Raw genomic sequence first — 115,343 nt, forward strand, 5'->3', positions numbered from 1 at the left:
CAAACATTACCAAGTGGCGTAGAAAATTTTGATCCTAGCAAATATGGGGATGTTAAATTCACTTTAGTGGATGTAACCACCTATGCGAAAACCAAAAGTGTAGATGATATTCAAGCAGAGGTAAACGGATTAACACAAGCTCAATATAATAATTGGATCAGTACAAATGGGACTTCTGTGGGTGAAAAATCTGTAGGTGCAGATGGATCTGTTAACTTCAATGACTTGGCTGCTGCAAACTCTGATGGGTCGGGGCATGTCTATGTCATTCTAGAAACAAAAAGCGCTAAAGGGCTCGTGAATCAAATTGCTCAACCAATGGTAATTAGTTTACCAATGACGAACAAAGCAGGGGATGGATTTCTGAATGATGTCAATATTTATCCAAAAAATGAAGTCCAAGATCTTGAATTGACTTTGGTCAAATACAGTGAAGCAATCAAATCAGGTAATCAATTACAAGGAGCAGAGTTCGATCTATACCAAGGACAACCTGGATCTGGAACAAAGATTAACAAAACACCATTAACTTCAGATACTTCAGGTAAAGTATTAGTCACAGGATTGACAAAGGGAGACTACTATTTAGTCGAAACGAAAGCACCAGGAAACCATGTGATTAGTGGGAGTGCTAAAAATAATGCAGATAATAAATTAACTTTCTCAATCACAGATGATGGCGTAGATAAAGATTCCTTGCACATTGATTTTGTAAACTATGTAAAACCAGATAGTGAGAAAAAAGTAACCAACGGAACAAATCCGACAAATGAAGAAAATAAAGATAATGGGAAGAACTCATTTGGAGTTGGTGATGCTGTAGACTATACAAATACGATTAAAGTTCCAACAGATATCGCTGGAGGAGAGATCAAAAATGGCGAAAATGATGTGACAACAAATTGGTACACTGTCTTCAACTATAAGGATATCGCGGGTACCGGGTTGACTTATAGTGGTAAAGACACAAGCGTAACGGTTAAAGGTTCTGACGGCACTGTCTTAGAATTGGGTAAAGATTATACGTATAAGGCAGAAACCAATGGTTTCGTGATTGATTTCATTATCAATAATGGAAAAGTAAGTGACAAAGTTGCTGCATTGGCTGGGAAAGAAATCACTGTGAGCTATCAAATGACGATTAATGAAGATGCCAAAGTAGATACCGCTTTAGAAAACAGTTTTGACTTATCGTGGAATAATAATCCGACACCAGGAACTGATTCAGAACATATAACAGGAAAAATACCTGTATACACTGGTGGAGCGAAATTTGAAAAAGTCGATGCCCAAAATAGTGCAGAAAAATTGGCCGGAGCAAAATTTGTACTGATCAATTCAGAAGGTAAGTACTTCGATGGTTGGGGTGATGTGAATAGTGATGGTATCAAAGAGGCTAAATGGTCAGATACCCAACCAACTTCTGGGGATGGCGTTTTGGTTTCTGATAGCGATGGTAAATTTGATATTGCAGGTTTGGAATACGGCAACTACAAACTGAAAGAAATTGCTGCACCTGATGGATATGCAATTTTAACAACAACAAAAGACTTTACAATTTCAGATCAGACGTATGTGGGCTCATTAAATACAATTGATAATACAAAGAAATCTGAATTACCAATTACCGGATCAACACAACTAATGATTGCTATTGTTGGTGGTATTTTGATGGTCACAGTTGCAGGCGTATATTACAAAAAACGTGTGCAGCACTAATCAAAACTGAAGCCAGAGAAACCGCTTCTCTGGCTTTTCTCTAGAAGGGATGGCTTTTTTTGAAACGAAAATTCAAGTTTGTGGATTTTATTTTTTTATTAGTCGCGGTAGTAGGTATCGGTTTTTTATCGTATCCGTTTTATGCAGACTATAAGTTAAGTAAGTCTCAGACCATGTCCATCCGAACCTATGAAACGAAAGTCAAAAAGTTAGATCAAAAAGAAATTGCTAATCAGAAGAAAAAACTTGAAGAAGACAATGAAAAGCAAGAACAAAAAACTAATACAAAAGATCCCTTTGGAACAACCAATAAGATTGATGTAAAAAAGACTAAGTTACCAGCTGTAGTAGGGATTCTCGAAATTCCTAAAATAAATCTGAAAGTTCAGATTTACCCCACCACAAATGAAATGGCTTTAGAAAAAGGGGTTGGCGTATTAGAAGGAAGCTCCTTGCCAGTAGGCGGAGTGGGAAAACATTCAGTAATTACTGGACATCGAGGACTTTCATTAGGGAAAATGTTTACAGATCTCCCAGATATAAAAAATGGAAATCATTTTTATATAAAGGTATTGAAGGAAACCCATGCCTATAAAGTAGATCAAATAAAAACGATAACCCCAGAAGATATGAGTCATTTTGAGAAGAGTCCTATGAAAGATTATGTCACTTTGGTGACCTGTACACCGTTAGGAATCAATAGTCATCGTTTGTTAGTCCGCGGTCATCGAGTGCCCTATAATCCTTTTGAAAAGGACAAATCCAAGTTTTGGACATTCAAACATCTTTTAATGGCGGGGATCACAGGAATCGTTTTTCTTCTCTTAATGAGTTATCTGATACAACGATATAGGAAAAGAAACAAAAAAAGGGGGTTGAATAAAACATGAAATTTTTAAGAACACTCGTAGTTTTAGGGTTGGCATTTGTCACTATGTACGTTTGTTCGACATCTGTTTCGGCAGAGGGTACTGAAGGAACACAGGTATACATTCATAAATTGATTTTACCTGATGACAAAGAAGGAAACTCGCTGGTTATCAATAATAGTGGTCAAGAACTATCAAAGGAAGAATTGCAACAATACCAAGGACTTAATGGTGTTGAATTCAGTATCTACGATATAACAGATCAGTTAAATGAAGAATTAGGAAAAAACAACTCATTGCAAGAGGCTCAAAAGACCCTTATTCAAAAACAGTATTCATTAGAAACTATGCAATCGATAGCACAAACAACGACTGCGACAGTAGAAGGAAAAGAGGGCCTAGGTTCATTTTCGTTGCCAGATGATGGAAACCAACATGCCTACTTAATTGTTGAATCCAAAACACCGGAGAATGTAAAAGTAAAGGCGGACCAACTAGTACTGATCACCCCTTTGTATAATGAGTTTGGTAATCCAATGAAAACGATCCATATCTATCCGAAAAATATTTCGAAAAACGTTTCGCAAATAACACCAAACTCACCGAAAGAAGATGAACCAAAAGACAGTAAGGACTTTCCCACTTCAAATGGAACAACAGATTATTCTAAAAATTATCCTAGAACAGGGGAAGAAAAGCATCAAATGTTCGGGATAGGTGCGATGTTGATCATCCTAGCAGGGTTCTTGTTCTATATAAAAAAGAATTTAATCAGTGAAAAAAAGAACAACTACCTTGAATAGTGAAACAGGGTTTTTCTTTACCCTGTTTCTTTCTTAATTATTTTTTGTTTTTACTAATTCTTCAATTGTTTTTTAATGATCTGAAGAGGTAGTAAAAGCAGTAAATAGTAGTAAAAGTCATTAGGAGGGGACTACGTGAAAAAGAAATATATTGGAGCAGGATTATTAGTAACTTGTATTGTTGCCATACATAGTGTTCAGGGAACAGACCTTCATGCAAGTAATTTAACAGTAGAGAGCTCACAAGAAAAAGTAATTACAGAAACAAGCAATGAAACAACGAGTACAAGTGAATATTCCGTCAATACGTCAACAGCAAACACTACGAAAAACAATAGACACCAAGAGCAAATCGGAACACTCAAAACCAACGAATCAAAAAGTGCTCAAGCTGATACCCAACAAAAAGATACTAAGGAAAGTGACAGTAACACGCACAATTCTTCAGAGGAATCGACGCCTTCCACAAATAAGGATACTTCTTCCTCAATCAAGGAAGAAAGTAGTACTCAAAGCAGCAAAGAAAGCAGTTCATCCAAGCAAGCAGATTCAAGTACGAAGGGGAGTAGCACGTCGCGAATCGAAAACTCTGAACAAACTACACCATCTTCAACTACAGAAACAAGTGCAGGTATTACTACGAGCACAGATAAAATGCAGACAGAAACCACCAAACCTTCTGCACCTATATCAGATGTACCAGCAGAAATTCCTAAAAAAAAGGAAGTTTCCCCAGTCAAAGAGGTAACAATACCAGAAGTAGCTTCTACTCCTTCTACTGGACAGTTTCCGACAATTAGAGAGAATACTGACTTATCCAATCTTACTACTGTAGAATTAGATCCTTCACTACGAGTAAGTGAAATGGCAGAGTCTGATTTGAATGGCTTTGAATTACCATTATTATCTTCTTTCGAATCAAAAGAACCAGCCATTTTTGTCTACGAAGGGATCAAACAACTAGGGAAAGAAGCGGCTGAAGAAACGCTGAATGAAGAGAGCAATCAACCTGAACAATTAGAATCGAGTTCTGAACAAAACGATTTTAAAGACCCGAATCAACTAATCGATTCCCTTACAAAAAGATTATTCGATCAGTCTGTGGATCAGATACAGAAATCAAATCGGTCTTTTGAAGAGAAAGAAATTGGAGATTTATTATATGAAAACGGCTCTTTAAAAGGAATTTACTTAGGTGATTCCCGATATCTTACTGTTGATAAAAAAAATTTAAAAGAATCAACAGAAGACTCTTTAACTGTGCAAATAAAAATATTAGAGAATAAAGAAAAGAATCAGTCGATTCAAAGGATAAACTTTCCTACATTAACAGATTATGGAAAGGGTCTTGAAAAAAGTTATCCTGCAAATATGAATTATCAAACAAATGAACAAACACAAGCGTTTATTCAAAAAATTGCAGAAAACTCTCAAGACCTTGGAACGAAGTACGACGTATTTGCTTCTGTTATGATTGCTCAAGCTATTTTAGAAAGTGGTTCAGGGACGAGTACCCTTTCCATGTCACCTCATTATAATTTATTTGGAGTCAAAGGTAGTTACCAGGGACAATCGGCAGATTTTGCGACACAAGAGGATCGTGGAAATGGTCAAATGTATAGCATTCGTTCTTCTTTTAGAAGCTACCCAAGTTACGGAGAATCTCTGGGGGATTATGTTAGCTTAATTCGTGAAGGTATCCAAGGAAACAAGGCTTACTATGAAGGGTCGTGGCGATCAAAAGCAAAAAACTATTTAAAGGCAGCAGATAATCTTACGGGTAAATATGCTACCGATACAACGTACAATCGAAAAATTAGTTCTTTAATAGCTGCGTATCATTTAACTCAATATGATAAAGAGAAAAAGGCAACAACACCCATATCAGTTGGAACGACCTGTGCGGTCTTAACTGGGAAAAATACGATACCTGAAGAATATAGAAAACGAATGGCGATTCCGGAATATGATGGTAAAAATTATAACACCTCCGGTTCGTATCCGATAGGGCAATGTACATGGTATGCCTATAATCGAATGGCACAACTGGGTAAGCCGGTGGATGAGTTCATGGGGAATGGCGGTCAGTGGGGAGCTAAAGCACGTTTGCTGGGTTATTGTGTGACGAGTGAACCTAAATCAGGTTATCTTGTTTCCTTTACTCCAGGATCAGCAGGCTCCGATCCAGCATATGGTCATGTAGCCTTCGTAGAGGCTGTTGGACTGAATGGCATTTTGATTTCTGAGGGAAATGTGGTCGGAGGGACAACTATTTCTTATCGAGTAATCAACAATGACTTAGCACGTTCAAGTTTAGTAACCTACCTTTCACCAAAATAAAACTATGAATATTAATCATCGTAGAAAAAAAAGAAAGCGCCAGCGGTCAAAGTTTTACTTAGGTTTCTTGGCTCTCATTCTTTTAGGATTTTTAGTTTATGGAATCAATCATTATAAGATCCATAAAATCGATGGGACATCTATGACCCCTACTTTGACAAGTGGGGAACGAGTCCTTGTAAAAAAGAATATACCTATTTCTCGATACCAAATAATCGCCTTTTCAAAGGTAGGTGAAGAGGGTTTGCTCGTTAAGCGAGTAGTAGGAATGCCAGGAGATTCATTTATTGTTCAACAAAATGAATTGATCTTAGATTTGAGTCAACAAGCTACTTTCAGAACTACTTATCGCATACATTTAGATTCAAAAACAGCTAAACAATTACGAATGATGACGAAAGTGCCCAAAGCACAGTATTTGGTTTTAGGAGACAATCTAGAAGTTTCAAAGGATAGTCGATCCTTTGGATTTATTCAGGAAGACGCGATAGAGGGAGTGTTAGTGACACATTTAGGGCCTATGCAATCAAAGGAAGAAAGCAAATAGAAGGGAAAATACTATGTTCGTATTAGGAATCATCAGTTTCATTTTTATCGTCTTAGCCATTGTTTTTTTGGGTTTTCGTTTCTTCGTTAACTATAGATTAGACGTGATACAAAGAAAAGCGGATCAATCAGAGCTGTTTCAAAAAAAAACGGCCTATATAAGAAAGGTAGAAGATGGAAAGCATGTTCGAGCCCTTCTCTTAATCACGTTGATTTTAGGATTGAGTACTTTAGGACTTACTACGGTTGCATTCATTCAACAGTCCGTCATCCAAACAACAAAAACGGAAGTGTCACAATTGAAGGAACAGTTAACGTTGGTAGAACAACAACAAGAACAACTGATTAGCAACGTTCCTCTGAAAAACTATCCAGAAGGGGGAATCGGGATAAAAGAGTATGACTGGGAAAAACTATTCGCAGGAAAAGAAGGGTCGATGTTACAGAGTAAAATCGAATCTGATATTTCTCAAAGACTAGTTCAATATTTTGGTTTATCAAACATGGTTGTTTCTCTTGATATCCCAAGTAAAACATTATCTATTAACCTTATGGGGCAGACGGATAATTCAGCAAGTAAGGAAACAATCAAAGAAAATGTAGAAGCATTTGTTAAAGAAGCAGAAGATATACCTGGACTTACTCAAATTCATATTCAATTAGTAACGACAGTGGGGAAGACGAGCAAAGTGGTCTATAGCGCGAATTACACACGAGACAAAAACAAGGAATCATTCAAAAAAGTAAATGATTCTGAACGGAATGTCAAACGGGAAGGTGGGAAAGGATAGCATGGCAGTGAGGCAACAAAAAAATAGGAAATGGTTTTCTACGAGAGCACTAATGGAGTTTATCGATGATGTCCCAGAAGAACAATTAGAAGAACTGACCGATCCTCCTTCTGTAAATGAAACGGATGTCATACAACAAAAGGAAATCGAACAATTAAAAGCGAAAATCCAACAAATAGAATCAGAAAAAAAAGAATTAGAAAAACAGAAAAAAGAGCAAGAGCTGCGTATTCAAGTAATCAAAAAGGATTCTGAGCGTAAATATGGACAGAAAATTGAACAATTACTACTTGAAAAAAGTGAACTGCAGCAAAAAACAGGTGAAACACGCAAAAAAATTACTCAACTTCAGAAGGAAAAAAAACGTCTTGAAAAACAAATAAATCAAGCAAATGATCGATATTCAAGCGATCTGAATGAATATAAAAGGCTGCTTTCTCAAGAAAATGAACGCACAAGAAAAAGAGAAGAAGACCAGTACAATAGCCAACAAAATGAAATAAGAAGAGTTCAAGAAGCGTATTGTTTTTTGGAAGATGAGCTGAATCGGATCAAAGAAGAAAAAGAAAAAATTGAACAGCAACTGGTAAGATCAGAACAGATTCTTTTTGATGAAGAAAATCGATTGAGTCAATTACAAACGAAAAAGCAAGAACAGTTAGAAAGAAGGCTGACCCAACAGGAGGAATTGTTAAAAGAAAAACAGAATCAAATTGAAGAGTTGATAGATGAAGAAGAGAGATTTGGAAATAAAAATGAGTACTTTGAACAATTAAGAGTTGCGCTTTCTAATAATGAACAGCAAATTGCTGAAGTAAAAGAGAAAGAGGAAGAACTGATTGCAGAAAATAAGCGATTACTCGAACATTGTGAAACGTGTAAAAATGAGTGGCAGATACAAAAAGCTCATTTACAAGAAAATAATAACTACTTAGAAGAAGAAAATAAAGAATGGCTTGAAAAAAGCAAAAAATCAAAAAAGGATATTGAAGAAAAAGCGGAGGAATTATATAAAATGACGGAAGAAAATAAACAATTGAAAACGACATTGGATGATGCAAAAAGTGAAATAGAAGCATTGAGACAACAATTAACGAGTTCTAAAGAAGCAGAGGAACGATCAAAGAAAGAATTGAGCAAACAAAGAGCGGGTGTTGAGAGTCACTCACAGGAGTTGATTCAAATTGATACGTTGGTCGAAGAAAAGAAAGCTTTGACCAGTGCTTTGTATGATGCACACGAAGAGATAGCAAAAATGGGAGAGAAACTAGATGGGTTGGAAAATGCTTCAACAGAAGCACGAGAGCTACAAGTCAAATTAGCGAATACAGAACAGCAATTGATCCAATTGAATGAAAAACAAGAGGATGAAAAAGAGAATCCAGAGCTGATTCAAGCAAAAAGACAAGTCAATGAGCTAATAGAACAAAATGAAGAGTTACGGAAAGAAGTTGTTCAATCCCAACAAGAAATTGGAGAAGTCTTGATTTCTGCGAAAAAACAAGCCAACCGTACAGTAGAGGAAGCAACCCTTGAAGCTCGTCATATGATTAGCAGCGCAGAATTGGAACTTGAGAACATAAGCAATCGAGCGAAAAAAATATTTATCCAAGCTTCGGAGTCAAAAGAAGGAGTCGTTTCGATGTATGATGAGTTGTTATTTAAAATTGAACAGCTGTCAAAAGGGAGTATTTTAAAAGAATCACCAAAAGAAAGTAATTGATTTGAAAAATAAGCAGGTATGGGGAGGGGACGATTCTAGTTTTATTTTCTATTGTTTAAAGAAAAACCTGTCACTTCTCTGTGATTTCTTTACCAAGAGTTATTATAGATTAGCTTGTCTTAATATAGTACAATCAAGTAGGATAAATAAGTTTTATCATTGTGTCAACACGATATTATTAAGCCTAAAAAGAGGTAAGAATGAAAAAAAAATGTCTGAAATCCTTTCTTTTATTTCAGAAGTGGCAGTTAACAGGAAAATGACAAGTGAGGAAATAGCAGAATATTTCAGCTATGATAAGTATCACTTTAGTAGGAAATTCAAAGAAATAAATGGATTCAGTGTAGTTGAATTTTTATCCAGTTTAAAAGTTGAGAAAGCGATCATTGAACTTAATGAAGAAAAAAGAATAATTGATTTACAAGAACATTCTGGATTCGAAAGTAGTGGTAGTTTTACGAATACTTTTAAAAAATATACAGGTAGTACACCTAAAGACTATCAAACAGAAATGAGTAAAATGTTTTGTGATATTAAAGAGTTTGAAAATGATAGTAAAGACAAACCGCTTGATTATTTTGCAGAAAAAAATGAATCTTTTGTAATCGTAAATATTGATGCTCCGAAAGAATTTGAGAAGGGCTTAGTATTTATAGGTCTTTTTCAAACATTAATACCTAATCACATGCCTATATCTGGATTAGCAACTACAAATCTAAAAGAAAATAAATTGAAGAATATTCCAAATGGAGAATTTTACTTATTAGTTTGTGCTATAAATAACTCTCATGATATTCTGTCATATTTTAATTTAGAGAACAGTTTAAGAGGCAAAGAAAATGAAAAATTATCTTTTCCAGAAAGCTCTGGAAATAGCTTTACTATAAAGTTGAGAGAACCGATATCAGAAGATCCACCAATATTAATTAATGTAGGCAAACTTTTAGTTTCATGTTTAAAAAAACACAATCTAGAATAATATTACTTGCTTTTGAAATGGTAAAATACTTGTTAGATGATGAAATGGAGGAATTAATTATGGGATTAAACACGAAAAGTATCACTGTAGGTCTACCGGTAAGTAATTTGAAGAAATCTGCTAGTTGGTATAAAAAGGTTCTTATAAGTGATGAAGAACTTATACCTGTTGAAGGCGTTATTGAGTATCCAATTGGATCTGTTTGGATTCAACTTTTCGAAGGAAAAGTAAATGTTTCAGAGAATGTCTTACGTTTTGAAACTGAAAATATAGAAAAAGAATTTGAGAGGCTTAAAACTCTTGAAGTAATAACTGATGAGGTGATAGAGGATGTTCCAGATATAATTCGTTATTTTGATTTCTCTGATCCGGATGGCAATAAATTATCTTTTTATTGGTTGTATTCTCAAGAATAGATTTTATTTAATAATCCCAAAACGATTATTGTTAATGGAGTTTAGAATATATTAAAATATTGCTTACACCGTTTTTATTAACGGTTTGTGTAAGTACAAGCGGACACTAAAAAGAGCAAAAAAAAGACCCCGCCCTACCAAGAGTAAGTTCTTCATTCAACCGACGAGCTAAAAACGTTTTAGTGGACTGCTTTAGCTTGTCACGGTGCTAGGTTGGAAGCCGCGCTTATACACTGCTAAATTAAAGAGTTTTGCTGTTACAGCAGCAAGGCTCTTTTTTTTGATGTGCGCCCTGCATGGGTGAAAAGTAAGCGTCAGATAGGTTCTTTCCAATTTCATGGGATTCGACGATTTTCCAATGATAAAACTTTTTTTCGTAATAAATTGAAACTGCACCGTCCATACATCTGTTTCTTTATGGTCTTTATCTTATTTACGCTACCTTCAGCTAAACCATTGTTATATTTATGAGTAATCGCATATTTGACTGCTGGGAAATCATTTAAGAGACTACCCACAAACTTTAATAGAGAGACATCATCAAAATTTTCTTTTACAGAAGACATCCAGCTTTTAAAAGACTCTAGATCTTGTTTTTTTAAACAATGACGAAATCTCCAAACTAATTCATAGAGTTGTTTGTATTTTGGATGCTGATTGAAAACTAATTCCAATAACTCACTATCAATGACGGGAACTTTCTCAATCGGTAAATAGAATAGTTTAATTAACCATTTTCGTTCTAATATTTCAATGGATTTCCCTTGATACTCTTCTTTAAAATGTTTATGAAGACGACGTTGCCGGGACATATATCCTCGAATAGCATCTACTGTTCCGGTATATCCTTTTTCAGAAATAATTTGAAAAATCTCTGAGTATGTTTTTCTTTCTTTACGAAGCGCAAGAACTTCTTTGCGATATTTTTCTAATTTACCAGGACGATCGATCCCATATTGTCCGCTGAGAGAAGAAGCATCTTTTCCTAAATATCTTACAATTGTTTGAGGCGTGTATCCTGTAATATCAGTTATTTCGGAAAGGGCAACTCCTTTTTTGGCAAGGGCTCTCACTTCATCAATTTGTTGTTGTTTTTCTTCCATTAGCTCATTATGATGTCGTTCCCAAAATATTGCTTTATCTTCCGGAATTTCCTTCTCCTTCATTTTTATATACTTGGAAATAGTTTTAAGGCCGAAGCCTGTTTTCATTCGAATTTCTTGCTGTGTCATACCGTCGGTATGCAGCCGTTTTACATAAATAATTTTATCTCTTCGTGAAGTATATAGAAGAAAATCTTCAAATTTTTCATTGGAAATCTCGATTGGAATCCTTGGCGGGAAAGAGTGTCGCATGGATGTTTGAGCGAGTTCACAAAGACGAGCAACCAAATGAAATCTATCGGTGACTTGTATTGCATGAGGGAATGCTTTCTTAATCGCTGCAGAGTATGTACGAGAACCATCACGTGACACCAGCTCAACACATTTGAATTTTTTAAGCCATTCGATCACATCCTCTTTTTCACGAGATTCCAGCAGGTCAACAATTTTCCCAGTTTTGATATCTACCATAATTGTGCCATAACGTTGGCGTTTCTTCAGAGCGAAATCATCAATGCATATTTCAGCTACATCATAATCTACGTGAATTTTTTTTTTGCCCAAGATAATTACATAGACTACTCTTCCTTACTATGATTCCCATTTCTTCAAGGTCTTTAGTCATACCTACAGAACTCCGACTTTCTGCTAAATCAACAATTAGTTTCATCAATCGTGTTGTTTTTTGTGCATTTCCTTCCCTAAAAGGGAACGTCTCAGAAAATGTTTTTTTAGAACAGTCAGGATTTTGACATTTGAATCTTCGTATAAGTAAATTTAAATAGACTGTCTTACTTTGAATCGGTAGATCTTGAATTTTAGTAGTATAAGAATCATGAATATTGGTGGATTTGCAGCGACATGTGGGGCACTTTGCAGAGGTAGAAATGGAAGAAACATCAAAGGTGATTTTCTCGTTTGTTATTTGACAGTCATCAACATGTAAATTAACGTCCAATGATAAAAGTAATTCTTCCAAAGAAATACGCCTCCTTATCATGTAACAGTAACTACCAACAATTAAATTATACTACATTTAGTAGTATATCATATCGAATCCCATGAAATTGGAAAGAACCGTCAGATAGTAAGGTGTATTAAAAGCCCATCAATCCTCCTGTATACTTAAGGATGATTGATGGGCGTGCTTTTTTTATTAATAGTTAGCTTGGCACTTTCTTTGAACTTCCTGATTCCAAGGCAAATAAGCTGCCAGCGCAGGTTTTGTTAAACTTGGCAGGTTGGGGATATTTTCAAATAAATAGATCAGATATTTTCTTGGATCTAAGCCATTTTCTACAGCTGTCCGTAGAATGCTCAGAATGATTCCTGTTGCTTGCGCCCCTTTTTCGCTTTTTGAGAACAACCAGTTTTTTCGACCGATCACCAATTCTTTGATGGCTCGTTCCGCGCGATTGTTCGTGGTTTCTAACCGTCCATCCTCTAAGAAAGTACACAATCCTTCCTTGTACTTTAGCAGATACGCAACGGCTTCTCCCAGTTTTGATCTTGGGAGAACACATAGATTAGATGCCCAAGAAAAGAATTCCTCCACGATGGGTTTGATCCATTGACTGCGCTGTTTTTGACGATCCGTTGGATCTAGATGGCGTAGTTTCTTCTCTTCTTTGAAAAGAAGGTCGCAATAGCGCTCGCCTAATAAGGCGGTGCTATATTTTTTGGGCTGTGAGCCGATCGCTTCATGAAATTTCCGACGAACATGTGCCCAGCAGTAAACATTCTTGATGCCAGCCATTTTTCCATAAGCTGCGTAAGCATCACTATGTAGATAGCCAGTAAAGTGTGTAAGAAAATTCTGAGGGATTTCATGTTTGCGCGATAATTCATGTTGGTAAAGAACAATGGGATAGCTTTCTGCTTTTCCAGAAGTATACAGCCAATAATAGGTCGTGGCTTTTGGAACGTCTAAGACATTGTAGTGCGTCTCATCCGCATGAATGACTTCTTGGTTCTGTAAGGTATCTTTTAATAGTTGATACAGCGGCGACAAGACGTAGTCTGTCGCCAGAAGATGCCAATGTGTAATTTTCTGGCGATCCAATGGAAAGCCAAAGGTTTTCCATTCGTTCTCTTGCCGATAGGCAGGCACTTTCTTGATATATTTTTCAACGATTGTCTGAGCTACCATCGTAGGACTGCCAAAACTATTATTGATCAGAGGTTTTGGTACACGAGCTTTCTTAATTGATGTTGTTCCATTGTCTTTTTCACATGTGCAACACTTGTACGCATGCTGGTGAAATAAATTTTTTTCAATATGAGCAGGAATAAATAGAGGTTCTTCACGGACGACGGTGGAGCCAATTTCAGTCATGTGAGTACCACAGGCATCACAAAGACAGTCTTCGCCCTCCAAATAATAGTGAAGATGGTTTGCGGGTAAGTGGGCAAGCGACAAGGCTTTTTTTCCTTTTGTCTTTTTCCGTCTAAAGCTCTTTACCTCAATCAATTCCTGGCTTTCCTGACCAGTCTGCTCTGGTTCCTTAAAAGGGTCTGTATCAAATAAATTTGTTTGCCCATCGACAGATGGCGTATCTTCTTTTTTTCGTCCATACATCTGACGCTGCATCGCGAATAGCTGTTCTTGAAGGTACTGATTTTGTTCAAGGACGAGTTCAAATTGTTCAGTCATTTCTTGGAGACGCTTCTCCAGTTTCTTGTTATCCAAAAGAAGCTGATTTCCCTTTTTAGTCAATCATTTACACCTCCACGCTTGATATCACCTGTTATTATTATACCATTTCTGACGACAAAAAAGTAGTAGAAATCGCATAAAACCAACGTTTCTACTACTTCAATAGAAGGCACCCTTGGTGCTGGAATGAATGGTTTTCTTCTCTTCGATCGAAAAGCCTATAAGCAGTCGTTTCAATTGCCGAACATCTAATTTCTTCATTTCTGAAGAGTTTTTCGGCCATTGAAGCCGACCATTTTCAAATCGTTTGTACAATAATAAAAAGCCATCACCTTCCCAGTAAAGTGCCTTGAAGCGGTCTGGTTTTGAGCCACAAAACAGAAAGAGCGAGTGATCGAAAACATCGAGTTGATATGTTTCTGTGACAAAGGCCGCAAGTCCATCGATTCCTTTTCGAAGATCGGTTTTCCCACAAACGATAAAGATATTAGGTACGTGAGTGAAGTCGAGAAGCATGGATGCTCAACTCCTTCATGATCGTTGCCAAAATATATTTGTCCGTTCCATTGTAGATGTAAGCTTCAGCTTGTCCCAATTTCACTCGAGCCGCGAGTTTTGATTTCGCTGGAGCAGTTGGCGACATCGGTGGATTTCGATCCACGATCTGAATAGGTACGATCTCTTTTTTCTCCATAGTATGCCTCCTGTAAGTTGATACAGTAAGTTTAACAGTCGGCGAAGGAGAAAACGAGACACCCTACTATGTGACGTTTACGGTGAAAACTTGGTGGTGACAGTCCATTACAGGCTTGGCAGTAGGAACTGTTAGCGAAAGACAAGGTGGCAATCGTGAGGTTGTGGCTGAAGGAAGTCGGACGCAAACTCACGAACAGAAACTAGATACAAGGCTGGCTTAGGTCGGATAAGTCTTCATCACAAGACAAAGTCCAATACTGTCCGAAACCTATACAGTAAATCTAGCAGTTACACGGGAGGATAGTTTTCACTCTTACCGGGGGAGATCTCATGAGGGTGTTGTGGGCGTTGAATGAAAACAAACCAGCACAACGATCATGGCGACATGATGGTGAATCATGAGAAGTCAGCCGAGGTCATAGTAGTAACGATACTGACCGTTACGAAGGACTGAACAATAAGAATCTTGAATAATTTAGGAGGTGTGAGAAGATGCGACGACCGCAGAAAACAAGAAAACTTGGCTATCATCAAAGAGCTAGTGTGGAGCACGAAGGGTATGATGAAGTGCGTAGCACTTCTTGCGGTGAACAAAGGAAACAAGATGGTGTAGCTAATCTGTTTGGAAAAGTGCTTGAGCGTAACAATCTCAATCAAGCGTACCTTCAAGTAGTCAGAAATAAAGGAGCGGCGGGTGCAGATGGAATGACCACCGACCAACTGCTTCCTTACTTGAAGGAGCATCGTGAGGAACTACTTGTCAAACTACGCCAAGGAACATATAAGCCGCAGCCAGTTTTGCGTGTAGAAATACCGAAATCAAACGGCAGTGTAAGAAAACTAGGAATTCCCACGGTTATCGATCGTATGCTTCAACAGGCAATCAATCAAGTGTTACAACCGCTATTTGAACCAGAATTCTCAGATAATAGTTATGGGTTTCGCCCAAATCGCAGCGCACATGGCGCAGTGAAGAAAGCAAAATCTTATTATGAACAAGGTTACCGATATGTGGTAGACATTGATATGAAAGCCTACTTTGACACCGTAAATCACGATAAGCTGATGTATTTCATTGAGCGGAAAGTAAAGGACAAGCAAGTTCTAAAACTGATCCGTCAATACCTGATGAGTGGTGTAATGGAAAATGGACTCATCACGACGACGGAAGAAGGAACGCCCCAAGGAGGCTTATGCTAAGCTACACATAAACCACCTAATGCACAGTAAAGAATAATGTAAAGTGAAAGCGTAGAAGCCGCATGGATAGGAGCCTTACGGTTGAAACACTGCGCATAATAAATTGCTCAATGAACAAGATCCTGCCAAGATTATTTTTGGGACTATCCCTAAAAATATATTTTGGAGGCAAGAACATGAAAGAAAAAGTAAAGCTAAAAGAACTTATCAAACTGCTGGATCAAGAGCTTCAAAGGGTTGGTTATAAAGAAGCCACTCTAAATTATTATCGAAGTAACTGGAAAAGACTCACTGACTATTTTGATTCACAAAATGAATTTTATTTTTCAGAATCCGTCGCTATGCGCTATGTTGATGAGAAATGTGATTTCTTCGCTAAAGAACAAGCTGGCACACTCACTCAAAGTAATGTGTATTTATTCCGAATCGTCCGTATGCTAGGTGACTTCCAACAACACGGGATTGTTCTTCGGCGTTATAATCAAACTCTAAATAAAGTTAATCAGGCGAAACACTTAAAACTATTGGAACGGTTTGAAAGAGAATGTTATCTCGCTGAATATGCTAAATCTACACAAGAAAGTTATAGTAGAACCGCGGAAAATTTCTTGTACTTCATAGAGGGCAATGGGATTATTCTTGAACAAATAACAGCTTCTAACCTAAATGATTTTGTCAAAACACTATTAGGTTATCGTCCTAAAATGGTTGAGTTTGTTTTGTGTGGCACTCGATCCTTTCTACGCTTTTTGTATAAAGAAAATGTCTTAAAAACCGATTGTACCGTTCTAATCCCTACAATTCATGTTCCAAACCAAACGATTATTCCGTCAGTTTGGGATAAGGATGATCTCTATAAATTAGTAAACGCAATCGACAGAGAAAACCCTTCGGGTAAAAGAGATTACGCGATTATTCTTTTAGTCGCGCGTTTGGGGCTTCGATGTATAGATATTAAACACTTAACTTTTTCTAGTTTGAACTGGGATGAGAATTATTTAGAATTTGCACAATCAAAAACGAATAATACTGTTCGATTACCGCTTTTGAAGGACGTGGGTTGGGCAATCATTGATTATATTAAAAATGGCCGTCCTATCAGTGATTCGCCTTACATCTTTCTTCGCCATCTTGCACCTATTGGAGCTTTTTCGGATAATGATCATCTCCATCAGATGATTGTCAAACATATGAGAGTTGCGAAGATTCCAGTTACAAAAGAGAAAAAAATTGGTATGCATTCTTTGCGTCATACCTTAGCTACAACATTGCTTGAAAATCATACGCCTATCCAAGAAATTTCAGATATTCTCGGACATCAAAGTACTGAATCTACACCTATTTACCTAAAAAGCAGCCTTCGGCTACTTAGCGAATGTGCGCTTAGTCCGGAGGTGGAATAGTGTTGTTTTCCTCAAGGTTTGCGTCTTATATCATAGGATTAATTGAACAAAAAAGAGCATTAGGCTACAAATACGAATCTGAAGTACAGATTCTACGTCGTTTTGATAAATTTTGTGTTGACTATTATCATGATGAAAAAAATTTAACAGTTGATTTAGTGATGGATTGGTCAAAGAAACGACCCACAGAAAAGGCAGCTACTTTGCAAAATCGTATTACACCAATCAAAGAACTAGCTAAATATATGACTCGACTTGGTCTTGATGCATTTATCTTTCCAAGAGGAATGATGCCAAGACCTACACGTTACATTCCTCATATCTATACAAATCAGGAATTAAAGAAAATATTTTTTCAAGCAGATCAATGTCACTATTGTTCTCAAGTTCCCTATCGACATTTGGTAATGCCAGAATTTTTCAGATTACTTTACAGCTGCGGTATGCGATTGTCAGAAGCACGATTACTGAAAGTTCAAGATATAGATTTAACAATTGGTGTGATTAAGATAGTAAATGCTAAACTGGGAAAATTTCGACAATTACCGCTTTCTCCAGAAATGTTAAAACGACTAAATAGCTTTTATCAGACCGTTCACCTATTTTCTCAACCCGAAGATTGGTTTTTCCCGGGTTACCACGGTAAACCGATGACCAGGGGAAATGTAGAAAAAAATCTACGAAAATTTCTTTGGCAAGCACGGATACCACATGGCGGACGTGGAAAAGGTCCGAGAGTTCATGATTTGCGACATACTTTCGCCGTTCATTGTCTTCGAAAATGGGCCTTGGAAAGCAAAGATTTAAAGGTATATCTTCCAGTTTTACAAACCTATTTAGGACATGTATCACTGAGTGATACTGCTTATTATCTTCATTTGACAGCAGATGTGTTTCCAAATATCACTAAAAAACTGAATGACACTTTTGTAAATGTAATCCCTGAAGTTGGTGAATCTCATGAAGACTACTGATTTTGCCAAACACCTGACGGACTTCTTTACAAACTACTTGCCGATTGTTAGAAATTTGAGTAGTAACACTATTTCTTCTTATCGGGATGCTTTTCGATTGTTTTTGAAATTTTGTCAAGAAGTTCAGGGGATAAAACCAGAAAAATTGTGTTTCAATATGTTCAAAAAAGAGCTGTTAACAGACTTTTTGAACTGGTTAGAGACAGACCGTTACTGTTCTATCACGACAAGAAATCAACGACTAATGGCTATTCATGCATTTTTTAAATACGTGCTCATACAAGAACCGGCTTACATGGATCTATGCCAACAGATTCTGCAAGTACCCAGTAAAAAATGCCAGCGATCAACGATTGTTCATTTAACCGCTGAACAAACAAAAGAACTATTACATGCCCCGGATCCATTAAAAGCAACAGGGAGAAGAGATAGAACCTTATTAAGTGTTCTTTATGATACTGGCGCAAGGGTTCAAGAACTTTGTGATTTAAAGATTTGTGATGTAAGACTGGATCACCCAGAAATGATTACTTTGACCGGAAAAGGTCAAAAAACAAGAAACGTCCCTATTTTGGGGAATACAGTCATTCTCTTGCGACAGTACATGGCAGAAAACAATCTTTTGAAAAATGGCCATCAGGCATTCCCATTGTTCTTTAACCAACAACGAAAGAAGTTAACTCGCGGAGGTATAACGTATATTCTCCAAAAATACGAGGCAGTCATTAGAGAAAATCGCTCTAGCTTACCCAAAAGGGTGACCCCTCATATATTGAGACATTCGAAAGCAATGCATCTATATCAAGCTGGAGTGAACCTCGTATATATTCGCGATATTTTAGGTCACGTAGATATTTCTACAACTGATGTCTACGCTCTCTTAGACATGGAGTCCAAGAGACAAATACTTGAAAAAGCCTATCCTAAAATTACTTCCGATGAATTACCGGAATGGAATCAAGACAATCAATTGCTTGATTTCTTAAATAGTCTTTGATCATTAATCAATTTATTATGCGTAGTGTTTCAGCCGTAAGGCTCCTATCCATGCGGCTTCTACGCTTTCACTTTACATTATTCTTTACTGTGCATTAGGTGGCGTAATCAGTCCAGTTCTAGCGAACTTGTTTCTTCACTATACCTTTGACGACTTCATGGAAAAAGAATTTCCTAACATACAGTGGGCTAGATACGCAGACGATGGTATCACTCATTGCGTATCCTTAAAGCAAGCGAAATATCTGAAGAAAAGATTGGAAGAAAGGTTTAAAATCTTTGGACTAGAATTACATCCAGATAAGACAAAGATTGTTTACTGCAAAGATAGTGACCGGAGAGGAAACTATCCGATTACTACCTTTGACTTCTTAGGTTTTACGTTTAGACCTAGAGGTGCCAAGAATAAATATGGAAAGTACTTCACAAATTTTCTTCCTGCAGTATCAGATAAAGCGAAAAAGGCGATTCGCAAAGAAATAAGGAATTGGCGATTACAGTTAAAAGCGGACAAAAAGCTAGAAGATTTAGCGAACATGTTCAATAGTAAAATTCAAGGATGGATGAACTATTACATGAAATTTTACAAATCTGAAATGTACAGTCTACTGCGCTACGTCAACCAATGTCTAGTGAAGTGGGTTCGTCGTAAATATAAAAAGCGACAAGCACGAAGAAAAGCGGAACATTGGTTGGGGGAAATTGCCAAGCGGGAAAGAAGGTTATTCGCGCATTGGAAAATTGGAATATTACCATCGGCTGGATAATGGGAGCCGGATGAGCTGAGAGGTTCACGTCCGGTTCTGAGAGGGCCTAAGGGGGAGGTTCCCTTGGGCTACTTACTTCAAATTATTAACTCGTTCCTATTCAATGGCTAAACGATGGTATACAGCGATTAGAGGTTATATTGAAAAACACTTAAAGTTGGAAATATCACCTGAAAAATCAGGAATAACTAACTTGAGAAAGAAACGAACAGAGTTCTTAGGATTTGAGATAAGAGCAGTTCCTAAAGGTAATAAATACACTGCAAGAAGCTATGTGAGTAGGACAAGTAAGCAAACAATGATTAAACAGCTAAGAGAAACCATTAAACGAATTCAGGGAAATCCTGGTTATGTTCATCTGTTGAATTATAAAATATTGGGAATGCACAATTATTATAGAATTGCGACAACTGTTTCAGTGGCATTCAGTGAAATAGATTATGAATTAAAACAAATGATGAAAACAAGGTTTAAAACAGTAGGTAAATATAGTAAACCTTATCATGGAACAAGCCTTACCTTTGACAAATTGTATAGCAAAACTTATAGGACATGGAGAATTAATGGGACATGGATTTATCCAATCGCCGATGTTCAATTTAAAATACCAATTAACTTTATTCCTGGAACAGTTCCCTATACGTCCTCAGGACGTAATAAATATTATAAAGGGATAGGAATAGATATAAAAATTGAAATGGCTAAAATTCTACGTCGTAGAGAAACAGGCCGGACAGTAGAATACATGGACAATCGATTATCGAGGTATGTCATGGTCAATGGGAAATGTGAAGTAACAGGGCGCGTTTTATCATCAGAAGAATTTCATTGTCACCATATCACCCCAGTCTCAATGGGAGGAACTGATAGGTATGATAATTTAAAAATAATTCACAAAGCTGTCCATAAAATAATTCATGCAAATACTATCAACAATTCGTTGAAGTACCTAATAGAGCTTCAATTAACAGATAAACAACTAGACAAAATAAATATACTTCGAACTAAGTGTCATCTTGAACCAATAAAATGAGTAGCTTTTAGATGGAACGCCGTGTGCGGTGAAAGTCGCATGCACGGTGTGGAACGGGGGAAAAGATGGAGATAATATCAAAATTTTACCTATCGTTATAGATCTCAAAATCGACGGATCTTTCAGTAAGTAGTTTATTAGATCCAGCAAAGGTCTTAGGAATAAATAGATAGGAAAGGAAAAAATGAATGTATAACGAAAAAAGAGTCAAACTCATTCGAAGATTAGCGATTGTGACGCTGTTTATCGCCGGAATTCTTACAGGTTTTGGTGTGGGTCAATTGGTCAATAAACAAGAAGCGAAGAATGAACCCAAAGTAGCGAATACTGTTAAGAAGACCATCGAGGATAAAACGAAAAAGAAGGAACTCAGCTCGAAAGACGTTGAAGCTTTTTTGATCGCCTATTATACCAAGAAGGATCTCTCTGAAAATAGAAAACGGTACAAACCATTTATGACGAGCACCATGTACACACAGGAAACGGATATTGAGGATCTCCCGATCAACCAAGCGTACAAAGGCTATGTAATCAATCAAGTCTTTGATGAAGCGGATATCTATATTGATAACGTGAATAACGTTGCACTAGTAGAAGTGAAGTATCACAATACACAGTTAGTTGAAAAAGGCACGACTGAAGGGGCATTGGTCGATACGCCTGAAACACAGACGCTTAAGCTCACCTTTGTCGAAGAAAACAAACGGTTTAAGGTGAATACGATCAATAAGATCTTCTTGACGACTACCGGTGAGACACCTCGAAATAATACCTATGATGATGAAGAGGAAAACGAAACTGAAGATAGTAAGACCATCGATAGCAACAAAGAAGCTGAGGAAGATGATTCAGAAGCGGAGACTTCTACTTCTGAAAGTAAGGCAGAAACCAAAACAAGTGAGTCTACGAATTCAACTGAATCAACAGCTGATTCCAAGACTGAAGAATCAAAAACTGAATAAGGAGAGAGCTATTCATGGTAAAAATTGGGGATCTGCAAAAAAAGCGAGACCGGATTGAAAAAGAACTCAATAAAGCGAAGGCTGCTCATGCGAAACAAGGCGAACTAGTGAAAAAGAAAACCGCTGCACTCGAACAGGCCGAACAGGATATTGTATCTCAATTGCTTGTAGAAAATAAGATGGACATGAAGGATCTTATGGCCATGTTGGCAAGCAAGCCAGTTGAAGAACCTACGAAAATTAATGATCACGTTGCAAAAGAGGACCATTCAGAACTAGGAGGTGATTCTGATGAAATTTAACCCACTATCCGTCATTAAAAAGAAATTTACTTTTGAATTCATCCAAGAAAACAATATTGAAACTGAAGAGATCAAAGCCGCTGATTACTTGATTTGTTGGGTCGAGGAAGAAAATGCGAGAATCATTGAGGAAGAGAGCGAAGGATCTGTCGTTATCGTTAAACGCAACAAGAAAGATCAAGTCTTGTATGCTCATGCACTGGAGTTCCCTATGGCTCCTGAGACGGATTTTGATTCATTATTGGACAAGTTTTATACAAGAAAACCCATTAAATTTGATCAAACTATTTTAGAAGGACCACCTAATCCGGTGCCTGTACCTGAAATAGCAGCGCCACCAGTACCACCGGTGCCACCAATTCCAGCAGCAGTACCACCAACACAAACGACCGAGCCAACAGAAGGCTATGCATCCGTTCCAACTGTGCCAGCTGCGGAAACTGCGGAAGTTGTGACTGAGTCGTCCAATTCAAATGAGATCCAAGAGTTAATTGCCGCACAAAAAGCACAACAAGAAGAAATCAAATTACTGAAGCAGCAACTAGAAGAAAGAAAGGCTGCTGCTACTCAAGAAAAGATACCTGAACCAATACCTGTTCTAGCAAATGAGGAAGTTCCAGTAAAATCAGAAACCAAAAAACAAAAAAATTCAGTTTCTATCGGTGTCCCAGGAGTTGGAACAACTAAATCTCTTTCGTCCTTTGAGCCTTCTGCGATCGATGCAGGTTTAAGCTTTCAAGACCGAATGGATCTGTTCGTAGAACAAGAGAAACAAAAGATTGAAACGGAAATATTTACAGTGGATAGTCGAGATCTGATTGAGACTGAAGTAATGGTCAAAATTAAGGAAGAAAAAGAAGAATCAATCAGCCGTACAGAAATGGATCTCTATGAAAAACAAGCAGAAGCGATCGAAAAAGAAGAGAAACGTCATGCGGTTGAAATGGAACGAATCAACCAGGAATATGAAAAACAAATTGAAGCCAAAACGAAAATGATTGAAGATAAGTTCAAACGGAAAGCAGCTGCAGAAATTCGATCGGAGTATAACCGACAAACGAAGGAACTGAAGCAGCTATTTGATGAACGAATGATTGAGCTTAAAAAGCGTCAAACGGAATTTTCCAATAAATTAATGGAAAATATTCGAACGACCTTCAGTACTTTAGATCTAGATTTGAATGAAGAGCCTCAGGAACAAGAAAAAGAGACGGATAAAATTCCGGTTCTTGCGGAATTAAAGACAATTAGAGCAGGAGAGTAGCCTCTTCTGCTTTTCTGCTTTCTTTAGCTGCCAATAAAGGTGGCTTTTTTATTGAAAGAGGTGGGTTATGGAACAAAAAGAATTGATACATTCCGTTTATATCAATGGTACGGCAACCTTACGTACATTTTTTGAAGCTATGCTTAGAGTGAGTTCCGGTGCTGAACAGATAGGTGAGTATTTCCAAAATAAATACACACCAAGTGAAACCAGCCTGTATAAACTGTTAAACCAAAAAGATTCGGTTAGCGTTCAATTTTTGTCTCAGAAAGTAGATCTGACTAAAATACGATCGTATTTAAATCAGCACCAAGTGTCTTTTGCTTTTGAAGAGAGTGAAAATGGCGTTCGGATGTATTTTAAGGCAAAAGACGAGATGTTGATCGCACAAGCGTTAAAGCCAGTTATTAAGGACGTTTCAACAAACTTAGGCGCATTTTCGAGAAATATCTTGAAGCGGCCAGGATCAATGAGCTTTAAGGAAAGAGTCGAATACGCACAAAAGCACCAAGCAAAATATCAAGGAACAATCAAAAAAGCACCAACAATCAAAGCGCCTGGAAAAAGCTGATAATCTTTCAGCTTGCAAAATTTTGAAATGAGGGAAGTAGATGTTATTTGTAGTAGAAACAATTGAAGGAACTGACAAGAAATACAATGTAGTGGAGGCGAGTTCTCCAAAAGCAGCTATGTTGCAAGATGGATTTGACCTTTTACACACTGAAAAAGATCCTCATGAGAGCGTCGAAAGTTCAATTACCGGTGTTTATGAAGTTGGACAAATAAACCACTTGCTAGAGATATCTAGAAATGCGGAGGTGCATAGGTTTTACCGGGAAAGGATTGAGAATCTAGGGTATGATTCAGCAACTTTTAAAAAATTATAATGAGAAGAGGAGAAGTAATGAACAAAATTAGAAGAATAGCTCGTGAAATTGAGCGTGCTGACTTTGACCTTGTGACTAAAATTGGTTTTTCAGTTGTTATCTCAATGCTTTGGGTCTTTCTTTTAGCTGTTCTTTCCCGAATGTGGCACATTTTATTTTCAGAGCTAATTCCATCTGTCTTATGGTTTATGATCACTTTACCAGTATTCGGCGTTTTATATCATAAATTGTTCACGTTGATCGATGCGAGAAATCTCCAAGATCTGACATTAAAAGGACAGCGGGATATAAGTAAGAAAGCCCCACCCATGTTGGGTAATGGGTTTATTTTTGGTAGACCAAGCTATAACAGGTTACCTTCTATTGAGGAACGACTACGTTCACTCAAAGCAGAAATGGATCAAGACCCCTTAGCAAGGGTTCAAATTTTTAATGGCAACGATGCTACTGCTTTGGAAGTGTTTAAAAAAGTGTTTGGAAATGATCCGAATTCTTTAGTAGTCACCTGCTTATCTGATATGCGTGCAGCAACACCAAAACTGAAGTATTTATACCTAGATACTTCAACAGTTGATGAAAGAGATATAAATGAGATCGCTTTTCAAATAAAAAGAATCAATGAAATAAAAATGTTTGAAGGATCGCGATCGATTTCAAAGGAAGGAGAGCAAGTGGAATGAAAAGCTATTTAGATGACTGGAGAGTGATTCAAGGATCTTTGAATGAGGACCGAATCAATGCCTTACCTTCATGTCTTGAAAAGGAGCATCAATTTAAAATTAGAGAAATGTTATCAGATGAAGGTTATGAATCAGACGAATTTTTTGTACGTGAATATCCGAGAGCTGGAGTCTATATCATTTGTCGAGAAAATCAGGAAGACTATTTCACCATTTATGAAGAGAATGGCGATTTAACACCAATATATGTGACCAAAGAAGTTGACGAAGAAGGCAAAAATTGTTTTCCATGTAAAGAGATTGCGACAGCCATTGCACTAACTGAGTGCTGATAGAATCAAACGAGAAAGGATCTACTAGTATGGAAAAGAATGCAGAGAGTCACTATTCACTGAGGTTGGTCAATTCAACTGAGCCTTCATTTAAGTTTCTTTTAGATGAATTGTACCCAATTTTGCGAGCTGGATTAGCCAAAACAGATGGTGAAGGGATCTTATCTACTACAGCGTTGACTGACTCAAATAAAATCCTTGTGATAAAGGATAGTGAAAAAAATTCTATTTGCGGATATTGTGCTTTTAGCGAGTATGTACAAAGACAAGTAGACGCGAATTTAGGTTTGTGGCAGGAAAGAGCAGAACGAAGCAGCGTTTATATTGAGCAACTATTCATTGTTCCTGGACACCGAAGAAAAGGACTAGCAACGAAACTGATTAATGAGGTAGAGCAGCTCTATGATTCAATGTATGTTCATGTGAGTACAAAAAATACAGTATCTCTATTATTTCATTTGAATAAAGGATTTGAGGTTATTGACTGGTATTACGCTAAAGAGTTTTATGGTGTATCCGAGTACAATAGCCTTTTTTTGAGATCCAGTATCAATCAAAGGGAAGAATAAATGCAGACGTACAAAAAATCACTTTCAACATATCTAGCTCTATCATTTTTTCTGCTAATCATTTTCTACACTATGAGCAACTGGATTTTGTCTTTTTCGGATGCTACAGCTGCGGAGATCATTAATTTCGTTCTATCGTTGGATGGTTTAAATGATTTTGTTACCCACTTTTTCAGCTATTTCCTTATGTTTCAACCAATTTCTTTAGCAGCTGGTTTAATGGGTTTTCTAGGTGGTCTGCTAGGTTATATCTACAAGAATGACAAAGGCGTATATAGGCACAATGAAGAGCATGGATCAGCAAGGTTTGCTAAGCCTGAAGAAATGGCCAAGTATGCGGATAAGGAGGAAGCGAATAATATTATTCTCACTGAGAAGGCAAGAATGGGGCTTCATAATAAGCGATTACCAATTGCCGTTCAGCGGAATAAGAATATTTGTATAATCGGAGATCCAGGTTCAGGTAAAACACGTTTCTTTGTAAAACCAAATTTAATGCAGATGCAAGGCAGTTATATTGTCACAGATCCGAAAGGACTGTTGGTTCGTGAAACAGGGAAAATGCTTGAAGATGCCGGATACAAAGTAAAGATTTTCGATTTAGCTAATTTAGCAAACAGTGATCACTTCAATGTGTTCAAATACATTAAAACAGAACTTGATGTGGATCGTGTTTTAGAAGCGATCACTGAAGGTACGAAAAAAGGCGATAAACAAGGCGAAGATTTTTGGGTTAAAGCAGAAGCTTTACTCATTCGCGCGTTTATCGCCTTTTTGTGGTTTGATGGGAAAGATAATGATTATCTACCGAATTTATCAATGATTGGGGATATGCTACGGTTTTGTGAACGGAAAGATCCGAAAATTCCTAGTTCAGTTGAAGATTGGTTCGAAGAGCAGCATGAAAAACATCCAAACAACTACGCTTACAAGCAATGGTCACTCTTTAATGATCTGTACCGAGCAGAAACTCGAGCAAGTGTTTTAGCAATTGCAGCTGCTCGCTATTCGGTATTTGACCACGAACAGGTCGTTGACATGGTTAAAGAGGATACGATGGATATCGACAGCTGGAATGAAGAAAAGACTGCAGTCTTTATTACCATTCCTGAGACAAGTGATTCATACAACTTCTTATCAGCTATTTTCCTTGCTACAGCAATGGAAACACTACGACATAAAGTCGATAACATTTTGTCCGGTGAGTGGACCTTAACACTAGGAAAGGTCTTGCTGCACGTTCGTTTAATCTTGGATGAATTCGTCAATATTGGAAGAATTCCGAATATTGAGAAATTCTTGGGAACATTCAGAAGTAGGGAAATGTCCATTGTAATTATTCTACAAGCCTTAGACCAGCTGAAGAAAATGTATGAGAAAGGTTGGGCCTCAATCGTCACCTTATGCGCAAGCTTGCTATTCTTAGGTGGAGAGGAAGAGGATACTATGAAATATCTTTCTAAGCGAGCTGGAAAGCAGACGATATCGATCAGAAACTCAACGGAACAAAACAGCCGGAGATCCGGAGGATCAATTAATAAACAGAAACAAGGTCGTGACCTAATGACACCGGATGAAATTAGCCGTTTAAGTGGCATGGAATGTCTTCTGTTTGTTTCGAAGGAGTTTGTATTCAAAGATCAGAAGTATCCATTAGAGAACCACCCTAACGTCCATCTGTTGGCAGATAAGCCGGGAGATCCAAACTGGTACAAGTATAAGAGATATAAGAATGAGGTTGAGGAACTATTAGACAAGATTACACCAGATCAATTGATTGATCATGGGGTGATCGATTCGGATGCAGCATAAGAATATTGGTACAAAGCAGCTTATCAAAGCTGCTTTTTTGTTTTGAAAGGAGGTGAAGAAGAATGGAAAAGGACAAGATTATGAGATCGCATGCTGAGCGTCAAAAACTCGTTCAGGAAGCACATGAAAAAAACATTGTAGATGTGGCCTTAAGTTTAGGTATGGGGTTAGTTCGTGAGGGAAGAAATTTCAGCTGGGATCAGCATGATAGTTTTATGATCAATACGAAAAAGAATGCCTTCTATTGGAATTCGCAAGGCTTTGGTGGCGATTCAATCAAACTAGTCCAAACAATGACGGACTGTAGTTTCAAAGAAGCTGTTAGTTACCTTACAGGTTCAGAAATAGCAGCTGCAAAGATTGATACATCTGAACCAAAAGAGTTTCGATACTTTTTAAAGGACCATAAGATGTTCTCTACGGGTAGAAAATATCTGAACGAAGAACGACTTATTTCTAATGAAACTATTGATCAACTGTTGTCTCAGGGAGCACTCGCACAATCCAGCTATACAGACATGAAAACAAATAAAACACAACCAGTGATCGTTTTTAAAGCTATGGATGATCAAAGAAATATTAAAGGTATCTCTGTTCAAGGAGTTTGGGAACAGAAAGGTCAAAAACGGCCATATCTGAAAAAAACGCATGGCGACGGATTCTCAGGATTCATGGTGAAAGTCGGGAATCCACCTACTGGTCAGGAATTGTCTGAAGAGAATCCGCTCAAAATCATTGCGTTTGAGGCACCTATTGATTTGATTAGCTATTACGAATTGTTCCAGAAGGACTTAGGAAATGCGATTTTACTTTCAATGAATGGACTTAGAAAGGGGACGATTTCGAAGTGTTTAGCCAATCAGCTTGGATCTCCAGTAAAGGAAAAGGACAAGCCGGATTTCTTAGATGATCTAAATAAAAGAATGCAGCCAAATAAGTTGATTCAAATCGTATTGGCAGTGGATAACGATAAAGCAGGTCGAAAATTTATTAACGAGTTTGGAGCTAAAAATATTAGTGTCACACCACAGATCCCGGCTCTGATGGAAGGTGAAACAAAATCTGACTGGAATCAGGTTCTACAACGTTTAAAAAAGCCAGTTAAGGAACCATTTAAATCACGTGTCGATCAGGCCGCAAAAGAGACTAAACAGATTGCAAAAGAAGAGAAGCAACAAAGGATTAATCCAGTTGCTAAACCAGGAGAACAGCCAAGAATTAATCCAGTTGCTAAACCAGGGGAGCAGCCAAGAATTAATCCTGTGGCTAGACCAGGAAAGCAATCAAGAATCAATCCAGTTGCTAGGCAAGCAGAACCGCCAAGAATCAATCCGTCCGTAACTTTGAAATAGGAGAGGAATACAAATGAAAAATACAAACTACCAATTAACTTTCTCTGAAGCAGCTGCTTCTTATGTTTCTGATATTCATAAATCGTTTGAAGGCGAAAGAAATAAAATGCAGGAAAGACAAAACGAGGAAGAAAGCCCTGCTCCAGCTGAAGAGACATTGACAAGAGCAGAAGTTGAAAAAATGTTAGGCGAACATTTATCAAGAATTGAGAACCTGATCTTGAAACAGGAGAAACAAATCGAGCAAATGGCTAGTAATACACCTGAAGCTGAGGTTGTCAAAAGGACTGAAGGATTTTTGGCAAAAATCAAGGAAGCTATGAAATATTTCACTGATACAGTGAAATATTTAGTTGGTGATATGACAGATGATGCTCGGCTAAAAGTCAAGAATGGAATTAACAGTCGTATATTGCGTGTCAATTCGTCCATTAAGAGCTTAGGGGAAAAGATCGATAAGAAGTTTGCGATTGAGGAGAAAGTCGCTCGTATCGATCCTAGAGAGGCGAAAAGGAATGCTATAGCAACAGAGCAAGAGAAAAAAGGAAAAACTGAAGCAAATACACAGTCAGACAAGGCTGTTGATATCGACGTATCGAAAGCAGCTGAAGTTACTTTTAATCCACCAAGAATGAATCAAGATCCGAAGCTGTCGGAAAAGGAAGTCAGTTCGTTAACAACAAACAGTCTTTTCGACTTAAAGAAAGTGTCAGAATTTGCATTTAATAAAAGATCAGCAGAACCAAAACATAATTGGCAGGCACATCAAGAAAAATTTGGCGATAAGGAATTAAGTCAGGCATGGAACGTTTTTATGCAAGACGCATGGAATATTCAGGCTGAAATAGCACCAATGATCAGTTCAGAGCTTGCTTCTACCTGGGAAAAGGATTATTACGATTTCTTTTATGAAGGTGGAAAAGAAGCGTATGATTCTTCCGTTAATAACGGCACTGAGTTGAATTATTCAACTGAAGCTATTCAGCATTTCATAAATCTTTATGATAATCAGATCGCCAAGACCATGCAAGAAAATCTAGCCAATGAAGTAATTGGAAGGCATTCATCAGGACAAGGCAATGAACCTATAGTGGAGATCCCAATTGATCAAATATTACCGCATGAAATGAGTGGACCTGCAGCAGATATCCAAGAAACGAACAAAGAAGTCAAAGCTGCCACAAGTAAACCGAATAAATTTGAACAAAGGAAGGCTGCAGCCATTGAAAAGAACCAATTGATTGAGAAGAATTTAGTTAATTCTCCTGAACAACGAGTGGCGAACGATTCACCAACTATGAAGTGATTCTTATAGTAGCTGTGTAGCAAAATATGTCATAGTTAGAAAGGTGTGCTGAAATGGTTAGTCGAGGAGAATTCATTGAATATCTACACGAATTAATTGCAGATGATCCGACTATGATCAGAGGATCGGAAGAGGAAATAATTTATCAGATAGATGATCTTACACTTTACGGTGGTTTCGAAATGGGATTACGTGGAGTTGATCATAGGGATTTACGTCCTGAAGGGGCAACTCGGGAAAATATTTTTGAGTGGGGAACCGTTGTCGTTCCTGAAGCACGCACATATATAAGCAATCAAAGCATTGAACAATTTGAACGAATGGGTTTTCAGAAATTGCCCACCGATAGTAATCATCTAGTGAACTATAAAGAAGAACAAGCGGAATTTATAGAAGTTGAATACGAGGCGAATGAGCTGTTGAACTCTCCTGAAAAGGAGATTCAGACAGCTCTTTTTCATGGATCTACCATGTCATTTGATCATTTTGAGTTGCAAGATACTCCAAAAAATGGAACGGCATTAGGATTTGGAATCTATTTAACTGATGATCAAAAACACGCGGAAATGTATGCTGGTGAGGAAGGGTATATTTATACTATCGATCCAAGCAGTTTACAAGGAAACGTTCTTTCGTCTGAAGAGGTAACCTTGACCCACGACCAGGTCTTTGAACTGGTCGTCAGTATTTCAGAAGATGAACTTTCTTCGGATGATCCATATCCTTACCTATTATCTGAGGTTGGTGAGCCTTCTAGTGAAACAGAAATGACCGAAGGAAATCTGTTCCTTGCTTCTGTGTTAGCAAGCCAAATTTTAGATTCTGCAAATGATGATTTAGACGTAATCAATGAGTTAAATAATTTACTCGGAAGAGTAGTTGAAGGATCAAAAGTGGTTATCGAAGCGTTGAACAAACAAGATATTCATTATTCAATTCGAGCACATATAGATGATCAAGGAAAATCAACTAAGGAAATCGTTGTTTTTGATCCCACCATAATTAACATTCTTCAAAAAAGAACTATCGGAGAAATTAACGAGAAGTACGAACAAAACAACAGTACAAAAGAGGTACATGAATCTCAAAACAAAGAGGTTTCTGTAGCTCTTTTTTCTGGTACGAATCAGAAAGCAGAAAAGTTGTTATTGGAAAAGCCCAATATGTTTGAACAAAGGAAGGCTGCAGCTGTCGAGAAGAACCGGATGATTGAAAAGAATTTAGCTGATTTTCCCGATCAGCGAGTGGCGATTGATTCACCAATAATGAAATAAATTTTGGACAAAAAAAGAAGCGAACCTGTAAAGGTTCGCTCCTGAAGATGCCTCACCTAATGGAACAATCAAGGCTTGTTCTGCCTGTACATCTTCAGCAACTTAAATATAACAGAAGGAGAAAACGATGTCAATTTACAAACTAGTCACTATAGATCAACGATTTATTGCAGAGACAATCGCTCGGACCGGTAGTGAGCAACTGTTAGATAAAGTTGCACGTAGCTTTGTTGGTTTGTATAACCAGGATGAAAACTGGTATATCCCTTTAAGAGCAAACTTAGGGAAAAAGAAACCGGAGGGTGCGTATTTTGAGACTCCGTTTGAGACAACCAATTCTCATTTTAAACGCCCTGGTTTAGATTTTGAGAAATCCATTTTTGTTCCAATCGAGTATACAATCGAGATCCGAAATACGCTGCCAACTGAACAGTCTGAACTTATATTTTCTAAACAAGAAGAAATCCGTCAATCTTTTGAAGAATATGTTTTAAGACTCGAGGTATTAGATAAAAGCTCACCAAGTTACAAATTCTCAACAGTACCATTGTTTCCTGAAGGAATAAAAAAAGTGAAAGAAATGCAAAATGACACAAAAGAAATTCAGGAAGACAAAGGAAAGCCGAAAGATGTTTTTAATCAAGAAACTTTGTTTGATAACATGATCGAACTTATGCCAAGTAAGTCAGACGAAGAGGTCTTAGAAGAAATGAGAGAGAGTCTTGAGAAACTTCAAATTGAACATGAAACCCATCTTACTTGGCTATACGAATTTCATAGACTTTCAACAACTGGTGAAATAAATAGAAATAATAATGGCGACAATTGGAGAAATAAATGGGATCAATCCAAAATTCGTGTGGAAGAACTCTCGCAGGAAATCAAAGAGAAAAAAAAGAAATCGAAGCTTTTGAAAAAAGGATGATTAAAAAAAATCCTGAAGACAAACAAAAAGGTGGTGGAGGTATGAGTATAACTAAAGAAAAAGTCAAATCACGTTATGAGAGTCTTTCGCCTCATGTAAAGGCATTGCTTGAGAGTGACGAAATAAAACAATGGTCAAACGATCCGACAATTTATTTCGTGGCAGGCTTAAAAAAAGTTGCGCTCGAATTAACTCCTGAAGGAGAATTTATTGAGTCTAAGAAATATCCGGCAACGACTGATGAGGCGAAGAGAAAAGTAGCTGAACTTCTGTCGGAAGAAGCAGTTATAAATAAGAAAATACCCTTTGAAGAAGAAGAGCGATCCATACAAGATATTATTAAACAGAAGGACTACAAAGCGTTATCGAGTCATTTGAAGAATGGAATCTCTTCTTACTTAGAAACAGATGTGTTTAAAAATTATCTCAATTTTGTTTCTAAGTTCCATAAATATTCTCATAGGAACGTTCGATTACTACTTGCACAAAATCCTGAAACAACACGAGTTGCCGGATATAAAAAATGGCAAGAAGTTGGTCGAACTGTCAACAAAGGAGAAAAGGCATTATATGTTTATGCGCCAGGATCTAAAATTGTTAAGGATAAAAACGGTAAGCCTGTTAAAGATGAAAATGGCCAAGTCGTTAAAGAAAGATTCTTTTTCTTAACACCGGTCTTTGATGTGAGCAAAACATCTGGAGAGCCAATTCCGAAACCGATTCATGATCTGGAGGGGAATTTTGAAACGCCAGAACAGTTTGTAAAAGTCTATAAAGCAGTCGAAAGTATTTCTCCTGTACCGATTAAAATTGAACCAATTGAAGGGTCTGCACGAGGATACTATCACAAGATCGATCAAGAGATTGTTGTGAAAGCTGGGCTTGGTGAAATTATGACTCTGAAGACACTGATTCATGAAATCACTCATGCAAAATTACATGCTGATTCAACGTGTGCTTTTGGAGACGAGAAGTATAGTCAGCAGGAATTTGAAGCAGAGTCGGTCGCTTATATCGTAAGTAATCATTTAGGAATTGATACCAGTGATTACTCCTTTGGCTATCTAGCCTCATGGACAAAACAAGGGCAGTCAGTTGATTCTTTTACTGAATCGTTGGATCGAATCACGAAAGAGGCCCAACAAGTTATTGAGTCACTTGAGAAGTCCTTGTCGCTTTCTTTTGCAATGGCTGAACCGGCAAATAAATTTGAAGAGAGAGTTGCCAAAGCACAAGGTCGAGATATTCAACCACTTAAGAGTGAGACAAAAACCGAAAAGAAAGAGGTCGAACCAACGATCCCAAAAGAGGAACGTCCTCGACTGAATCCTTAAAGGGGAGGTTGAGGACGAATACTCAATCACTTCTAGATAAAATTAAATTACCGGAGAAGGGAAATGAATTGAATGCCAATGAAGAATGAAAACTATTATATTGCTTTATCTCAAATTCTACTAGTTGATCCTGCGAGTGAGACGCCAAGAATTCATTCGTCCAGAAAGAATATTTCCAAAAGACAGTTGATCAGACGGCTGGAATTGTTGGTCATGGAATTTGAAGACAATGAAGTTGAGATTGATTTGGCACCGTATAATGATACGATTGCCTACTTGAAAAAGATCAGAACGGATCGTGAATATGAAGATCTGATTCAAGAAGTTGTTGACTCTTATGATACTGATTTTGGAGTGGAAGTGAATCCGGAAATATCAATTGATCATACTTGGAGTGCTCAGGAAAATCGAATCGATCGTACTCAGCATGAACAAAATGAAAATACGAATCTGGAAAAAAAGAAAACACAATCATTTTAAGTTTCTAGCAAAACAATTTTAGATTGAGATAAGGTCAATAATGGTCAGGAGTACAAAAAGGGGGATTGGGGGAAACCCCAAACATTTAGAAATAAGTCGTCGGTTTTTGACGGCTTTTTTCTAAAATATAGCGAGTGGATAACCACTTGCTCTGCTCGCAAAAAGGTTAGACTACTGATCTTGAATTTGGGTTGTCAACAGAAAAAGGAGGGCTGACAGTGGGAAATAAGGGAAATCGTAAAAGAACAGTTCAAAAACTAGTAAGGTTCAATAAAGAAGAATATGGATATCTGAAGAATAAAATGGCTTTAAGTCCGTATGACAATTTTCAAAATTTCGCTCGGATCATGCTGATAACCGGCGAGATCGTTCATGTTGATTATTCTGAATTGAGGAAATTGAATCAAGAGGTTGCCCGGATCGGAAACAACGTCAATCAGATGGCCAGATTAGCAAATCAATTTGAAGAAATATCATCGGCGGATGTGCAAACGTTGATCAGTGAAGTCAGAAATCTTCAAATAATGGTTACGGCCGCACTAAAAAAAGAAATGCAACGAGGCAAGTAGGATGGTTTACACCAAACACTTTTTTATTCACACGTTCGATCATTTGAAGAATGCTGAGGACTATATAAAAAATGCAGGCAAGACGACAATAAAAGAAAATGCGGATAGTGATCATTTAGGAAATCTATTTCCGTATTTAATCGATGAAAATAAAACACTGAATAAGAAATTAGTATCTAGCTTTGGGATTGCTTCAATCGAAAATGCAGCAGATGAATTCACCGCAACTAAATTGAACGCGGCAGTTGCAAAAGGAACGGATTTAGAGATTGATTTGAAAACAGGAAAAATAAAATCACTCAAGCTGAAGCAACTCGAATCTGGAAATAAGATATTAGGCCACCACGTGATCCAATCATTTTCACCGGAAGATCATTTGTCTCCTGAAGAGATCCATGAAATTGGCCGGAAAACAATTCTCGAATTGACCGAGAATGAACACGAATTTGTCATTTCCACTCATGTTGATCGAGAACACATTCATAATCATATTGTATTTAATTCGACGAATATGATTACAGGAAATTCTTTTCGATGGTTAAAAGGCACAAAGGCGCAATTAGAAAAAATTTCTGATAAACATGCGTCAAAAGCTGGAGCAATCATTATAGATAAGTCGCCTAGAAACTCTCATAAAAAATACACGATGTGGCAAACTGAGAAATTATTTAAGTACAAAATTAAGTCAAGATTGGATTTTTTATTAGAACATTCTTCAAATATAGAAGACTTTAAAGAGAAGGCAGCGGCTCTATACTTGCATGTTGATTTTTCAAAAAAATGGTCAACGTTCCGGTTGTTGGACCAGCCGCAAACGAAGAATACGCGTGGCCGGAATCTATCGAAGAGTGATCCTGAGAAATATAATTTGGATCGGATCGAAGAGCGAGTCAAAGAAAACACAGCTGTCTTTTCTATTGATGATGTTATTGAGCGTTATGAAGAAAAAGAAAATGCAGTGAAACAAGATTTTGATTATCAAGTAAAAATTGAAAGTTGGCAGGTTGACCATGTGACTTCAAAAGGAATCTATTTGAATGTCGATTTTGGCGTGGCCAATAGGGGCCAATTATTTATTGGCGGTTATAAGCTGGATCAGTTAGATGATGGAGGTTTTAACTTATACGTGAAGTATGATGACATTTTCTATTTCATGAATGAGAAGAATTTTGATAGAAACAGATACATGAACGGAAAAACTTTGGTAAAGCAGCTGAGCTTGTATAATGGCACTGTTCCGTTGAAGAAAGAACCGGTTATGGCTGAACTGGATGAAATCATTTCCGCAATAAACTTTCTTGCGGATCATGATGTAAACGATGGAATTCAGCTGCAACGCTTAGAAGTAAAACTGGGAAAGTCACTGCAAGAAGCGCAAAACAAGTTGAATGAGCTAGATGAAAAAATCGTGGATCTCAATCAGCTTGCGAAAGATTGTTTAATGGGAAGAGAGGATGATCAAACTGGACCGGACGTATCAAAGGATTATGAATCTATTCAAAAAAAAATGGATTCAGTGAAACTGAGTCGATCTATTTTGCATGAACGATTCGATGAAATCGTGAGTGAAATTGAAGAATATCGAGAGATCCGTTATGTCGCTGAAAAGTCAGATGAAAAAGCTATTGATGATGATCCGGTGACAAAAAAGTAAAAAGAATCAGCTGTAAGTAAATTTTTAAACAGAATATCAGCAAAAAAGTGATAGATAATTTCTCACTAGTGTTGCAAAGAACTCCATTCAATCAAAACCTTGATTTAAAGCTATGTAGATACAAAAAAGTCCTATATACTGAATCTTGGATAATCGTCATCCCTGATTAGTCTAAAGTACTTTTTTGCGTCTGGATAGCGATAAATCAAGGATTAATGCAGGTTGAGAATCTTTGCAACACTAGAGATTCATTATTAAAAAAAGAAGTCAGTTATCGTAAGGCTATTACCAACTAAAAAACGATTCTATAAAACTAGAATCGCTCAGACTGTAGACAAAAGCTGTTCCAAACTCGTAACTCGAGCTTGGAACAGCTTTTTATCTACTTCGTTTCGAATTTTTGAACAAAAAAATAAAGGCTCCTTGCCTTTCCATAGCCAGGTGGCTAATTTCTTTAAATTCATTGCAGCAAACACTAGCATCGTATGCGTCGCGACTTTTTCCAAGCCTCGATACTTGGTCCAACGCATCCCATGCTTTTCTTTTGCATCTGCAAATATTCGTTCAATCGTTTGTTTCCGTTTTTTGTAAATTGATTTATTCAGATCCGTTAGGCGAAGATGTTCCACTTCATCCATCAGATCTCCCCAAACATGTCTCGTGATGACTCGTTGATGATTTTTACTTTTGGTACATTGGTTTAGCAGAGGACAGTTCACACATTCTTTTGGATTGGATTTGTATTCTCGGTACCCTTCTCGAGTAACCGTTGAAAAAGCGAGCATTTGATCCTGCGGACAAATGTAACAATCATAATACTCGTCATAGAGAAACTCGTTTTTTGATAATAGCCCTTTTTTCCCTTTGGGCCTTGAATAAGGCAAACAAGGTCGAAGATTCAAATGAGTCAAAAAGTGAACAAACTTAGGTGTCTTGTACCCAGCATCAGCGACAACACAGTTGATTTCAGGAAAAAGTCTCTTCGATTGTTTGACGAGCTGAAAGGCGACTTGACTGTCATGAATATTTCCAGGAGTGATGATTGTGCTAAGAATAAATCCGTTGTCGTCACATGAAGTATGGGCAGAATAAGCAAATTGTTTTTCTCGTTCGCCTTTGACGTAGTAGCCGCTTTCCGGATCAGCCTTACTTATTTTTCTTTCTTTCAGCTTCACTTCCTTTTCTAAGTCCAAAGTAAAAGGGCGTTTTCCGGCCTCTATTCGTTGACGATTGATCTCATCTTCTAATTCATCCTGATAGGCTTTCGCTTCATCGTGGGTCATTTCCTTCGTAAACTTATGTTTATTGGCGTTAGCTTTGATGTGGGTAGAATCAAGATACAAATTATCCTCTGTTACAAAACCTGCTTTAACTGCTTGTTCTAAAATATAGGCAAAAATATCCTCAAACACCGTCGTTTCTCTAAATCGGCGGACATAATTCTTTCCAAAAGTTGAGAAATGGGGGATTTTCTCCTCGAAGGAATAGCCTAAAAACCAGCGGTAAGCGACATTGGTATCGACTTCCTTAATGGTTTGCCGCATGGAACGGATACCGAATAAATACTGAATAAACACCAATTTGATCAGAATCACTGGATCGATACTTGGGCGACCTAAATCGGAGTAAGTGGCTTCGACGATTGGATAAATAAATTCAAAATCAAGCGCGGCATCAATCTTTCGAACGAGATGATCTTGAGGAACCAGATCATCAATCGTGAGCATCGCAAATTGATTTCTACCGTTCGTATTGTTTTTAGACATCATAACTATCACTCCTTGCATTCGTTTTCATAAATCTATTATAAAAGAAAAGACTGTAGACATCATCCATAAAACGGACTTTGTCTACAGTCTGAACGATTCTATAAAACTAGAATCGCTATTTTGGATAGTTCAAATATATCATTACTAAAGAAATAAGTAACAATACCAATCCTACTAATGCTAGAGGAACAACTGGTCCACTCCAAGCTTGTTTATTTGCAATAGCTCTTACTCTAAAGATGGCTCCAGCTAATCCAATGAGAATGATGGCAGCAACAAAAATTATGACGGCAATTGTCAATACGATATACCTCCATATTAGTTTTAAAAAAGTGTAGATTATTATCTGGATAGAAGTAATCCTAGCATTTCTAAATTTTAATGTAAAAAGATAAGAATGTGAAGAAGTATAAAAGTTTAGTTTCTCATTGTAAATAAAACAAAGTTCCGCTAAGGATATTGTAGAGAAAAAGACCGCTACATTCTAGGAGTGTAGCGGTCAGTGAGCTGATTGGAATACATTCTTTATGTATCAACTCAGAAATAGTTTATCAAATAGAAATACTGGGCACAATAGTAGCTAAAACTAGTTCTGATAGTAAGGAAAATACAGGGAAGAATATTTGAAAAGGAAACGGATTGTTAAAGGCACTCCGCCAGCAGGTTATAACTAATGGCTACGAATTGGCGTTACAGTTGCCAGACATTGTATTTCATGAAGTCGAGAAATTAGGGTTAGTAAAAGGAAAACGTTTTGTAAGGCTGTCGAAGCTGAAGGACTTTTGATCAGTGCTGAACTCACTGCCAAATGGGAGTCTTATCTAAGAAAGATTGGAAACAAACAAGGTGTTCAGGAAGCCTTTTTGAGAAATATAAAAAAATTTATTGCTCACTTGTTAGAGTCGGTCCCCAAACAAGTAGCAGACATGGATCTAGCTGAAGAAAAAGCGACGATCGACAAAATAAAGAAGAGAGTGAAAGAGATTTAGGGATTTGTCCAAAATGTAAAGAAGGACACGTTCACTTATTTAAGAAGCTAGTTGCATGTACTAGTGATCAATGCGAATTCAAAATATGGTTAAAAATGGCCAGCACAAGCCTCACTAGAACAAATCTGTAGCAGCTGCTAACAAAAGGGCGGACAAGTTCACCGGTTAAAGGATTCACTGGTAAGAAAGGTAAATTTGACGCGTTCGTAGTACTAAAGGATGATTTTACTCTGGCATTTGAATTTCCGGAAGAAAAATGAAAAATAAAAAGTACAAGGAAACAGAACTTAAGCAAGAAGAAGAAAAATTAACGTAACAGGAAAAGCAAATCAAATTGACGAAATAAAAGATTAAGGAACTGAAGCGGCAGCAACGACAACAAAGGGAAATAGATTATTAAAGAAATGAGCCGACTCCATTGTACAATTAAACTACTATGATATAATTATGGTAGTTTAATTGTACGCTGGGGTGAGAAAATGTCAGATAAACTTGATCGGTTATTAGAAGAAAGAGATGGAAACCTTTCAATGAAGGAAGCTAGATTGAAAGGGATCAGTGCTTCAACAGTCCAATCTTATGTTAAGTCCGGCCGATTGCTAGCGATTGAAAGAGGATTCTATGTTTTAGATGGACATGGAATTGATGAACTGTTCCTGCAACAGAGTAGATTTTCTAGAGGCATCTTTTCATTTGAAACAGCGCTAGACATTCACAAACTTACTGAGAATATGCCTGCAGCTATTCATCTTACATTTCCAAAAGGATACAATGTGAGTCGCGAAGTAATGAGAGCACAGAATTTGAAATTTCATTTTGTGTCTAAAGAAGTTTTTGAGCTAGGAAAAATTGAAGGCCGTTCCTTTCAGGATAACCTGATTTACTTATATGATAAGGAACGGACGCTATGCGATATTTGGAGTTCTAGGTTCAGTATGGCGTATGATTTCAAGCTTGCAGCACTGAAGAATTATATGCTAAGTGAAGACAAAGATCCAGGTAAGTTAAGTTTATATATGAATCAGCTGCCGGTATCAACAGATATGCATACACATTTACTAAGTCTAATTTGAGGAGGTACGTATGACACCAACACAATTTACTGGGAAAGCAAGAAATCTAGCCAAACAACACGATTTGAACCCTCAATTAGTCCAAAGACATTTCATGATGGATTACTTTATCGAAACAATCGCAGAATCAGAGTATAGAGGGGATTCAGTTCAGTTGCTTGGCTATTGAAGATACCAGATTAGAAGAATTTTATCAAGGATTCAAAATTTCCATGCAGGCAAATTTAGGAAAAACCTGGGTACCTTTTTCGATTGATTTGATAACTGACGATAGTATTGTGCCTAAAGTGACGAAACATAATCATAAACTAATGTTTGGGGATAAATCAGTCGAAATTTATGCATACCCAACTGAACAAATTATTGCAGATAAGCTTCATGCAGCGGTTCACTTTGGACTAGTGAATTCGAGATCCAAAGATTTTTATGATCTCTATACAATGTCTCATGTTGAAGAGGTAGATAATAAAAAAACTGTATCAAAGTGCGAAAAAATACGTTTAATTGAAAGGGGATACCCAATAGTTTTAAAACGTATTATAATAAAAGATTTGAAGTGATCAAACAAAGCGAAGAACTAAGAAATTTTTGGGGGAAATATCAATCAGATAATTCCTTTGCCAAAAATATTATTTACGAGGACACAACTGAAGCTATGGATAGCTACCTTAAAAAGCTATTGAAGGAAGAACTGAAGGAACGACATATGACAAAGCAACGCCATCATGAAATTGATCGATAAATACGAGGATTTAAGTGAGGAAGAATTTGAATCCGTGGTAAAAAATTTTTGTGAATAAATACATATAGGAAAGAGGAACGGTACGGATGACGAATGAAGAGTACATTATCCATATAACCAAAGTACTATCCAAAGAAAATATTGAGCCACACTTGCAAGTACAGATACTGGAGACGATAACAGAGCTCTTGGAATACTATAGTGTGGATTTTGTTCGGGAACTGTTGCCAACCTTGTTTAATAGGTGAGCAAAAGGAAAAATGAATTTGTTGGAAGGAAATCAAGGGATTTATGCAGCTAAATAAGGAAGAGGAACCGTTGTTGCCTGAGTTTAGTGGTACGTGTACATTAACGACAGACGTCCGTTATATCCTTTATACGGAGAATAATTGGGAGGCGGTTCAAGTGTTTTGTCGGCCATTTACGATTGAGCATTCAAAAATAAAGGCGGCAGAAGGTCGTGCAGTGATTGATCTTCCGACTGGAAATGAGACAGTCGAATATGGTATGGTTCTCATTCGTCTTGGGAATAAACGAATACTGGTCTTTACACCGAGAGAATTTATGGATCTATTTTCAATCAAGTAACGGATCGATTAGAAAAAAATGAAGGGTTGATGATATATGGAGTTTAAGACGCTGAAAGAAATAGAAGCGATGACAGAAAGTGACGTCATTCGCTATTCTACTGCACTGATGGATCGGAAGTTAGCACTTGCTAAAGCGGCATTAGAGGAAGAAACGGATGCGGAAGCTGGACTAGCTGAAGCCAATGAGATTCGGGAGCAATTGAGGTTATTAGCAATAGCTAGAAGTGCTTCGCCCAATAAAGGTTAAAGAAATTCAAAAAATTACTTTTGAAAATCAGACAAAGGAAAGTAGGAATCCAAAATGAAGGACCAATACCAAATTATTCACTGTGAGTATCCTGTTACTGATGAAGAATTTACTGTTTTTTCAAATCTTAACCTGATGATTGGGCTATTTGCGAGAAAAAATTTGTGTGAGCATGAATCAGAAGATATTTTAACAAGACTGATCCCAAAAGAACAAAAAAATCTTGATCGAGTAGTGATAGACACTCTCAGCAAATTATCGTTGACCGTTGGGGAGGAGCAGGCACAAAAAAAACCATTATTGTTGCTTTCTCAAGTGCTAGATAAGTTAGAAAAGACCCTGAAAAAAAAGTATCCAGTAGGAAACGAGATTGAGTTTGGAAATTTTGCGATTGAAGGGTTCCTTGAAGTAGCTGAAGTGCTAACCGTTCAGGAGAGACATGAAGAATTAATTTTAGAAATTCTGAAGAAACAAATCACAGTAGAGTTTGAGGACGATTCAGATGAAGCGTTTTTCAACTACCTTTTTGAATAAAAGAAGCAAGATGCTAGCGATCAGAATGAATTCCTTTTGATATTTTTAGATACGCATTTAGGAAAAGTATGAAATCCAACAAATTCTTGACGCTATCCGATAAAAGAAATGAGTTGCAAAAGACTGTAAATCCTTATACAATGTAAATGTAGATAAGTATAGCAGACTGCTATGGGCTGTTATGACTTAATGTCAGAGTCTTCTAAAGAAAGAACAAAAGGATTGTAGATCAATTGGTACGTTAGGATGATCATAGATTTATATTACGATTACGTACCTATTAAGCATATACAACGTATATGATATCCACCAAAACTTTTGTCTACTGGTGATGGAGCACCAACATGCAATACTACCATTCATATCAGACTTCAGGCGCTGGAAGAGTACTACTAAGTAACAATTGTGGTAGCAATTTTATAACTTCTTGGAGAGTAGAGTATATAAAATTACTCTACTCTTCTTTGTGTGACGGAGAGATTAGTTTTTATGGAGAACAAATTGGATGTAACTATCAAAGAAAAGCTTTGTATCGTGGCGATAAAGTATTGAAATTGTTTTATAGACATTTGTTTATCGAAACAAAAATAACAAAAGACAGCAACTGTTCATTTCACCGAAAAAGCAAAATTTAATGCATTTATGCGGAATAAAATGTTATGGTGATGGTTAAGGAGATCCTCTAACCCCGGGATTGAAAAATTCTGATGGTAGAAAAGGAGCTACACTTTTTTATTCAGCATGTATTGATAATATATTGAGTATGGGAAGTATTTGGTATTCGGATATTAATTCCCTTTTAATCAAGTTGGATGCATTAGAAAATTTAGAATCGCTTTTATGCAAAGGTGTCTGTGTGTGTAATTCGGAAACTTATGAACGACTACAATTTTCTAGAGCACTGAGGACTAGCGAGATAGTTCTCGCAGTAATTTTTATTGCAGAATCTGGAAAATGCCTAATTCCAAATTCTGCAATAAATTTACGGGTCGGAAAATCTGGTACGAAAACTTTTGAAAACAGCTGTAGAGTTACAGAAAAATCCATTGTTGACACTAATACTAAAAAAGAAACTATAAAGATATTTAATCATAAGCCTGGATTAAATAAGAAACAGCGGAGAGCTAGAAAAAAGGCAAAACAGCAGAGAGATAGAGGATAGTAATCCATTACTATTCAGTAGCGAAAGAACAAAACGATAAGAAAGCCTAACCATTTGTGTAGGCTATTTTTTTGAACGATTTCTGTAGTAGTAGATGAAGCAAACTAGACACAATCGGATTGATTCAGCAATGGTGTGTCATCCGGCAGTTTATCTCAATACAATATCAAGTTAAAACGGCAAATTAATCCAGCAACTGTGATCGGTATAATGAAATGAGCCAAATGGCTCATTCAGATTGACAATCACAGCAACACGAAGAAGGATGTTGGAAAGATTCACCGTTTTTTCGTGCATATTATTCCAATAGAAATCTATACAAAAAGAAGCCCTTTCGATAGGATAGTTTTATACCACTAAAACAGACCAAATCGGAGGGGGGAAGGGCCAGAGTCATCCGCACTCAATTTCTCTTGAGGTATATCGCAAGCTATAAGTTGCGCCAATTCATTCAAAGAGCGACTAATAAAAACGAGTCATTTAACAATTTTACATAATGGTTCCTCTTCGGTGGAGATCAGACGATTCGAGAGAATAATCGTGAAAGTCAAAAGAAGATCATCAAATACAATCACCTAATTGCGAATTGCATCATTTTTATAATGTTTTTGCTATCAGCAAAGCATTAGAGCAGTATAAGGCAGAGACAGGGAAATATATCTCTGAAGAAACAGTCAAAAAAATGAGTCCATATTTAACTACCCACATCAATCGATCCAGGAAATATGAAATTGATTTATCCCAAAAACCAAAACAGATAACTTACAATTTTTCATTGGACTAGCTATGCATAAATCAGTCAATAAGAATTATCAAATAGATACCCTATTGATTGATTATGACATTTTTTAAACGAATCGTTGCCATACCTGTATCAGCTTGATTATCAAAAAAAAAGATAGTTTATTAGCACACTAGGGAACAATTTATTGTGATTATCGATAAATTTTTTTTTGATATTGGGCTCTTTATTTCCCTCAAATTGAGGAATTGCTGTTGTAGATACTCAATTACTTTGTTAATCTCGGCTTGTAAGGGGGTTAATTTTAGGAAAGGATGTCGGTGTGGAAATATGTTAGAAAAATAGCCTTGAGTTTGATTATCTATTAACCTTAGGATTTCTAAGCAAGTAGTTTCTTTTTTTCACATTAGTATTCTTAAAAAAGAAATTCACCTTATTTTGTATCAACGTTCTTTTTCAACGAATCTTGTGAGAGAATGAACTTAATGTAAACAAACCGATTAGAAAAATTGATTATCGATGTAGCCACTCATACTAGTCTCCTTCAAGCGACCGATATTTTGCGAAACATGGGTATACAAACCAATAAAAGTGCAATTTCTAGGCTTTAAAAAAAAATCCTCTCCATTGATTCATCGATTTCTGTATGTAGCTTGTTTAGATGACTTTGCCGTTCGAAAACGCCAATCTTATGGGTCTATTTTGATTGATGCACAATCTAGAAAAGTGATTGATCTGATTCCATCCAGAAAGCTTTTCGATGTTCAGGAGTGGCTTCAAAAATTCCCAAATCTAACTTTTGTCATTCGAGATGGTTCGCATATTTTTAGAAGGGCAATTTCTGAAGTATCTCTGGATATTATACAGGTTGCTGATCGGTTTCATGTTCTGAAATCGTTAACTGAGCATGCAACCAAAGCACTTCGATCGCTAATTCCTAAGAAAATTGAATTAGATAAAAAAACGAAACCGATCTCAAAACAATTAACTTTCGCTCAAAATCAAAAACAGCAGCTTATGTCATTCGTGCGGGAAAAACGAAATGAAGGTTGGAAATATGCTGAAATTGCTCGGTTTTTCCAACTAGATTATCGGACAGTAAAACGTTACTGCGATCCAACTATTGATGCATTAGAGGACCGCCAGTAGAAAGGTTACGTTACTGAAATCGATTCTTACGTGGTACGATTACAACAGTTACTATTACAATATGAAAAATTATATGATGTATACAAAGTTTTAGTTGACGAAGGTTATTCTAGAGCTTTTTCGACTTTCCAAAAATCCTATAAACAAGCTCTAGAAACGTATAACAACCGTCGAACGATTACAAAAAAAGTGCTACGCAGGCCCATCATCAAATGTTTATTTGTGAAAGAGTTTTTCTTGCGTGAACTGGATGAAACAACTCAGTACATACTGAAATCAGAACCAAAAATTTTAGAAATTCTTCAATTGGTAGCGACATTTCGCAAAATTTTATCCGATTGCAGTTTGGATGCTCTAGATCAGTGGATAAGTATCGTACGAAGGCTGAATAACAAAACACCTCAACACATTTTTAAATGGATTGGAACGAGATAAAGATGCCATTCAAAATGCACTAATTTTTCCAGAACTCTCTAATGGTTTAGCCGAAGGAAAGATAAATAAGTTGAAGAAAATAAAGCGAATGATGTTTGGGCGTTGTCACTTTCAAACATTAAAAATGAAGGTTCTATTATCTGAAAAATGATTAATATCAACAACTCAGGGAAAGATCCCATTTAAAAAGGAGATTGACATTCAGTATTTTCAACAAATCATCGTTGTCTATTTAAGGTAAGCTCTAAATGGACAATAATGAGTGTGGGGATGTTTGGTTATATATTCGGCGGCACGAGGACGGCACTATGAAATACTTCCTGTCAAACGCGCCGGAAACAACAGCTCAAACGACCATGGATCACTTAGCCACCAGTCGCTAGTCGATCGAGCAATGCAAAAGCTATCTGGGAATGGGGCACTATGAGACGCGCACTTATACCACTTGGCATCGTCAAATGTTATGCGTGATGATCGCTCATCATTTTACGTTGACAATGTGTCAAAAATTAAAAAAAAAAACTCTTTTTCACAATGCCCATGATAAAACGTTTAGTATCAGAGGCGTTGCGAGCAGATCGAACATTTCAGCAAATGATCGCTACAGTGCGCTATCAAATGATCTGTAACTTTGTTGCTTATGCTTCTCATCGAAAGAAGAAACTTTTATTATACGAGTGTTCGTTGTAGTGATAAATACTTGAGCTAATTTCACAATTCACTTTTTTAGAAAAGTAAACACTGGTCCATTTTCAAAATTTCCATTTTTTTGAAATTAGGTGTCATTTTCTGATTTAAATGGCACGATTCTTATTTCGATAAATGGCAGAATAATCAGGAAATCCTATTGAGTATTGCGGTCAGATGTGGCTGGCGTCATCGGCTCAGCCGTAGTAGCAAGAGTTTTACTGGTATTTTTCGGTTAAAGTCTAATAGTAATAAGTCAAGATGAAAATTGAGCATTTTTTTATTGACCACCCAATTTTGAAGTTCACTGGACTAAACCCGACCAAAATCAAATTTTTTTCGGGTCCTTTCTTTCGTAAACGTATGTTTATTTGCGTTGGCTTTGATGTGGGTAGAATCAAGATACAAATTATCCTCAGTTACAAAGCCTGCTTTAACTGATCGTTCTAAAATATAGGCAAAAATATACTCAAACACCGTCGTTTCTCTAAAACGGCGTACATAATTTTTCCCAAATGTGGAGAAATGCGGAATTTTCTTTTCGAAATAATAGCCCAAAAACCAGCGATAAGCAACATTGGTATCGCCAGCCTTGATGGTTTGTCGCATTTGATTTATTATATCTGGGATTTTCTGTTATTTTTCCAAATCGTTTGTTGATCCTAACGGCTTTACTTGCAGTGTTCTTGTTTGATAAGCAAATTCGCGGGGAGGAGAAGTTTCTGCTGCTGACATTTGGGGAGCCTTATCGTCAGTACCAAGCGGCCGTAAGAAGATATTTTTAGGTTCTTTTAGAAGGATTCATTTGAAATCAGGAACATTTTATGACAGGTTCCAGCTCAATATTCAGGTTTCTAAACAAGTGCGGCTCAAAAATTTGTTTAAATTAAATGATATTTAGATTAGAATGAAGAGTATACAACAGTTATTTCTCAATCGTTTCTTCGTTTTGTTTTGAAAGCGGATAAAAAGGATTAGGTAGTTGTTGAAAAAGGGGCGTGAGGTCATATGGATGTAGATAAAAATGGGCAAGTTGATTTTTTCTCTGAGATTTCTGAATATCAGATAACTGCGCGTGAATTTTTCAGCGCGACTCTTTTGGAGTATTTAGAAAAGAATTTTGGTTGGGATCGCGTACTTATTTCGTATTTTGATACGGAAGGAAAGTTTCTTTCATGGACCAACTGGACAGGGCAATTAGTCAATCATAAAAAGCATCCTTATCGGAAATTTGTTGAGGAGGATGAGATCAAGCAACAGGTTTTTCAGGAGGCCTTGAGAGATCATCTGACTTATTTTAATGTAGTTCCCAGATTATATAAATCCACTGGCGTTCTAGGGATAGAGGATTATGAAAAAACGTCTTATGTTCGATTTATCGAAAAGAATTTTGATCAGCGCTACAGTGTGACAATGGCTTTTGGGATCAATGCCTATATCCAGGTAGTGTTTTTCAAAAACGTTCAGCAGGGGGATTTTACTGAAAAGGAAATCGAAGATCTAAAGGGAATCTATGTTTATCTAGCCAATTCGTATAAGAACTTTAAAAAGTATGAGCAGTCCAAAATAATCCAAAAAATTCAGAATGAAATCATTTTATCTGGCGAAAAGGCCTATTTGATTACAGATGATTTTACTCATGTGATGAATTATAGTCAGGCGGCAATCGATTGCTTGAGCCACATTTTAGGACCATCAATAGCGGAACAAATCAGTAGCACGGAACCCTGCAACTGGCTGCCATTTTTATTAGGAGATGAAAATCAAAATTGTTCAAAGCTGGTGCGGACTAGGATCGTTCAGAATTATATTTTTAAAATTTATACATATGATCGGACATATTCTAATGGCATCATTGATCGATACCACTGGATAACGATTTCGAAAAAGGACCAAGAAAAGTCGCCTAAAAGCTTGGACAATACCTTGCCGTTGACGAACACGGAATTTAAAGTAGCGGAATTATTATATAAAGGTCTAACCTATAAGGATATTGCCGAGAAAATGGTCATCAGCTATCATACGGTGAAGAAACATGTTCAAAACATATACAGTAAGTGCAAAGTAAACAGCAGATATGAGTTGTCTCAACTGTTTAACAATAAGGAATAAATCATTTTTACAAAGCCTAGACAGATGTTTAGGCTTTTTTTGTTGCCGAAAAATAGGCTTCATGTAAGGAACATTCCCTATATGGAAATACTCCTAATACCTAATTTTTTTGCTATCTCAATTTTGTTACACTTTGAACATAAAAACGCTTTCTCTTTAAGCGAAGGGGAGAATATGGTTGTCAAATAAAGGAATTGTGTTTAATATACAACGTTTTACTCTTCACGATGGCCCGGGTTTAAGGACAGAACTTTTCTTAAAGGGGTGTCCGATGACGTGTGATTGGTGTGGAAATCCAGAAAGCTGGTCCAGACAAATAGAACTGGGTGTTTATAAGAAAAAATGCATTTCTAAAAAAAAGTGTGGGCTTTGCTTGTCAGTAGAACCAGATGAAGAAGCCTTGAACTTTCATCGGGGAAAGTTAACAGCGATCGATTCAAAAAAAGTTTCCGATCATACCGTCTGTGCATTGGCCTGTCCAGCGGATGCGATAAAGCAATGGGGCGAGGAGATGACCGTTGAAGAATGCATGGAGATTATTCGTAAGGACAAGGAATATTATGATCAATCTGGCGGAGGAGTCACTGTTTCAGGGGGCGAAGCGCTGCTTCAAAGCGATTTTGTGGCGGAGCTGTTTGCTGAATGCAAAAAAGAAGGAATACAAACATGCTTTGAGACAACGTTTTACTCGAATTGGCGCAAGGTAGAGGCGTTGTTGCCTGTTACCGATATTTGGATATCCGATATTAAACATATGGATACGGCCGTTCATCATGAGCGGACAGGTGTTGGAAATGAATTAATCTTAGCCAATTTAAAAAAACTAGCGGAGCTTGATCGCGAGCTGATTTTGAGAATTCCAGTGATTCCCGAGTTTAACGAAGACATGGAAAATATCGAGGCAACAGCTGATTTTATTCTGAATGAGCTGCAGGGACGGGTACGAACGCTTCAATTGCTGAGCTTCATGCGATTGGGTGTTGAAAAATATGAAGCTTTAGGGATTCCTTATGGGATGGAGGGGGTAAAGGTCAATCGAAGATCTTTTCAAAAGCATGTTGAAAGAATTGCAGAATACATGAATGGACGAGGGATTCACTGCCTTGTTGGAACAAAAGAAAAACAATAATTTTTATATAAATAAGGAGGATTTATTCATGAGTAACAAACACACAGCAGCAAGAGGAACGGAGCCTTTCGACCAGATATACGGCTTAGGTTATCAGGTCAATCATGAGGACTGGTCGCCGTTTCCGCGAGTAAACCATTTGAGACAGGCTTTCTTGGATCGACCGTACGACGTGGATGTGGAAAGATTGCGATTAGTCACAGAGGCATATCAAAAGCATGAAACCTGTTCGCGCAAATTGAAATGTGCCTATGCTTTTGAAAATATCTTATTAAACACCAGCTTATACATCTATGAGGAGGATTTGATCGTAGGGGAGATCGCGGCACCGGCTAAAGCTTCGCCAATTTATCCCGAATTTTCAGTTAACTGGATCATTGACGAAATCTTGCATTCACCATTTGAGGAACGTCCAAACGATCAATTCTATATTAGAAATGAGGAAGAACGGCAAGAAATTCTTGAGCTTTGTTCATGGTGGAAGGGCCAGACCATTGATGACATGGTCAACGTGAGACTGGATGAGGATCAAACAAAGGGTTCTGAGGTAGGGGAAAAAATCTTCCAAACCAATCTCTATCATTATGCGGGAGCAGGCCATTTAGCGATTGATTATGCCAAATTGATGCGTGAAGGGTATGTAGGATTGATCGATGAAGCTAAAGGACGTTTAGCAAAGCTTAGTAAACGTGATCCTGAATATGCGGATAAGCGCGATTTTTATGAAGCCATGATTATTATGCATGAAGCAGCCAGAACCTATATCAAACGGTATGCTGAGCTGGCAGAAGAGCTGGCGGCAACTGAAAAGGACGCGAAGCGTAAAGAGGAGTTAGAGGTGATGGCGACAAACTGCTATCAAATCGCATTGGGAGCACCCAAAACTTTCTGGCAGGCGCTGCAGTTGTTCAATATTGCGACAACGCTGATCCAAGTAGAAAGTAATGGACATTCAATTTCATATGGTCGGATGGATCAATGGTTGTACCCATTCTACGAAGCAGATATAAAAAATGGCACGATCACTAAAGACTTTGTCCTTGAGCTTCTGGAAGTTGAATACGTGAAGATGAACAATCCGACAAAGCTGAAAGATAAGGGCAGTATGGCTTTGCGAAATGGTCGAGGATTTGGTGGAGAAAGCTTAACGATCGGTGGAGTCGATCGAGATGGTAACGATGCGACAAATGATCTGACGATGCTCATGCTGGAAGGCTCTGCCCACACTCGCATGATGAATCCATGGGTCTGTGTTCGTATGCATGAAAACACACCTTATGAATTAAGAGTAAAAACGACAGAATGTATCCGTGCTGGCTATGGACATCCAAAGCTGTTCAATGATGCACCGACGATCAAAGGAATGATGCGAAAAGGAATGACTCTGGAAGAAGCCAGAGATTATTGTGTGGTGGGCTGTGTAGAAATTAGTTTGCCAGGAAAAGAGTATGGCTGGCATGATGCAGCTTATGTGAATACACCGAAGATGATGGAAATGGTCGTAAATGGCGGCCGTAGTCTGAATACAGGCAACCAGTTGGGACCAGATACCGGCAGCTTAGATACTTATCAAAGCTTTGACGAAGTATTGTCAAGTGTCGATCAGCAATTTGAATATTGGACCGATCAAATGTGCAGCAGTCTAAACGTGATCGATACGATCCATCGCGAGCTGAAGCCATTACCGTATGTATCAGCATTCTTCGAAGACTGCTTAGATTCAGGAAAAGATCTGACTGAAGGCGGAGCGAAATATAACGGTACAGGCCCTCAGGCTAGTGGAATGGCGACTTGTGCAGATTCATTAGCGTCAATCAAGCAGCTGGTATTTGAGGAAAAGCGTTGTACAGGCGCAGAACTCCTGCAGGCAGTAAAAGATAACTGGAAAGGCCATGAAGTTCTTTATTCATTAGTAAACAGCTCTAAGGTTCATCATTATGGCAACGACGATGACTATGCAGATGATTTATTCAAATACATGTTTGAATGCTATTGCAAGCATGTAGCTGGAAGAAAAAATGTGCGCGGCGGAGAATTTAGCCCAGGGGTGTATTCGGTCAATGCCAATGTCGCGATGGGAATGAACACGAATGCTTCAGTAGATGGCCGTAAGAAGGGAGAAGCGATCTCAGACAACATGGGTCCTGTGCACACAGATGCGGGTTCACACGATGTGAGCGGACCTACTGCTCTGGTAAATTCATTGGCGAAAGTTGATCACAGCTTAGCAACTAATGGGACTTTAATGAATTTGCGGTTCCCACAAGAAGCAGTCGCTGGTGTCGAAGGCCGGGATAATTTGATCAGCTTCATCGATGCGTACATGGCGAAAAATCCAATGCATGTGCAATTCAATATCATGAGTTCAGAAACCATGCGCGCGGCTCAGAAAAATCCTGAAAATTATAAAGATATGCTTGTCCGCGTGGCGGGATACAGCGCGTACTTCGTCGAGCTTGGCAAACCATTGCAAAAGGATTTGATCCAGCGGACCGAATTGAGCTTCTAAAAAAGAGAATGGGTGGAAAAAATGACATTTGAATTTAACTTTGTCCTCGTGGCATTGATGCAGATTATCGGATTTTTCGTACAGGGGTGTACAGGATTTGGCTGTACCGTAATTGCGGCGGCAGTAACAAATGGTTTGTTGGGAACGGAAGCGGGAGTGCCATATGGTACTCTCATCACCCTTCCTTTCTTATATTATTTAGGCATCAAAGCCTTCAAAGAGGTTTCATGGAAGGATCTCGCAAAGATCATCGGGCTGTGTATTCCCGGGATTTTGGTTGGGAATTACTTGTTTTATGCGATCAGTCCGAATATCGCAAAAATATGCATCGGCGCGATGGTCACGTTAATTGCTCTAATGAATATCTATAAAAATATCATCAAGCCTAAGCTTTCAGGGCAAAGCGAAGCCAATGAAGAGGTAGATACGACCGGAAAGAAAATCTTCCGTTACGGTTGTCTGATCTTGGGCGGAATCGTCCACGGCGCCTTCAATATCGGCGGTCCGCTGATCACAGTCTATACAATCGAAGCGGTACAGGAAAAGGAAAAATTCAGAAATACCATGAACATGGTGTGGGTAATCTTGAATACTTGGAATGCCTTCTCGCAGTATCGAAGCGGCGCCTTTACACAGTATATGCTGAGTGCGCTGGTCATCGGGCTTCCAATGGCAGCGATCGGATTTTTCTTAGGAATGGGCTTCTTGAAAAAAATCAATCGCGAACAGTTTTTACGGATCGTATATATCGTGTTGCTGTTTGTCGGCGGCAATATGTTAATAACAAGTGTGCTGTCAGTTATTTAGAAAATGGAGGAAAGAGTCAATGAAGGATTTTACGTTTAAAGTGCCGCAAAGCATAGAGTTTGGAATAGGCAGCTTAAAAAAACTGCCGGAAATATTAAAGGAGAATCAATCAGAGCATGTTTTCTTGATTTCTGATCGCGGATTAGAAGGTTTGGGAGTAGTCAAAAAAATTCAGGACATTATTGAAGCTGGCGGAATCAGCTGTACAACCTACCTTGGAACGATCCCAAATCCAACTGTAGCTGTGGTCAATGAGTCTGCGGCTCTTTATAAGGAATGCGGTGCAACAAGTATCGTTGCGCTTGGCGGCGGAAGCTCGATGGATGTGGCAAAAACGACAGGTGTTTTGGCCAAATACGGTGGAGAGATCACTGATTACGAAGGGCTTTACAAAGTTCCTGGACCAGTTGTCCCGATCATTGCAATTCCCACAACTGCAGGCTCTGGCAGTGAAGTAACGGCCTCAGCGGTAATCACGGATGAAGCAAGAAATTATAAAATGTCTGTCATCAGCTATGAGATGTTGCCTAAATATGCACTTTTAGACCCTGAATTGATCATGACAGCGCCAGCATCGATTGCGGCTGCCTGCGGGATTGATGCCTTGATTCATGCGATGGAGGCGTATGTTTCTAGAAATGCTTCGCCATTTACAGATGCAATGGCGGAAAAAGCAATGAAATTGATTGGCGGAAATCTGCGTCAGTTTGTCGCCAATAGACAAGACGAAGAGGCTGCTTGTGCGATGATGGCCGGTTCTACTTTTGCCGGTATGGCCTTTGCCTGGGCGAAGCTGGGAAATGTTCATGCGATGAGTCATCCATTGAGCGCGTATTTCCATATTGCTCATGGTGTGGCGAATGCCATTCTTCTTCCAACAATCGTGGAGTTCAACGCGTTGGCGGATCGTGGACGCTATGAGACCATTTATAACTTTATTCGCGAAAAGAAAGAGCCGGCAGCAGATTTTTCTCCTCAGATGCTAATTGATGAGATTAAAAAGCTCAATGCTGATTTAGGCATACCAAGCTGTCTTTCTGAAATGGGTGTCACGGAGGATAAAATTCCTGAAATGGCCGAAGATGCAATGAAGAGTCCAAACGTAGCAGTTAATCCACGCTTGACGACCATCAAGGATATTATCGATCTATATCAAAAGGCACTATAAAAAGAGACTATCAACTATAGAAGGAAAAAAAGAATATGGGGATTAGTGTAGATAAAAAAAGAGTGTTTTATTGGTTCATATGCTTGCTGTTTCCAATGATTATCGCCTTTATCCCAACGTCAGATGGATTCACGGCAAGCTTAAGACTGTTTTTAGTTCTGACCATATTTGTCATCTTGATCATTGCTTTAGAGTTGCTGCCAAGATTGGTCTCAGCGATCCTCTTGCCCTCTCTTTACATGATAACTGGCTTAGTTCCTGCAGAGACAGCCTTTGCCTCGTGGACAAGTACCACTGTTTGGATGGTACTTGGCGGACTGATTTTCAGTAATGTATTGGATGAAACAGGTCTGCTGAAACGAATCGCTTATTATGTCATTCGAACATGCGGCGGTACTTATGCTGGAGCAGTTTTCGGGTGCTTCTTTATTGGAATTATCTTGAACTTGATCACATTCTGTAATGGCTGGCTAGTAGCGAGTGCCCTTGTTTACGGTGTATGTAAAGCAATGGACATGAAGCCTTCGAAGGAAGCCTCGCTTCTTTGTTTTGCTGGAACAATCGGTGCCACCGGCTGTACAGTATGCCTGTATTATCCGGGTTATTTTTCCATGCTGGAAACGGCGATCAGGGAAGTGATTCCTGAGTATCGGATGACGATGTTCACATCATTTAAGTACAACGGTTTTTTCATTATTTGGTGCATTGTCAGTATTTTGATTCTAATGAAGGTTTACGATACAAAAAATATGAAGATCAATGTCAGCAAAAAGCTTTTTGATGAAAAGTATGAACAGCTTGGAAAAATGAGTATCAGGGAAAAGAAAGCAGTTGCGATGGTGATCCTGCTATTAGTCTATTTGTTTGCTTCGATGTTTCTTGATTTGCCCGCGGCGTATGGATTCATGGCGATCCCATTCTTGATGTATTTACCAATCATAGGGATCGGGAAAGAAAAGACCTTAGAAAAGCTTAATTTCTCAATGGTATTCTTTGTTGCGACCTGCTTAGGTATTGGGATTGTAGGAGCAAATGTCGGTTTTGGCGATTATTTAACGGGTATCGCCGTTCCGCTGCTGGCAGGGAAAAGTACATTAGTCGTCTGTGTATCATTTCTGCTAATCGGCATGATTGCTAACTTTTTTATGACGCCATATGCGATGCTAGGCGGATTAGCACTTCCTTTCGTACAAATCGCTGCGACGCTTGGCATAAATCCAATTGCTGCTTGTATGTGCTTGCTTTATGCTTGTGAGCTGTTGTTTATGCCTTATGAATCAGCAGGGAATTTGATTATGTATGGATACGGAATGATGCCAATGAAGGACTTTGTAAAGCAAATGACCTTGAAGGCGGGGATCATGCTGGCTGGATTTGTATTAGTAATGTATCCATTATGGAACTTATTTGGTTTGATTTAAAATGACTCTGAAAGGAAATATTTCCTATGATAAAGTCTTTGGAAGAAAATCAACGCGGCTCGAATATGAAAAGCTTGGTCAAAACTTTAGCGATTCTGTCATCGTTTGATGAACAAAACCCTAGCCAGAGGACCTCGGATATTGCGGAGCGACTGCAAATGAATATTAGTACGGTGTCGCGTCATTTAAATACGATGCTAGATTGGGGATTTTTGGAACGTGACGAGTACACAGGCTATTATTTTCCAGGACCGGAAATTGTTGCATTGGCGGGAAGATCGCTGCAGGCCAATGATGTTTATCGGCATGCCTTTCCAGAAGTTCATCGACTTTCTCACCAGTTTCATGTGTGCGGACACATGGCGGTTCCTCAAGAACGAGAAATCATCCATCTGATCAGCAGCTGTTCCCAAAATTTAACTGATTTATTGATTCCGATGGGGCATCGCCATCCAATGCATTGCTCTGCGATGGGACGAGTGATTCTGGCTTATTTACCACCTATTCAATCACAGGCTATTTTAAAAAGCAGTGACTTTAAAAAATACACCTTTGGGACAAAAAATGATATTAGTGAGATCAATCAGGAGCTGATTCTTACGAGACAAAGAGGGTATTGCAAGCTGATCAATGAGCTTGCGGAAGGTACTGGGTCAATTGCTGCGCCGATATTCAATCGCAATCGCGAACCAGTAGCTTCGGTGAGTGTTTCAATGAGTGCGCGCAGTCTCTGCAAAATAGAACGTGAGGAGGAGCTGGCAAAAGCAGTGATCACCTCTGCAGGACGAATTTCCAGCAAGCTAGGCTATTATCCAAAATAATAAACAATTGTGAGATGTTGAACTTTTCAACATCTCTTTTTGTTGCATCCTGTGCAACTGGTTTTCGCAGCATGCAAGTGAACTTCAGGCTCTGCAAACTTATTTTACCAACCGAAACAAGTGGCAAAATGGATTGTGATTCATCAGCACTTCATTAAGATAAAGGAAACAACAAAAATATTTTTGATTTGTTTAATGAATCAAGCATTCAGGAAGGAGTTATTATGAACACGACACGACGGTTAATTTATATTCTGTTAGGGCCGACCATTTTGGTGGCGAGTATCCTTTCGCTATCCAGCTTTTTAACCCGGCCAGGGGCAGAAGCGGTAGGGGTTTTGCTTTGGATGGTTTTTTGGTGGGTGACAAGACCGGTGCATATGACGGTCACGGCTTTTGTTCCCGTTCTTGTGAATGCGCTTTTAAATATTGTTCCCATGGCATCTCTGACGGCGCAGTATGCCTCGGATAGTATTATTTTGATCCTTGGTTCCAGCCTGTTGACCTTGCCGTGGGCAGCGACTGGTTTGGATCGACGCGTGGCCCTAAAAATTTTATCGATCATTGGTCCATCTATGAGATCTCAAATCACTGTTTGGCTACTTGCAAGTATGCTGGTCTCTAGTATTTTGCCGAATGTCGCAGTATGTGCACTTTATACGCCTATCGCTGTATCAATGCTGGCAGCTGCTGGGATTGAGGATATCGAAAGTAGTGAGCAGGCAGTTCCGATCCTGCTCGCAATCGGCTGGGGGGTTGGATTAGGTGGCGTTGGCACACCATTAGGCGGAGCGATGAATATTGCGGCGATCTCTTTTTTAGAGGAATACACAGGACATGAGTTTATGTATGTGGACTGGATTGTTCGAATCGCACCATACTTCATTCTATTAGCCATTTTAAGCCTAATCGGTATGCTGCTGCTTTACGGAAAATCAAGTCCATTAAAGGGAACCAAAGAATATTTTGTAAATAGCTACAGCGAACTGGGAGCAATGAAGCGTGATGAAAAAATCTGTGCAGCGCTGTTCTTGGTTGCTTTAGCGGGCGCGTTCACACGTCCTTTATATGCGGATCTGCTGCCGGGGTTGGCTCCAGCATACATCTTCTTGCTGTTTGGAAGTCTATCCTTTGTTATCAATGCAGCCAACAAAAAGCCTATGCTGGTTTGGGAAACAGCTCAAGAGGGAGTTATGTGGGGCATGATGCTTTTGTTCGGCGGAGGATTAGCACTTGGACGCTTAGTCAATGATTCAGGTGCAGGCGCAGCAATTGCTGATATCGTTGCAGATATGTCCTTAGACGGCGGACTTATGACAATCATCGTCTTCACGATCTTTGCTCGTGTGATCTCGGAGCTGACGAATTCTACGGTTGCTTCGGCCGTAAGTATCCCGATTGTTCTTGGTTTCGCTGTGAAGATGGAGCTAAATCCGATCCCGTATTGGTTTATCACTGTCATGGCATACAATTCTGAATATTTGCTGCCTATCAGTGTACGTGCGATTCCGGTAGCCTATGGTTTAGATGCCAATAAGATGTTAAAAGGCGGGGTTCCAATGACGATCGCAAGTACTATCTTAGTCATTATTTTCGGCTATGTAGTGCTGCAGATCTGGCCTGGTTTTGGAGAGTTGTCTTACTTAACGAATTAAGTGAAAGGGAGCGAAAAAAATGAGTGAATCAATCACAGTAAAAGAATTAGTTGAGCGTTCAAAAGCAGCACAAGAGCAATTTGCTTTTGTCACGCAAGAACAAGCAGATGAAGCAGCTCGAGCGATATGTAAAGTGGTCTATGACAATGCTGAAACATTAGGTGTAATGGCCGCAGAAGAAACACGCATGGGCAGCAAGCAAGACAAAATCACCAAATGTCGAATGAAATCGTCCTTGATTTGGCAAAGTATCAAAAATGAGAAGACGGTAGGCGTAATCAATCGATTAGAAGACCGAAAAATGCTTGAGGTAGCAAAGCCTTTGGGAGCAGTGGCTTGTATCATTCCTTCAACAAACCCAGTTGTTACTCCAATGTGTAATGCGGCATTTACCTTAAAAACCCGCAACTCGGTCATTTTCGCACCGCACCCTCGGGCTGTTGAATGTACCAAGCTGCTGGTTGAGATGTTTCGTGCTGAGCTGGCAAAGTTTGGTTTTCCTGAGGATCTCGTTTTAGGGCTGGAAGAGGTTTCGATCGAGGGCAGCAGTGAGCTGATGAGTTTGGCAGATGTGGTAGTAGCTACTGGTGGACCGGGAATGGTCAAAGCGGCTTATTCCAGTGGCAAACCGTCACTTGGTGTCGGCCAAGGGAACGTCCAATGTATCGTTGATCGGGATGTTGATCTGTCCGAAGCAGCAGAAAAAATTTTAATTGGTCGAAGCTTTGACAATGGCTTGATCTGTCTTGGCGAGCAGACGGCCTTTGTACCAGAAGAGAAGTTTGCCAATTTTATTGAGAAAATCCAAAAACACGGCGGCTATTATGTGGAGTCGTCAGAGCAGGTTGAAAAAGTAAGAGCAGGAGTATTTCCAAACGGCGGTCCAATGAATCGCGAGATCGTCGGCTTGGATGCGAAGCAGGCGGGAAAAATCATCGGTCTGGAGGTTCCAGTGGATACAAAAGCCATTGTTGTAAAAGCAGACGGAACTGGAAGCAAGGATGTCTTATGTCGTGAGAAGCTGTGCCCTGTATTGACCTTGTATCCATACAAGGACTTTGAAGATGGTGTCGCGATGATGGTGGAAAATCTAGATTATGAAGGAAAAGGACATAGTATTGCAGTTCATTCGAACACACCAGAGCACGTAGAATATGCGGCGATTCAGTGTGCTGTCTCACGTGTGATCGTCAATCAACCATCAGGAACGACTGGTGGCGGTTCGCCAACAAATGGATTTGTTGCCACGACTACACTCGGTTGCGGCTCATGGGGAAATAATAGTTTTAGCGGAAATTTGAGCCATAAACACTTCATGAATATAACCCGCGTTGGCTACCCGTATGAAGAATCTTATCTTCCTGATCCAGAAATGGCTTGGGAGTAAAAAATAAAACCTCAGTATTTCAAAACTGGAATACTGGTAAGCGGAGAAGGGAAAATCTGATGGATTATTTAGAGATTGAGGGAAAAGCACAATTAGAACGATTTGGAATACCGATTAATGACAGTATTTTATTGATGGGTGATGAAACTCCAGCAGAGGTTCCTTATCCATGTGTGCTAAAGGGGCAAATCCTAGCTGGTAAGCGTGGAAAAGCCGGTGCTGTAAAAGTGGTCAAAACGAAGCAAGAATTACTTGAGGCAAAGAAAACCATTGAAAAGATAACCATCAATGATCAAGTGATGGAGGGCGTAATCGCCTGCGGTTTTTTGCCAATTGAAGAAGAGTACTATCTTGGAATGACATTAGACGTTAAAAACCGCGCGATGATCATGCTTTTTACCCCATTCGGAGGAATGGATATTGAAGAGTTGGCGGAGACTTCACCAGAAAAGCTGCTGCACTTTGATTGTACGAATGGATTCAAAGAAGAAGAATTCAAAAAAGCTGCTTCTGTTTTTGATTTATCCGAAAAGAGAATAAACCAAGTGTTAGATATTGCCGGAAAGCTGGCTAAGGCTTGCTTCGAGCTAGATGCGACAACGATCGAGATTAATCCATTAGCATTATTAAAAAATGATACCCTAATGGCTATTGATGCGAAGTTGGTCATTGATGATAATGCTCTTTACCGACAAGGTGATTATACGATTTTGTCACGGACAGCGCAGGAAAAGTCTCCTCAGGAAATAGAAGCAGAGAAACATGATCTGACCTATGTAGAGGTAGATTCAGAAGGAACTATAGGAACGATGGCTGGTGGAGCGGGTATCGGTATGGCCACGATGGACACTATTTTCCACTATGGTGGCAGGGTGAACAACTTCCTTGATCTGGGCGGCGGTGTGACGGCTGAAAAGACTTATCAAGCCATGCGTATTTTACTGCAAAATGAAAAAACCGATTATATTTTGGTGAACATATTTGGCGGAATCAACAATTGTGCTGATATGGCAGAAGGAATCGAACGCGCTTATAAGGAGTTTGGAATAAATAAGACGGTTGTGGTGAAAAGCCGTGGATTCAATCAAGAACAGGGGTGGAGCATTTACGAAAAGCTCGGTTTTCCTCAAACAAAATATGGAACGACTGATGAAGCCGTACAGACCTTGTTGACGTTAAAGGGGGGCACAATAATATGAGTATTTTGATCGATCAAGAGACAGAGCTTATAATAATAGGAATCACTGGCAAGCAAGGACGAATCCACGCGAAGCGAACATTGGAATCTGGGGCAAAGCTGCGTGCAGGCGTTGCGCCTGGCAAAGGCGGAGAAGCAGTCGAAGGAATTCCAGTATTTGAGACAGTGGCAGAAGCACGGGAAGAGTTTCCGCAGATTCGTGCTGCGATGTTGCTGGTACCGCCGCGATTCGTAAAGGATTCTGCTGTGCAGGCGTTGCAGGCTGGGATCGAACTATTAGTCGTGATCACTGAATTTGTTCCGGTGATGGATACGCTCGCGATTCTTCAGGAGGCTAAGAAAACAGGAGCTAAGGTTGTTGGACCAAACACAATAGGTGTGATTGCTCCCGACAAGTCAAAATTAGGAATCATGCCCGCGGATATTTATGGGAAGGGCCATATCGGGATTATTTCAAGAAGCGGTACCTTGACTCATGAGACAGCTTCAAATCTGACCTTTAAGGGCTACGGCTTATCCACTTGCGTAGGAATCGGCGGCGATTCTGTTGTCGGGATGACTCATGCAGATGTATTAGAAATGTTTGCAGAGGATGAGGAAACAGATGCCATCGTTCTTATTGGAGAGATCGGCGGTACGAGTGAGGAGCTGGCTGCTGCTAAGATTAAGGAGCTGAATATTAAAAAGCCTATTTGCGCCTATATTGCAGGAATGTACGCACCAGAAAATAAAAAGATGGGACACGCTGGTGCAATCGTCAGTGGGAATATGGGCACGGTAAAATCAAAAGTAGCAGCGTTGGAAGATGCAGGAGTGACCGTTTGCCCCACACTAGGAAAAATAGTCACCTTCATGGAGAAAACAAATTCTCAGACAAACGGAAGGCTGCAATCGTTAGAGCCTAAAGTAGATAATCTGGCTTTGAAAGGATAAACCTTCAACAAATAAATCAAAAGTAGAGACTGTTTGCTGTATTGAATAGTCTCTACTTTTGCATTCAACACTTGTTAATTACTGAATAAACCCCAAAAATGATGTGCAGTCTTATCGTTTTTCTTTCTAGTCTTTTTTCGTTATCCTAAAAAGGATCGGCTAATTTTTGTTCTTAGAGCTAGGGAACAAAGTTAATGACAGCAATACGAAAGGATGAGGAACGTGGAGTTTATTGGTGTTTTATGTCTGATTTTAGTCAGTACGACGATCGCTAGTCATTTTTCGCGCCGTTTCGGTGTCCCTGCAGTGATTGGACAATTACTTGTCGGTATTTTACTAGGAAACGCAGGGTTAAGGATTGTTCATCCAGATATTTTAGTTGAGGATTTTTCTGAAATAGGTGTGATTTTATTGATGTTTTTAGCTGGAATTGAGAGTGATCTTTCATTGCTGCGAAAATATTTTCGGCCGGGGATGTACGTGGCTGTTTTAGGAATTTTATTTCCCGTTGTATTAGGAACAGTAACCGGGAATGCTTTTCATATTGCGATGAACGAGTCCTTTTTCTTAGGATTAATCTTAGCAGCCACCTCGGTCAGTATTTCCGTTGAGGTATTGGAGGAGCTGAACGTGATCAATACCAAGGAAGGGTCGACCATTCTAGGGGCCTCCGTTGTCGATGATATTTTGGTGGTACTAATCGTTAGCCTGAGTATGTCCTTCTTGGGCGGAAAAAGTGGAAATAGTAATCCGTTAGGGATCATGTTGATTGATCAAGTGTTGTTTTTTGTTGCAATTCTCCTCTTGATTCGCTGGGGTGCGCCGTACTTAATGAGACTCAGCAATAAATTGCTGGCGGAATCTTCAGTGATTATTGTTTCATTGATTCTGTGTCTGAGTATGTCTTATTTGGCTGATTTTATTGGGTTGAGTTCGGTCATCGGCGCTTTTTTCACTGGTGTCGCAATTGGACAGACCAACGTCTTTAAGGAAGTGCAGTACAATGTCGAGGAGATCGGCTATGCTGTTTTTATCCCTGTGTTCTTTGTTAGTATTGGACTGGAAATAACGTTTAACGGAATCGGAAAGCAGCTGCTGTTGATCGTAGTACTGACAATCATTGCTATCGCTTCAAAATTATTCGGCGGCTTTTTTGGCAGCAAGCTCGCAGGGTTTAGCAGCCACAGTAGTCTGATGGTAGGATCAGGGATGATCTCTCGCGGAGAAATGGCGCTGATTATTGTTCAACTAGGCTTTCAAGCACAGCACCAAAACCAACGCGGTAGCGTCGGTTTTGGTGCTTTTACTCGTTTAAGAGATCATATAGTACTTGCGCATTGTTATGCTGTTCATCTTTGGCACCATAAACGAGTGTTACGACATCATGGGTTTGAACCACTGTTGCCAATTTTTCTAGCGCCTCATGTTGCTCGCCTGATTGGAGCTCCTCACGATATTTTACTTCAAAAGCTGGATATTTTTCGACCTCATGACCAAACCATTTACGCAGCTCTGGACTCGGAGCGACTTCCTTTAACCATAAATCAATTTTCTCGATTTCTTTAGACTTTCCACGAGGCCACAATCGATCTATCAAAACTCGGTAACCATCAGAATCACTGGCAGGCAAATAGGCTCTTTTTAGTTGCAGCATGTTGAACACTTCCTTTAGTTAAACATTTTAACAAGGAAAAAAATAAAGTAGAAGTAAAAGTAGTCGTCCGTTTTTTCTAAAAGTAGAACCGAATATTTGTATACAATATACTTTGTATTTTAGAAAAAGTTATCATTTTTAAAGTTATTTTTATGTTAGAATAATTACTTGAAAGAGAAATTTTTCGTAAAAATAGTAGAATGGGGAAGTATTTCCTTTTAATAAGCAATAAAAGACTTTTTTCAAGGGATTTTGAGAAAACTATTATTTAAAAAAATCCAGGAGGCCAAAATGCGGAAGAAAAACGTGAAATTGGTGAACAATCTGTTGATAGTCACGGGGGTAATCCTTGTATGTTTTGCTGCAGTGCTATACGTCTATCTAAACGTTCAAAAGCACGAGCCTATAGAAGAACCACCTACAGCGACAAGTACTAAAGCGATTTCTTCAGATGAAGAAAGAGTCAATACAAAGGTTGACAGCTTAAAGGAATTGAGACAAATCATCGAAAAAATTGATGTGGGAGAAGATGAGACCGGTAAAGGCGGAACAAAGAAAGCTGAAATTGAAAAAATGCTTGGAAAACCGAATTCAAAAATGGAAGATTATCAATCAGGGGAAAAGGCAGTGACGTATGCCTGGAATAATTTTCCTTGGAAAGACCCAGTTACTTCGGTGTTGATCACTTTTAGAGATGGAAAAGTAATTTCAACGATGTTAGATGTCTTTATTAAGGATAAAAAAAATCTCTCTGATTTTTTTGATCATTTCAATCAAATAACGGTCGGAGAAACATATGAAAAAGCAGCTCTCATTGAGAAACTAGGATATCCAACGTCAGAAATGGTGCAAAAAAGTAACGATCATACTTATGAATATTATACGTGGAGCGATTCCAATAAAATATTCTCTATAGAATTGAAAGATGGGAAAATTAAAGAGCGGAAGCAACATGAATATTAAATGACTAAATCCGATTGTCTTCCTACAGTAGGACTGTAGGAGAAGCAACAGAACCTATTCATGATTCATTGGAGAGTTTACTGGCTAGAATTCCAGAAAAAAAATGTCATATCAGGAGAATTTCGTGATGTACTTTTATATTTTAATACTATCATTGATCATCGTATTGATAGTTATCAGCTTTGAATTAGTCAAGCATTCAAGGTTTAAAGCAGATCAATTGATGGCGGTTCGTGCTTTTCAAGAAGCCAACGATTTAAATAATCGTGATTTGAAAATTTTTAAGGAAACAATGAAGGAAGCAAAGGCGCAGATCTTGTTGGCAGAAAAATCAGTTGGAGCAGATAAAAAGAATGGGGCTTCGATAAATGCTGCTATCGAAGCCAGCAAAGAGATATTTAAATATTTAATGGATGAACCTAAGAGTATCGTTTTATATAGTGATTTTCTTTATCGAAGTCTGCCAGCATTTTCTAGTGCTTTAGAAAGAAAACAATTAATTCAAAAGACGCAAATTGAAAATGGGGAGATCGGACAAACGCAGGAAGCGTTAGACGATATTATTATCGAGCTGAGCGAAACAATTATTGCTGAATATAGCAGGTATATCAAGGAGGAGCTAGAAGAAACTACAATAGATAATATTGTTGTTAAGCAAGGAGAACGTAAAGGAACAAATGAAAAAGAAAAAAGATGATTTTTCGGAGAAATACAATCTATTATTTGAAAAACGAAAAATAAGTATTTTACATGATAAAAAAGTCAGAAGACTTGTTTTAATGGGTGTGATTGCTATCGGGCTTGCTGCTTCAAGTCCTTTTATAGCAGCAATGGTGGCTATGAATGTATCTGAACGAATTGTGAAAATATCCCAGAACAAACTGGACAAAATTGAAGAGGCACAGTCTTTTGTAGAGGTACCTATATTTAAAGAAAATCTGCTGATTCAGTTTCCACCGGATTATTCAAAGGTTAAATCGTATAAAATGTCTTTTGACGGTCAAAATCTCGATTTTGGGAATGGCTATGTGTTAGAAATGACCAATTTCCAAAGTATAGAAAATAAACTGTCTGATTATTCTTTAAAGCCGACAAAAGGGTACGATCCGGTAGAAAATTTACTAATGGTCAAAAGTTCTCTTACTAAATTTCAGATTATCAATGATGGAAAGTAAATGCCTAATCACTCGGTATCTACACACCAAATAGTCTAAACCCTATAATAGGTTTAAGCTATTTGGTGCTTTTTGCGTATGGCTTGGAACATGTCTTTTGTACAAGAGGCATCCAAGGCAAGAGCTCATCCAAAGCTTCATTCGTCAGGCTCTTGATGTTGGGAATCCGATCAAACAGAAATTCCAAATACTTTACCGGATCAAGGCCATTTGCTTCGGCTGTTCTGTACACGCTCAGAATGATTCCCGAAGTTCGTGCGCCTTCTAAACTACAAGAATGCATATAATTTTTGCGCCCGATGACCAGTTCCTTTATTTGGCGTTCGGCTAAATTATTACTTTGCTCCAATCGGCCATCTTCGAAGATTCGCTCAAATCCTGCACGCAATTTTAATACATAATTGACGGCTATATCTAACTTTGATTTTGGGACTGCTGTAAATGTCCCCAGCCATTCGTAGAAGTTGATGAACAACGGTTTTAAGTAAGCATGTCTTTTTCCCAATCGTTCTTCAGCGGATAAAGCTGTCCAGTCTCGTTCCAGATGAAACCAGACATCCATCATTTTCACAGAGACCCAAGAAGGAAGTGTCTCGCTTTTGTTGTTTTTTGGAATGGCGTCAAAAAACTTCCGACGCGCATGAACCAAACAATAGACGAGCGTGACCTCTTCCACTGCGTTATACCCTGAGTAGCCATCACAATGCAGATAGCCTTTGAAATCCCTTAGGAATTGTTTGGGTATTTCACCAGCTCTCGTTTCTGCATGATGATAATACACGATTGGATGCGGGCTATGTTTTCCTGTACTAAATAGCCAATAGTACGTGTCTTTTTTGCTTTTTTCGATGACACGATACGTCGTTTCATCGGCGTGGAGAATGTCTTCTTGAGTGAGATGGCTCTTTAAGCGTTGGGCAAGAGCGTCCAACGCGTTATGACAGACTTTGATATGCCAGTTGGTGATATTGTCACGAGAGATATCCAGCCCGAGTGTTTCTTGCCAATAACTTTCCTGCCGATTGGCAGGAACTTTTTGCCCAAACTTCAACCGGATCGTTTCTGCGATCACACTATTGGAGCCTAAACTGTTGGAGATGACCGGTTTCGGAACAGGTGCCTTCTTGTAAGAAGAAACGTCTGCTTTTTCACATTCTTTACAACAATAGGTATGTTGTAAATGGACGAGACGATCTAAGATGGCTTGATGAAAAAGGACTTCTTCGCGAATCCTCGTTGTCCCAATATCATTCATTTGCGTCCCACATTGTTCACAAATCTGTTGATCCAACGGTAACTCATGGTGTGCTTCTTTTAAGGGAAGATGGGCAATTTTCGCCGCCTTTTGACCAATCGTTCGTTTATGTCCCCGTACATGTGTTTCTTGTCCTTCTTCTGTGATTAAACACGGCGTGTTTTCGTCTGCTTCCTCAGAAAAGAGGCTCAATTGACCACTCACTTGCGAATCCATTGTTTCTTTGGATCGACCAAATAAACGGTCCGTAAGATAGCTCAATTTCTCATTGAGCAGATGAATCTCCTGGTTCAATCCCTGATTAGTTCGTTGAAGTTCTTTGTTTGTCTCTGTCTGAGATTTAAGGAGTTGAAGAAGCGTATTTACATCTACTTCAGTGTTATTGTTGAAAACAGGTTCTATTGGCAAGGACAAGAACTTCACCACCATTTTCATTGTAACTACTGTTATTATTATACCATTTAAACGAACCAAAAAACAGAAGAAAACCGCATAAAATCAACGATTTTTTCTGTTTAAAAGAGACCCTTTGATCCTGGCTTTATCGCTTTTGGCTGATAGATGCTCAGACCTTCAAGTAGCCAATGAATCTGTTGCACAGAGAGTTGGCGAACTTCCTCTCTTTTCCTTGGCCATTGAAGACGGCCATGTTCAATGCGTTTATACCCAAGGAAAAAACCATCTTTGTTCCAGTAAAGAAGCTTAAATCGATCACATCGATTGCCACAAAAAAGGAAAATGGCATCTTCGTAGACATCCAACGCATAGTCTTGTTGGATGATTCTTGCGAGACCATCGATTCCTTTGCGAAGATCGGTCTTCCCTGTAACGATAAAAATTTTTTCTACTTTGGTGAAGTCAAGAAACATCTTAGCTCAACTCCTTGAGTATAGCCGAAAGGATGTAGCTGTTCACTCCGTTATAGATTAAGACCTCAGAACCATCCTTCTGACGGATGCGTAAGGCTAATTTTGCGGTGCTGCTTCTTTTCTGATCATGAAGTGTTTTCGATTGATCATGGAGTTGAATAGGAACGACGTCATTTTTAGGTTTCAAAAAACCACCTGTTATGAAGTGACCTTTGTCAATAGCTAACTTTTCAATAAAACCAACTTTTTGATGGCATACAAAAACTCCAGAAATAAGATCTATCGACAGTCAACCACTCTGTTATTCGTGGATTGGTTACCTCAGGTTAATGGTCCGTCGTTAGGCTCTTATAATCTCCCGGCGTGGATCACAAATTGTAGTTGCTCTTTGAATAGCTAGTTCATTGAACACATTTGTGCCAGAAAGGTGGTATCATAGATAGCCAGACCTGTAATTATCTCTGAAGCTTTTCTACGCCATCAATGTTGTTTTGCTAGATCAATTAACTATACCTAGGTTTCTTCATACCTTTCTTTTTTATTTTTTACTTCATTTGTTGGGTTTCAATTCCCCAAATAAAACAAGCAAGTTCTCTTGCCACAGCTGTAATCGCCACATTTCTTGGACGTCCTTGATAAATCATTCGATGATATTTTCTTTGTAATCGTTCTACTGCGCGGTCCGAATAGGTTATCACATCATTTTTTTGTCCTTTTTGCCTTGCTTTTACTCGCTTTGATTTTATTCCTATTGTTCCTTTCACTAACGCATTGGCGCACTCGATAAGTGTGGATCTTACGGTTGAATTCCCTTGTTTCGTAATAGTGCTTCTACTAACTTTTTCACCACTAGATTGCTCACTTGGGGTCAGGCCTAAATAAGCAGTAAAAGCTTTTGCTGTCGGAAAGCGACTAAAATCTGAAATTTCGACATGAATCGTCATTGCAGCTGATGTATCAATGCCTTTTAAACAGCGTAATTCAGCTATTGGTTCTTCGTAGCTATCCCTATGGGATAATTCTTCTAACCGTCCTACAAATCGTTCGATTTTATCTGACAATGCATCATACTGTAAAAGGTATTCATCTAATGTTTCTTTCAGAATCCCTTTAAAATCCAGACCTTTTAGCCATTTCATGTACGCAATTGTCCAACTTGATTTTCCTGGGTATTTGCACCCATGTCTTAAAACCAACGCTTTGATTTGTTGTTTTATTTTCTTTAAAGCCTTTTTGAAATCATCTAACATTCGAATATATTCTTTGACCTCCACATCTTCCTCTTGGGGAACATAAACAGATTTGTAAGTACCATTCGCTAGATTTAAAGCAATCATCTTAGCATCAAAGCGATCATTCTTAACCACTTTATTTTTTGATGAACTATACATTGTGGTAGGAGCCAAGATCTCACAATCAATCCCATTTTCTTTTAACTGATTATATAAGGAGTAACCTAAGCAACCAGCTTCATAACCAGCGCATATTTTTGTGTCTTCTCCGTGTCTTTGTTTCAGCTTTTTAATAAACTTTTTTACTAGGGAGACATCTGAAGCACATTTTGTTTCACCTAATAGTTCTCCTGTAAAACCGTGTAAAGCACATAAATTAAACGTTTCCTTGTGGACATCCATTCCGAGATAGATTATATTTTGCATAGTGACCTCCTATTGTCATAGGGTAATAACCCATTAATAATTTTTAATTATTATGAGTTTAAATCCCTGATCTGACAACCTAGTGGGGTCACTTCATATTATCTCCGTTTCTCTTGATAGCTCAAGTATAAGCAGAGGTGGAATGATTTTATAGGTACTAGGTTATGGGGCATTTACGATGGAAAACAGCATCTGTATGATAAAGAGGCTTCCTTTGAGACCGAAAAATACACAGCAGTGCGTGTGACAGGTAATTTACTGGAAAGTGTGAAGATGCAAAAAATGAAGGAGAAAGGCTCCTTTTTAGCGTTGCACCAGCAGAATGATATAGGTGAGTTAAAAACAGGAGTAGTAGTTAACAGCTATCCTTCGAAAGGATTGTCAGACGAGTTTGGGGACATCACACAGAGCTATGTAGTGGTGACAAAATACTGGTTATTTCCTGATGGTGCAGGTGTGTTAGTCGACGTTAATGATGTCTATTTAGGGAATCTTGCTGAAATAGATAACTTTATGCAGCTTACAGAATTAAAAATAAATGAAATAGATCAATTCACCAATGGAGCTTATAGCTGGTTGTCTGATCATTTCAAAATGGCCATTTCACCTAATTAACTATATTTGCTTCAAATGGTAAAAAGTCAGAAAATCAAACAAAGGAACATGAACAATCATAAATAAAACGAAGGGGAGCAATGGAAGACGTAGCTCCTCTTCGTTTTTATGGTTGATCTGGTAAAATAAAGGATAAGAGCAACACGCGTATAAGCGAACTTGCTTTTTCTAGATTTTGAAGGGCGGGCACTATGGTTGCATTTGCATTACTATTTAGAAGTTTATGGCACATTTTAAAAATTCTGTTTCGCCAGGAGGAGCAGAAGGCGATTATGCTGGCTGTTTTGTTTATCCTGATAATAGGGACGGTTTTCTATCATAACATTGAAGGGATGAGCTATTTAGATACCTTGTACTTTTCCGTCATGACGCTAGCGGCTGTAGGTTATGGATATCTATCACCAGACACAGCTTTAGGGAAGTTGTTTAAGATTGTTTTTGTTTTAAACGGACTAGGAATCATTACTGCGGTAATCGCCAATTTTAATCACGCGTTGGCTGAGTATTATAAAAAGAAAAGACATCATGGAGAAAAGAAGAACTGAGACATAAATTTAAAGTATATCTTGTTAAGTAGACAGTAAAAGATAAGTGTATTGTTGTTAGAAGAAAGAGAGTCTTTCGAATCCTGCTTTTTATTTTACTCATTCGACAAAAGCTCATTCAAGATCTTGGAATAGCGATAGCTATTGTAGTATCGCACATAGCTAAGCATGGAGTTCTTTAATCCCTTAAAGCTCAGATAGCTTTCTTGATAGAATTTTTCCTTTTTAAACGTTCCTCTTATGAGTAACCATAAATTTTTTAGTCTCTGACCTTATAAGTGCATTACAAAAAGTTTGATATTCGTTTACTAAGTGAATCAATTTCATAATTCCAATCCCTTGTACCACAAGGGGTAAAAGTGCACACAAAAAAGGAACCTCCCCAATCTGTTACACTTAGGTTGTCCTAGACAGACACGTACTCAAAAAGGAGGGATTCCCTGTGTCTATTATACAACAACCTACTTTGTTTGACCTAGATATTTTAATGCAATTGGATATTGAAGAGAAATATACCGAGCTCTTCTCCCCAATCGAATTGTCCGCTGTTTTGAAGCTTTTTGAAAAGGAATCTCGCGTTGGCCCGCCTATTACAGTCAATTACGAAGCCGCTTTGCGTTCTATGATGGTTCGCTTTATCGAAAAAATTCCTACCATTCATGATTTAGTCACTCGCTTAGAAAATGATTTGCGTTTTAAATTGAGTCTGGGCTTCTTGTACTCACAACCGGTACCGTCAGAATCGACTTATACGCGAATTGGACAGACTTTAGCTGAACATCCTGAAGTGCTTGAAACATTGAACGAAACATTCATTCTTGCCATTCAAAAAGAATTTGGTATTTTTGATGAGCCTGTTTCGATTGATGCGACGGCGATTCCAGCGTACACCAAACATGAAAAAACGGAAAATCCTAAACTTCCTTCTGCCGAAGCGCAACGAAACTTATCTACAGAGGAACTTCTTGACTGCTTACCGATCTATGCTTCTTGGGGTGTGAAGAAGAATAGTAAAGGAAAGAATGATTATTGGTTCGGGTACAAGGGACATTTTGCCGTTTCTTCTCAGTCTCAGTATTTATTATCTGCACTCACCACGTCTGCGTTTGTCGCGGATTTAAGTGTGGCCATTCCGCTGTTTCGAAAAATTGCACATTTGGGTATCACTCATGTTCCTGTCCTTTTGGACAAGGGCTACGATGTCGCAGCTCATTATCATGAAGCAAAGAAGCTTAGGCTTGAGCCCATCATTCCTCTTAAAAAGATTCCAAAAAACGATGGGGAAGTTGACGAGCATTTTACACCTACTTGTCTGCTCGAACACGCCTATCAATACGATAGCTTCGACAAACGATATGGCGCTTTGAAATTCACTCGACCACAGAAACATTGTCGAGCGTGTCCACTCCAACATGAAGGGCTTTGCCAAAAGATCATCAAAGTGAAGCAGATGAGCGACCCACGAAAACATGCACACCCCGCTCGAGGAACAAGAGCTTGGCAGAAATTATATAACCAGCGTAGTGCGGTAGAACGAGTAAACGCCTATTTAAAGGAAGATTTTCAACTCGGGCAGCTACGCTTTTATCGCCCAGAACGCGTGCAGGTAGAACATTAGCTCATCCAATTAATGTATAATGCGAAACGGTTTGCCACACAACGACTCTTGCGTCAGAAAAAGGGAAAAGAAATAGTCGCATAATTTCAAAAAAAATGGTTAGTTGAAATTGGTCGAGTGTTTGCTTTTTCTTGAAAAGTTAATTATGAAATTGATTCACATAATTGCTCGATTGAAATAGTTTTTGCTCAAGTACGGTTCTTTTCATTGTTGGTTGAAGATCGAAAAAAGGGTAGAAGGAATCAGCTAAATATTCCATCTCCTCTTTCACTAAATCAATCCCTGTTTGTTCATAGTAACTGACTAACCGCTCTCTAAATCGACTAAAACTCCGGTCCCTTAAAGGCTGTTCTTTAAAGCTGGTTGTTCCAAGGGCATATTGGAAACGAACATCGCAAATAACACTTTCTAATAATTCATCATCCGTCAATGTAAATACTTCTTTTAGAATGAGAACACCAATCATGATGTTCGCTGGTGTGTTAGGGCGGGTGGCTGAATTATTGCTGTACAAAACTTCAAATCGTTCTTCGTTTATGGATGAGAAAATTGTTTCGTAAAAATGCTTCGCCCACGAATTTTCGACAATCCGTTTTATTCGATCAGATGTCTTCAAAAAACTATCATTTATTAAGTCCATTTGTTGGGCATCATTTCGCTTAAACCCCATTGGAATGCCTTCTTTCGTAGTTTTATGATAGTTAAATTATACCATTGTTCTATCTATAAAAGCGCTTATCATAAGACTTTTGACACCTGAATCATTAAAGGAAGTATAACATTTTAAGCGGTCTTTTTCCTATTAAACTAGAGATATGAAACCCAATATTTTACACGCCATTTTCTTTGATGAATATCAGAACTGGGAGAAATTCAATCAAAAGTACACGAGAAGGATTCGATCCGTTGTGTGTCACTTTTAAAATTAAATGGCGCATTTCTCAATCGATATATGGCAAAAGGCTCGGAAAGATTTCCGAGCCTTAACTTGTCGCTTCAAATTGAAATTTATTCACTATCTATTAATTGAAGAAGCAATCTATTGAGATCAGTTCTATCTTTTCCAAGCCTATCAAAAAAATCATGATCCACTTTTTCAACAATAGGTAAAGCTTCGGCTAATTTTTTTTGGCCAGAGTCAGTTAATACAATAGATTTAGCTCGCGTATCAATTGTTGAATTTTTTCGGTTTACTAATCCCGATTTTTCTAATTTTCTAACAATCGTTGAAACAGTCATTACATCCATATCTGATTTTTTTGAAATATCAACCTGATTAACTTCATTATATTTCTGACTAAGATATCCTAAAGAAGCTAATACTATAAACTGCGGATGTGTCAATTCAATGCGTTTCAATTGATCTTTGATTCGTTTGTGCCATAAATTATATACTTTGATAAATGATAATCCAATTGAAGCTTCAGAATTATCTTTGAATTCAGATTGAAAATTATAATTCATTTGCAGTTCTTACCAATGAGAATACTGACGCTGGAACATCAGAAAAAATTTGTGAGATGAATTGACTATCTTCGACAGTTGTCTCTCTATCCGTAGGAATAAATTCTACCGCATGCTTAACGGTTACACATTTATCATCTTGAATCAATTGGTGAATGAAATAAATATCGCCAACACCAGGAATAGAAGTCTTATCTGTAAATTCTTTATTAGGGATTACAGTGACCAATTCAAAATCCATTGCTGGTTGATCAGCAAGCTTCATAACGCCAACGGTTCCTTGAACAAAATCTCCAGAAAGTGAAATCTCTTCTAGGTCATCTTCCCATGTAAACCACTTATTGACATCTTCATATAATGACCAGATTTCTTCACTTGTTGTACTTGTTTTTATTTCAAAACTAAATATCATGTAATACACTCCTTTTTAATAACTACACTTATAATATGTACAATTACTAAAATTGTCAAATGTTTTTTTATTTGTACAGAAAATGACCCTTTTCTGTACACTTCCTTTTATTGCAATTTATTTAAAGTTATCAATTCTTTTTGTGTTCAGTAAGTCGTTTCAAAATCTATATTCAAAAAATATCTCTATCCCTTGCGGCTCTAAGGAAAGCGCGTTCCCCCCCTGGCTGTCACTTTTGAATTAAAATGGCTGTGACTCATTCGATAATTGACGCTTTTATATGATGCTAATACAATGACAAATGTCAATGGGCGGTTTGGAAATGTAGTTTCGGAAGGTGACGAATTTCAGGACTAGGAATAAAACTTGGTTTAATCATGTCGCACATAAACAGATCACAGATCCATTTCGCATCTTTTCAATCCGTTTTATTCCCTTTCTGAGGCTTCGTGTACTTCGGACGGGCTAAAGTGACAAAACAAGTTTTCTCAAGAATATTAAAGACAGGAATCCAATACTTTCCGGTAGATTCCATACAAACGTCTCTACAATCGTATTTCGCAAGCCATTCAGTTAAGTCCTTTAACCCTTTGGTAAAAAAAGAGAAGCGAGCTTGCTTGTACTCTGTACGACTGTTTGCAGCAGTGATTCCGATACAAGCATAGATCCAAGTTTTGTGGACATCGAGTCCACAACAATTTTTACGAAAGATTTTGAACATAGAATACCTCCCCAAAAAACCAAATTACAGGTTTGGCAGGGACTGGTCATCCGGCGAAATCGAGTCAACTTCGGAAGAGATAAGCTTACGGGCTACTTGTTTGCGCTATTCATTGATGCCTTAATGGATGACCGACACCATATAACAATGCGGGGTCGCCGCTATACAGCCCCGCCACTTACCTCCTCGGGTTCTGTAGTATACCAGGGACCTGTAAGATGAGCGTAACACGAAAATAAAACAAAGAAAGGTGCTTTTGGGTTTTCATAACCCCATTGTTGCCTTTCGCAGGAAGGCAACAATGGAAAAAGTAAGATTTAACAAATTGCCTAGCAATTTTTTATGGGGGGCAGCATATCCGCGCATCAATCTGAGGGAGGATGGGATGTAGATGGAAAAGGATTGAATTATATGGACCTTGTCACATCGGGTTCATATGAAATTCCTAGAGAAATGACAGAAGAGATAGAAAATGATAAAAACTATCCGTCTCATTATGGCATTGATTTTTATAATAGGTTCCGTGACGATATTCAGATGTTCGCTGAGATGGAATTTAAAGCATTAAGAATCTCAATTGACTGGTCACGAACATTTCCCAAAGGAATTGAGGAACATCCTAATCAAGCAGGTTTGGATTTTTATCATGAGGTGATTGATAGGTTGATTTCTCATGATATAGAGCCGATTGTCACACTGTATCATTTTGAAATGCCGATGTATTTAGTTAAGGAGTATGGGTCTTGGCTAAATAGAGAAGTCATCGATAAGTATTTACATTTCTGTGAAACGATCTTTAAATCGTTTAAAGGTAAGGTTCGCTATTGGGCAACATTTAACGAGACGAATCATCTTGATCCACAAACTGAACTTTCGGATATTTTTACTTATCTACTAACAGGTATTAAGTATAGTGACCTTGGGGATAAGAAACAGGCAATGGCTGAAATGGGTTATAACATGACTGTGGCGAGTTCTAAGGCTGTGGAGTTAGGTCATAAGATTGATCCAAATAATAAAATTGGGTGTGTCTTCGGTCTCACATCCATTTATCCTTTCAATTGTAAACCTGAAAATATTATGAACAACTTCAAAGATATGGATCGAAATTTCTATCAAATTGATGCGATGTGTAATAGAAAATTTCCAGAATATAAATTGAAGGAATATCAACGGTTAGGAATAAAGTTAGAGATCAGTACTGAGGATAAAGAATCGTTTAGAATGGCGACACTTGATTTTATCGGTATAAACTATTACTCCTCCAGCGTTTCAAAATATAATGGTAGTGAAGAAGTCGAGGCAATTTTTGCTGATGTTCAAAATCCATATCTTGAACAAAGTAAATGGGGATGGTCAATTGGTCCAATTGGACTGCGGTATATGATGAATTATGTGTATCGGAGATACGGAATTCCCGTGATGATCACTGAAAATGGGTTAGGGGCTGTTGATGAACTTGATTCAGAAAGAAATATTCATGATGACTATCGCGTTGAATACTTTAAACAGCATATAACAGAAATGAAGAAAGCAATCATAGAGGATGGAGTTGATTGCTTAGGGTACTTAACCTGGGGGCCAATTGATGTGATTAGTGCTACAACAGGGGAAATGCGTAAAAGATATGGATTCATTTATGTCAATCAGGATAACTCAGGAAATGGATCTAGAAGACGAAAAAAAAGATAGTTTCTACTGGTATAGGGATTTAATCCTTTCAAATGGTGAAATAATGTAATTCGTTATTGGATGATAGGTTCAACCAGTTAGAAATAAGAGAAACGAGATGCGATTATATTGTGTCTCGTTTCTTTTATGTGTGGAGAAAGGAATTGCCGCTTTTTGATATGAGTTATTATAAGCAGGATATAAATTTCAGAAGCCTTCAAAGTACAGAAAATTATCCTTTTCTGTACGCTGAAATTAAATAAAATTACTAGCAATTTCTTTGTACGCCATTTATCGAGGCACTCCGCCCCCCCCGCCATTTAAAAAGGAAATTGACATTCAGTATTTTCAACAAATCATCGTTGTCTATTTAAGGTAAGCTCTAAATGGACAATAATGAGTGTGGGGACGTTTGGTTATATATTCGGCGGCACGAGGACGGCACTATGAAATGTTTCCTGTCAAACGCGCCGGAAACAACAGCTCAAACGACGATGGATCACTTAGCCACCAGTCGCTGGTCGATCGAGCAATGCTTTCAAGAATGCAAAAGCTATCTGCGAATGGGGCACTATGAGACGAGCACTTATAATGCTTGGCATTGTCAAAAAGTAAAAAAAACTCTTTTTCACAATGCCCATGATAAAACGTTTAGTATCAGAGGCGTTGCGAGCAGATCGAACATTTCAGCAAATGATCGCTACAGTGCACTATCAAATGATCCGTAACTCTGCTGCTTATGCTTCTCATCGAAAGAAGAAACTTTTATTATATGAGTGTTCGTTGTAGTGTTAAACTTCGGAAAGTTCGGATTAAAATATTTTAGATTTTTCATTTCACGAGAATTTAGATATTATGCAGCAGGCACTAACTATGAATAAAGTAGCTGAATTCAGTAAATCATTTTCGAGAAATCAGAGAAAGAAGGGCGCTAATTGCCAAGATATCTGAGTTATTCTGTTAAATACGGCTGGAGGCTGTTTTTAGGATAAAAGAAATGATTTACCGCTTTCATTTTTAGTGGAATATGATAAACTAGAATTTGTTCTCATATAAGAACCGTTGGTTAAGATAGGTGGTAAAGACTTGGAAAATCAAAAAAAGCTGACTCAATCAGAAAAAATCATGAATCAAATTGCTGATCAAATTGTCTCTGGAGAACTAAAACCGGGGGAGAAATTACCGAATGAACGCTCTTTAGCAATGCACTTGGGCGTGTCTAGAGGTCAAGTCAGAGAAGCCTTGAGGGCACTTTCTTTAGTGGGATTAGTCGTAATAAAGCCCAATGATGGGACCTTTGTTTCTGAGGCGGAGCAGCCTGTACCGGAGAATTCGATCTCATGGATTTTCCAACGAGAACTGCATGATCAGGAGGAACTTTATCACGCGAGAAAATTGATTGAAACAGATGTAGTCAAATTAGCTTTCAACCATGCATCGAAAGAGAATCTTGAAAACTTAGAACAAATTACCCAAAAGATGGAGGATGCGGCATCTGAGAATAAAACTGTTGCAGAATACAATGAATTACTGGAAGAGTTTGATTCGTTTATGGGTAAGATATGTGGAAGTAAGATAATGGAAAAATTGATGCAGACAATCATTTTAATCAGAAGGGAAAGTGCGCTGAATATTTTAAGAGTACCCGGTGCGATTGAAAATAGTATCCATTATCGGCAAAAAATTGAACAGGCTTTTATTGAAAGAGATCGGAAAAAGCTTACTTATTCATTAAACGAATTTTATAGTAAATCTAAACAATACATTGATAAAATGACAAAAGAAAAGTAGGGAGTTAAAATGGCAAAAGTTAAGTCAGCGGAAAGAACCTTGCGCTTATTGGAAGCAATCGCGCATCATTCTAAAGGGTTGAGCTTTTCGGATATCCAGCAAATATTAAATACACCGAAAAGCTCAACCTTCAGTTTGATCCAAGAGCTGGTGGAAAATGATTATCTTTCCTTTAATGACAATGCTAAAAAATATGTAGCAGGCAGTAATTTCATCAAGTTGGCAGCAAATTTCATCGGCAGTGGTGACTTGGTCCAAGAATTGAAAGTGTTGACTAATGAACTGTCTATTCGAGTACGGACAACTTCTCATGCGGGGATTTTAGATGGTACGGAAGTGATTTATTTGACTCGCAGTGAGCATTTTGAGAATTATTCTTTAATGAAGCAGATTGGCGGGCGCTTGCCGGCTAATTGTACGGCTATTGGAAAAATGCTGCTTTCGCAATATTCGGATGAAATGATTCGTGAGCTTTATCGGGATGCGCCGTGGCGGATGCTGACAGTGAATTCGAAGAAGAATATCGATGAGTTGTTAGAGGAGCTGCGAGTGTTCCGACAACAAGGGTATTCAACGGAATACCAAGAAGCCAGTGAAACCTCAAACTGCATTGCGATGCCGATCGTTCAAAATGGAAAAATGATTGCTTCTTTTAGCTGTACCTTTTCAACAGAAGAGATGGAATCAGTGGACATAAACACCGTCGTAGAAATGATGAGAACCTGTAAAAATGAAATTGAGAGCCGTCTGGAGCTCTTATTATAAAAAGTGGTCAGTAGCTAATAAAAAGCAGTCTCCCTGAAGTTTTGTGGAACGACTTCTGGTAAGCTGCTTTTTTATTATGCGTGCTTTTCACACATCAAAAGATGATCACAGACCATGACGACTTCCGCTCGTTGATTTTTTACAGTCAGTGTTTCATAAATGATCCCCATATTTTTGCGTTTTGGGTGATCTTCTTTTTTTGAAATCGTCGTTATCGTTGTGATCGTATCACCAATGAAAACAGGCTTGATAAATCGCAGATGTTCATAGCCATAAGAAAAGGCCACTGGGTTGATCAGGTTGGCAGTCATCCCTACAGCGATGCTGAAGGTTAGTGTTCCATGAGCGATCCGGTGGCCAAAGGGCTGTGTTTTACACCATTCTTCATCCATATGATGCGGGAAAAAATCGCCTGTTTGACCTGCGTGAGTCACGATGTCCGCTTCAGTGATCGTTCTGCCGTAAGATGTTCTTTCGCTGTTTAATTGATAGTCCTCAAAATAGATTGCTTTTTCCATTAGTGTTCCTCCTTTATTCCAAACTTGAAATTATCCTCTCCGAGAGTGGGGGCTCCCTTTTCGGAAGTAAAGACCTCTCCATCGATTCTGATTGGGCAGCGAGTGGTATAGAAATGAGTCCCTTCGCTGCTGCTGATTTCTTGCTTCATTTTCAATTCTTCAAATAGTCCGTTCTGCTCCATTTGCTGCCAATCTAAGACCTTTGTGCACCAAATATCGGCAGGCTCTAAAATAGCTAGCCAGTTTTCGGTAGGTTGAGTGAGTAATTTTTCCTGTAGTTTTCGTTTTATCTCATCACTGTCTTGTTCGACCGAATGTGTTTCCATGAAAGCTGCAAGCTCTGGATAATCGAGTAATTCGGCTAACTTCACGATTGGACACATGGCGATCGCTAGATACCCATTTTTAGTTGCATAGATGCCATAAGGCGCATCAATATAGGGATTGGCATTATGAAATCCACTGCGGACAGGCAGCTGATTCCCGTTATTCAAGAAGGTCGTAAAGGATTCGAACTGTAGATCCATTAACGAAGTGAGGAGTTCAGTCTGAATGACGCAGCCTTCACCAGTACGTTGTGCGTTGAATAGTCCAGCTAGGATACCTTGACAAAGATGCTCTCCTGCGGCTAGATCAGCCATAGAAAGGCCAAAAGGAAGCGGGGCTTGTTCTCTATCGCCATTCAAGTAGCAAATTCCAGACATTCCTTGAACCAGTAAGTCCTGACCTGGCCAACTGCTCCATGGCGAATTCTCACCATATCCAGTGATTTCACCATAAACGATTTTCGGATTGATTTTATGGATCGTTTCAGCATCTAAATTCAATTTTCTGGCGACGCCCGGCCGAAAATTGATTAGAACAACATCGGCTGTTTTGACTAGTTCCTTAAAAACATGTTGTGCTTTTTCGGTTTTTAGATCCAATTCAAGACCTTGTTTATTGCGGTTGATGGCGTGAAAAAGAGAGCTGTCATTGTCTATCTTGAAATTAGACACATATAGCTGGCGGCAAATATCGCCTCCGCCTTTCTTTTCGATTTTGATGACCTCGGCACCTAGATCAGCGAGCTTCAACCCCGCTGAAGGAGCGGAAAGAAACTGACTGCAGTCCAATACACGAATGCCTTCCAAGGGCTTAATCATTTCTTTTCCCTCCTAATGCGTTCAAAATTTTAACGTGATCCTGATCCAGCAGAGGTGCCGGTTTATCAGCAGTGCCTCTTTTTCCATTTACTCGAATAGGACAACCGGTTGTGTGAATGGAACCTTCAGGTGTTTTCAGCTGCAAATCAAATGATAAAGCTTTATAGCCTTCTTGTTTTATCAATTCCTGCCAATTATAAACAGGAGCTGCCCAATAGCCGCCAGATAGTAGAATCTCCATCCAAGCTTCAGTCGTTTTTGTCACGAGAGTATCTGCTATCTGCTGTTTTATGTCATCTCTTGAAGTGAAAGCCCGCTTTTCTTTTTCATATTCAGCAAGTTGCGGAAGAGCGATCAAACTTCCTAAGATTTCTAACGAACCCATCGCTATTGATAAGTACCCGTTCTTAGTTTGGTAGATTCCGTACGGTGCTGCTAAGTAGGCGTGTGCATTATTTATAGCCGATCTTTCCGGCAATTTTTTTCCATCGTTAAAATAAGAGGTAAGGACCTCAAATTGCAGCGATATTGCGGATTCTAACAGCGAGACTTCTACTTGCCCACCGGTAGCTGTTTTATTTCTGCGGATCAAGCAGCTTAAAATCCCTTCTGTTAAATGGATTCCTGCGAATGAATCTGCGATAGAAAGAGCAAATGGCGTAGGTGGCTGATCTGCATTTCCATTTAAAAAAGTTAACCCAGATAAGGATTGTGCTAATAAATCTTGTCCTGGTTTTGTTTTTAAACTATCAGCTATTCCGTACCCAGTAACAGTCCCGTAGATAAGTTTTGGATTAAGTTGCTTTACTGTATCATAATCAAGACCAAGTTTTTTCATGACACCAGGTCGATTGTTTTCGATCAACACATCCGCATTTTTAATCAACTCTAAGGTGATTTCTTTATCAGCCGGATCTTTCAAGTTTAGTGCAATGCTTTCTTTATTTCGGTTGATGGTATGAAAAAGTAAACTGTTCTCGCCGATTTTCTGCTTTTTTAGTACCAAGTGGCGAGAACTGTCACCGACATTTGGCCTTTCGATTTTAATTACCCTTGCTCCTAAGTCGGCCAAACGCAATGCACAAGAAGGGCCGGCTAAAAATTGACTAAAATCTAGTACAGTGATTCCATTTAAAAGTGACACAAAATCAACTCCCAGCGTGATTTAATGATTCTTGATATATGACATTTAGTTTACCTAGAACTTCTTTAGGATTACCTCCATGGACTGCATATTCCTGAACAAGGCTTCCTGCATTGTCTTGGAAATGAAGGTAACCATTGTAGCGAGGACGTAGATAAGAATTGTCAAGCGTCTTAAGAGTATTCTTAAAAAAGTTTGCACATCGACGATTCGTTTCCGAACTTAGCCAAGCTTTACGATGACCGGGTTGTCCGCCCGCATCAAAGAAAAGCGTTTCTTGAATTAATGGAGAAGCAGTGTATTCAGCATACTTGCAAGCTAGTTCTAGATTTTCTGAAGCTGATGAAACAGCTAAACCAGTACCGCCAAGAACGGTTTTTAGTGGAACATTGTTGAATGTAACAGTATCTGTAGCTATAAGTAAATGCTTTCCATAACCAGGTTTTGAATAGTTGGTATATCCATATGCATAAGGACAGTAAACAATGTCATTATTTTCAGCCATATAATTATGTACATCGATCGGGTCCCATTCAAGAATATCCTTTCTACACAAGCTGACAATCTCTCGGATAGCCTCTAAAGCAATTACACCACTTTCTTCATCAATCACAGTTCTATTTTTAAACATAGAAGCATTGATAGTAGCACCGAACATATAAAAGTCCATTAAAAGATTAATAGGGATTCCTGCAATAGCCACTTTGTCTTTCCGCGCGAGTTCAAGCACATCCTGCCAATTTTTCGGGATAGCTTGGTTGCAGAAGAACTGCTGGTTATAAACGGCGATAGGTGTAGCAGCATCCACAGCTAGGGCAGATTGAAAACCATCAAAATTATAAGAAAGGTGAGACAATCCGACAGAATTACTTTCTTGGTCTGCTAAGAAATCGGCTGATAAATGAAGTGATAAATCGGCTAAGATTCCACTTTTTTGAGCAAATCCTGCCCACGGATGGTCAATGATTAAAAGATCGTATTGATCTGCAAGGTGTTGGATTGGTGCGTCAGCGAATTCTTGCAACGATCTTTTTTCCCATTCAATTTCAACTCCAGGGTTGATTTCACAAAAACGTTGAGCAGTTGCAACAACAGATGTGAAGCCCCGACTATGGTTCCATGTAATTCCTTTAAGCTTTGTCATAATTATTCCTCCATCACTTTATTGGTACTACCAATATATCAAATTCGCATGATAAATCAAGCGGTTTCATGAAAAGTTAATTTTAAAATCTTTAAATAATTCACCAGTTAGAATTTAAATTACCTATATAATTCCACTCAATAGTGACATTTACTGAAACGTTACTCTAGAATAAAATTAAAAAAATAGGTTGACTTCTTTTCGTTAAGCGGTTACATTCTAAGTGTGAAGTTCATAAAAGGGAAACTAGTTCACGAATGAGAACAAGGAAGGCGGTTTTGTTTTGAAGATGAAGTTAAACGGGATTTATGCAGCGATGTTGACACCATTGACAGAGGAAGGAGGTATAGATGTTTCAGCGCTTAAGCGTATGGTCGATTTTTATATTGAAAAGAATATCACTGGGCTTTTTGCAGTCAGTTCTGTTGGTGAAGCTGCGCATTTTGATGTGAAGGAAGCTCAGACTATTTTAGAGACAGTCAAAGCAGCTAGTGCAGGGAAACTGCAATTATTTGCAGGCGTGACTGCAACGACCAGCAGTAAGGCAATAGAAGTGGGGAAAATAGCTGAAGGACTTGGCTATGATGGGATTGTATCTGCACCGCCTTATTTTTATCAGCCTAGTGATGATGCTATCCTGGCTTATTTCGAGGATATCAATACTCATGTTGATTTGCCGATGATTGTTTATAATGTGCCGTTGTTTGCACCAGTATTGAGCAAGGAATTGTTAATGTCGGTTGCAAAACTCGATAAAGTGATTGGAGTAAAGGAATCTAGTGGTAATTTAGTTGATGTCCTTCATATTTTAGATATGTTGGAAGATGAGAAGTTAGAGACCTCTTTCTTGATCGGAAGAGAAGAGATGTACTTAAGTTCATTATTAGCAGGAGCAGATGGGTGTATGGTGGCGACTGCTGGAATTGTTCCAGAAGCTTATCAAAAAATCGAAGAATTGTACTTAGCTGGAAAGATCAATGAAGCAGTCCAAGTACAGAAAGTTATACTGCCATTGTTAAGAGAATGCTTTAAGGTTAATTTTCCAGCAGGATTTAAGATTGCTTTGGCTGCAAGAGGATTAGATACACCGGTCTATGTTAAGAGGAAGTTGTCAGAACAGGAGCAACAGGATTTAGCACGTTCAGAAGAAACAATAAAACAGGAAGTGGCACGAATTTTAACGTTTGTTGGTAATTATTAACTGGTATTAGGAGGAATAAAAATGGTCGGAGCTTTTACAGTATTATTGTTGGCATGTTTTTTTCAGGGAAGTTTTGGGATTTGCTTCAAAAAATATCAACCATTTTCTTGGGAGGCATTTTGGACACTCTTTTCTATTGTAGGCGTTTTGTTGATCCCTCATATTTGGGCCTTTATTGAGGTTCCTAATTATATGAGCTACATTATGAACACGCCGATTGATAAAATTTTCTTTGGGGCATTAATGGGATTTTTCTGGGGAATCAGCTCGATTGCTTATAGTAAAGCGATTGACATGATCGGAGTTTCGCTAGTAACTGGTATTAATTTAGGATTGTCATTGCTTTTGGGAAGTTTTGTACCAATGTTTATTCTTGGAACTTTTCCGTCAACAAAGGCATTGATTATGCTGGTTTTGAGTATGGCTGTTTTAATGGGTGGGGTTTTGGTACTCTCAAAAGCAGGTTTTATGAAAAATGATGACAATGAAGAAAGTGTTGAAGAAGCAAAAGAGAATAATGGACCTAAAAAGAACTCTAAATTTATGGTTGGTTTTCTTTTAGCATTAGCTTCTGGAGCTGGATCAGCGGCTATCAATATTGGTGCATCCGCAGCAAATTATCCAGTTCAGCTAGCGATTGACTCAGGAGTATCACCAGTCAGTGCAAGTTTACTATCATGGGTGATTGTTTTTGCTGGTGGTTTTTTAGCGAACTTTGTTTATGCCATAATTGTACTTGTAAAAAATAAAACTTATACTGATTATACCAAGCCGGGTGCAGGGAAAGCCTATTTCAAAGTTTTGGTTACCTCCTTTGTTTGGTTCGCAGCTTTAGCAGTTTATGGGAAAGCTACTCACTTGCTTGGAGACCTAGGACCAATCGTTGGCTGGGTCGGATTTAATGGCCTAGCTCTGATTATCGCTAATATGTGGGGATTTAGAGATGGTGAGTGGAAAGGATTTCCGAAGGCGCAAAGGATTGCCATTATCGGAAATGCGATTATTGTCATTTCATTAGTTTTCGTCGCATTGGCAAATTCATTATAAAGAAAAACACTTAGGAGGAGCAAAATGGTTGAATCTATCAAAGAATTGAATTATGTACCGGAAATGCCGGAGAACCCTCGTAATATCGTTATTATTGGAGCTGGAGGGATTGTATCGGGTTCCCAACTGCCAGCATATAAAATGGCCGGCTATCCCGTACTTGGTATCTATGACTTGGATTATCAAAAGGCGCAGCAAACAGCGAAAGACTTTGATATCCCGCATGTTTATGATGACTTAGCAAAGCTAATTGACTTAGCAAAACGTGAGAATGCCGTGTTTGATATTGCGGTTCCTGCTTCTGCGACAGCAGATATTTTACGTCAACTACCAGAACAATCAGGAGTTTTGATGCAGAAACCAATGGGTGAAAGTATCGAAGAAGCTCAGGAAATTTTGACGATTTGTCGTGAAAAGGATTTTGTGGCAGGAGTGAATTTTCAATTAAGACAAGCTCCTTATATGATTGCTGCTAGAAAATTGATTAATGATGGTTTGATCGGTGAAATTGTAGACATTGATTGGCGCGTTGTTGAGTTGCATCCATGGCATTTGTGGGATTTTCTATTTGAAAAAGACCGGATGGAGATCAATTACCATAGTGTCCATTATGTTGATATGATCCGAAGTATAGCAGGTAATCCAACAAGCGTATATTGTAAAACGATGCAGCATCCTAAAATGAAAGCGTTAAAACAAACCCGTTCTGCTATGATCCTAGATTATGGACCTGAGTTGCGAGTGAATCTTCACATCAATCATAATCATGACTATGCTCCCGATTATCAAGAATCAACGTGCAAGATTGAAGGGATGAAAGGGGCTATTCGAATTACGATTGGTTTGATTTTGGACTATCCAACAGGACGCCCAGACAAAGTCGAGTACGTTTTTGACGATGGTAAGGGATGGCGCGAATTAGAAGTCCAAGGAAGCTGGTTTAATGAAGCGTTTATCGGTACGATGGGTGGATTAATGAAGAAAATGGATGACTCGACTTACGAGTACATTAATGACGTTGAAGATGCGTACCAAACAATGTGTGTCGTTGAGGCACTCTACGCATCCAGTGATAATGGAGGAACACCAGTAAATTATTAAAAGAGGTAGAAGCATGAAGAAGATTATAGATACGCATGTCCATACGTGGAATTTAGCACAGTTGCGCCTTCCATGGTTAGATACTGAAGATTATTTGAATCAAACATTCACTGAGAAGGATTACCAGAAGGCTGCCGCTAGTGATCAATTTTCGATTACTGACGCGATATACATGGAAGTTGATTGCACACCAAGTGATCGCGAAAAAGAAAATAAATGGGTTCTCAATCAATGCGCGAATGCGAATAGTATTTTCAAAAGTGCCGTAATTTCCGGTGATTTGTCAGATAAACACTTCAAAGAATATATTGAAAAATATCGTTTTGACATTTCAGGACTTCGCCAAGTTTTACATGTTGCGGAGCGAGAAAAGGGCTTTTGTCTGCAACCGACTTTTATTCAAAATGTCCGCTATTTAGGAGACCTTGGATTGACCTTCGACTTGAGCTTAAGAAACGAAGAGTTATCAGATGGTTATGAAATGGCTAAAAATTGCCCTGAAACAAGAATCATTCTTAATCACATGGGAAATCCCAATATGGAAATGTTAACTCAGCCGTTGAATGATGAGAAAAAAAGTTATCGTGAAAAATGGCTTGGGAATCTAAAAAAAATTTCTGAACTGCCGAATGTCTATTGTAAGATTTCCGGTGTTATGGAGACAGAGAAAGCAAGTTTTGAGGACTTCTCTGAGGAAATCGATCAAGTAATGGAACTGTTCGGAGAAGATCGAATTCTATATGCTTCAAATTTCCCGGTTATAGATTTAGGAGGTGGACTTAACAAGTGGACCGACTTTCTTTTAAAACTTACTGAATCTCGTTCTGAATCATTCAAAGGAAAATTATTTAGAAAAAATGCACAAGCAGTTTATTTCAACCTGAAATAATGGAGGAATGGAAGATGACTATAACAAGATATGGCGCAGTTTCTACCTTGAAACCAGAATCAAAACAAAAATATATTGACCTGCATGCTAACGCATGGCCGAAAGTAAACGAAATGATCAAAGAATGCAATCTGCAGAATTATTCGATTTATCAAATCGACAATTTCCTTTTTTCATATTATGAATATACAGGAGAGGACTATGAAGCAGATATGGCAAAAATGGCGGCGGATAAAACAACTCAAGAATGGTGGGATGAGTGTATCCCTTGCATGAAACCATTAGAAGGTCATGGTTCAGAAGGCGTGTGGACCACAATGAAAGAAATCTATCATTTAGATTAGCCATTATGATATGCATGCCGAAAATTAGTTTTATGATTATGAAGATAAATATAGTTCATTAAGAGTAATTAGTAATTAGCCTGCAAATAAAAAGTTAAGAGAAAATTGGACAAAAATTTGTCTGGACGGAAGGCACGACAAATAGAACCACCGATTATCGCTGGTTTCATCCTAAGCTCAAAACTAAAATCAAGCCTCTTCTGGAAGTGATGCAAGATACTCTTTTACTCGGCCGTAATAAATACGTAAAAACTTATTCGCACCCGCAGTCATGTAAACATAGTAAGGTTTGCCTTCTGCTCGTTTCTTGGAAATAAACGCGTAAACTGGATCAGTTTCAGGTGAGGTTTTCACTAATACGTCCATTATTTGAAACAGTGATTTACGCAGTTGAGCAGATCCGCGTTTAGAAGTTCGGACACTTTTCTGATTATAGCTGCTGGATTGATTCACACCAGGATCTACTCCTGCAAAAGCAGTCAAAGCACTTCGATGAGAAAATCGTCGGATATCGCCAATCTCCGCCATGAGTTGTGGGCCTAATGATGGGCCTACGCCTTTCATAGCCATGACTATCGGATATTCTGGCAATTGCGCAGCTGTATGATCCATCTGTAGGCGCAAATGCTCAACAGTCCTAGAAAGGGTATTTAACTGCTCAATCGCTTGCATAATCAGACCTTTTGTCCGTTTATCTTTCGGTAAAAGAGCAATCAACTCTTTAGAGGCTTCAAAAATTTGTGCTGCTTTCTCTGGGTAAAAGTCGTAGCCTTTCCGCGTACAGAACTTCTGATAACGTTCAGTGAAAGCAGTCAGAGAGCCTTTCCGAACACAGTCAACGTGCCAAAAAGAGGTGACAAAGTCAACCCATTTCTGACTACCATCTTTTCGAACAGGACTGGTAAAAAAAGTATTCGCTCCAGGAAACGTTTGATCCAAAAGAGAAATGAGATTGTTTTTGAGAGCTGTTTTATGTTTCATGTAAAAATCAAACTGTCGGTTCATGATTTTTAGTTGGTCTCTTGTCTTATCCATAAGGTTATACTGTCGCAGGTCATTCCAGTTGTCAAGCGCATAACGAGCGATTTTGACGGCATCCTTTTTGTCAGACTTCACTTTACGAAGGGAGTTGTTTCCAAAATCTTTAATCAATTTTGGATTGACCAGACTGACATAAAAACCCGCATCAGTAAGCCAATGAGCGACAGGTTCGTGATAGCGGCCCGTGTACTCCATGACGATCCTAACTTCTCCTTCAAGTTTAGAAAGAGAATGAATAAAATCATCAACAGCTCTAGATGTATGACAGAGTTCAAAAGGACTAGAAATCACTTCACCGAAAGGTCGAAGGATCGAGACAACACTTTTACCTTTAGCAACATCAATACCTACTGCGTTCAAGAGGATCAGCTCCTTCAGATTATTCGCAATGGAAAGCCAGCGTAAACACATTGCCGATTCAATCTACTGGGGTGTGACACGAACGTACTGGGAAACAGCAGTTCAACCTGCATAAAACGAACGCTGAGAATGAGCAGCTGGTTGGCAGACTAATTTACGGACGTAAAGTCCAAGGAGGAGAATGCCCGACCATTGCCCTCTCATTCTAACAGCTTAAGCAACATGATAGATAAAAGGCATTACTAAAAATTAATAGTATTGCCTTATAACCTATAAATATATTGTAGTAGGAGGAAATAAATACATGGCAAATCGGATGATATTAAACGAAACATCTTATCACGGAAAAGGAGCGATTGAATCTGTTCCGTTGGAGTTTCAAAAACGCGGTTTCAAGAAAGCAGTAGTGATTACAGATAAAGATTTGATCGAATTTAAAGTGGCAACTAAAGTTACAGATCTGCTTGATAAGGCGGCGATTGATTATGAAATTTATGACGGAATCGTGCCGAATCCAACAGTGGAAAATGTGCAGACAGGAGTAGATTTTGTTAAGAAAGCTCAAGCAGATGTTATTATTGCAATTGGTGGCGGCTCGCCAATTGATACAGCTAAGGCAATCGGTATTATCGTGGAAAATCCTGAATTTTCAGATGTTGTTAGTTTAGAAGGTGAAGTAGATACTAAAAATCCCTCATTACCGATTTTAGCAATTCCGACAACTTCAGGGACAGCAGCTGAAGTAACAATCAATTATGTTATCACGGATAAATCAAAGAATCGTAAATTTGTTTGTGTCGATCCCCATGATATTCCGGTAGTTGCTTTTATCGATAGTGAAATGATGATGGGTATGCCAAAGGGGCTTTGTGCTGCAACTGGAATGGATGCTATGACACATGCAATTGAAGGTTTCATTACAAAAGGCGCATGGGAAATGAGCGACATGCTTCACCTAAAAGCAATTGAAATCATAGGACGTTCTTTACGATCATCTGTAGCAGGAGAAGAAAAAGGACGGGAAGAAATGGCATTAGGTCAATATATCGCAGGTATGGGTTTTTCAAACGTTGGTCTAGGATTGGTTCATGGTATGGCACATCCTTTATCAGCATGGTATAACATTCCACACGGCGTCGCTTGTGCAGCTCTTTTGCCAACCGTAATGAAATACAATAAGGATTTCACTGGAGAGAAATACCGAGATATCGCCAAGGTATTGAACGTGGAAGGTGCAGAAACGTTGGCGATTGAAGAAGTTAGGGATGCCGCTTGTGCAGCGATTGACCAAATGAGTAAAGATGTTGGCATCCCTGCAACGATTTCTGAACTAGGTGTAAAAGCAGAAGACATTGCCAAAATTGCAGAAGACGCCTTAAAAGATGTCTGCACACCTGGAAATCCGCGTGATACATCCCTAGAGGAGATCATCACGATTTACAGCAGCTTGATGTAAAAAAAGAAAAATTGGTTCCTACAATTTTCTAAACGATGATTGTAGGAACCAGCTTTTTGTTTCTTGAAAAAAACAAATCTTCGATTCCATGGTAAGGGTCGAGGTTCTTTCCAATTTCATGGGATTCGATATACCAAATGTAGTATAATTTAATTGTTGGTAGTTGAGCTAATTTCATAATTATCTGCCCTTGATATATCAATGATTTCAAGACACATAAAAAAGGAACCTCCCCAATTTGGTACAATAAGGTTGTCCTGACCGACACCTATCCAAAAGGAGGGATTCCCTGTGTCTATCATACAACAACCAACTTTATTTGACACCTATGTTTTAGAACAACTGGATATCGAGGAGAAACACCAAAAGATTTTCTCCCCATTAGAATTATTGCCTCTTGTTCAGCTTTTTCAAAAAGAAACAAAGGTCGGACCGCCCATTACCGTTAATTATGAAGCCGCTATTCGTGCCCTACTTGTCAGTTATCTGGAAGAAATTTCGACCATCACTGCACTCGTTTCAAGAATCAAACAAGATCTCCGCTTCAAGCTGAGCTTAGGATTTTTATATGACGATGTACCACCATCTGAGTCGACCTTTTCCCGTATCATCCATACTTTTGAAGAAAATGGTCACCTTCTTAAGGAACAGAATCGTGTGTTACTGAAACAGATCAATCAAGAATTTGATATTTTTTCAGAAGCAGTCTCCTTTGATGCCACAGCAGTTATGGGTCATACAAAACCAACCCAAAATGTAAAAGCTCAGGTCGCAAGCTGTGAAGAGCAACGTGTGATGACGACAGAAGAATTGAACGCTCAGTTCCCTCTTGCGCCTCAATGGGGAATCAAAGCCAACAGTCAAGGCAAAAATAATTATTGGTTTGGGTATAAAGCGCATTTGGCCGTTGCTTCTGAATCACAATATATCTTGTCGGCCATTTTGACTTCTGCTAATATTGCGGACATGAGTGTCGGTATTCCTATGTTAAGAGACTTGAAGGAACTTGGCATCCGAAATACCTCTGTCATTTTCGATAAAGGGTACGATGCAAAAGCCATTTATAAAGAAGCACATCACCTTAATTTTGAGCCAATCATTCCATTAAAACGGATCGCTAAAAATGATGGTGAATGGACAGATAATTACGCGCCGACTTGTCTTTTAGAGCATGGCTACCGATACGACAGCTTTGATCCAAGATATGATGTGTTAAAATTCACTCAGCCTTTGGATAAATGCCATGACTGTTCACTTTTTCACGCAGGATTGTGTCAAAAAGTGATTAAAATCAAGCAACAACATGACCCAAGAAAATTCAATCACCCAGCGCGAGGCGCGAAAGCATGGGAGAAACTTTACGCCAAACGCAGCGCTGTAGAACGAGTCAATGGTTATCTTGAAGGAACACATGAAATTGAATGATACCAAATACTATAAAGCAGGTTCGGTGTCCGTCGAACTCCTGCTTATTCAACTAGCATACAATACCAAAAACTATGCGGCACAACGATTAAACCAAGCGAAATTAAGAAAAGAGACAGTTGCCTAATTTCAAAAAAGGAAAAATTTGAAATTGGTCCAGTATGTACTTTTCCAAAAAAGCGAATTATGAAATTAGCTCAGTTACTGTTACATGATAAGGAGGCGTATTTCTTTGGAAGAATTACTTTTATCATTGGACGTTAATTTACATGTTGATGACTGTCAAATAACAAAAGAGAAAATTACCTTTGATGTTTCTTCCATTTCTACCTCTGATTATTCCGGACGTTTTTGAGCTACCGATTTGGTCCATGTGAGCCACTAGATAGTCATGCAAAAATTTGATGATGAGAGCCATCGATTTGGAGAAAATGAGCCATCGGAAAAAGGTTGACCATTAATGGCCAACCTCATTTCGTTATCTCATCCTTATAGATTCTTGACCTTCAATGTGGATATGAAGTGATTTTGGAAGGACTCGATCCAGAATCGAGTCGGCAAGTACACCGCCACCAAGACGGCTATGCCAACCTTCAGTGTCAAATTGTGAACAGAAAATTGTCGCGTGAAACCGATAACGCCGCTCAATGATTTCGAAAAGCTCTTGTTGGGCTAACTCACTCGCTGGAACCAATAGCCATTCATCTAAAATAAGAAGCTCGCAAGTTTGATACTGCTTCAAAATCTTTGAATAGGTTCCTTGTGCTTTTGCGAGTGCTATTTCTGATAATAGATCCGGAACACGAATATAACGAACACGATAACTTGTCTGACAAGCATGATTTTCCAACGCGCATGCGATATAACTTTTGCCGGATCCAGTGGCACCTGTGAGAATCAAGTTTTTCGGTTCTCGGATATAACGATTATCTGCCAATCTTAGAAAAACTTCACGCTTAAGTCCGCGATCGGTGAAATACTGAATATCTTCTAACTGTGCATTTGCTTCACTTAGTTGAGCCTTCTTAGTCAAACGAGTGATCTTATTTCTGTGACGGTTATCAAACTCGGCGTCAACTAATAATTCTAGCCGTTCATCAAAGCTAAGTTGCATCATATCATCAATCAGTGATTGGCCTTGATAAGCCTGAGCCATTCCTGGCATCCGCATCTCGACCATTTTTTCATAGGTGCATTGATTCATTTCTCCTCTTCCTTTCCGTAATACTGACGACCGCGCAAGAAAACATGAGACTGGTCATGATCAATGGATTTCTCAATCGTATGCTTGTTCTCTGCTTGATTTGCCTGAATAATCAATTTGATATTCTTGTAACGAGGAGCGGAAATTAAGGTGAGTGCTTTTTGACAAGCTATTTCTAATTCACGAGGAGAATACTGATCTGCCAACTTTAAAATAGAGCGACACCCATTATAAGCCTGTTGTTCAACTTTGTAGCTCGCCAATAGTCGCTCAATCACGATCCTTGTGCTTTCGCCGATCGTTTGTCCCCAACGACTGAAACGTTGAGCATCCCATTCGGCTACCTGTCGATGATTGTCTGGCATATGCGCTTCGTTGGTGGAATAATGACTCGGATGGCCCAACAGTCGCTTATGTGAGCACAGACGAGTTTGATCATGAAACACTTCTATTAAATGCTTCGTTATACGAACTTTTACTTTCTGCTTGATATATTCGTGTGGGACGGAGTAATACATTTTATCCACAGAAATGTGGTAATTGTATTGAACGGTTGCCTGCTTGTACTCGCCGTATTTATAACGGATACGAGGCAGTGGTTGTAGTCTTGCTTTTTCTTCGGCTAGAAAAATTTCATAGCGAGACCCCGTTCGCTTCAAAAACATTATAAAAGATCTGTTTACGCAGACGCGCTAAAATATTCGTGGACACTTTACCTACCGTTCCCTCGACACTTGCCTTCATTTTAGGCGTTCTCGGCTTAGCGGGAAGAATGACGGTATTATAGTAATCAGCCAATTCACGATATTGAGCGTTCAAGACGATCTCTCCGTTTCGAGGATGCTTGATTACACCGGTCTTGAGATTATCGCAGATAATCAAAGCAAAAACACCGCCAAAATATTGGAACATATTCACATGAGCTGTGATCCAATTTTCCTGCTTCATGTCCGAGGTCACTTCCACATAACTGTATTGACTATAAGGCAGCGTCGCAACGAAGAGAAAGGTTTTCGTCATCTCTCCGGTCTCAGGGTCAATGATTGATTGGGTCAGTCCCGCCCAATCGACCTCAATCTTTTCTCCTGGTTGATGACTAAAGTGCATAGTTGCCTTTGATCGCTCCAGGTACTGATTGAAATTAACACATAACTGTGAATACTGTAGGGGCAAGGCCTCGGCTAGATGGCAATCACGGACGTATTCTTCCCAAAGCAACTTCTTAGTAACACCCGGCTTTCTCAATTCTGTTTCAAGCTGCTCGTAATCTGGTTTTTGATGAAATGTTTCGCTTTCCGGTTTTGGGAAAAGCCGGTTCTTCAGCTCAGCTTCCGACAGCTCTCGAACATCGTCCCAACCAAGACTGGTAGCTTTGGCTGCGACAATAACCTTTGAGACCGTGTTCCTTGAAACCTTCAATAGATCGGCGATCTGGCGTTGAGCTAAATTCGCTTTGTGGTATCGAAGAATTTCTTTGTATTTCTCCATAAATAAAAACTCCCTTCATATAATGAAATTTCGTGGCTCTATAATATCTAGTGTTGGTGACGCCTTCTGTTGCCAATACTTTTTCTTTTTTCTAATAAACGCAAACAGACACCTTGAAATCCTTTAGAATAAAGTCGACGAAAACCATTCAAAGGAGTGTTTCAAGATGTCCTATTCAGAGTTTACCAAAGAGTTACTAGATATTCTAGACCTAAATCTTATCTTTCATGAAGATGCCTTTCGCAAAGAGCGAATCAATGACGAAACATGTTTTGTTTTTGATGGCACATTGACCTATCAACCAGAGGAATGCTTCCATTGTCACTATCAAAATAAGCAAACGATCATTAAATGGGGCTGGAAAAAAGTATCCATCTTATTGAATGATGTCAGTAACTACAAGACCATTCTGCGGATTAACAAACAGCGCTTCAAATGTAAACACTGTGGAAAGACTTTTTTAGCAGAAGATTCAGTTAGTGATCGTCGCTGCTCCATTGCTCGCAGAGTCAAACAAGCCATTCTTGAGCTATTAAGCGAACCTCTTTCTATGTCTTTGATCGCACGTATGAAGCACATTTCTCCGACACTGTCATTCGAATACTTCGCAGCCTTCGGCCTAAAACCGTTTCTTTGAACCAGCCGTTACCAGAAGTGGTGTGTTTCGATGAATTCAAATCGGTGAAAAACGTCTCGGGAGCCATGAGCTTTGTCATGATGGACGGCAAGACCCATCAACTGATTGATATTGTGGAAAATCGGCAACTAAATCCTTTACGCGACTATTTCTTGCGCTACCCTAGAAAAGTCCGTGAACAAGTACGTCTAGTGGTTTCAGATTTCTATACACCCTATCGCACATTGGTGAAAGAGTGCTTTCCGAATGTCCGAATCGTCGCCGATCGCTTTCATATTAGCCAACACATCGGTCGGGCCTTTACCAACCACCGAATTCAAGTAATGAAGACCTTTAAAAAAAGGGATCGTCGGTCGAAGCACTTAAAGAAATACTGGAGACTACTTCAAAAGAATGCGTGGGAATTGAAAGGTCAGCATCGCTACTGGCGTCCGTCATTTCGAGATCATCTGACAGAAGCAGAGATAGTCGATCGGCTATTATCTTATGATGACTCCTTAAAGCGAGGTTACGAAGTCTACCAGGATTTTCTTTCCGCTATCAGAAGACAAGATGTTCCTGAATTCGTCGCGCTCCTAAAAGAAGACTACAAGGAGTTGCCAGAGCACTACCAACCAGTGTTCACGACCTTCAAGAAATATCGAACAGAAATCAAACGAGCGTTGCGAGTTCCCTATTCCAACGGCCCTATAGAATGTTTGAACAACCATATCAAAGTACTAAAACGAATTGCCTATGGCTTTAGAAACTTTCAAAACTACCAAGAACGAATCTTTTTATATCGAGGAAAATATTTTAAGAAAACTAAGAACACTACCCAACTGACTAAAGCTAGAACAACAACACGGCTAGACAAGATAGCTGTCTAGCCGTGTGAGTATCTCGATTATTCTATTGAATTTCTTCACCAACACTCATTGACGAAGAGCCAATTTCGTAAAGACAACTGTCTCCACAGAATCCATTATATGAAAGAAGCATCAGTGGCTCTCTTAGAGCAAATTGCTGGCTCATTTTTATCATATCGCTGGCTCTCGCCAAAGGCAAAACCATGGCTCCGCCACACAAGAATAATCACCTCGACAAAGTGCCCCACATGTCGCTACAAATCCACCAATATTCATGATTCTTATACTACTAAAATTCAAGATCTACCGATTCAAAGTAAGACAGTCTATTTAAATTTACTTATACGAAGATTCAAATGTCAAAATCCTGACTGTTCTAAAAAAACATTTTCTGAGACGTTCCCTTTTAGGGAACGAAATGCACGAAAAACAACACGATTGATGAAACTAATTGTTGATTTAGCAGAAAGTCGGAGTTCTGTAGGTATGACTAAAGACCTTGAAGAAATGGGAATCATAGTAAGGAAGAGTAGTCTATGTAATTATCTTGGGCAAAAAAAAAATTCACGTAGATTATGATGTAGCTGAAATATGCATTGATGATTTCGCTCTGAAGAAACGCCAACGTTATGGCACAATTATGGTAGATATCAAAACTGGGAAAATTGTTGACCTGCTGGAATCTCGTGAAAAAGAGGATGTGATCGAATGGCTTAAAAAATTCAAATGTGTTGAGCTGGTGTCACGTGATGGTTCTCGTACATACTCTGCAGCGATTAAGAAAGCATTCCCTCATGCAATACAAGTCACCGATAGATTTCATTTGGTTGCTCGTCTTTGTGAACTCGCTCAAACATTCATGCGACACTCTTTCCCGCCAAGGATTCCAATCGAGATTTCCAATGAAAAATATGAAAAATTCGAAGATTTTCTTCTATATGCTTCACGAAGAGATAAAATTGTTTATGTAAAACGGCTGCATACCGACGGTATGACACAGCAAGAAATTCGAATGAACACAGGCTTCGGCCTTAAAACAATTTCCAAGTATATAAAAATGAAGGAGGAGGAAATTCCGGAAGATAAAGCAATATTTTGGGAACGACATCATAATGAGCTAATGGAAGAAAAACAACAACAAATTGATGAAGTGAGAGCCCTTGCCAAAAAAGGAGTTGCCCTTTCCGAAATAACTGATATTACAGGATACACGCCTCAAACAATTGTAAGATATTTAGGAAAAGATGCTTCTTCTCTCAGCGAACAATATGGGATCGATCGTCCTGGTAAATTAGAAAAATATCGCAAAGAAGTGCTTGCGCTTCGTAAAGAAAGAAAAACATACTCAGAGATTTTTCAAATTATTTCTGAAAAAGGATATACCGGAACAGTAGATGCTATTCGAGGATATATGTCCCGGCAACGTCGTCTTCATAAACATTTTAAAGAAGAGTATCAAGGGAAATCCATTGAAATATTAGAACGAAAATGGTTAATTAAACTATTCTATTTACCGATTGAGAAAGTTCCCGTCATTGATAGTGAGTTATTGGAATTAGTTTTCAATCAGCATCCAAAATACAAACAACTCTATGAATTAGTTTGGAGATTTCGTCATTGTTTAAAAAAACAAGATCTAGAGTCTTTTAAAAGCTGGATGTCTTCTGTAAAAGAAAATTTTGATGATGTCTCTCTATTAAAGTTTGTGGGTAGTCTCTTAAATGATTTCCCAGCAGTCAAATATGCGATTACTCATAAATATAACAATGGTTTAGCTGAAGGTAGCGTAAATAAGATAAAGACCATAAAGAAACAGATGTATGGACGGTGCAGTTTCAATTTATTACGAAAAAAAGTTTTATCATTGGAAAATCGTCGAATCCCATGAAATTGGAAAGAACCGGTTCTGCCTTACTTTCTATGTTTTTTTTCCGATAAATCATTTACTAAATTTTGAATAGCTACTATTGACTGTGGTGTTACATAGGGATCCATTGTCACGAGCGGAAAGTTTTTCGGTAATTTTCCTCTAGCCCCTGTGGTAATTAATCCATCATAAGTCAAAATTCTTTTGATCAGTTCTTCATCTCCGTCCCACATATATTCAAAATAATGAATTTCAAAATTGCCGTAAACAATTTGTGTAATGACATTGGCAATGAACGCCTCTTCCGTTGGAGAAAGATCCGAAATCAATAGTAAATGAATCGTTTTATCTTGAGAAGCCAAACGTTCTAAGCTACCAACTTCAGCTGTTAATAATAAATAGACATAATTTGTGATAAAATCCTTACTTTGATAAATAATGTTATCTTGGACGAACTGCTGTACAATCCTCGTAACTTTTTCTACAGCGTGTTGATGCATGAGTTTGACCATCTCCAAAAAAACCTCTCTATCTTTTCGAAGCATAATTAAAAATTCGCCATATTCATCATACATATAGATATCATTCAAGAGAATTGTTGTCAATTCTAAAACGCGTTCTTCATCACAATAGTCCCCCATTAAACGCATAAATTCATTTGTCAAAATTAAGTGTGTTTGAAATAGTTTATTATAACGTCGATTATCAGCTAATGCCCATTCTCGCTGTTTCTTGCTGATAACAACTGCATCTGAGAAAATGAGCCATAAACAATCATGCATGATTTCATCGTTTAAAGTAAGGTTAAAAACATCAGACACCATTTCTTTAAATGAATGAATTGTTTCGCTACATGGCAATAGCAATCCTTTTGGATGTAATTCCTCCTTAGGATAGTAGTGCCCATTTTTTATTCGCCATAGACTGATAAAAATATTGTAAATTAGTTGCTTTTGAAAAATGTGTTTTTTATACAAACCATTCATTGTTGTAAACTCTTGAACGAATTTTTCTATAGCTCTCGTTTGATGTTCCGTTAAATGAGGGAGAATTATCTTTATAGAATAGTACTTTTCAATGAAGTATCGATAATAAAAATGACGAACCATACCTTCATTTCCGCTCAGCCTTAATGGTCGATAGCACAGTTTAACATCTATCAATTTCAATGAGTCTGCCATCTTTTTCAAGTACCGTTGCGTGTTGGATGGACTCAAAAATAAGGATTTAGATAAAAGTTCAGTATTTTCATAATGTTCATATAAAAGCTGCTCAATTAGTTGAAATTCTGGCGAAGTACTCAGTGCTTTTGCATAGAGTTTCCCGATACTGATATCCTCCATTAGCTTGACTTTATAGAGTCCCTTATCCTTTTCGACAAAAAAATACTTGTTTTTCTGAGAGTTAATCAGATTAATATCACTCAATAGAATGGGTAAAGAACAGCTCAGTTCATTGGTGAGTCTCTCACTTGATACTCCATCACGGTTATAATATAGTATTTCAATTAATCTTAATCTGCGTCTGTTGCTTACTCCTAAAGCTGGACGAAAGTTCATAAGCTCACCTGGTATTGTCAACCTATCTGGTTTTTTAATACTTTCCCTTTCTTGATGAATTATTTTTAGTCGTTTATTTATATCAACATCGTGTACTTTTGTGTCATCTTTCAAAGAATGGAACAACTTTTTTCGAATGGCCAGTGTTAGAAAACGTATTTTTTTAAGAGTCGATTTGATGTTGTGACTGATAAAATAAAGTGATCCCTTGGCTCATTTCCAATTGACGGTGACATTTGATTTCATAATCTTAATCTGTCCTTTATTTATGATTACTTCCTTGATTCCGAATATATTTTTTTATTACATCATCGGGTGTCTCATTAGCTGTTAAAAGACAAAAGCTTTTGGACCAAAACATTTCTTTCCAAAGGAATTGTTTCACGTTAGGATAATCACGTTTTATCAATCGTGAAGTTGCGCTTTTAAATGCATTGATAAACTTGATCAATTATATTTTTTTTGGTTGAGCTTTGAACCGTACATGAGCATGCCTGTATTGTGAATCCATTCCATTAATTTAATATGATATGTTTTAGCAATTTATTCAAATGTAACTTTAGCAAATTCAAATATTTCATCATAATATCAGCTCACTTCTAATTATAGACTGATTTTAAAATAATGCAAAATGAAACCGAACATATACCTCTTTTCTAGATGCCAACAATCCTTCCCGTATACAACAGCAGTCATTGCTTTGCTATGCCATAAAAATCCTTTGTAGTAACTTTTAGATCCAACTTATCAAGCAATCTAATATCAATTAGTAGTTTTGCTCTTAGCTATATTTATTTTTGAATTAATGAAAGCAAATGAACGGTCTGCCACATCAATTTTTTTAAGATATATTAAAATGTTGAATTAGATAATAATATTTTTTTGTTTATAATAAAGATATTCAGGAAATGCGAGTTTTGTTTATTGTCTATTGTTACTTATTTCCGAAATTAATTTATTGGGTATGACAATTTCTAATAGTTATTATGCATTTTTTTTAGCGCATGATACATTTGGTAAGTCCATATTTGAGTGGAATAGGATACCTTTTTACATGTTGTCAGTAAGAAATTTTGATAAAAAGATTAATGGGATACTTGCGAGATAGTTATCGTTCTGCAGATGAAGTAAACTGTTCAAAAAATAAATGAATCGTTTGTTTGAAAATAAGAAGGTTTGCAAAGAAGTAGTAATGTGTTCTGCTGATCAAAAAAAATTGAACGGGATAGAGGGAAAGTTGGAAATGAAAAGTAAGGGAATTAAAATCGTAAATATCTTTTTTTGGTTTTTTTTACTTCTGATTATTGTATTAGCGATTTGGTTTAGATTTAGTGATAAAACTGATAAATCACTTTTTGGTTACCGTATCTATTCTGTCAAAACGAATTCCATGAAGACAGATAAATCAATGAGTGATCGTTTCAAAGGCGAGTCTTTTGAAAAAGGTGATCTGTTGTTTGTAAAACTTAGGAAGCCATCGTCTATTAAGGTGAACGATGTTGTGACGTTTGTTCCAAATGGAATCGAAGATAACTCAATTTATTTGACTCATAGGGTAATCAAAAAAGATGCTGAAAAGGATACAGTTGTTACTAGAGGAGATGCAAATAACATGGATGATCCTGAAATCTCTAATAGACAAATTATCGGAATCGTTTCTTTTGTCGTTCCAATGGCAGGAAAATTGCTGACTGCGATTCAAGAAAATCCGTTGATTGCGATTGGATTAGCAGTGATTTTTATTTTATTGCTGAGCATCATTTCAAAATTTTTTTTTAGTAAGGCTTAACAGAAAGTGAAAAAATTTCTGATAGCAAAACATATAAAGGAGGATTCTTATGAATTCAAAGAAGAAAAAAGCTGTAGGGTTATCATTAATTATGGTGGCAGCCCTGACATTGATTGGGACGTTTGCATGGTTTACGTCTACAGACAATGTAACAAACAAATTTAAAACAGGAGTATTACCAGATGGGTCAGTAAAAATCGTCGAAGATTTTGAAAAACCAGATCCATGGGTACCTGGGCAAGAAGTGAAAAAAGAAGTAGGCGTTCTCAGTAATAGTGATACTGATGTTGTTGTGCGTTTATCGTTTGAAGAAACATTAAAGAAAATGGAAGCTGATGGCAATAAATTAAAATATTATTCTTTTAGCACTGAACAAGCGTCTACAGACCTTGTACCAGTTCCATCAGTAAATTTTGCTACAAATGGGTATTCTGATCCTGCGACATTAGGTTTGACAGTGAGTGGACTTCCAGCTGGTGTAACGATTGTTGGGAAAAAAGTATTTACCAACAAATATGAATTTGCTTTATATCGTGAAGATAGTGGAAAATTTTATAAAATGGATGCCGACTTTGCCTATGATCAAGGGACATCAACAGTAACTGTTTCCAATGTAAAATATTTATACTACAAATTAGGGACAACAGCTACAAAAGATTGGGCAGTGGCACCATCACCTACGACAGCCGATATCATTAAGTCAGCATTAGATGACAAAATTTTGCTTGGATATTCTAGTGATGTGGATGCTTCAGCTGTAACAGCTGGAAAATGGGCGTATGATCAAGATGGTGGTTGGTTCTATTACATCGGTAAATTAGTGTCAGGCCAACGTTCACCATTGATTTTAGAATCGGTTACTTTAGATGGTAGCGCGGACAACACATATCAATTAATGGATTATGATTTGAATGTAAGAATCGAAGCTTTACAAGCAACTGAAGAAGCAATTGATGGAGGCGGATTCCCTGGAATTCCAACAAACATTGCTAATGCCATCAAAGCAACATTATAAAAATAAAGTAAATTCAAAAAAGCAAGTAGAAATGAATAGCTTTATGCATAGTAGTTATGAAATGTGTGATAAAGAATGGGAGTGAGGCGGTGAAAAGACTTAAGAGAACAATTTACTTTCTGTTAGTCATGATCCTGTCTACTATCTCTTTTCAACGAGTGTCAGCAATAGAGGCAAATTTGCCTGATGGATTTTTAGTTGGCGATGAGAACGGGATAAGCATTTCGAAAGATGGAGGTTATTTCTTCAACTTAGACGATTTACAGCCAGGAGATACATTTAAAAGAAAGCTGATCATTAGAAATTTTCGAGACGAAGCCTATGATTTAAAGTTGGTCATTCAGCCAAAGTCAAAAAGTGGAAAGATTGATTTGATCGAAAATATGTCTATGCGGATTCTATCTGAAGAACAAGAAGTCTTTCAAGGCAATTTGAGTACGAATAAGAATGGCAATAAAGAAGTTCCTTTTGGTTTGGTCTCTCCTAGATCTGAAAAAATCGTAACGATTAATTTAAGAATGAACGATGTAGAAAAATGGAACCAAAAGTATTTTTCTGGTCCAAGTGAAGCAGAAGTTTATTGGCAGTTTATCGCTACATATCCTAAGGCGTCAATAAAAAACGAAGAAGGTATACCTAAAATACCAAATCAAGCTCCATTAAAGGATTTACTTAGAGAAGGATCCCTGCTTAAAACAGGCGAAACGATTATGGATGAGTTTATTGTATTAGGGTGCATACTTATCACAATCATTTGTTTAGTGAAAATAAGAAAAAAACTAAAATGATGATAGAATTATTGTAGTGCATATAGCTTTAAAATAGGAAAGAGACTGGTGCACTTTGATAAGAATCAAAGGCACCAGTCTATTGCATTGAAATGAGGTGATGCAGTTTTGAACGATCAACTTCAAAAGTTTTTTCAAAAGTTTCTAAAGAAGTTTAAAAGAGAAGGCAAATTCACAAAGGAAACGCTTGTTATTTTTGGGTTTAGCATTGTAACATTTTTAACTTTGGCTTGGTTCACTACGGCAGACTCAATTCAAAATAAATTTAAATCAGGAAATCTGCTATTCGACGTTATTTTAGTTGACGATTTTGAAACTCCTAATCAGTTTGAACCTGATAGAGAGTTTAAAAAAGTTGTCGCTGCAAAAAATACAGAAGATGTCAATGCTTTTGTGAGAATCCTGGTTTTTCCAGCGGCAATAAAAGATGGAGAGCCATTTGAAGTAAATTGGGGAGATCAGGTACAGCCCGTCGGTCTTGATACGACGAAATGGAAGGATGGAAAAGATGGGTATTACTATTATCTTGATGTACTAGGCCCTGGTGAGACCACACCGAATCTGTTTGAAAAAGTAAAGCTTATCCTTCCAAACGCGCAAAAAGCGAAGTATGAAGGAGTAACTTTTGATATTGTTGCCAAAACGGAAGCGATTCATACAAAGAGTTATGATTATCGCTTGTCTTGGTGGGGAAACAAAAACGCCCAGACAGTAGAACCGTTGAGAACGATTGATAGTACGTTAGAGAATTTAGCCGAGTAGAAGGGAGTAATCTATTGATAAAAAGGATAATTAAATGTTTATTCATTGTCTTACTCCTTTCTGTTGGGAGTAGTCTAAGTATGTATGCGGAAACCAACGATATGAATGAATACAGTTCAGCTAGTATTCATTCAACGGAGGATTCAAGTACTTCTTCGACCAACGAAGTCAGCCAATCAAGTTATTCTTCTTCGGTCAAAGAAAAAGAGAAAGAAAAAATAAGTGATGCTTCAAATGAATCAATGTTAGAAAGTGAACGTGAAACAGAAACGACATCTGATTCACAGCTTATTCAGCAGAAACCAAGTTCAGGCAGTTTGAAACGTGAGTTACCAACGTTAGAAAGCTCCTTGATGGCGCCAACGCCTAAATTGCTTTCAGCAGTAAAATTTGTGGATGCTGTAACAATTTATACTGCAGGTGCGGCACTTGATTCTCATGGTGCTGTTTGGACTTGGGGGTATAATTCTCATGGTGTCCAAGGGGTAGGTTTACCTACAAATGCCGCTCGTTATCAGGGGGGGATGAAGCGAATTCCTTATTTTATTGATCATAATATCAAGATTCATAAAATTTGGGGAGGGTATCACACCCTTTATGCTTTGAGTGAAACTGGAACGCTTTATGCATGGGGAAGAGGTCTCGAAGGTCAAATGGGGAATGGCGTTTCTGGTAGTGCCGGATCAGCGAATCCTTTACCAGTAGAAGTCGATTTTCCGGGCCATGAAAAGATTGATCAAATTTATCCTGGAACGGAATCCGCACATTGTATTTATGCGATAGCAGAAAGCGGTAATGTGTATGCATGGGGCTATCAAGCTGGTGGACGAATTCCATTTCTATCTGGGCCTAATTATGTTACCACACCAACAGAAGTTTCAGAATTAACTGATTTGAATAAAAATGACAAGTTTATTTCGATGTCAATGGGAAATTCGCATGGTCTTATTGCGACAGCATCTGGGAAAGTCTATTCTTTTGGAAGCAACGGTTATGGGCAAAGAGGGAATGGAAATACCGGAGGCTCTCAAGACCTAGCCGAAACAACCTTCTTTTCAACTCAAAAGTTGACACCAGTTGAAGTAAGTGCGGACTTAAACAATAGTTTCGTTTTGACAGATCAAGGAGAAATCTATCAGTTTGGGCGGCTGTACTTTGAATCAACTGCAGGCAGTAATTATGAGACGCCGCAAAAAGTAGAGATCGACACCTCATCCGCAGTCTATCCCCCTCATTTTGTTTCGCTGAATGCTGGAAAATTCGCTACTCACGCAGTCGATCAATATGGGAGAGTTTGGGTTTGGGGAAGAAATAATTATTATCAATTTGGAACAGATGGTCCATTGTATGGATCTCGTGGTACCACTGTTGAGTATGATTTTAGAACGCCTTCTTATGGGAAGTTAAATACGTATCTCAGTAAGGCAACACAATTACCCAAGGTTTTAGGTGATGGAGACACACAATATAACGAAAAGGTTCCTAAAGCGCCGGTTTTTTCAAACGTGGAATATAATAGTCGCGTGGGTTTCCAACTGACGGGGTATGAAAATCAAGGTATGTGGTCAGATATAGATGACGCCGCATCAAAAAAACATCCGACAATCTATGATAAAAAATATTATAAAACAGTCGGGGAAAAAGGCTCTGTCAGCATTACTGCGCCGACTCTAACATCTTTGAGAAAGGCACATGAAAAAGTCTATTTGGTTGATTCTGATGGAAAGCGCTTGGTTTATGTCGTTCGTAAAGACAGTTCGGATACGATCAGCGGGAATTATTACGTAGCTAACGAGGCCTACGACGGTTCATGGTTTGTAGATAACCATACGTCTCCGTCACTACCAATCAATGTAACGAATGAAACGAGTGTACCAGAAGTAAAGGAAGATGAACGGAATTGGATTGAGTTTGCTACTGGTGGTATACCAAACGATTTTACGGGTACACAAAATGCTGAGTTAGGAAAAATTGCTAGCATGTCTAGTTACCAATCTGCGTTTCAACTGTTAGATGTTTCTGGAAATTTATATAAAACTGGATTAGATGGTTCTGGCGCAATTGCTTGGGGGTGGGATTATGACCCTGTTTACGATTGGTGGGGATCGACACAAGTCTATCCAGATGTAGGAACAGCGGCACGTCACTCAGTTGACGGTTTGTTTGATTATTATAGTTATGAACTCATGTTCATGCGAGGGGCTCCGAGAATTATTCCAGGCAATATCTCTATTGAAGCTCCAATGGAAAAGCATTACAAATCGCAAAAAGCTAAGGAAAAAGTCAAGATTGACATTGGTTTAGGCAGTGCCTATCATAGTTCACAGCTAAATCTGACCGTTGAACCTGAATTAAAGGAAACCAAATACCTGATCCTTCCTTATGATAATAACGATCCCAATATGGATATCCAGACTCCTTCTGAAGAGGAATTTAATACCGCGTATAGTCAAGCAAATACGTTGGGGTATACAGCTGTTGATTTAGCTGACACAAACGGTTGGAAAGGAATTAAACAAGGTCTGAATCAGTCTGAAGTCAAGTTAACGGATGAAAGTATTGAAGTAGCAGATAATTGTGTTGTCTGGGTGTTCGTTAAAACAAATTATTACGGTGCCGAACCAGCTGTTATCAGTCGGAAGGTCTTTGATAATTTTTACACAGAGACGGCCATCAAACACAATGGAATTGATCACGCAGCTACCAATGAGGTACTTTATGATGCAACGGCCCAAAATGTCACAAAAATGACCAACGACGGCATTGAAAAATTAATCGGTTTTCCTTTAGACAAAAATGAAACGATTATTGGAACGACTACAACTCCGCCAACATTTGGTTATGATCAAGCGAAAGTTGCTAAACTGAGCGAAGCTGAGTGGGAGGCAAACTTTGATACGGAAGAGATCAAGGATGAACAAGTTATTAAACATCGAAAAGTAGTGCTTGAAAAAACTAAGGCCGATTTCATTGCTTCTGGAAATAATTGGACACCAGAAGTAGAAAGTAAGGTAATAGCTTGGATAGACTCTTGGATCAAAAAATGGGTGGAAGAAGAATGGCTACCATATGATAAACAATCATGGAAATTTTTCACACCACAAGCAACGGAGAAGACGTATACACTCAATGGTGTGGCAGATGGGACCAATAACGAGAACTTGACAGCAACAAAAGGTGAATTATCAGTCTGTGACAGCTATGTTCATTCATTCCATTTTGAGAAGGATGTAACGAAATATGCCAAAGTTCATTATATCGGAGTTGACGACGAAGGGGAAAAACTTGATCCATTCAAGATGGTAACTGAAGAGATTCTACGTGACGTTTCATACAAACGACTTCCTCCCAACCTATTAGTGAACGATATAGACTATCAACCGATTGAGTACAAGACAACAAATGGGAAACCAGCAACTACGTTTCCAATTAACGTCAGCAATGCGACAAAGGTTGGTGAAATGAATGAGATGATCTTCAAAGCAGGTACATCAGTAGAAGAGATCACTGTTAGTGTTATTTATAAGGCACATATTTCTATTACTTTGCATGCGCGACAAGTTATTCAGAACCCGCATTCATCAATCAAACGCCCAAGTAATGGATTTTTTACGCTAGATAATGTGCAACTGCCGAACTACGATCAAAAGTATTCAACCAAAAATATTATAACCAATAGCGGAGACATTGATAAAACAGTTTCTTACAATGAATACATGGTTCCCTTACAGAAAGGATATAAGGGAATCAGCATTCGATGGCTTACGCCGCAATACTATACCTATCTTGGCTTTGTGCTGACAGAAAAGGAAAGTGAGCAAGATATCGCCAAAATCGACAGTTTAAGAACTATTCATTTGGATTGCGATAATAAAGAAGTCTATTGGTTAACGATCTATTTAGAACCAAACACGACGATCAATGACTATGCTTGGGATCAGCAAACCAATCATTTTGGAGAGATAAAGATTCCATAATAAAAAAATGGTCAGAGTGACAATTTTTTAAGGAGTGTTCATGTAGTGCACTCCTTTTTTTGCCTTCTTACATCAAATGAGAATTATGAAATTCTATGTGAAAACAGAGAAAATGAATTTGGGACTTATTTGTTACTCAATGAAAAATGGCTGATTTTTATGAGGCATTTGTAAACATGTAAAAAGACCTGTTGTTAAAAGTAATAAAGGAGAGAAATATGAAACGAGTACTTATACTAACAAAATGCATTGACTATGAGCGCGATTTAGAAAAAAAATTGCTTGAATTAGGTCATGAAGTGTTTATTTCATCAAAACTTGTGGATAGTTTTTTGCAACAAACATCACAATTAAAGATAACAGATTTCTTTGAAACCATCGTTCTAAGCGATACATTGACAAATCATGAAGTGATTTTATTATTGAAAGTTTTGGGAATAAAACAGTTACGGATACTAAGAAAAGCAGAACTAGAGCCAACAGAAGATGATCGACAATTTTGGATTTCAAGAGGACTGACTGATTGGTTGGTAATGACAAGTTTGTTAGAAAAAATACGAGAGTTACTCAACGCTACCTATGATTTAAGTATTGGGAGACTAAGCTACAAGATGAGTGAAGACTGTGAGAAGATTTCTTTGAACAGTTTGTCTTTGAATGCGACTCAGAAAAAAATTTTAACTTTGCTTTATGAAAAAAAAGGCGAGGTCATTTCAAGAAATGATATGTGCCGACTATTGTGGGAACGTTCAGCAACGGCTTCCAATTTGTCACAATTATCTGCAATAATCAAATCTTTAAAAAAGAAACTTTTAGAACAGGGGATACGAGGTGAATCTATCGTGACTGTTTGGGGTGATGGTTATCATTTAAGTGGTGATTTTTTTGAGCAAGTAACGATTAACGAGTTGAGAAGTGGTGTTAGGATGATTTAGTGGACACGTTTTGGGAGAGGACTATAATAACCTCGAACGAAAAAATGGAAGAAAAACAACAGCCTAGTCGCTGTGTCGCTGGTAGCTCGTTGACTCCGACTCAGATCAAACAGATGGAAAAAGAAATGACTCGTCTGCGTCAGGAGAACGAAATCTTAAAAACAGCAATGGCGGCTATCTTCACGAAGTAAACTTACACAGCAAAATCCGCTTCATTAAAAATGAGAGTAACGAGTATCCGACTCGGATGCTCTTGCGAGTGATGAAAGTAGCACTGAGCACGTATTACAAGGAGCTCAAACATCAGCCTAGTAATCGCGAGCTGGAGAACGAACAAATTGATCAGGTAATTCTGTCCATCTACGCAGACAGTAAGAAGCGTTATGGTGCATGGAAAATTCATCATCAATTGATTGAGCAAGGTTTTGATTTATCGATCAAACGTGTGCAAAAGCGGATGCGTATCCTCGGCATCCATTCGATCACCGTAAAAAAATATCGACCTACCAAGGCTTCTAAATCGCGCGTTGAGGAACGGATAAATCTTTTAGACCAAGATTTTTCTGCAACTAACATCAATCAAAAATGGGACGCTGATCACATACATCTCGACTGCAAAGGACGGCTGGACCTACTTGGCTTCTGTGATCGATCTTTATTCGAAAAAAATCTTCGGCTACACCTATGCTAAAGAGATGATCACTGGAATCGTGATGAGCGCGCTAAAGTCAGCGATTCAAGAACAACAACCGACAGACAGACTGATCATCCAAACAGATCTTGGTTCACAGTATACGAGCATCGATTTTGAAAAAGCGCTAGGTGAGAACAAGATGGTGCACTCATACAGTCGCAAAGGGACGCTTTATGATAATTCCGTTATCGAATCGTTTCACGCAGCCTTAAAAAAAGAAGAAGTCTACCAAACGACCTACCATTCTTTCGAAGAAGCCAGAGTAGCACTGTTTCAATATATTGAAGGATGGTACAACCGCAAGCAGATACATGGAGCGATTGACTATAAGACACCACAACAAGCAGAAGGCCAAGCCCGGCAGTACGCACAATAACTACACACATTTTTTAAACGAATCCACGAGAAATTCTTTTCATGGTTTCAGAGAATGGTCAAACGGTTTTGGGTTGATGATTGTCTGAAACCATGAGACAACTTGAGAGTGGCTTGGTTTCATAAAACTCTCGATAAATGCATCCACTTTATTGACACAGATCCAAAGCGTTATACAAAAGTAAACGTAATACACTTTACTATATTGTCGTCCGTCACATTATTTCGGCACCGGAAATGCATCTGGCTCCAGTGATTTTATGACTGGAAATGCTGAAATATAGTGGGTTCTTTTCAGAGTTAGTTGATTTGCTTGCTCAAGCATGGTAAAAGTAAAGTAATAAATCAACATAGGAGTGAGCCATCGTGGAGGAATTGATTAAACTGCTGGATGAACATCTGGATTACATTGACCATGAGTTGACGGGTGACACATTTTTCATTTATGTTGCTTCAAACCGGTATTCTGTCGATTGCCCATTCTGCCACACTCCCTCTTCCAGGATACACTCAAGGTACGAGCGTTCTTTCCAAGATCTACCGATCCAAGGAAAAAAAGTGGTCATCGTGCTGGAGAACCGCAAATTTTTCTGTGAGAACCAAGAATGTGGTCATACCACTTTTGCAGAACGTTTCGATGTTTTGGCTGGAAAAGCAAAAAAGACCAAACGGCTGGAAGAAGAAATATTACGTATCTCGTTGAATGTCAGTTCAGTAGCAGCCTCGGAAATACTGAGAAACCAGATCGTTGATGTGGGAAAGAGCACCATCTGTAATCTGATAAAAAAAAACTGGAACAATGATTGATAAAGCGATCGTAACTGCTGTTTGTATTGATGATTTTGCTCTAAAAAAAAGAGAACGCTACGGCACAATTATGGTAGACCTCGAGACACATCGAGTCATTGATCTTTTGCCCAGCAGAGACGCGGAGGAGGTAACGGAATGGTTATGCACTTTCCCCAATTTGGAACTCGTCTCAAGAGATGGATCCATCACTTATAAAAACGCAATCTCTATTGCTCATCCAGAGGTCCGACAAGTAAGTGACAGGTTCCACTTGTATAAAAATCTCATTGATTATGGGAAAGCCCATTTGAAAAAAGTCATGAAGGCGCGAATTCTTATTCCAGCAACCAGAAGCATCGAAAACGTTGAAATAGAACAAGAAATATCTTCAGCCAATGAGAATCGAAAATTAACTTTGGAACAAAAATTTAGGAGGATAAAGAGTCTAGCTGATGCGGGTCTCACTCAAACACAGATCTGCGAAGAATTGAATATGGATGTCAGGAGTTATAAAAAACTGATTGCGCTGACAGATAAGGAAGTGATTGATCGTTTTAGAACGATTGCAAATGAAAGAAGTCAGGAAAAAGTCCTGATGAAAATGGAACTGGTGGAAGAAATACGAAGCATGCGACAAAACGGACTCAGCGTGAGTGCGATACAGCGTGATACAGGCCTTGCACGAAGAACCATCTACAGATACCTTTCTCCAGATTTTGATCCCGTACACGGAACGATAGGCAAGTACAGACAAAGTGTTCTTGACAGGTATCGCTCCTTCATTGATCAAAAACTTGAGCTTGGGGTAATGGGCAGCGTCATTGAAAGAGAAATTAGGGAAATGGGGTACGAAGGTTCATCTTCCAATCTACGACACTACTGCAGTAGATGGAAAAAGGAGCAGATACATCCAGATGCTTCGAAAGCGACTGAAGTAGTTGGCTACACTGAGATGATCAAGCGTCAGCGATTGTTTAAACTGCTCTATCACCCGCTGGAAGAAGTGAGCGCCATCACAAAAGAACAATTTGAGCAAGTACTAAAAACGGTGCCACAATTTCAAGTCATATATAGTCTCATTTGGAGCTTCAAAAAACTGGTCTCCGAGAAAGAGGTGAATCAACTATCCAACTGGATCGCAGAAGCTCAAAAACTAGGAATCAGCGAAATCAATAGTTTCATCAATGGTATTATACGAGATATTGATGCGGTGCAAAACGCAATCACTTTTGATGAAAGCAATGGGCTAGCTGAAGGTAGCGTCAACAAAGTGAAAGTGATCAAGAGGATTATGTATGGCCGATGCGGGTTTAACACTTTAAGAACCAAAACCCTTCTTCTGGAAAAGATGCGGGGAAAGCCTGAAATCAACTAACTTTGGAAAGAACCATATAGTGACTAAAATCACCTGGGTAAGTATCAACCTTCGATTTAATTCATAAAAAACCACTAGAAATTTCTAGTGGCAGGGATATTCACCGAAGGTGCTGGCATCAGATAAAATTCAACTCCGTTATCGTTGAAAGAACGATATCTGCATCAATAAGAACTTGTTCTTTAGTTGCACCTAACAATAATGATTGTGCAATAATGTTGTTCATTTTTCGAATACTCCCATTGGAATTTGAGTGTAAAGCTCCTATAGCTGCCTCACAGAATAGCGGAGTTGTTCGATTTGCATCTTTAAGTAGTTGTTCTAAATAAGCCTGAGCTTCACTCATTTCGATGCCTATGAATTCATAATTTGTCATTATACGCTGTTTCAAAGGCTCAAATTGTGCCCTTTCAATTACTTGCGTTAAGTATGGAAGCCCGGATAGTAAGACCAAACAGTTTTTTTTGGAGTCCATTTCAAAATTGAAAAGCATGACCAGCTCCTGTAAAATTGTGCCTTTCAAATATTGTGCTTCATCAAAAATAAAAATAGGGGTAATTTTATTTTTCTCATGAAGAGTAGTGATCCTTTCTTGTATTTGATGAATTTTGTCAATTTTTCGACTTGGGAGATCAATACCTAATGATTTTCCAATTGCTTGATAAAAATCGGGAACGGAAACTGTCGAAAGTTGTAAGTAACAGATACGATAAATATTTGGATTCAATTTTGAAGCAAACTGGCGTAAGGCGAACGTTTTTCCAACACCAGGTCTACCAGTTATCGTACAAAAACCTAAGGTTTTGCACATATAGTTCAATCGGACATTTCCTTCTTTCAAATCAATAGTTTCATAGGCTGTATCGTTTTCCTTATCAAATGGATTATGGGTTAAACCATAAAAAGTTAAAAAATCCAAAATTTATTCCGTTAAACGAATTTGTGTTCGAGAATTATCAATTTTATTTACCTCTTTTAATGAAATGAGCTGCTGTTCATCTGTTTCATGATAAACCTTGCTGAAATCAGGAAGATAGCGCAAGGTGATTTTGTGCCCAATGCACAAATAACCTGCCTCAAAAGTTTTTGTATGCAGTTTTATTGTGCCGTCATTTGCTACTTTTCGCGTTACAGTATGAAGGAATGCATGCTCCAATTTATCTAAACTGATTTCGTTTACAGGCGTAGGATCATGAGTCATTCGTTCGAAAGGAGTCTGTTTAATGGACTGATGAAAAGTATGATTTTTTTCTTGAACATATGCTTTTAACGATTCATTCAATTCATCTAGCGATTCAAAGTCTGAGTAATTAATGTTATACATCCAATTTGTTTTCATAACACCAAAAAATCTTTCAATTTTCCCCTTGTTATGTAAAATTTTACATAAAAGTGGTTATGACAAATTTGCCATTATGTAAAAATCCAGCTAATTGCCCATTGAATATGGGAAATTGCTGGACTTTTCTTTACATAATATCTTAAAATCGTTTTACCCATTCAAGCATATCTGAATTATTTTCCCAGCGTGGATTTTCATCAGATAGTTCAATATAGGCGGAATTAATGGCTTCACGTCTTTTTTGTGAATCAGTTCTCGCATAGATTTCTGTAGTTCGGACACTTACGTGTCCTAATAGATCTCTGATATAAATTAAATCTACCCCTGAATCTAAGAGCGTCATTGCATAAGAATGCCTTAAGTAATGTGGGCTTAAATCTGCGGGAAAAGATAAGTCTTGAGAATGAGCCATGGTTGCGTATTTTTTTACAATCGCAACCACAGCTTGCCTTGAAAGAGGATCTTCTCTGGCATTCGGAAATGGGAGTCTTGTTGCAAAAGGAAAAACTCACAAGGTAGGTCCTAAGTTGATCCGCTATCAGATCTACCAATGGGATAATTCTGATTTTATTTCCTTTCCCGTGAATCATCATGGTATATGGTTTACTCAAAGATCTATCAGATTTTTTTATACAAATGACTTCGCTAACCCGAAGTCCACAAAAAAGCATGAAAGTCATCATCATGTAGTCACGATATCCTTTTCTTGACTGAGTATTGATAACATTTAGAAAAAGTTTGATATGTTCTCCTTTGATATACTGTATATTTGGTGACGAGGCTTTTTTAATTGGCATATCCAAAATCTTTTTAAAAGAATCTAAGTTTTGTGGCAGCTCGCTAGAGGCATACTTGATAAAACTGTGTATTGCAGCTTGACGCTGATTTCTCGTTGATATTGTTTGCCCTTTGGCTTCAATAGTATCCAAAAAACATTGAACTGTATCTGGTGTCAGATCTTCCAATCTTAATTTCCATGACTCGATTTGAAAAGATTTCTGAAAGAAACGTAACAAGAGTACAAAGGTATCCCTATAAGAATGAATAGTATTGTCTGAAGCACCACATTCATTTTTAAGATATTCAGTCAAATATTTTGAGAGCAGGTATTGAAAATCAGCCTTCATCGTTACCACCCACTTTCTTAAAAATCTCATCCATCTTGTCGATCATCTTCTGATTGATTTCCGGGAAGTTTTCTTTCGTCAACTGCACATATTTTTCAGTGGCAAAAATTGTTCGATGTCCTAAATATGCAGAAAGAATAGGTAAGGTACAATACATATCTTTTCCTGAAATAATCTGAGCAGCCATAGTTTTAGTAGAAAATGTGTGCCGCCAGTCGTGCAAGCGTGGGCCTTTACGATCTCCTTGATAAGGAATACCAGCTCTTTCAAGAAATTTTCGATGCCACTCATAAATAGAATCAGCACCAAATTTTTTCCCGTTGAATTGAAAGAAAAGATAGTCATCTGAAGCTTTGAGGTAAAAGCATTTTTCTCCATAATTTCGAAGCAAATCATTCAGTTCATGACTTAATGCAATGATTCTTTCGCCGTCAAATTTTGTTTCATAAAGTACGATAGTTGCTTCGTCTGGATGATAATCTTTCATCTTGATCCGCAAGCATTCACTGATCCGCAGCCCGCAACAATAAAGTAAGCGAAACATAACAGGAAATATGATAGCTGTTGATTTGTCTACATAACTCACAGCATGATCAACTTCGTAAAAATATTTTTCAATTTCAATGTCAGAGTATATGTGGGGCTTGAAAGTAGATGGAATAAACTTGGTGTCACGAGGCATATATATCTTATATCCCATCGACATCAAAAATATCAATAGATGCTTGGTCATATTCATCCTTCGATAATGTGTTGTCGGGACATGTTCCTCAGGCAACACGACTGACCACTCGGCATGCATTTCT

116 protein-coding genes and 8 pseudogenes (2 of these 124 cut by a window edge) are annotated in these 115,343 nt (G+C 38.3%); 91 read left to right on the plus strand and 33 right to left on the minus strand.

The window, feature by feature from the left end:
* The 9 genes from IGI52_RS01970 to IGI52_RS02010 all read left to right on the plus strand — a co-directional run.
* On the plus strand, window positions 1-1,719 hold the 3' portion of the coding sequence (locus tag IGI52_RS01970; RefSeq protein ID WP_438782210.1) for a SpaA isopeptide-forming pilin-related protein. The gene continues 219 nt to the left of window position 1, outside the view; only the last 1,719 of its 1,938 coding nucleotides appear in the window; its start codon lies off the left edge, out of view; it ends in the stop codon at window positions 1,717-1,719.
* A gap of 59 nt (window positions 1,720-1,778) precedes the next feature.
* Complete coding sequence (locus IGI52_RS01975) at window positions 1,779-2,609, plus strand: class C sortase (protein ID WP_438780285.1); 831 nt, start codon at window positions 1,779-1,781, stop codon at window positions 2,607-2,609.
* Window positions 2,606-3,391 (plus strand): pilin N-terminal domain-containing protein, encoded by a 786-nt coding sequence (locus IGI52_RS01980; RefSeq protein WP_438780286.1) that lies wholly within the window; start codon window positions 2,606-2,608, stop codon window positions 3,389-3,391. Before IGI52_RS01975 ends, IGI52_RS01980 begins: the two co-directional genes overlap by 4 nt.
* 135 nt (window positions 3,392-3,526) lie before the next feature.
* The gene (locus tag IGI52_RS01985) at window positions 3,527-5,731 is read left to right on the plus strand and encodes a glucosaminidase domain-containing protein (protein ID WP_438780287.1); all 2,205 of its coding nucleotides are present in this window, start codon (window positions 3,527-3,529) and stop codon (window positions 5,729-5,731) included.
* A gap of 4 nt (window positions 5,732-5,735) precedes the next feature.
* Window positions 5,736-6,278: a signal peptidase I gene (lepB, locus tag IGI52_RS01990; protein WP_438780288.1), complete on the plus strand. Its 543-nt coding sequence runs from the start codon at window positions 5,736-5,738 to the stop codon at window positions 6,276-6,278.
* 13 nt (window positions 6,279-6,291) lie between these two features.
* On the plus strand, window positions 6,292-7,068 hold the full coding sequence (locus IGI52_RS01995; RefSeq protein WP_438780289.1) for a hypothetical protein: 777 nt from the start codon (window positions 6,292-6,294) through the stop codon (window positions 7,066-7,068).
* A gap of 52 nt (window positions 7,069-7,120) precedes the next feature.
* A complete protein-coding gene (locus IGI52_RS02000) occupies window positions 7,121-8,791 on the plus strand; it encodes a hypothetical protein (RefSeq protein ID WP_438780290.1) in 1,671 nt (556 codons plus the stop codon).
* Window positions 8,792-9,002: 211 nt separating this feature from the next.
* Complete coding sequence (locus IGI52_RS02005; protein WP_438780291.1) at window positions 9,003-9,770, plus strand: helix-turn-helix domain-containing protein; 768 nt, start codon at window positions 9,003-9,005, stop codon at window positions 9,768-9,770.
* Between the two features lie 59 nt (window positions 9,771-9,829).
* The gene (locus tag IGI52_RS02010) at window positions 9,830-10,186 is read left to right on the plus strand and encodes a VOC family protein (protein WP_438780292.1); all 357 of its coding nucleotides are present in this window, start codon (window positions 9,830-9,832) and stop codon (window positions 10,184-10,186) included.
* Between the two features lie 335 nt (window positions 10,187-10,521).
* Here IGI52_RS02010 and IGI52_RS02015 read toward each other — a convergent pair whose 3' ends face one another.
* The 5 genes from IGI52_RS02015 to IGI52_RS02035 form a co-directional block, all read right to left on the minus strand.
* On the minus strand, window positions 10,522-11,853 hold the full coding sequence (locus IGI52_RS02015) for an ISL3 family transposase (protein WP_438780293.1): 1,332 nt from the start codon (window positions 11,851-11,853) through the stop codon (window positions 10,522-10,524).
* Window positions 11,822-12,268 carry a transposase family protein gene (locus IGI52_RS02020; protein ID WP_438780294.1) on the minus strand — a complete coding sequence of 149 codons (447 nt, stop codon included), beginning with the start codon at window positions 12,266-12,268 and terminating at the stop codon, window positions 11,822-11,824. The genes IGI52_RS02015 and IGI52_RS02020 overlap by 32 nt, the downstream gene beginning before the upstream one ends.
* A 177-nt stretch (window positions 12,269-12,445) precedes the next feature.
* Window positions 12,446-14,005: an IS66 family transposase gene (gene tnpC, locus IGI52_RS02025; RefSeq protein WP_438780295.1), complete on the minus strand. Its 1,560-nt coding sequence runs from the start codon at window positions 14,003-14,005 to the stop codon at window positions 12,446-12,448.
* Window positions 14,006-14,104: 99 nt separating this feature from the next.
* On the minus strand, window positions 14,105-14,461 hold the full coding sequence (gene tnpB, locus IGI52_RS02030) for an IS66 family insertion sequence element accessory protein TnpB (protein WP_216411126.1): 357 nt from the start codon (window positions 14,459-14,461) through the stop codon (window positions 14,105-14,107).
* The gene (locus IGI52_RS02035) at window positions 14,433-14,639 is read right to left on the minus strand and encodes a hypothetical protein (protein ID WP_270791438.1); all 207 of its coding nucleotides are present in this window, start codon (window positions 14,637-14,639) and stop codon (window positions 14,433-14,435) included. The genes tnpB (IGI52_RS02030) and IGI52_RS02035 overlap by 29 nt, the downstream gene beginning before the upstream one ends.
* Window positions 14,640-15,133: 494 nt before the next feature.
* On the opposite strand from IGI52_RS02035, the gene IGI52_RS02040 reads away from it, so the two are divergent.
* The 23 genes from IGI52_RS02040 to IGI52_RS02150 all read left to right on the plus strand — a co-directional run bounded on the left by IGI52_RS02040 (window position 15,134) and on the right by IGI52_RS02150 (window position 36,716).
* Window positions 15,134-15,841 (plus strand): reverse transcriptase domain-containing protein, encoded by a 708-nt coding sequence (locus tag IGI52_RS02040; protein WP_438780296.1) that lies wholly within the window; start codon window positions 15,134-15,136, stop codon window positions 15,839-15,841.
* 176 nt (window positions 15,842-16,017) lie between these two features.
* Entirely contained in the window at window positions 16,018-17,244 is a 1,227-nt protein-coding gene (locus IGI52_RS02045) for a tyrosine-type recombinase/integrase (RefSeq protein WP_438780297.1), read from the plus strand.
* The gene (locus IGI52_RS02050) at window positions 17,244-18,218 is read left to right on the plus strand and encodes a tyrosine-type recombinase/integrase (protein WP_438780298.1); all 975 of its coding nucleotides are present in this window, start codon (window positions 17,244-17,246) and stop codon (window positions 18,216-18,218) included. Before IGI52_RS02045 ends, IGI52_RS02050 begins: the two co-directional genes overlap by 1 nt.
* Window positions 18,205-19,215: a site-specific integrase gene (locus tag IGI52_RS02055; RefSeq protein ID WP_438780299.1), complete on the plus strand. Its 1,011-nt coding sequence runs from the start codon at window positions 18,205-18,207 to the stop codon at window positions 19,213-19,215. Before IGI52_RS02050 ends, IGI52_RS02055 begins: the two co-directional genes overlap by 14 nt.
* A gap of 79 nt (window positions 19,216-19,294) precedes the next feature.
* Complete coding sequence (locus IGI52_RS02060) at window positions 19,295-19,981, plus strand: group II intron maturase-specific domain-containing protein (RefSeq protein WP_438782211.1); 687 nt, start codon at window positions 19,295-19,297, stop codon at window positions 19,979-19,981.
* Between the two features lie 193 nt (window positions 19,982-20,174).
* On the plus strand, window positions 20,175-21,014 hold the full coding sequence (locus IGI52_RS02065; protein ID WP_289866609.1) for an HNH endonuclease signature motif containing protein: 840 nt from the start codon (window positions 20,175-20,177) through the stop codon (window positions 21,012-21,014).
* 188 nt (window positions 21,015-21,202) lie between these two features.
* Window positions 21,203-21,976, plus strand: coding sequence for a hypothetical protein (locus IGI52_RS02070; RefSeq protein WP_438780300.1), 774 nt, complete (start codon window positions 21,203-21,205; stop codon window positions 21,974-21,976).
* A gap of 14 nt (window positions 21,977-21,990) precedes the next feature.
* Window positions 21,991-22,278, plus strand: a complete 288-nt coding sequence (locus IGI52_RS02075; RefSeq protein ID WP_438780301.1) for a hypothetical protein — start codon at window positions 21,991-21,993, stop codon at window positions 22,276-22,278.
* Window positions 22,268-23,542, plus strand: a complete 1,275-nt coding sequence (locus IGI52_RS02080) for a hypothetical protein (protein WP_438780302.1) — start codon at window positions 22,268-22,270, stop codon at window positions 23,540-23,542. Before IGI52_RS02075 ends, IGI52_RS02080 begins: the two co-directional genes overlap by 11 nt.
* A 67-nt stretch (window positions 23,543-23,609) precedes the next feature.
* Complete coding sequence (locus IGI52_RS02085; RefSeq protein ID WP_438780303.1) at window positions 23,610-24,113, plus strand: DUF3801 domain-containing protein; 504 nt, start codon at window positions 23,610-23,612, stop codon at window positions 24,111-24,113.
* A gap of 40 nt (window positions 24,114-24,153) precedes the next feature.
* Complete coding sequence (locus tag IGI52_RS02090; protein WP_438780304.1) at window positions 24,154-24,429, plus strand: hypothetical protein; 276 nt, start codon at window positions 24,154-24,156, stop codon at window positions 24,427-24,429.
* A 17-nt stretch (window positions 24,430-24,446) separates the two neighbouring features.
* Entirely contained in the window at window positions 24,447-25,109 is a 663-nt protein-coding gene (locus IGI52_RS02095; protein ID WP_438780305.1) for a hypothetical protein, read from the plus strand.
* On the plus strand, window positions 25,106-25,441 hold the full coding sequence (locus tag IGI52_RS02100) for a hypothetical protein (RefSeq protein ID WP_438780306.1): 336 nt from the start codon (window positions 25,106-25,108) through the stop codon (window positions 25,439-25,441). Before IGI52_RS02095 ends, IGI52_RS02100 begins: the two co-directional genes overlap by 4 nt.
* 29 nt (window positions 25,442-25,470) lie before the next feature.
* Complete coding sequence (locus IGI52_RS02105) at window positions 25,471-26,010, plus strand: GNAT family N-acetyltransferase (RefSeq protein ID WP_438780307.1); 540 nt, start codon at window positions 25,471-25,473, stop codon at window positions 26,008-26,010.
* Window positions 26,011-27,822, plus strand: a complete 1,812-nt coding sequence (locus IGI52_RS02110) for a VirD4-like conjugal transfer protein, CD1115 family (RefSeq protein ID WP_438780308.1) — start codon at window positions 26,011-26,013, stop codon at window positions 27,820-27,822.
* A gap of 62 nt (window positions 27,823-27,884) precedes the next feature.
* Window positions 27,885-29,174, plus strand: coding sequence for a toprim domain-containing protein (locus tag IGI52_RS02115; protein ID WP_438780309.1), 1,290 nt, complete (start codon window positions 27,885-27,887; stop codon window positions 29,172-29,174).
* Between the two features lie 13 nt (window positions 29,175-29,187).
* Window positions 29,188-30,480 carry a hypothetical protein gene (locus IGI52_RS02120; RefSeq protein ID WP_438780310.1) on the plus strand — a complete coding sequence of 431 codons (1,293 nt, stop codon included), beginning with the start codon at window positions 29,188-29,190 and terminating at the stop codon, window positions 30,478-30,480.
* A gap of 53 nt (window positions 30,481-30,533) precedes the next feature.
* Window positions 30,534-31,754 carry a hypothetical protein gene (locus IGI52_RS02125; protein ID WP_438780311.1) on the plus strand — a complete coding sequence of 407 codons (1,221 nt, stop codon included), beginning with the start codon at window positions 30,534-30,536 and terminating at the stop codon, window positions 31,752-31,754.
* A gap of 127 nt (window positions 31,755-31,881) precedes the next feature.
* Window positions 31,882-32,679 (plus strand): hypothetical protein, encoded by a 798-nt coding sequence (locus tag IGI52_RS02130; protein WP_438780312.1) that lies wholly within the window; start codon window positions 31,882-31,884, stop codon window positions 32,677-32,679.
* Window positions 32,680-32,720: 41 nt separating this feature from the next.
* The gene (locus IGI52_RS02135; RefSeq protein WP_438780313.1) at window positions 32,721-34,013 is read left to right on the plus strand and encodes an ArdC-like ssDNA-binding domain-containing protein; all 1,293 of its coding nucleotides are present in this window, start codon (window positions 32,721-32,723) and stop codon (window positions 34,011-34,013) included.
* A gap of 72 nt (window positions 34,014-34,085) precedes the next feature.
* A complete protein-coding gene (locus IGI52_RS02140) occupies window positions 34,086-34,493 on the plus strand; it encodes a hypothetical protein (RefSeq protein ID WP_438780314.1) in 408 nt (135 codons plus the stop codon).
* 218 nt (window positions 34,494-34,711) lie between these two features.
* Entirely contained in the window at window positions 34,712-35,062 is a 351-nt protein-coding gene (locus IGI52_RS02145) for a plasmid mobilization protein (RefSeq protein WP_438780315.1), read from the plus strand.
* A 1-nt stretch (window position 35,063) separates the two neighbouring features.
* Entirely contained in the window at window positions 35,064-36,716 is a 1,653-nt protein-coding gene (locus tag IGI52_RS02150) for a relaxase/mobilization nuclease domain-containing protein (RefSeq protein ID WP_438780316.1), read from the plus strand.
* A gap of 323 nt (window positions 36,717-37,039) precedes the next feature.
* On the opposite strand, the gene IGI52_RS02155 is transcribed toward IGI52_RS02150, so the two are convergent.
* Both IGI52_RS02155 and IGI52_RS02160 read right to left on the minus strand, forming a co-directional pair.
* Complete coding sequence (locus IGI52_RS02155) at window positions 37,040-38,485, minus strand: IS1182-like element ISEfa7 family transposase (protein ID WP_016181407.1); 1,446 nt, start codon at window positions 38,483-38,485, stop codon at window positions 37,040-37,042.
* Between the two features lie 115 nt (window positions 38,486-38,600).
* The gene (locus IGI52_RS02160) at window positions 38,601-38,786 is read right to left on the minus strand and encodes a hypothetical protein (protein WP_438780317.1); all 186 of its coding nucleotides are present in this window, start codon (window positions 38,784-38,786) and stop codon (window positions 38,601-38,603) included.
* Between the two features lie 359 nt (window positions 38,787-39,145).
* Between IGI52_RS02160 and IGI52_RS02165 the strand changes: the two are divergent.
* The 14 genes and pseudogenes from IGI52_RS02165 to IGI52_RS02230 all read left to right on the plus strand — a co-directional run.
* A pseudogene (locus IGI52_RS02165) lies at window positions 39,146-39,235 on the plus strand (DUF2786 domain-containing protein); the annotation flags it as partial.
* Window positions 39,236-39,348: 113 nt separating this feature from the next.
* Window positions 39,349-39,474, plus strand: coding sequence for a hypothetical protein (locus tag IGI52_RS02170; RefSeq protein WP_438780318.1), 126 nt, complete (start codon window positions 39,349-39,351; stop codon window positions 39,472-39,474).
* A gap of 134 nt (window positions 39,475-39,608) precedes the next feature.
* Window positions 39,609-39,734 (plus strand): topoisomerase C-terminal repeat-containing protein, encoded by a 126-nt coding sequence (locus IGI52_RS02175; protein WP_438782212.1) that lies wholly within the window; start codon window positions 39,609-39,611, stop codon window positions 39,732-39,734.
* Between the two features lie 219 nt (window positions 39,735-39,953).
* Complete coding sequence (locus IGI52_RS02180) at window positions 39,954-40,547, plus strand: type IV toxin-antitoxin system AbiEi family antitoxin domain-containing protein (RefSeq protein WP_438780319.1); 594 nt, start codon at window positions 39,954-39,956, stop codon at window positions 40,545-40,547.
* Between the two features lie 10 nt (window positions 40,548-40,557).
* A complete protein-coding gene (locus IGI52_RS02185) occupies window positions 40,558-40,716 on the plus strand; it encodes a hypothetical protein (RefSeq protein ID WP_438780320.1) in 159 nt (52 codons plus the stop codon).
* Window positions 40,706-41,107: a nucleotidyl transferase AbiEii/AbiGii toxin family protein gene (locus IGI52_RS02190; RefSeq protein ID WP_438780321.1), complete on the plus strand. Its 402-nt coding sequence runs from the start codon at window positions 40,706-40,708 to the stop codon at window positions 41,105-41,107. Before IGI52_RS02185 ends, IGI52_RS02190 begins: the two co-directional genes overlap by 11 nt.
* Window positions 41,104-41,289, plus strand: coding sequence for a hypothetical protein (locus IGI52_RS02195; RefSeq protein WP_438780322.1), 186 nt, complete (start codon window positions 41,104-41,106; stop codon window positions 41,287-41,289). Before IGI52_RS02190 ends, IGI52_RS02195 begins: the two co-directional genes overlap by 4 nt.
* A 291-nt stretch (window positions 41,290-41,580) precedes the next feature.
* Entirely contained in the window at window positions 41,581-41,877 is a 297-nt protein-coding gene (locus IGI52_RS02200; protein WP_438780323.1) for a hypothetical protein, read from the plus strand.
* 36 nt (window positions 41,878-41,913) lie between these two features.
* Window positions 41,914-42,126 (plus strand): hypothetical protein, encoded by a 213-nt coding sequence (locus IGI52_RS02205; protein ID WP_438780324.1) that lies wholly within the window; start codon window positions 41,914-41,916, stop codon window positions 42,124-42,126.
* A gap of 54 nt (window positions 42,127-42,180) precedes the next feature.
* Window positions 42,181-42,660 carry a hypothetical protein gene (locus IGI52_RS02210; protein ID WP_438780325.1) on the plus strand — a complete coding sequence of 160 codons (480 nt, stop codon included), beginning with the start codon at window positions 42,181-42,183 and terminating at the stop codon, window positions 42,658-42,660.
* 694 nt (window positions 42,661-43,354) lie between these two features.
* Entirely contained in the window at window positions 43,355-43,822 is a 468-nt protein-coding gene (locus IGI52_RS02215) for a hypothetical protein (protein ID WP_438780326.1), read from the plus strand.
* A gap of 395 nt (window positions 43,823-44,217) precedes the next feature.
* A pseudogene (locus IGI52_RS02220) lies at window positions 44,218-44,606 on the plus strand (Tn3 family transposase).
* Window positions 44,607-45,191: 585 nt separating this feature from the next.
* Window positions 45,192-45,713 (plus strand): transposase, encoded by a 522-nt coding sequence (locus IGI52_RS02225; protein WP_438780327.1) that lies wholly within the window; start codon window positions 45,192-45,194, stop codon window positions 45,711-45,713.
* Window positions 45,714-46,101: 388 nt separating this feature from the next.
* Window positions 46,102-46,299, plus strand: coding sequence for a transposase (locus IGI52_RS02230; protein ID WP_438782213.1), 198 nt, complete (start codon window positions 46,102-46,104; stop codon window positions 46,297-46,299).
* A gap of 875 nt (window positions 46,300-47,174) precedes the next feature.
* Here IGI52_RS02230 and IGI52_RS02235 read toward each other — a convergent pair.
* Window positions 47,175-47,453 (minus strand): annotated as a pseudogene (locus IGI52_RS02235) (transposase); the annotation flags it as partial.
* 390 nt (window positions 47,454-47,843) lie between these two features.
* Between IGI52_RS02235 and IGI52_RS02240 the strand changes: the two are divergent.
* The 12 genes and pseudogenes from IGI52_RS02240 to IGI52_RS02295 form a co-directional block, all read left to right on the plus strand.
* Complete coding sequence (locus tag IGI52_RS02240) at window positions 47,844-48,947, plus strand: response regulator transcription factor (RefSeq protein WP_438780328.1); 1,104 nt, start codon at window positions 47,844-47,846, stop codon at window positions 48,945-48,947.
* Between the two features lie 196 nt (window positions 48,948-49,143).
* Entirely contained in the window at window positions 49,144-50,076 is a 933-nt protein-coding gene (gene hpfH / locus IGI52_RS02245; protein WP_438782214.1) for a (2S)-3-sulfopropanediol dehydratase activating enzyme, read from the plus strand.
* Window positions 50,077-50,104: 28 nt separating this feature from the next.
* Window positions 50,105-52,585, plus strand: a complete 2,481-nt coding sequence (gene hpfG / locus IGI52_RS02250) for a (2S)-3-sulfopropanediol dehydratase (RefSeq protein WP_438780329.1) — start codon at window positions 50,105-50,107, stop codon at window positions 52,583-52,585.
* 21 nt (window positions 52,586-52,606) lie between these two features.
* Window positions 52,607-53,392 (plus strand): TSUP family transporter, encoded by a 786-nt coding sequence (locus IGI52_RS02255; RefSeq protein ID WP_438780330.1) that lies wholly within the window; start codon window positions 52,607-52,609, stop codon window positions 53,390-53,392.
* A 19-nt stretch (window positions 53,393-53,411) separates the two neighbouring features.
* Window positions 53,412-54,560 carry an iron-containing alcohol dehydrogenase gene (locus IGI52_RS02260; protein ID WP_438780331.1) on the plus strand — a complete coding sequence of 383 codons (1,149 nt, stop codon included), beginning with the start codon at window positions 53,412-53,414 and terminating at the stop codon, window positions 54,558-54,560.
* 35 nt (window positions 54,561-54,595) lie between these two features.
* A complete protein-coding gene (locus tag IGI52_RS02265; protein WP_438780332.1) occupies window positions 54,596-55,981 on the plus strand; it encodes an SLC13 family permease in 1,386 nt (461 codons plus the stop codon).
* 26 nt (window positions 55,982-56,007) lie between these two features.
* Complete coding sequence (locus IGI52_RS02270) at window positions 56,008-56,802, plus strand: IclR family transcriptional regulator (protein WP_438780333.1); 795 nt, start codon at window positions 56,008-56,010, stop codon at window positions 56,800-56,802.
* A 224-nt stretch (window positions 56,803-57,026) separates the two neighbouring features.
* Window positions 57,027-58,457, plus strand: a complete 1,431-nt coding sequence (locus IGI52_RS02275) for an SLC13 family permease (RefSeq protein ID WP_438780334.1) — start codon at window positions 57,027-57,029, stop codon at window positions 58,455-58,457.
* 19 nt (window positions 58,458-58,476) lie between these two features.
* Window positions 58,477-59,844 carry an aldehyde dehydrogenase family protein gene (locus IGI52_RS02280; RefSeq protein WP_438780335.1) on the plus strand — a complete coding sequence of 456 codons (1,368 nt, stop codon included), beginning with the start codon at window positions 58,477-58,479 and terminating at the stop codon, window positions 59,842-59,844.
* A gap of 59 nt (window positions 59,845-59,903) precedes the next feature.
* Window positions 59,904-61,043 carry an ATP-grasp domain-containing protein gene (locus IGI52_RS02285; RefSeq protein ID WP_438780336.1) on the plus strand — a complete coding sequence of 380 codons (1,140 nt, stop codon included), beginning with the start codon at window positions 59,904-59,906 and terminating at the stop codon, window positions 61,041-61,043.
* Window positions 61,040-61,975, plus strand: coding sequence for a succinate--CoA ligase subunit alpha (sucD, locus tag IGI52_RS02290; protein ID WP_438780337.1), 936 nt, complete (start codon window positions 61,040-61,042; stop codon window positions 61,973-61,975). Before IGI52_RS02285 ends, sucD begins: the two co-directional genes overlap by 4 nt.
* Window positions 61,976-62,197: 222 nt before the next feature.
* A pseudogene (locus IGI52_RS02295) lies at window positions 62,198-63,241 on the plus strand (cation:proton antiporter); the annotation flags it as partial.
* 37 nt (window positions 63,242-63,278) lie between these two features.
* Here the strand turns inward: IGI52_RS02295 and IGI52_RS02300 are convergent.
* Window positions 63,279-63,629 carry a DUF488 domain-containing protein gene (locus tag IGI52_RS02300; protein ID WP_438780338.1) on the minus strand — a complete coding sequence of 117 codons (351 nt, stop codon included), beginning with the start codon at window positions 63,627-63,629 and terminating at the stop codon, window positions 63,279-63,281.
* A gap of 291 nt (window positions 63,630-63,920) precedes the next feature.
* On the opposite strand from IGI52_RS02300, the gene IGI52_RS02305 reads away from it, so the two are divergent.
* The 3 genes from IGI52_RS02305 to IGI52_RS02315 all read left to right on the plus strand — a co-directional run bounded on the left by IGI52_RS02305 (window position 63,921) and on the right by IGI52_RS02315 (window position 65,767).
* Window positions 63,921-64,592, plus strand: a complete 672-nt coding sequence (locus tag IGI52_RS02305) for a DUF3862 domain-containing protein (RefSeq protein ID WP_438780339.1) — start codon at window positions 63,921-63,923, stop codon at window positions 64,590-64,592.
* A gap of 127 nt (window positions 64,593-64,719) precedes the next feature.
* Window positions 64,720-65,289 (plus strand): 5-bromo-4-chloroindolyl phosphate hydrolysis family protein, encoded by a 570-nt coding sequence (locus IGI52_RS02310; RefSeq protein ID WP_438780340.1) that lies wholly within the window; start codon window positions 64,720-64,722, stop codon window positions 65,287-65,289.
* Window positions 65,270-65,767, plus strand: coding sequence for a hypothetical protein (locus IGI52_RS02315; protein WP_438780341.1), 498 nt, complete (start codon window positions 65,270-65,272; stop codon window positions 65,765-65,767). Before IGI52_RS02310 ends, IGI52_RS02315 begins: the two co-directional genes overlap by 20 nt.
* A gap of 58 nt (window positions 65,768-65,825) precedes the next feature.
* Here IGI52_RS02315 and tnpC (IGI52_RS02320) read toward each other — a convergent pair whose 3' ends face one another.
* From tnpC (IGI52_RS02320) to IGI52_RS02335, 4 genes are all read right to left on the minus strand, one after another.
* A complete protein-coding gene (gene tnpC, locus IGI52_RS02320) occupies window positions 65,826-67,430 on the minus strand; it encodes an IS66 family transposase (RefSeq protein ID WP_438782215.1) in 1,605 nt (534 codons plus the stop codon).
* Between the two features lie 107 nt (window positions 67,431-67,537).
* Window positions 67,538-67,891: an IS66 family insertion sequence element accessory protein TnpB gene (tnpB, locus tag IGI52_RS02325; protein WP_438780342.1), complete on the minus strand. Its 354-nt coding sequence runs from the start codon at window positions 67,889-67,891 to the stop codon at window positions 67,538-67,540.
* Window position 67,892: 1 nt separating this feature from the next.
* On the minus strand, window positions 67,893-68,078 hold the full coding sequence (locus IGI52_RS02330) for a hypothetical protein (RefSeq protein WP_438780343.1): 186 nt from the start codon (window positions 68,076-68,078) through the stop codon (window positions 67,893-67,895).
* A gap of 358 nt (window positions 68,079-68,436) precedes the next feature.
* Window positions 68,437-69,549 carry an IS110 family transposase gene (locus tag IGI52_RS02335; protein ID WP_438780344.1) on the minus strand — a complete coding sequence of 371 codons (1,113 nt, stop codon included), beginning with the start codon at window positions 69,547-69,549 and terminating at the stop codon, window positions 68,437-68,439.
* A 243-nt stretch (window positions 69,550-69,792) separates the two neighbouring features.
* On the opposite strand from IGI52_RS02335, the gene IGI52_RS02340 reads away from it, so the two are divergent.
* Together IGI52_RS02340 and IGI52_RS02345 are read left to right on the plus strand one after the other, a co-directional pair.
* Entirely contained in the window at window positions 69,793-70,164 is a 372-nt protein-coding gene (locus IGI52_RS02340; protein WP_438780345.1) for a hypothetical protein, read from the plus strand.
* Window positions 70,165-70,355: 191 nt separating this feature from the next.
* On the plus strand, window positions 70,356-70,709 hold the full coding sequence (locus IGI52_RS02345; RefSeq protein WP_438780346.1) for a potassium channel family protein: 354 nt from the start codon (window positions 70,356-70,358) through the stop codon (window positions 70,707-70,709).
* 95 nt (window positions 70,710-70,804) lie between these two features.
* On the opposite strand, the gene IGI52_RS02350 is transcribed toward IGI52_RS02345, so the two are convergent.
* A complete protein-coding gene (locus tag IGI52_RS02350) occupies window positions 70,805-70,951 on the minus strand; it encodes an IS3 family transposase (RefSeq protein ID WP_438782216.1) in 147 nt (48 codons plus the stop codon).
* Window positions 70,952-71,151: 200 nt separating this feature from the next.
* Here IGI52_RS02350 and IGI52_RS02355 point away from each other — a divergent pair, with 200 nt between their 5' ends.
* Window positions 71,152-72,327, plus strand: a complete 1,176-nt coding sequence (locus tag IGI52_RS02355) for a transposase (protein ID WP_438780347.1) — start codon at window positions 71,152-71,154, stop codon at window positions 72,325-72,327.
* 139 nt (window positions 72,328-72,466) lie between these two features.
* Here the strand turns inward: IGI52_RS02355 and IGI52_RS02360 are convergent, their stop codons facing one another.
* The 4 genes from IGI52_RS02360 to IGI52_RS02375 all read right to left on the minus strand — a co-directional run bounded on the left by IGI52_RS02360 (window position 72,467) and on the right by IGI52_RS02375 (window position 74,924).
* The gene (locus tag IGI52_RS02360; protein ID WP_438780348.1) at window positions 72,467-72,997 is read right to left on the minus strand and encodes a transposase; all 531 of its coding nucleotides are present in this window, start codon (window positions 72,995-72,997) and stop codon (window positions 72,467-72,469) included.
* 338 nt (window positions 72,998-73,335) lie between these two features.
* Complete coding sequence (locus IGI52_RS02365) at window positions 73,336-73,791, minus strand: MarR family winged helix-turn-helix transcriptional regulator (RefSeq protein ID WP_438780349.1); 456 nt, start codon at window positions 73,789-73,791, stop codon at window positions 73,336-73,338.
* A complete protein-coding gene (locus IGI52_RS02370) occupies window positions 73,781-74,203 on the minus strand; it encodes a hypothetical protein (protein ID WP_438780350.1) in 423 nt (140 codons plus the stop codon). The genes IGI52_RS02365 and IGI52_RS02370 overlap by 11 nt, the downstream gene beginning before the upstream one ends.
* Window positions 74,204-74,621: 418 nt before the next feature.
* Window positions 74,622-74,924, minus strand: a complete 303-nt coding sequence (locus IGI52_RS02375; RefSeq protein ID WP_438780351.1) for an IS110 family transposase — start codon at window positions 74,922-74,924, stop codon at window positions 74,622-74,624.
* Between the two features lie 342 nt (window positions 74,925-75,266).
* Between IGI52_RS02375 and IGI52_RS02380 the strand changes: the two genes are divergently transcribed.
* From IGI52_RS02380 to IGI52_RS02395, 4 genes are all read left to right on the plus strand, one after another.
* Window positions 75,267-76,616, plus strand: a complete 1,350-nt coding sequence (locus tag IGI52_RS02380) for a family 1 glycosylhydrolase (protein ID WP_438780352.1) — start codon at window positions 75,267-75,269, stop codon at window positions 76,614-76,616.
* Between the two features lie 425 nt (window positions 76,617-77,041).
* Complete coding sequence (locus IGI52_RS02385; RefSeq protein ID WP_438780353.1) at window positions 77,042-77,323, plus strand: hypothetical protein; 282 nt, start codon at window positions 77,042-77,044, stop codon at window positions 77,321-77,323.
* Between the two features lie 358 nt (window positions 77,324-77,681).
* Complete coding sequence (locus tag IGI52_RS02390; RefSeq protein WP_438780354.1) at window positions 77,682-78,386, plus strand: FadR/GntR family transcriptional regulator; 705 nt, start codon at window positions 77,682-77,684, stop codon at window positions 78,384-78,386.
* 9 nt (window positions 78,387-78,395) lie between these two features.
* Window positions 78,396-79,151 carry an IclR family transcriptional regulator gene (locus IGI52_RS02395; protein WP_438780355.1) on the plus strand — a complete coding sequence of 252 codons (756 nt, stop codon included), beginning with the start codon at window positions 78,396-78,398 and terminating at the stop codon, window positions 79,149-79,151.
* 74 nt (window positions 79,152-79,225) lie between these two features.
* On the opposite strand, the gene IGI52_RS02400 is transcribed toward IGI52_RS02395, so the two are convergent.
* Genes IGI52_RS02400 through IGI52_RS02415 form a run of 4 tightly spaced genes read right to left on the minus strand, consistent with a single transcriptional unit; the run spans window position 79,226 to window position 83,102 of the window.
* Entirely contained in the window at window positions 79,226-79,669 is a 444-nt protein-coding gene (locus tag IGI52_RS02400) for a MaoC/PaaZ C-terminal domain-containing protein (protein ID WP_438780356.1), read from the minus strand.
* Complete coding sequence (locus IGI52_RS02405) at window positions 79,669-80,814, minus strand: CaiB/BaiF CoA transferase family protein (protein ID WP_438780357.1); 1,146 nt, start codon at window positions 80,812-80,814, stop codon at window positions 79,669-79,671. The genes IGI52_RS02400 and IGI52_RS02405 overlap by 1 nt, the downstream gene beginning before the upstream one ends.
* Window positions 80,807-81,958, minus strand: a complete 1,152-nt coding sequence (locus IGI52_RS02410; RefSeq protein ID WP_438780358.1) for a CaiB/BaiF CoA transferase family protein — start codon at window positions 81,956-81,958, stop codon at window positions 80,807-80,809. Before IGI52_RS02410 ends, IGI52_RS02405 begins: the two co-directional genes overlap by 8 nt.
* A 4-nt stretch (window positions 81,959-81,962) precedes the next feature.
* Complete coding sequence (locus IGI52_RS02415; protein WP_070504864.1) at window positions 81,963-83,102, minus strand: ABC transporter substrate-binding protein; 1,140 nt, start codon at window positions 83,100-83,102, stop codon at window positions 81,963-81,965.
* A gap of 289 nt (window positions 83,103-83,391) precedes the next feature.
* Here IGI52_RS02415 and IGI52_RS02420 point away from each other — a divergent pair, with 289 nt between their 5' ends.
* The 5 genes from IGI52_RS02420 to IGI52_RS02440 are packed head-to-tail and all read left to right on the plus strand — an operon-like array spanning window position 83,392 to window position 87,684.
* Complete coding sequence (locus IGI52_RS02420) at window positions 83,392-84,303, plus strand: dihydrodipicolinate synthase family protein (protein ID WP_229078993.1); 912 nt, start codon at window positions 83,392-83,394, stop codon at window positions 84,301-84,303.
* Window positions 84,304-84,324: 21 nt separating this feature from the next.
* Complete coding sequence (locus tag IGI52_RS02425; RefSeq protein WP_438780359.1) at window positions 84,325-85,350, plus strand: L-rhamnose/proton symporter RhaT; 1,026 nt, start codon at window positions 84,325-84,327, stop codon at window positions 85,348-85,350.
* Window positions 85,351-85,374: 24 nt separating this feature from the next.
* On the plus strand, window positions 85,375-86,451 hold the full coding sequence (locus IGI52_RS02430; RefSeq protein ID WP_438780360.1) for a Gfo/Idh/MocA family protein: 1,077 nt from the start codon (window positions 85,375-85,377) through the stop codon (window positions 86,449-86,451).
* Between the two features lie 13 nt (window positions 86,452-86,464).
* Window positions 86,465-87,340 carry an amidohydrolase family protein gene (locus IGI52_RS02435; RefSeq protein ID WP_438780361.1) on the plus strand — a complete coding sequence of 292 codons (876 nt, stop codon included), beginning with the start codon at window positions 86,465-86,467 and terminating at the stop codon, window positions 87,338-87,340.
* 14 nt (window positions 87,341-87,354) lie between these two features.
* Window positions 87,355-87,684 carry an L-rhamnose mutarotase gene (locus IGI52_RS02440; protein WP_185968681.1) on the plus strand — a complete coding sequence of 110 codons (330 nt, stop codon included), beginning with the start codon at window positions 87,355-87,357 and terminating at the stop codon, window positions 87,682-87,684.
* Window positions 87,685-87,873: 189 nt separating this feature from the next.
* Here the strand turns inward: IGI52_RS02440 and IGI52_RS02445 are convergent, their stop codons facing one another.
* The gene (locus IGI52_RS02445; protein ID WP_438780362.1) at window positions 87,874-89,085 is read right to left on the minus strand and encodes an IS110 family transposase; all 1,212 of its coding nucleotides are present in this window, start codon (window positions 89,083-89,085) and stop codon (window positions 87,874-87,876) included.
* A gap of 304 nt (window positions 89,086-89,389) precedes the next feature.
* Between IGI52_RS02445 and fucO the strand changes: the two genes are divergently transcribed.
* The 4 genes from fucO to IGI52_RS02465 all read left to right on the plus strand — a co-directional run bounded on the left by fucO (window position 89,390) and on the right by IGI52_RS02465 (window position 92,321).
* Window positions 89,390-90,541 (plus strand): lactaldehyde reductase, encoded by a 1,152-nt coding sequence (gene fucO / locus IGI52_RS02450; protein WP_438780363.1) that lies wholly within the window; start codon window positions 89,390-89,392, stop codon window positions 90,539-90,541.
* A 291-nt stretch (window positions 90,542-90,832) separates the two neighbouring features.
* Entirely contained in the window at window positions 90,833-91,966 is a 1,134-nt protein-coding gene (locus tag IGI52_RS02455) for a transposase (RefSeq protein WP_438780364.1), read from the plus strand.
* The gene (locus tag IGI52_RS02460) at window positions 91,953-92,093 is read left to right on the plus strand and encodes a hypothetical protein (RefSeq protein WP_438780365.1); all 141 of its coding nucleotides are present in this window, start codon (window positions 91,953-91,955) and stop codon (window positions 92,091-92,093) included. Before IGI52_RS02455 ends, IGI52_RS02460 begins: the two co-directional genes overlap by 14 nt.
* A gap of 105 nt (window positions 92,094-92,198) precedes the next feature.
* Window positions 92,199-92,321, plus strand: coding sequence for a hypothetical protein (locus tag IGI52_RS02465; RefSeq protein WP_438780366.1), 123 nt, complete (start codon window positions 92,199-92,201; stop codon window positions 92,319-92,321).
* Window positions 92,322-92,444: 123 nt separating this feature from the next.
* Here the strand turns inward: IGI52_RS02465 and istB are convergent, their stop codons facing one another.
* From istB to istA, 3 genes are read right to left on the minus strand one after another with little or no spacing between them, the layout of a single operon-like run.
* Window positions 92,445-93,170 (minus strand): IS21-like element helper ATPase IstB, encoded by a 726-nt coding sequence (gene istB / locus IGI52_RS02470; protein ID WP_438780367.1) that lies wholly within the window; start codon window positions 93,168-93,170, stop codon window positions 92,445-92,447.
* Complete coding sequence (locus IGI52_RS02475; RefSeq protein ID WP_438780368.1) at window positions 93,167-93,835, minus strand: Mu transposase domain-containing protein; 669 nt, start codon at window positions 93,833-93,835, stop codon at window positions 93,167-93,169. Before IGI52_RS02475 ends, istB begins: the two co-directional genes overlap by 4 nt.
* Window positions 93,804-94,658, minus strand: coding sequence for an IS21 family transposase (gene istA, locus IGI52_RS02480; protein WP_438780369.1), 855 nt, complete (start codon window positions 94,656-94,658; stop codon window positions 93,804-93,806). Before istA ends, IGI52_RS02475 begins: the two co-directional genes overlap by 32 nt.
* 166 nt (window positions 94,659-94,824) lie before the next feature.
* Between istA and IGI52_RS02485 the strand changes: the two are divergent.
* The 3 genes and pseudogenes from IGI52_RS02485 to IGI52_RS02495 all read left to right on the plus strand — a co-directional run bounded on the left by IGI52_RS02485 (window position 94,825) and on the right by IGI52_RS02495 (window position 98,031).
* Window positions 94,825-96,164 (plus strand): annotated as a pseudogene (locus IGI52_RS02485) (ISL3 family transposase).
* Between the two features lie 99 nt (window positions 96,165-96,263).
* Window positions 96,264-96,722 carry a transposase family protein gene (locus IGI52_RS02490; RefSeq protein WP_438780370.1) on the plus strand — a complete coding sequence of 153 codons (459 nt, stop codon included), beginning with the start codon at window positions 96,264-96,266 and terminating at the stop codon, window positions 96,720-96,722.
* Window positions 96,691-98,031 (plus strand): ISL3 family transposase, encoded by a 1,341-nt coding sequence (locus IGI52_RS02495; protein WP_438780371.1) that lies wholly within the window; start codon window positions 96,691-96,693, stop codon window positions 98,029-98,031. The genes IGI52_RS02490 and IGI52_RS02495 overlap by 32 nt, the downstream gene beginning before the upstream one ends.
* Window positions 98,032-98,054: 23 nt before the next feature.
* Here the strand turns inward: IGI52_RS02495 and IGI52_RS02500 are convergent, their stop codons facing one another.
* Window positions 98,055-99,683 (minus strand): helix-turn-helix domain-containing protein, encoded by a 1,629-nt coding sequence (locus tag IGI52_RS02500; protein WP_438780372.1) that lies wholly within the window; start codon window positions 99,681-99,683, stop codon window positions 98,055-98,057.
* A 148-nt stretch (window positions 99,684-99,831) separates the two neighbouring features.
* Window positions 99,832-100,151: pseudogene (tnpA, locus tag IGI52_RS02505) on the minus strand (IS200/IS605 family transposase); the annotation flags it as partial.
* A 661-nt stretch (window positions 100,152-100,812) separates the two neighbouring features.
* Between tnpA and IGI52_RS02510 the strand changes: the two are divergent.
* From IGI52_RS02510 to IGI52_RS02560, 11 genes are all read left to right on the plus strand, one after another.
* On the plus strand, window positions 100,813-101,358 hold the full coding sequence (locus tag IGI52_RS02510) for a signal peptidase I (RefSeq protein ID WP_438780373.1): 546 nt from the start codon (window positions 100,813-100,815) through the stop codon (window positions 101,356-101,358).
* A gap of 49 nt (window positions 101,359-101,407) precedes the next feature.
* Complete coding sequence (locus IGI52_RS02515; protein ID WP_438780374.1) at window positions 101,408-102,373, plus strand: BsaA family SipW-dependent biofilm matrix protein; 966 nt, start codon at window positions 101,408-101,410, stop codon at window positions 102,371-102,373.
* A gap of 89 nt (window positions 102,374-102,462) precedes the next feature.
* Window positions 102,463-103,161 (plus strand): hypothetical protein, encoded by a 699-nt coding sequence (locus IGI52_RS02520; RefSeq protein WP_438780375.1) that lies wholly within the window; start codon window positions 102,463-102,465, stop codon window positions 103,159-103,161.
* Window positions 103,162-103,269: 108 nt separating this feature from the next.
* Window positions 103,270-103,923 carry a hypothetical protein gene (locus tag IGI52_RS02525; RefSeq protein ID WP_438780376.1) on the plus strand — a complete coding sequence of 218 codons (654 nt, stop codon included), beginning with the start codon at window positions 103,270-103,272 and terminating at the stop codon, window positions 103,921-103,923.
* A gap of 80 nt (window positions 103,924-104,003) precedes the next feature.
* A complete protein-coding gene (locus tag IGI52_RS02530) occupies window positions 104,004-107,900 on the plus strand; it encodes an RCC1 domain-containing protein (protein ID WP_438780377.1) in 3,897 nt (1,298 codons plus the stop codon).
* A gap of 218 nt (window positions 107,901-108,118) precedes the next feature.
* Entirely contained in the window at window positions 108,119-108,835 is a 717-nt protein-coding gene (locus IGI52_RS02535; RefSeq protein WP_438780378.1) for a winged helix-turn-helix domain-containing protein, read from the plus strand.
* A 44-nt stretch (window positions 108,836-108,879) separates the two neighbouring features.
* The gene (locus IGI52_RS02540) at window positions 108,880-109,026 is read left to right on the plus strand and encodes a hypothetical protein (protein WP_438780379.1); all 147 of its coding nucleotides are present in this window, start codon (window positions 108,880-108,882) and stop codon (window positions 109,024-109,026) included.
* Window positions 109,027-109,097: 71 nt separating this feature from the next.
* Window positions 109,098-109,526: an IS3 family transposase gene (locus tag IGI52_RS02545; protein WP_438782217.1), complete on the plus strand. Its 429-nt coding sequence runs from the start codon at window positions 109,098-109,100 to the stop codon at window positions 109,524-109,526.
* Window positions 109,480-109,905 (plus strand): transposase, encoded by a 426-nt coding sequence (locus tag IGI52_RS02550; RefSeq protein ID WP_438782218.1) that lies wholly within the window; start codon window positions 109,480-109,482, stop codon window positions 109,903-109,905. The genes IGI52_RS02545 and IGI52_RS02550 overlap by 47 nt, the downstream gene beginning before the upstream one ends.
* Before the next feature lie 365 nt (window positions 109,906-110,270).
* Window positions 110,271-110,711 carry a transposase family protein gene (locus IGI52_RS02555; RefSeq protein ID WP_438780380.1) on the plus strand — a complete coding sequence of 147 codons (441 nt, stop codon included), beginning with the start codon at window positions 110,271-110,273 and terminating at the stop codon, window positions 110,709-110,711.
* Entirely contained in the window at window positions 110,704-112,068 is a 1,365-nt protein-coding gene (locus tag IGI52_RS02560) for an ISL3 family transposase (protein ID WP_438780381.1), read from the plus strand. The genes IGI52_RS02555 and IGI52_RS02560 overlap by 8 nt, the downstream gene beginning before the upstream one ends.
* Window positions 112,069-112,186: 118 nt before the next feature.
* Here IGI52_RS02560 and IGI52_RS02565 read toward each other — a convergent pair whose 3' ends face one another.
* The 5 genes and pseudogenes from IGI52_RS02565 to IGI52_RS02585 form a co-directional block, all read right to left on the minus strand.
* Window positions 112,187-112,987 (minus strand): ExeA family protein, encoded by an 801-nt coding sequence (locus tag IGI52_RS02565; RefSeq protein ID WP_438780382.1) that lies wholly within the window; start codon window positions 112,985-112,987, stop codon window positions 112,187-112,189.
* Window positions 112,988-112,990: 3 nt separating this feature from the next.
* Window positions 112,991-113,407: a hypothetical protein gene (locus tag IGI52_RS02570; RefSeq protein ID WP_438780383.1), complete on the minus strand. Its 417-nt coding sequence runs from the start codon at window positions 113,405-113,407 to the stop codon at window positions 112,991-112,993.
* A 142-nt stretch (window positions 113,408-113,549) separates the two neighbouring features.
* A pseudogene (locus tag IGI52_RS02575) lies at window positions 113,550-113,879 on the minus strand (tyrosine-type recombinase/integrase); the annotation flags it as partial.
* 52 nt (window positions 113,880-113,931) lie between these two features.
* A pseudogene (locus tag IGI52_RS02580) lies at window positions 113,932-114,567 on the minus strand (tyrosine-type recombinase/integrase); the annotation flags it as partial.
* Window positions 114,527-115,343, minus strand: the 3' portion of a protein-coding gene (locus IGI52_RS02585; RefSeq protein ID WP_438780384.1) for a tyrosine-type recombinase/integrase. Its footprint extends 158 nt past the window's final position; only the last 817 of its 975 coding nucleotides appear in the window; its start codon lies beyond the right edge, outside the window; the stop codon is at window positions 114,527-114,529. The gene IGI52_RS02585 and the pseudogene IGI52_RS02580, both read right to left, overlap by 41 nt.

The organism is Enterococcus sp. DIV0187 (assembly GCF_051713785.1).
Lineage (GTDB): Bacteria > Bacillota > Bacilli > Lactobacillales > Enterococcaceae > Enterococcus_A > Enterococcus_A avium.

What these genes read in the sequence shown, in the direction of transcription:
- IGI52_RS02430 (WP_438780360.1), top strand. Translation starts at nt 85,375, where the DNA reads ATGGTTGAATCTATCAAAGAATTGAATTATGTACCGGAAATGCCGGAG.
- IGI52_RS01995 (WP_438780289.1), top strand. Translation starts at nt 6,292, where the DNA reads ATGTTCGTATTAGGAATCATCAGTTTCATTTTTATCGTCTTAGCCATT.
- IGI52_RS02150 (WP_438780316.1), top strand. Translation starts at nt 35,064, where the DNA reads ATGGTTTACACCAAACACTTTTTTATTCACACGTTCGATCATTTGAAG.
- istB (WP_438780367.1), bottom strand. Translation starts at nt 93,170, where the DNA reads ATGAATCAATGCACCTATGAAAAAATGGTCGAGATGCGGATGCCAGGA.
- IGI52_RS02405 (WP_438780357.1), bottom strand. Translation starts at nt 80,814, where the DNA reads ATGATTAAGCCCTTGGAAGGCATTCGTGTATTGGACTGCAGTCAGTTT.
- IGI52_RS02095 (WP_438780305.1), top strand. Translation starts at nt 24,447, where the DNA reads ATGAACAAAATTAGAAGAATAGCTCGTGAAATTGAGCGTGCTGACTTT.
- IGI52_RS02570 (WP_438780383.1), bottom strand. Translation starts at nt 113,407, where the DNA reads ATGAAAACAAATTGGATGTATAACATTAATTACTCAGACTTTGAATCG.
- IGI52_RS02240 (WP_438780328.1), top strand. Translation starts at nt 47,844, where the DNA reads ATGGATGTAGATAAAAATGGGCAAGTTGATTTTTTCTCTGAGATTTCT.
- IGI52_RS02535 (WP_438780378.1), top strand. Translation starts at nt 108,119, where the DNA reads ATGAAACGAGTACTTATACTAACAAAATGCATTGACTATGAGCGCGAT.
- IGI52_RS02180 (WP_438780319.1), top strand. Translation starts at nt 39,954, where the DNA reads ATGTCAGATAAACTTGATCGGTTATTAGAAGAAAGAGATGGAAACCTT.
- IGI52_RS02210 (WP_438780325.1), top strand. Translation starts at nt 42,181, where the DNA reads ATGAAGGACCAATACCAAATTATTCACTGTGAGTATCCTGTTACTGAT.
- IGI52_RS02110 (WP_438780308.1), top strand. Translation starts at nt 26,011, where the DNA reads ATGCAGACGTACAAAAAATCACTTTCAACATATCTAGCTCTATCATTT.
- IGI52_RS02255 (WP_438780330.1), top strand. Translation starts at nt 52,607, where the DNA reads ATGACATTTGAATTTAACTTTGTCCTCGTGGCATTGATGCAGATTATC.
- IGI52_RS02005 (WP_438780291.1), top strand. Translation starts at nt 9,003, where the DNA reads ATGTCTGAAATCCTTTCTTTTATTTCAGAAGTGGCAGTTAACAGGAAA.
- IGI52_RS02185 (WP_438780320.1), top strand. Translation starts at nt 40,558, where the DNA reads ATGACACCAACACAATTTACTGGGAAAGCAAGAAATCTAGCCAAACAA.
- IGI52_RS02285 (WP_438780336.1), top strand. Translation starts at nt 59,904, where the DNA reads ATGGATTATTTAGAGATTGAGGGAAAAGCACAATTAGAACGATTTGGA.
- sucD (WP_438780337.1), top strand. Translation starts at nt 61,040, where the DNA reads ATGAGTATTTTGATCGATCAAGAGACAGAGCTTATAATAATAGGAATC.
- IGI52_RS02315 (WP_438780341.1), top strand. Translation starts at nt 65,270, where the DNA reads ATGAAAAAGAAAAAAGATGATTTTTCGGAGAAATACAATCTATTATTT.
- IGI52_RS02400 (WP_438780356.1), bottom strand. Translation starts at nt 79,669, where the DNA reads ATGGAAAAAGCAATCTATTTTGAGGACTATCAATTAAACAGCGAAAGA.
- IGI52_RS02440 (WP_185968681.1), top strand. Translation starts at nt 87,355, where the DNA reads ATGACTATAACAAGATATGGCGCAGTTTCTACCTTGAAACCAGAATCA.
- IGI52_RS02530 (WP_438780377.1), top strand. Translation starts at nt 104,004, where the DNA reads ATGTATGCGGAAACCAACGATATGAATGAATACAGTTCAGCTAGTATT.
- IGI52_RS02460 (WP_438780365.1), top strand. Translation starts at nt 91,953, where the DNA reads ATGAAATTGAATGATACCAAATACTATAAAGCAGGTTCGGTGTCCGTC.
- IGI52_RS02260 (WP_438780331.1), top strand. Translation starts at nt 53,412, where the DNA reads ATGAAGGATTTTACGTTTAAAGTGCCGCAAAGCATAGAGTTTGGAATA.
- IGI52_RS02075 (WP_438780301.1), top strand. Translation starts at nt 21,991, where the DNA reads ATGGTAAAAATTGGGGATCTGCAAAAAAAGCGAGACCGGATTGAAAAA.
- IGI52_RS02090 (WP_438780304.1), top strand. Translation starts at nt 24,154, where the DNA reads ATGTTATTTGTAGTAGAAACAATTGAAGGAACTGACAAGAAATACAAT.
- IGI52_RS02040 (WP_438780296.1), top strand. Translation starts at nt 15,134, where the DNA reads ATGCGACGACCGCAGAAAACAAGAAAACTTGGCTATCATCAAAGAGCT.
- lepB (WP_438780288.1), top strand. Translation starts at nt 5,736, where the DNA reads ATGAATATTAATCATCGTAGAAAAAAAAGAAAGCGCCAGCGGTCAAAG.
- IGI52_RS02300 (WP_438780338.1), bottom strand. Translation starts at nt 63,629, where the DNA reads ATGCTGCAACTAAAAAGAGCCTATTTGCCTGCCAGTGATTCTGATGGT.
- IGI52_RS02510 (WP_438780373.1), top strand. Translation starts at nt 100,813, where the DNA reads ATGAAAAGTAAGGGAATTAAAATCGTAAATATCTTTTTTTGGTTTTTT.
- IGI52_RS02200 (WP_438780323.1), top strand. Translation starts at nt 41,581, where the DNA reads ATGCAGCTAAATAAGGAAGAGGAACCGTTGTTGCCTGAGTTTAGTGGT.
- IGI52_RS02265 (WP_438780332.1), top strand. Translation starts at nt 54,596, where the DNA reads ATGGGGATTAGTGTAGATAAAAAAAGAGTGTTTTATTGGTTCATATGC.
- IGI52_RS02205 (WP_438780324.1), top strand. Translation starts at nt 41,914, where the DNA reads ATGGAGTTTAAGACGCTGAAAGAAATAGAAGCGATGACAGAAAGTGAC.
- IGI52_RS02045 (WP_438780297.1), top strand. Translation starts at nt 16,018, where the DNA reads ATGAAAGAAAAAGTAAAGCTAAAAGAACTTATCAAACTGCTGGATCAA.
- IGI52_RS02475 (WP_438780368.1), bottom strand. Translation starts at nt 93,835, where the DNA reads ATGTTTTTGAAGCGAACGGGGTCTCGCTATGAAATTTTTCTAGCCGAA.
- IGI52_RS02395 (WP_438780355.1), top strand. Translation starts at nt 78,396, where the DNA reads ATGGCAAAAGTTAAGTCAGCGGAAAGAACCTTGCGCTTATTGGAAGCA.
- IGI52_RS02305 (WP_438780339.1), top strand. Translation starts at nt 63,921, where the DNA reads ATGCGGAAGAAAAACGTGAAATTGGTGAACAATCTGTTGATAGTCACG.
- IGI52_RS02545 (WP_438782217.1), top strand. Translation starts at nt 109,098, where the DNA reads ATGAAAGTAGCACTGAGCACGTATTACAAGGAGCTCAAACATCAGCCT.
- hpfG (WP_438780329.1), top strand. Translation starts at nt 50,105, where the DNA reads ATGAGTAACAAACACACAGCAGCAAGAGGAACGGAGCCTTTCGACCAG.
- IGI52_RS02335 (WP_438780344.1), bottom strand. Translation starts at nt 69,549, where the DNA reads ATGCAAAATATAATCTATCTCGGAATGGATGTCCACAAGGAAACGTTT.
- IGI52_RS02370 (WP_438780350.1), bottom strand. Translation starts at nt 74,203, where the DNA reads ATGATATTTAGTTTTGAAATAAAAACAAGTACAACAAGTGAAGAAATC.
- IGI52_RS02540 (WP_438780379.1), top strand. Translation starts at nt 108,880, where the DNA reads ATGGAAGAAAAACAACAGCCTAGTCGCTGTGTCGCTGGTAGCTCGTTG.
- fucO (WP_438780363.1), top strand. Translation starts at nt 89,390, where the DNA reads ATGGCAAATCGGATGATATTAAACGAAACATCTTATCACGGAAAAGGA.
- IGI52_RS02385 (WP_438780353.1), top strand. Translation starts at nt 77,042, where the DNA reads ATGAAATGTTTCCTGTCAAACGCGCCGGAAACAACAGCTCAAACGACG.
- IGI52_RS02130 (WP_438780312.1), top strand. Translation starts at nt 31,882, where the DNA reads ATGTCAATTTACAAACTAGTCACTATAGATCAACGATTTATTGCAGAG.
- IGI52_RS02380 (WP_438780352.1), top strand. Translation starts at nt 75,267, where the DNA reads ATGGGGGGCAGCATATCCGCGCATCAATCTGAGGGAGGATGGGATGTA.
- IGI52_RS02435 (WP_438780361.1), top strand. Translation starts at nt 86,465, where the DNA reads ATGAAGAAGATTATAGATACGCATGTCCATACGTGGAATTTAGCACAG.
- IGI52_RS02155 (WP_016181407.1), bottom strand. Translation starts at nt 38,485, where the DNA reads ATGATGTCTAAAAACAATACGAACGGTAGAAATCAATTTGCGATGCTC.
- IGI52_RS02125 (WP_438780311.1), top strand. Translation starts at nt 30,534, where the DNA reads ATGGTTAGTCGAGGAGAATTCATTGAATATCTACACGAATTAATTGCA.
- IGI52_RS02560 (WP_438780381.1), top strand. Translation starts at nt 110,704, where the DNA reads ATGATTGATAAAGCGATCGTAACTGCTGTTTGTATTGATGATTTTGCT.
- IGI52_RS02135 (WP_438780313.1), top strand. Translation starts at nt 32,721, where the DNA reads ATGAGTATAACTAAAGAAAAAGTCAAATCACGTTATGAGAGTCTTTCG.
- IGI52_RS02310 (WP_438780340.1), top strand. Translation starts at nt 64,720, where the DNA reads ATGTACTTTTATATTTTAATACTATCATTGATCATCGTATTGATAGTT.
- IGI52_RS02415 (WP_070504864.1), bottom strand. Translation starts at nt 83,102, where the DNA reads ATGACAAAGCTTAAAGGAATTACATGGAACCATAGTCGGGGCTTCACA.
- IGI52_RS02375 (WP_438780351.1), bottom strand. Translation starts at nt 74,924, where the DNA reads ATGTTCAAAATCTTTCGTAAAAATTGTTGTGGACTCGATGTCCACAAA.
- IGI52_RS02425 (WP_438780359.1), top strand. Translation starts at nt 84,325, where the DNA reads ATGGTCGGAGCTTTTACAGTATTATTGTTGGCATGTTTTTTTCAGGGA.
- IGI52_RS02100 (WP_438780306.1), top strand. Translation starts at nt 25,106, where the DNA reads ATGAAAAGCTATTTAGATGACTGGAGAGTGATTCAAGGATCTTTGAAT.
- IGI52_RS02490 (WP_438780370.1), top strand. Translation starts at nt 96,264, where the DNA reads ATGAAAGAAGCATCAGTGGCTCTCTTAGAGCAAATTGCTGGCTCATTT.
- IGI52_RS02080 (WP_438780302.1), top strand. Translation starts at nt 22,268, where the DNA reads ATGAAATTTAACCCACTATCCGTCATTAAAAAGAAATTTACTTTTGAA.
- IGI52_RS02345 (WP_438780346.1), top strand. Translation starts at nt 70,356, where the DNA reads ATGGTTGCATTTGCATTACTATTTAGAAGTTTATGGCACATTTTAAAA.
- IGI52_RS02115 (WP_438780309.1), top strand. Translation starts at nt 27,885, where the DNA reads ATGGAAAAGGACAAGATTATGAGATCGCATGCTGAGCGTCAAAAACTC.
- IGI52_RS02275 (WP_438780334.1), top strand. Translation starts at nt 57,027, where the DNA reads ATGAACACGACACGACGGTTAATTTATATTCTGTTAGGGCCGACCATT.
- IGI52_RS02140 (WP_438780314.1), top strand. Translation starts at nt 34,086, where the DNA reads ATGCCAATGAAGAATGAAAACTATTATATTGCTTTATCTCAAATTCTA.
- tnpB (WP_438780342.1), bottom strand. Translation starts at nt 67,891, where the DNA reads ATGTTTCTTGACTTCACCAAAGTAGAAAAAATTTTTATCGTTACAGGG.
- IGI52_RS02085 (WP_438780303.1), top strand. Translation starts at nt 23,610, where the DNA reads ATGGAACAAAAAGAATTGATACATTCCGTTTATATCAATGGTACGGCA.
- istA (WP_438780369.1), bottom strand. Translation starts at nt 94,658, where the DNA reads ATGGAGAAATACAAAGAAATTCTTCGATACCACAAAGCGAATTTAGCT.
- IGI52_RS02055 (WP_438780299.1), top strand. Translation starts at nt 18,205, where the DNA reads ATGAAGACTACTGATTTTGCCAAACACCTGACGGACTTCTTTACAAAC.
- IGI52_RS02365 (WP_438780349.1), bottom strand. Translation starts at nt 73,791, where the DNA reads ATGAATTATAATTTTCAATCTGAATTCAAAGATAATTCTGAAGCTTCA.
- IGI52_RS02010 (WP_438780292.1), top strand. Translation starts at nt 9,830, where the DNA reads ATGGGATTAAACACGAAAAGTATCACTGTAGGTCTACCGGTAAGTAAT.
- IGI52_RS02070 (WP_438780300.1), top strand. Translation starts at nt 21,203, where the DNA reads ATGTATAACGAAAAAAGAGTCAAACTCATTCGAAGATTAGCGATTGTG.
- IGI52_RS02360 (WP_438780348.1), bottom strand. Translation starts at nt 72,997, where the DNA reads ATGGGGTTTAAGCGAAATGATGCCCAACAAATGGACTTAATAAATGAT.
- IGI52_RS02515 (WP_438780374.1), top strand. Translation starts at nt 101,408, where the DNA reads ATGAATTCAAAGAAGAAAAAAGCTGTAGGGTTATCATTAATTATGGTG.
- IGI52_RS01980 (WP_438780286.1), top strand. Translation starts at nt 2,606, where the DNA reads ATGAAATTTTTAAGAACACTCGTAGTTTTAGGGTTGGCATTTGTCACT.
- IGI52_RS02420 (WP_229078993.1), top strand. Translation starts at nt 83,392, where the DNA reads ATGAAGTTAAACGGGATTTATGCAGCGATGTTGACACCATTGACAGAG.
- IGI52_RS02280 (WP_438780335.1), top strand. Translation starts at nt 58,477, where the DNA reads ATGAGTGAATCAATCACAGTAAAAGAATTAGTTGAGCGTTCAAAAGCA.
- IGI52_RS02270 (WP_438780333.1), top strand. Translation starts at nt 56,008, where the DNA reads ATGATAAAGTCTTTGGAAGAAAATCAACGCGGCTCGAATATGAAAAGC.
- IGI52_RS02035 (WP_270791438.1), bottom strand. Translation starts at nt 14,639, where the DNA reads ATGGAGAAAAAAGAGATCGTACCTATTCAGATCGTGGATCGAAATCCA.
- IGI52_RS02105 (WP_438780307.1), top strand. Translation starts at nt 25,471, where the DNA reads ATGGAAAAGAATGCAGAGAGTCACTATTCACTGAGGTTGGTCAATTCA.
- tnpB (WP_216411126.1), bottom strand. Translation starts at nt 14,461, where the DNA reads ATGCTTCTCGACTTCACTCACGTACCTAATATCTTTATCGTTTGTGGG.
- IGI52_RS02120 (WP_438780310.1), top strand. Translation starts at nt 29,188, where the DNA reads ATGAAAAATACAAACTACCAATTAACTTTCTCTGAAGCAGCTGCTTCT.
- IGI52_RS02000 (WP_438780290.1), top strand. Translation starts at nt 7,121, where the DNA reads ATGGAGTTTATCGATGATGTCCCAGAAGAACAATTAGAAGAACTGACC.